The organism is Xanthomonas prunicola, assembly GCF_025266575.1.
GTDB classification, from domain to species: Bacteria; Pseudomonadota; Gammaproteobacteria; order Xanthomonadales; family Xanthomonadaceae; genus Xanthomonas; species Xanthomonas prunicola.
In genome coordinates, this window is record NZ_CP096142.1 from 633,554 (window position 1) to 746,210 (window position 112,657).

The window sequence follows — 112,657 nt, forward strand, 5'->3', positions numbered from 1 at the left end:
ACAGTGCGTCTTCGTCCGGGCAATCGAACTCGGTCAGCGGCCACAGCACGCGGCTGGCCAGGCGCGACCACAGCACGGCACGCTGCGCATCGCGCAGTTCGCCTTCGACGTTAACGCCGGAGATGGTGGCGGTGGCCTTGCTGGCACCGAGCGCAAGCAGCTCGTCGGCAAGCAGGTATTCCAGGCCCTTGGCACAGGATGCGAAGAATTTCACGTAGGCAGGTATCGATAAAGACGCTGGCCGCGGCGGCGAGCGTGGGAACAGGACAGCGGGCCGGCGCCCTGTGGGCAATACCGTGGCCGCCGTGGACGGGCCGCAGATGGTCGGCCATCGCGGCCGGCATTACCAGCCCGGCGGCCGGATCGCCGACACCCGCGCAGCATGCCAGGCGCATGCAGCCCGCGCTCAGCCCAGCCCGAACGCCGGGTGATACGACACATCGGCCAGCGGCAGCAACCGATCACCGAACGCCAGCGCCTGCAGCTCCGATGCAGGCACGTCGGGCAACACCAAGCCGGGTTCGACCGCAAAACCCAAGCGCCGGAAAAACGCCGGCTCGCCCAGCGCCAGGCAGCCTGCGGCGCCGCGCTCGCGCAAGGTGGCGAGCGCGGCCTGCACCAGCCGCGTGCCCAGTCCTTGTCGCTGGTGGCCTGGCCCCACGGCCAGGGGGCCGAGCGCGAACCAGCCGGGCGAATCGTCCGACAGCGTCACCGGCGACACGGCCAGATGCCCCACCACATAGCCATCGTGGTCGGCCACCAGCGACAACGCCAGTGCGCTGTCCTGACGCAAACCGGCAATCACCTGGTGCTCGTCATGCCGGCTATGCTCGGCGCGCATGAAGGCCACCATCGTCAGCAGTTCGATGGCGGCGGCGTCGCCTTCGGTCGCTTCGCGGATCAACACATTCATGGGTGACATCGCGCGCAGCCATGCCTCGGACGGATCCGCATCACAGGCTCTGCAACAGTTCTGCGAACGCGCGTGCCGACGCGTCCACGTGCGAGGTCAGACGATGGTCGTCGTCGACCAGCAGCAAGCGCGCATGCCGTGCTTGGGCCCAAGCGATCACGTCGGCGGCCGGAATCAGCTCGTCGCGCCAGGCATGCACGATCGAGATTGGCACCTGCGCGGCGTCCAGCGCCGGCATCGGGCCCATTTTGGTTGGCGGCACCATCAGAAACAGGCCGCGCGTAGGGACCTGCAACGACACCCGCCCGGCGATATACGACCCCAGGCTGGAGCCAACCAGCACCAGCGGGCCCTTGTCGGCGGCCGCACGTGCGATCTCCAGCAGGCGTTGCAGCCGGCCGTGCACATCGCCCAGCGTGCTCACCTCGCGGCGTGCATCCAGGTCGGTGTAATCCGGGCGTTCGTGGGTCCAGCCCCACTGCTCGGCCACCTTGGCCAGCGCAGTCACCTTCAAGGCGTCCGGGCCGCTTTCGAAGCCGTGCGAGAGGATGCAATGCCCGCGGCTCATAGCGCCTGCACCGTATCGCCGATGCGCAGCACGCCACCGCGCAGGATGCGTGCGCACAGCCCGCCGTGACCGCGCATGGCGTTGTAGCCGCCCGCGCCTAGGGCATCTTCCATCCGCGAGCACGGGTCGCACGGGTCGGTTCCTTCGAGTTCCACCTCGCCGATGCGAAACCGCCGCCCTTTCAGCGCGATCAACGGGATGCCGGACACCACCAAGTTGCGCCGCAGCGTGGCCGGCGCGACGGTCGCATGGCCTGCCAGCGCCGCGATCACCGGCAGATGCTCGGCCTGGATCAGGGTCACGCCGCGCTTGCCGCTGCCGCCCTTGTAGCGGTCCCCAACCAAGCCGATGCCGGTGGTGACCTGCGCCGCGCCCACCTCCAGCATTGCCACATCGCGCGCCGGACGCACGCCGATCCAGGTCACCTGACCGGTCTGCGGCAGCGTCGCCATCAATTTGCCCAGAGGGCTGTCGGAATTAAAAGCCATCGCCGAATGCTAGCATCCGCTCCATGTCCGATGCCGTCCTGCCGTCGCCGCCGATCACCTACGCGCCGCTGTCCTACGAATCGCGGTTGGCGAAACGCGCGCTCACCCAGATCGACATGGTGGTCATCCATTGCACCGAGTTGCCGGACATGGCGATGGCGCGCGAATACGGCGAGCGCGTGCTCTACGACAGCGGCACCGGCAACAGCGGGCATTACTACCTCGATCGCAACGGCAGCATCCAGCAATACGTCGCGCTGGAGCGCGTTGCGCACCATGTGCGTGGGCATAACCCGCATACGTTGGGGATCGAACTGGTCAACCGCGGCCGGTATCCGCACTGGCTGGATTCGCGTCATCAAGCAATGACCGAACCGTATCCCGAAGCGCAGATCGCCGCGCTGATCACCTTGTTGCAGTGGCTACAGCAGCAGTTGCCTGCGGTACGCCGCATCGCTGGCCATCAAGCGCTGGATATCACCCAGGATGCGGCCAGCGACGATCCGGCGCGCAAGATCCAGCGCAAGCTCGACCCCGGCCCGTTGTTTCCGTGGCCGCGTATCGAAGCGGCGGTCAGCTGGTCGCACACGCCACGTTAGCAGGAGTTTTAGAAACCGCGCGATGCGTGCATGCGGTATGCGTTTGGCAGTTTCGAAACTGCCCACTGCTGCTGCACGCTCAACGCTCCGTCGCGCGGTAAGTCTTCTCGCCTGCGTTCACTGCCACGTCCAGTCGATTTTCGGGCGGCGCGATGGGGCAGACCACATGCGGCGTCAGTGCGCATGGCGGATTTTCGGCCAGATTGAAATCGAGCACGACGCGGCCATCGCGGGGCAGCGCGGCATAGAGGTAGCGCGCACCGCCATAACTTTCCTTGCCACTGGTGCGGTCGGCAAACAGGAAGAACAGGCCCTGGCCATCCTCCTGCAGCAGCGGCTGCAACCGGTATTGGTGGCCATTCTGCGAGAACACCGCCTCTCCGGGCACCTCCACGCTCAGTGGCGTACCGATCGACGTCAGTAAGGTGGTCGCGCGCGGCGTTGGATAGGGTTGCCAGTGCGCCTGGATGCGCCACTGCGGATCGGTCGGGAAATATTCCAGCCCCTCGAACTGTCTTAGCCCAGGCGCTGCAGGGTCGCGGAAGCGCCATCCGTACAAGGCGCCGGTCTGCACCAGATAGAACTGCCGGCCATCGACGTCCAGACGATCGCCGCGCTGCCCTGCCCGCTCCGGTTCCAGGCGGACCTCGTCGATACGCAGCCCATTGAGCGTCACCGACGCGGCGACATCCGCGCGAAAACGTACCTGCCCCGCTGCATCCAGTGTCAGTTGCCCCAACTGCGCAGGCCCGGCAGGCAAGATGATATCGCTGTGCGGGTCGCTGCCCACACGGTACCGACCGGTGCGCACGCGTCCCGAACCGGTATAGCTCAGCCACCCGTCGGGCGCACGCAGTTGCGTCAATCGCTCCGCGCGCGCGCGTTCCAGCGCGAGCTGATACACCTCTTGCTGCGCCACATTTCGATGACCGGCAGCAGGCGCATCGCTCACATCGGCGGTCGACCCCGCCGAACAGGCAGCCAGCGTCCACACCGCGACGCACAGCGCGCCAACCCGTAACTGCAACCGCATCGCTCACCCAGCACTGCAAGAAACTGCGCTCCGCGCAGCGAACCTGCGTCCCCACAGGCCACCGTTCCTGCCGCTATTGTGCCTTCAATCAGGCGCCGGTCGCGACCGGTCGCGACGCGTCCTGCAACCAACCGCTCCAGGAACCGGCGTAGACGCGTGCTCCTGATAGCCCCGCCACTTCCAACGCCAGCAACAAATGGCATGCCGTCACGCCGGATCCGCACATCACCACCACCTGCTCGGGCCGATGCGCACCTAACGACGCAGACAACTCTGCGCGCAATGCGGCGGCCGGCTTGAAGCGACCATCGCGCAGGCTCAACCCCAACGGTCGACTCACCGCACCTGGCACATGCCCGGCCACCGGGTCGATCGGCTCGACTTCTCCACGAAACCGCTCGCCTGCGCGCGCGTCGAGCAACCAGCCCGGCGCCTGTTGCAGTCGCTCCACTATCTGCTCGGCATCCACGACTGCGGCGCTATCGAAACTGCCGGGATACGCGGCGCCATCATGCAGTGCAGGTGGCTCGGTGCTTTCCGCACAACCGGCAGCACGCCATGCGGCCAAGCCGCCGTCCAGCACTGCCACCCGGCGATGCCCCATCAATCGCAACATCCACCACGCGCGTGCGGCCGCCATGCTGCCATCGCCCGCGTCGTACACCACGACCTGGCTGTGCGGATCGATGCCCCAGTGGCCGAGACGTTTGGCGAATGCCGCGCTGTGCGGCAGCGGGTGCCGCCCCAGCGACGGTCGCGACAGATCTGCCAGATCGTGGTCGAGATCGGCGTAATACGCGCCCGGCAGATGCCCCTGTGCATAGGCCTTACGCGCTGCGTCCGGGTCTGGTGCGGTCGGCGGCGCGGCGCGCGCATCCAGCAGACGCAGCTGCGGATGCTGCAACGTGGCCGCCAGGGTTGCGGCATCGACCAGCGTGTTCCAGTTCGGATCGACACTCATGCAACCTGCTCCAGGCGACGACGAAGATTGAGAAGAATGGCCGCCGTGGCGCCCCAGATGCGCTGGCCAGGCCAGTCGTATTCGAGCACGCGCCGCGGGCGCCCGCGGAATTCCAGTTCCACACTGCGCAGATTGTCCGGGTCCATCAGGTAGGCCAGCGGCACTTCGAAGACCTCCGCCACTTCGTCTGGCTGCGGTACCGCCACGAACGCCGGGTCGATTACCGCCACCACCGGCGTCACCCGGAATCCACTGACGGTCAGAAACGGATCCAGATACCCCATGGCGTGCACCTGCTGTGCGCCCAGCGCGATTTCTTCGCAGCTCTCACGCAGCGCCGCGGCCGCGGCATCGGCATCGGACGGTTCCACGCGTCCGCCCGGGAAACTGACCTGCCCGGCGTGATGACGCAGGCTGTCGGTGCGTCGCGTCAGCAACACCATGGTGCCCTGCTCGCGCGGCACCAGTCCGCATAGCACTGCCGCCTCGGCAGACGCCTCGCGGTCGGCCAGATCGATCAGTTCGGCATGGTTCCAGCCCGGCCCGGCCGGCGCAGTGTCCAGCGGGTACAACGCTCGCCTCAGCTGCGCGTACTCCGGCAGCCTTGCCGTCAGCGCGCGTGCGGGCAGCACCGTATGCAGATAGTCCTGGCGTTCGGCGTCGCTCATGCTCATCCAGCGTGCAATTTCATCCAGGCTGCGCAGGCAGCCGACACAGCGCGACTGCGCATCTAGCGAACATACACCGATACACGGACTCGGCAGCCGACCGGCTGCGAAATCGGGATCGGGATCTGCATCGACATCGGTTTCGACATCGCTGCCGCTCATTGCTGGGTCCTACGGCCGCTGCATCGTTTCATCGTCACCTTCAGGCAATCGGTCGACCAAAACGACAACGCCGGCCTGGTGGCCGGCGTTGTCATGGCAACATCGAGTGCAATTACTTGACGCTGACCAACTTGATCTCGAACTGCACAGCCACGTTCGGCGGGAACGGGGTACGCGGGTCGGCACCGTAGGCCTTTTCCGGCGGCAGGGTCACTTCCCACTTCGAGCCGGCCGGCATCTGCAGCAGCGTGTCGCGCATGGCCTGCATTTCGACTTCGCTGACCTTGATTGCCGGGATCTGCTGCGCCGGACGTGCCTTCTCGCGGTCGCCGAACGGGAACGGACCCGCTACTTCCAGCTGCACGGTGCTGGCCTGAGTCGGCTTGGCACCCTTGCCGGCTTCGATCACGCGGTACTGCACGCCGCTCGGCAGCGTCTGCACGCCAGCGGTGCTCTTGTTCTTGGCCAGGAACGCATCGCTCTTGGTCTTGTTGGCTGCAGCGGCCTTGTCGTACTCGGCCTTGGCCTGCTGGGCACGGCCCTGCTCGCGCTTCTGGAACGCTTCAACTGCTGGCTTGAGCTGGTCGGCAGTGATCGCCGGCTGCTTCTTGGCATAGGCGTCCTGCAGACCCTTTACCACCGAGTTGATGTCGAGCTGCTCGCCGCGGCCGGTGAGCTCGGCAAGGTTATTGCCGTAGTCATAGCCGAAGTAGTAGCTCAACTTGCCCTTCTCGGACGTCGTGTCCTGGGCCAGTGCATTGCCCGTCAGGGCCAGGGCCGCCACAGCGACCGCGATAGAACGCAACTTCATCAAACAATTCTCCAGGGTGGTGGCACAGGACGGGTCTGCCGCCTGAGATGACGCGCTAGGATAGCGGGCACGATACCGAACCGCTACTTATCACGAAAGCTAAGACCAGCAAGGCTTTCGGAAGTTCCGTATTTACTAATTTTTTACGTTCACAAGGGTTCACATGTCCAATCACGTCATTCTGATCGCCGATCACGCCAGCATCCGGACGATTACGGTCAACCGGCCGGACAAACTGAATGCTTTGAACCAACAGACCATGCAGGCCCTGGATCAGGCATTTCAGGATGCGGCCGCCGCAGACGATGTACGCGCCGTGATTCTCACCGGTGCCGGCCCCAAGGCCTTCGTGGCAGGCGCAGATATCGCCGAAATGACTGATCTATCGGCAATCCAGGGCCGCGAATTCTCGCTGCTGGGCCAGCAGCTGATGCGCCGGATCGAGCGCATGCCCAAGCCGGTAGTTGCAATGATCAATGGCTTTGCGCTCGGTGGCGGCCTGGAGCTGGCAATGGCCTGCCATCTGCGCATCGCCGCTGCCACCGCGCGCCTGGGGCAACCGGAAATCAACCTTGGCCTCATCCCCGGCTTCGGTGGCACACAGCGCCTGCTGCGCCTTACCGGCCGCGCCGCAGCGCTGGAACTGTGCCTGCTTGGCCTGCCGATCGACGCCGCGCGCGCACTGCAGCTGGGACTGGTCAATCGCGTGGTTGAAGCCGATGCCTTGCAAGAGGAAACGCTCGCACTGGCACAGCGCCTGGCAGCCGCGGCACCGCTGGCACTGCGCGGCATTCTGGATGCGGTGGTGTTCGGCGGGGAATGCGCCATGGAAGAAGGTCTGCAGCTGGAAACCGCGCAATTTGCACTGTTATTCGCCACTGACGACATGCGCGAAGGCACACGTGCGTTTCTCGACAAACGCCCTGCTCAATTCAAGAACCGCTGATCATCGCCATGACGCTCGACCCCACATCGGCACCGCGTCCGTTGCCACTGCAGCTGTTGGACTGTGTGCAGGCAAATGATCTGGATCGCGCTTTGGCGCTCGGCTTGATGGCATATCTGCCCGAACCGCAGCACGACGTGCTGGACGCCAATTTCCCGCAAGTCTGCGCCACATTGCTGGGTGCACAGCAGCGGTTGCGCGATGCATGGGCCGCGCGCGAACGCTATCGCGCGCGCGCCGCGCGCCTGCAACGCCGCGCCGCCGAGCGTGACGCACGCAGGGCACCCGCCCCGGCACCCAGCCAACCGGCAACGCCTGCGTTGCCGCCGCTGGCCGCTGCCATCCTGGCGCGCGCCAAGGCAAAAGCCGCCGGCGGAGCGCAGCCATGAACGCACCGCAGGCACGTCGTGGCGGCAGCATGCGCAAGCCTGAGATACAGGAGATGTTCGAGCGCTTGCGCGAACTTAATCCGCACCCGACCACCGAGCTGGAATACACCACCCCGTTCGAATTATTGATCGCCGTGCTGTTGTCGGCGCAGGCTACCGATGTCGGCGTCAACAAGGCCACGCGCAAGCTGTATCCCGTGGCTAACACGCCCCGTGACATTCTCGATCTCGGCGAAGAAGGCCTGAAGCGGTACATCGCCACCATCGGCTTGTTCAACGCCAAGGCCAAGAATGTCATCGCCACGTGTCGCATTCTGCTTGAGCGTTACGGCGGCGAAGTGCCGCACGACCGCGCCGCGCTCGAGGCGCTGCCCGGCGTCGGCCGCAAGACCGCAAATGTGGTGCTCAACACTGCGTTCGGCGAGCCTGCCGTGGCAGTGGACACGCATATCTTTCGCGTCTCCAACCGCACCGGCCTTGCGCCAGGCAAGGACGTACGTGCAGTCGAAGACACGCTGGTCAAGGTCATTCCCGCCGAGTTTCTGCACGACGCGCATCACTGGCTGATCCTGCACGGCCGCTATGTCTGCAAGGCACGCAAACCGGATTGCCCGGGCTGCGTGATCCACGATCTATGCCGCTATCGCGACAAGACCCAGCCGGCGCCGGAGCGGCAAACGAAGGCCTAAATGTAATGCAGCCGTGGAGTCAGAGCAACAGCGCAACAGCCAGCCCTGATCCACACGCAGCAACCGCAAGGCCGCAAGCTTTCACGAGTCCCAAGTCCCAAGTCCCAAGTCCCAGGTCCCAGGTCCCAGGTCCCAAGTCCCAGGTCCCAGGTCCCAGGTCCCAAGTCCCCGATCACCGATCCCAGCCCAAAAAAATCGCGACCGGATGATGCGTCTTTCGGCGCCATGCATCATCCGGTCACGACGGGGGTCACCCGGCGCGAACGCCGGGCGTTTACAACACCTTACGCAGCTTTCGCCTGCTCAACCCGCGGCTCCACAAGCACGCCGTCCACGGTGGGCTGCCCTTCGACACGTCGATCGAGTTCCTTCCAATCCACCACCAGCTCGCAACCACGCGAGGCCGCATTGCGGTTCCAGTCGCGCAACAACTCGATGCAGGCGTGGTCGACGTGGTGCAGCTTGGCCACATCCAGATGCAGTGCAGTATTGGGCGGCACGCTTTCCAGCGTCCGTGCCATGGCCGGCACCTTCAGGAAGGTAGCCGAGCCCTGCAGGGTCAAATGCATCTCGTCCTTCTTGTCGGCGTGCTCACGCACCTCGACCTTCAGATGCGAGGAGTGCAGTGCCAGACGGAACAACGACAGACCAAAGCCGATCAGTACACCGGTCAGCAGGTCGGTGGCCACGATCGCGAAGGTGGTCGCCAGATAGATCGCGGCCGTTCCGCGGCCGTAAGTCGCCAGCTCCTTGACCTGCCCGATCTTGATCATCTTCACGCCCGTGTAGACCAGGATACCGGCCAGACACGCCACCGGCGTCATCCGCAACAACCAAGGCAGCAGCATCGCGAATACCAGCAACCAGCTGCCGTGCAGGATGGTCGAGGTACGCGTGGCCGCACCGGCCTGCACATTGGCCGCACTGCGCACGATCACGCCGGTCATCGGCAATGCGCCCAGGAAGCCGCACAGCATATTGCCCACGCCCTGCGCCGCCAGCTCACGGTCGTACTGCGTGCGCGCCCCCTGATGCATACGGTCCACCGCCGCCGCCGACAGCAAGGTTTCTGCGCTGGCGATGAAGGCGAAGGTCACTGCCGACACCAGCAACGTATGGTTGAACACGCCAAAGATCTCGGAAATGCTGGGGATGCTGATGGCAGATAACAAATTGGTCGGGACGTCGACCTTGTTGACGTTCAGGCCCTGCAACTGCACCGTCGCCGTGACCACCACCACCGCGATCAACGCACCCGGCAAAAGCGCAGGCGCTGCGGGCGCAACTTGTCCCACGCCAGGATGATGCCGATGGTCGCCAGACCCACCAACAACGCGGTCCTGCCGGTGCCTTCGCTGATCGCCTGCCACAACACGGCAGGCAAGGCGGCGAAGTTTTCCAGACCACGCGCCTTGGGCGCGGCATCCATCAACACGTGTGCCTGCGACGCCACGATCAGAATGCCGATGCCCGACAACATGCCGGCCACCACGGCCGGCGATGTCATCCGGAACCACACACCTGCGCGGCACAGACCGGCAACCAGCTGAATTGCGCCGGCTACCAGAATCACCGGCCCAAGCGCAGCAGCGCCGTGCTCACGGACCAGTTCGAACACCAACACAGCCAGGCCGGCGGCCGGCCCGCTCACCTGTAAGGGAGAGCCCGCCAGAAAGCCAACAACCAAACCACCGATGATGCCGGTGATCAGACCTGCGGCCGGCGGCATGCCGGATGCGATCGCGATCCCCATACACAACGGGAGCGCGACAAGAAAGACCACGACAGACGCCAATAAATCACGCCCAAACAGTCCCTGACGGAAATATCCGCCGATACCTGATGTGTTCATGGTGGACTCCGTCAAGCGAGTTCAGCGCGCACGACTTGCTGCAGTCGCGGACGTGGCGTGGCTTCGGGAGTGCTTTCGGCCAGGAGCGGCCGGAAGCCACCCTTCTCGGCATCGAAGGCGCGGATCTCCCCGTGCGCGATATCGTAGATCCAGCCATGGATACGCAAGGTGCCTGCGGCCAGACGGGCTGCCACTACCGGCTGCGTACGCAGGTGATCCAACTGCGAAACCACGTTTTCTTCGGTCATGCAGCTCAGCGCGTCCTGGCTATGCGGGTCATGCCCGTGATGCGCGGTGACATGACGTGCCGCGTCGGTGTGCTTGAGCCACGCTGCCACGGAGGGCACATCTTCCAGCGACTCCGGCTTAAGCACGGCTTTCATCGCACCGCAATCGGTATGGCCGCAGATCACGATGTGACGCACGCCCAGCACCGCAATGGCGTATTCGATCGCCGCCACCACGCCGCTGACATGCTGCGAGTAAGGCGGCACCACGTTACCGATATTGCGATAGACGAACAGTTCGCCTGGCTGCGCGGAGAAGATCAGTTCCGGCATGACGCGCGAATCGGCGCAGGTAATGAACAGCGTGTGCGGGCTTTGGCCGCCTGCCAGTTCCTGAAAGCGCGCACTCTGGCGCGGATAGACTTCCTTACGGAAATGACGAAAACCTTCTAGCAAACTTTCCATGGGAGATTCCTCTGGGCAACGAATAGCCGTTCGCGGCGCAGACCGCGAATTGCAAAAACAACAAATCAATTAGGAATCCGGCGCGGAACGCACCGGGTGCAACGACAGCGGGGATCAGCCAAGCAGTGCGTTTGGAGGGCGCAGTTGTGGGATCAGGTCGCGTTTTTGATTTGCCGGCGCGTGATGCGCATGCCAAGAAGGGGAATACCGCGCCAGCATCGGCCATGCTTGGGAGAGCAAGGGGATATCGTCTGCAGGCTGTGTATCGACTTGGCTTTGCGTCTCGCCGTCGTCCTGCGGATCTTCTGCTGCATCGCGTTCTTCGCCAGCATCCACCATTACCGCAAAGCCGTCGCCCACTAACGCGTCATGGACGCGCACGTGCGCGTTGGCTGCCGACCACACGCTAAGCGCGAGCAGGCAGACCAACAGCAGTTGGAGGAATCGAGGAAACATGGCCTCGAAACTAACAATTTAGGCACTGCGTGTGCAAGTGGTGCGTCGCACAAACTGACACACAGGTTCAGCATGGGATGCACGCATTCAAAGGCTGTCGCCAGATATCCCCATACGTTCGTCGTTCAAGGCCCCGGAAAGGCGCTGTCATAAATCGCCGCCGTTCAGAATACTGACACACGATGACATAGTTTAAACTTACGTAAATTCTTGTCTTTATTGACAAAAATTGATTATTACGTTTCCGTCGTTTTGTCACATTAACGCAACTTTCACACCCTAGCCTGCGCCCACTTTCTCAGGTCGCAAGGCATCTATGAAACTCGCTCCCACCCTGCTTGGTTCCGCGCTGCTGCTGGCACTCGCCGCTCCTGCAGCACACGCCGAAATCGCCGTCGATGTGATCGGCGGCTCGGAAGTCTCGCTGGAAGGCCTGGTCCAGGCCGACGGCAACTGGTTCCACAACGATGTCCAGGACCTCAATGGCGCGATTGGCGCCAACGGTGACAATTCCGAATTCAGCATCCGTCGCGCCGAGCTGGTGCTCAAGGGCAAGGGCCCGGGCAATGTCGAGTGGGTGCTGGGTTACGATCCGAGCGTTCTGAAGCAGGTGACCATCAAAGGCACCACCGTCAACAGCACCGGTCGTTTCCTGGATACCAACGTCAAGTACAAGTTCGGCGGCAACGCGAACAACTATCTGCAGATCGGTCAGTTCAAGCAGCCCAACAGCCTGGAAGAACTGTCCAGCACCAAGAACAACGACTTCGTTTCCAAGGCGTCGGTGACCAATACCTACGGCATCTCGCGCCGTCTGGGCGTGGCTTACGGCATGGGCGACAACAACTGGAGCGTGACCGCCAGTGCGTTCGGCCGCGAACTGACCCGCAACCAGGCGCACGGCAGCGGCTATGGCGCGCGTGGCACCTGGGCGCCGATCAACGAGACAGGCAACGTGCTGCACTTCGGCCTCAGCTACCTGACCTACGATACCGACGACGACACCTTGCGCCTGCGCGCACGTCCCGACGCCGACCTGACCACCGTTCGCCTGATCGACAGCGGCGCCATCACCAATGTCGACAACGTCGGTGTTGCCGGTGCCGAGGCGATGTGGATCACCGGGCCGTTCAAACTGCAGAGCGAGTACTTCCAGGAGAACGCCAATCGCATCGGCGCCAACGCACACGACTATAAGAGCGATGGCTGGTACGTGAGCGGCGTCTGGAACCTCACCGGCGAAACCTGGGGCTACAAGGCCGGCGTGCCGACCACTCCGCTGCCCAACGAACCGGCATCGGGCATGTGGCAGCTGGCAGTGCGCTACGACACCCTGGACCTCAACGACGGACACTTGGTCGCCAACGGCAACACGCCGTTCGTCGATGGTGTGCTTGGCGGCAAGATGAACGTCTGGACGGTCGGTGCCAACTGGTACTGGCGCTCCAACTTCAAGTTTGCCCTCGACTACGCCAAGGTCGACAGCACCCGCTACAACAACGCGACACGCGGCCTGATCGACGACAACCCGTCGATCATCGAAGCACGCGCGCAGTTCTACTGGTAAGCCCATCGCCACCGCGTTGCGCTCGGTCGAGCGTACGCGGTGGCAGCCACCACTTCCTACCGGCCTGAACATCCGACGGCGCAATGCCGTCATCGCTTTGTCATTTCTTAGACACCGCATGGTCATGCCGTTGCCCTGCAATGGCACCACTGCGGGACGTTCTGATCCCTTCACTCCAGGAGCTGTTCCGTGATCCACTCCTTCAAGACCCGTCTGGCCGTCGGCGTGCTCGCCGCCTCGCTGGCTCTGTGCGCCCAGGCTGCCGATGTCACCGGCGCTGGCGCGTCGTTCATTTACCCGGTGATGTCCAAATGGTCGGCCGACTACAACGCCGCCACCAAGAAGCAGGTCAACTATCAATCGATCGGTTCGGGCGGCGGCATCGCCCAGATCAAGGCGGCGAGTGTGGACTTCGGTTCGTCCGACGCCCCGCTCAAGCCGGAAGAACTGGCCGCTGCCGGCCTGGCGCAGTTTCCTTCGGTGATCGGCGGCGTGGTGCCGGTGGTGAACGTGCCGGGTGTCGCCGCTGGTGCGCTCAAGCTGGACGGCAAGACCCTGGGCGACATCTTCCTGGGCAAGGTCAGCACCTGGAACGACCCGGCGATCGCCGCACTCAATCCGGGCGTGAAGCTGCCGGAAGGCAAGATCACCGTGGTGCATCGCTCCGACGGCTCGGGCACCAGCTTCAACTTCACCAACTACCTGTCCAAGGTCAATCCGGACTGGAAGAGCAAGGTGGGCGAAGGCACCGCGGTGCAGTGGCCGACCGGTATCGGCGGCAAGGGCAATGAAGGTGTCGCCGCTTACGTGAAGCAGATCAAGGGCGGCATCGGCTACGTCGAACTGTCGTACGCGCTGCAGAACAAGATGGCCTACACCGCGATGAAGAACGCCGCCGGCAAGTTCGTGCAGCCGTCCGACGAGACTTTTGCCGCCGCTGCCAACAGCGCCGACTGGGGCAACAGCAAGGACTTCTATCTGGTGATGACCAACGCGGCGGGCGACAACGCCTGGCCGATCACGGCGACCAATTTCATCCTGGTGCAGAAGAAGCCGAAGAACCCGGCCGGTCTGAAGAACACGCTGGAATTCTTCCGCTGGATCTACACCAAGGGCGATGCGCAGGCCAAGCAGTTGGACTACGTGCCGCTGCCAGACACGCTGGTGACCCAGATCGAGGCGTACTGGGCCAAGACTCTGCCGCACTGAGTACAACCCAAACCTCGGTTTGGCGGGCAGGCAGGGAACGCGATGCACCAACCGGCATGGGCCGGTGGTCCGTGCCGACTCCCCTGCCTCAGCTCAGACAGATGTGCCGTGTATTGCCGCCCTGGTGGCCGACACGAAAACGAGCAAAGGAACGACGCCGTCTCTCTCCCCGGCGTCGGCCCCGGGACGCGGATCCCGGAGGGCGCGACGCCCTCCTCGGTCCGCGTCTTTTTTTGTGACGGCTTGGCCAGAAGGCACTGTCATGCGGGTGTAACAAAAACATCATTTCATAGCGTGGTCTGCCGGATACCCCGGCCAATCCTGCCTCGGAGCTTCCATGAAATTGCAGTCGGCCAGCCTGACCGCCCTGTCCCTCACCATCGCCCTTGCCCTGGCCGCGTGCTCGCCCGGCAAGGACGCACAGTCCGGCGACGCCGCAAAGGGCGCGCCGACCGCAGGCGCCACTGCCGGCGAGACCAAGGGTGCTGAAATCTCTGGCGCCGGCGCTTCCTTCATCTACCCGCTGGTGTCCAAGTGGTCGGCCGACTACAACGCCGCCACCGGCAACAAGGTGAACTACCAGTCGATCGGCTCCGGCGGCGGTATTGCGCAGATCAAGGGCGGTACCGTGGATTTCGGCTCGACCGACAAGCCGCTGGACAGCACCGAACTGCAGCAGGCAGGCCTGGGCCAGTTCCCGTCCGCCATCGGCGGCGTGGTGCCGGTCGTCAATCTGGAAGGCATCGCACCGGGCAAGCTGCGCCTGACAGGCGCGCTGCTGGGCGACATCTTCCTGGGCAAGGTCACCATGTGGAACGACGCGGCCATTGTCGCGGCCAATCCGGGCGTCACCCTGCCGGCCACCAAGATCAATCTGGTGCATCGTTCGGACGGTTCGGGCACCACCTTCAACTTCTCCAACTATCTGTCCAAGGTCAGCCCGGAATGGAAGAGCAAGGTCGGCGAAGGCACCTCGGTGCAGTGGCCGGGCGGCGTGGGTGGCAAGGGCAATGAAGGCGTTGCCTCGTATGTGCAGCAGATCAAGGGCTCGATCGGCTATGTCGAGCTGGCTTACGCGCTGCAGAACAAGATGCCGTACACATCGCTGCAGAACGCAGCCGGCCAGTGGATCGAGCCGAATGCGGAAAGCTTTGCCGCCGCCGCTGCCAGCGCCGACTGGGCCAACGCCCGTGACTTCAATCTGGTGATCACCAATGCACCGGGCGAGAAAGCATGGCCGATCACCGCCACCAATTTCATGCTGATGCACAAGCAGCCCAAGGACGCGGCGCGCAGCAAGGCGACGCTGGACTTCTTCAAGTGGGCGTTGGAAAACGGCCAGGCCCAGGCCAGCGAACTGCATTACGTGCCGCTGCCGCCGGAGCTGGTGAAGCAGATCGAGGCCTATTGGGGCAGCGAGTTCAAGTAATGCCCTGCACCCGCCCATGCGGTGGGGTGCGCCGCGGCGAGGCGCCTGAGGGTGCCTCGCCGTTCCTGCTGTCTCACGCTCCCGCCGTTGCGCGGGTGACGAGTCCAATCGAATGAATGCCACCGCCATTCCCGAAGCGATGACCGCGCCACGCGGTCGCGACCTGCGCGACGCACGCGCCGATCGCCTGTTCAAGCTTGCGCTGGCCGCCACGGTCGTTTTCGTCCTGTTGGCGCTCGGCAGCGCGGCGCTGTCGATGCTGTGGGGCGGACGTCATGCCTTGCAGATGCAGGGCCTGAGTTTCTTCTATTCCTCCGACTGGAATCCGGTCGAAAACAAATACGGTGCGCTGGCACCGATCTACGGCACCCTGGTCACCGCCATGATTGCGATGCTGATCGCGGTGCCGGTGAGTTTCGGTATCGCGTTCTTTCTGACCGAAGTGGCACCGCGCTGGTTGCGTGGCCCGGTCGGCACCGCGATCGAGCTGCTAGCGGGCATCCCGTCGATCATCTACGGCATGTGGGGTCTGTTCGTGCTGGTGCCGGTGATGACCGAGCACGTGACGCCGTGGCTCAACGATCATCTCGGCACGTTGCCGCTGATTGGCCCGTTGTTTCAGGGCCCACCGTTGGGTATCGGCCTGCTGACTGCGGGATTCGTGCTGGCGATCATGGTGATTCCCTTCATCTCGTCGGTGATGCGCGAAGTGTTTCTGACCGTGCCCACGCGCTTGAAAGAATCGGCGTACGCGCTGGGGTCGACCAAGTGGGAAGTGAGTTGGGACATCGTGCTGCCCTACACCCGCTCGGCGGTGATCGGCGGCGTGTTTCTGGGGTTGGGCCGTGCGCTGGGTGAAACCATGGCGGTGGCGTTCGTGGTCGGTAACACGGTGCGCTTGTCGCCGTCGCTGCTGGAACCCGGCACCACCATCGCGGCGTTGATCGCCAACGATTTCGGTGAAGCCACCGAGACTTACCGCTCGGCGTTGCTGCTGCTGGGCTTTGTGCTGTTTATCGTGACGTTTATCGTGCTGGCCATCGCGCGCTTCATGCTGATGCAGCTCTCGCGCCGGGAGGGCAACTAATGTCCGCCGCTTCGGTGTCGCAATCGCTGTACAACCGCCGCCGGGTGACCAACGCCATTGCGTTGCTGCTGTCGTGCGTCACAGCCTTGTTCGGCCTGTTCTTCCTGGCCTGGATCCTGTGGACGCTGTTGTCCAAGGGCGTACCGGGCATCGACCTCAATCTGTTTACCAAGATGACACCGCCACCGATGCAGGAAGGCGGCTTGCTCAATGCCTTCTTCGGCAGCGCGGTGATGTGCGGGCTGGCGCTGGCCATCGGTACGCCGCTGGGCATCGCTGCGGGCACCTGGTTGGCCGAATACGGCAATGCGCGCAAGACCGGCGTGGTGGTGCGCTTCGTCAACGACATCCTGTTGTCGGCGCCATCGATCGTGCTGGGCCTGTTCGTCTACACCTTGTACGTGATGCAGACCGGCGGTCGCTTCTCGGCATTCGCCGGCGCGCTGTCGCTGGCCTTCATCGTGCTACCTGTGGTGGTGCGTACGACCGACGAAATGCTGCGACTGGTGCCGGCACAGATGCGCGAAGCGGCATTGTCGCTCGGCATCCCGCAGTGGAAAGTCACTGTGCAGGTGCTGTATCGCGCCGCCTCGGCCGGCATCCTCACCGGCATCCTGCTTGCGCTGGCACGCATCAGCGGCGAAACCGCACCGCTACTGTTCACCGCGTTCGGCAATCAGTACTGGAACAGCAACATCTTCCAGCCGATGGCCAGCGTGCCGGTGATCATGAATCAATTCGCCGGCAGCCCGTACGACACTTGGCAGACCCTGGCCTGGGCCGGCGCACTGGTGCTGACCGTGTTTGTGTTGCTGGTCAGCCTGGGCGCGCGTGCCCTGCTCTTGCGCAACAAGATCTCCAATGACTGACCTTTCCTTCCGGACACCCAACATGAACGATCTCCAAAACGCCAAGCCGATGCATCGCATCGCTGTTCCGGCCGCCAAGGGGGCGCCGACGGCGCAGGCGCCGGTGAAGGTGGCCGCACGCAATCTGGATTTCTATTACGACAAGTACCACGCGCTCAAGAGCATCAATATCGAGATCCCGGAAAAGCGCGTCACCGCGTTGATCGGGCCCTCGGGCTGCGGCAAATCGACCTTGCTGCGCATCTTCAACCGCATCTACGCGCTATATCCGAAGATGGAAGCGCACGGTGAGGTGTTGCTGGACAACGAAAACATCCTCTCGCCAAAGTACCCGTTGAACCGCCTGCGCAGCAAGGTAGGCATGGTGTTCCAGAAGCCGGTGCCGTTTCCGATGACGATCTTCGAAAACGTCGCCTACGGTATCCGCCACCACGAAAAATTGTCCAAGGCCGACATGCAGAATCGCGTCGAACACGCGCTGCGTCAGGGCGCGCTGTGGGACGAGGTCAAGGACAAGCTGGGGCAAAGCGCGCTGGGTCTGTCCGGTGGTCAGCAGCAGCGTCTGTGCATCGCACGCGCGGTGGCGCTGCGTCCGGACGTGTTGTTGCTGGACGAACCGACGTCGGCACTGGACCCCATTTCCACCAGCCGTATCGAGCAACTGGTGGAAGAGCTCAAGCGCGAATACACCATCGTGATCGTGACCCACAACATGCAGCAGGCCGCGCGCGTGTCCGACTACACCGCCTTCATGTATCTGGGCGACCTGATCGAACACGACCGTACCGAAACCATTTTTTCGCAGCCGTCCAAGCAGCAGACCGAGGACTACATCACCGGTCGTTTCGGTTGATGTAACGCGCCAACGCAACGCCGTATTGCAGCAGTTCCGTCGCACCCTTCCCTGCATGCCCTCACCGCATGCACTGTCGCCAGGATGGCGGCGGACATCCACCACTGCCACGAATCGAGACCACGATGAACCAGCACCTCAACGACCATATCGTCAAAAGCTACGACGAGGAGCAGCACCGTCTTGTCGCCGAGATCGTGCGCATGGGCGAGACGGCGGTGGCGCAGTTGGAAGCCGCGTTGGATGTGGTGGAGCGTCGCGACGACAATGCCGCACACCGCATTGTGGTCAACGATGAGGCGATCGACGCACTGGAGCATGCGATCAGTCATGACGTGATGCGACTGGCATTGCGCGGCCCGATGGCGCGCGATCTGCGCGAGATTCTCGCCGGCCTGCGTATTCCGGCCGATATCGAACGCATCGGCGATTACGCAGCCAACGTGGCCAAGCGCTCGATCGCGCTCAATTCCGCACCGCCGCTGCCGCAGACCGTTGGCCTGCGCGCACTCGGCCAGATGGCGGCCAACGCGGTACGCGACGCCGTGCAGGCGTATCGCGACAAGGACGCCAATGCCGCCATCCGCGTCCGCGACGAAGACGCACGCCTGGATGCGCAATACACCGCACTGTTCCGCGAGCTGCTCACCTACATGATGGAAGACCCGCGCAACATCACCCCTTGCACGCATCTGCTGTTCATGGCCAAGAATCTGGAACGCATCGGCGACCACGCCACCAACATCGCCGAGAATGTGTGGTTCTTGGTGCATGGCGAACAGCCGCTGCCGCCGCGCGTGAAGCGCGACGACACCAGCAGCACCGGCGTCATCTAAGCTGCGGCAGCGCGATGGCGCTGCCGTCCTCGCCGGCAACAACTGCCAGACCGCCTTCTCATTACGTATTCAGCTTCGAATCCCTACGGTGGAAGTGCACAGGCCGTTCCTGTGACGCAGGAGTCCGCTGATGAAACGCTTCGTTGGATCTTTCATGGCTTTGTCGCTGCTGACTTCTGTCACGGCGTTTGCAGCGCCGCAGCAGCACGACGGTCACGATCACGATCGTGATCGCAACGCGCAGCGTCACGACGACCATGGCCCTGACCTGCGTGATGATCATCGCGATGACAGGCATGACGACCGACGCGATGATCGCCACACCGCGCATCATGACGATCACCGCCACGACCGCCATGGCCCGCCGTATCGCCGTGGCGAGCGTCTGGCACCGGACCATCGTGGTAGCCGCATTGCCGACTATCACAAGCACCATCTCAAGCCACCGCCGCGCGGGCACGAATGGCGTCGCGTGGATAACACCTACGTGCTGATCGCAGTGGCCACCGGGCTGATCACCAGTGTCGTCGCCGGCCGCTGACGGCTCGCCCACTGTGTCGTGAGGCAGGCCCGGTCCGTGGCAACGCGGATCGGGCCTTTTTGATGGTCGCCCAGAGCGACCGAGGTGATGTGATCGGCGCTCCGATCATCAGATCTGCGCCGATGGCGCACCGTTACCGCGTGGCAGCGATGCATGCCGACTCTGAACTGTCAGGCGCGCACACGTGATGACGGCCCCCAGGCAATGCATGACGCCTCCACCCCAGAACCTGCAGCCTTGCGTCCATGGCAGAGCCCGGGGTGCGACCTGCTAGGCTATGCGGATGAACGAACCGGTCGATGCACAGCCTGCCCCCTCTTTTTTGCCGATGTCGCGCCGCTTTCGCGGCTATCTGCCCGTGGTGGTGGACGTCGAAACGGGCGGGTTCGATTGGAATAAGCATGCGCTGCTGGAAATCGCCTGCGTGCCGATCGAAATGGATGCCGACGGACGCTTCTTTCCCGGCGACACTGCCAGCGCGCACCTGGTGCCGGCGCCTGGGCTGGAGATCGACCCGAAATCGCTGGAGATCACCGGCATCGTGCTCGACCACCCGTTCCGCTTTGCGAAACAGGAAAAGGACGCGCTGGACCATGTGTTCGCGCCGGTGCGCGCGGCAGTGAAGAAATACGGCTGCCAGCGCGCGATCCTGGTTGGCCACAACGCGCATTTCGATCTGAACTTCCTCAACGCGGCTGTGGCGCGTGTGGGCCACAAACGCAATCCGTTTCATCCCTTCAGCGTGTTCGATACGGTGACACTGGCCGGCGTGGCTTACGGCCAGACCGTGCTGGCACGCGCGGCCCAGGCCGCAGGCCTGGACTGGAATGCCGCCGACGCGCATAGCGCGGTCTACGACACCGAACAGACCGCACGCCTGTTCTGCACGATCGCCAACGCCTGGCCGGGGCCGGTTTAGGCTCGGGATTAGGGATTCGGGATTGAAAAAAGTGTCGTGCTTTCTGGATTGAGACAGCCAATAGCGCACATTTACCACTCAGCAATCGCGACTGCCTGATCCCGACGCGGCCCGCTACGTGCCTGCCGCACCCTCATCCGCCCTGTGCGGGTACCTTCTCCCGCAGGAGAAGGACATGCCGGCACCGCTTGTGCGATTTCCGAATCCCCAATCTCCGCTTCTAACCCACACAAATCCGATCGCGCCCTGCGCTCTTGGCGTCGTACAAGGCGTGATCGGCGCGCTGCATCAGCGACGAGCCGGTGTCGTCGTCGCGCAGCTCTGCAACCCCGGCGCTGAAAGTCACCTGCAAGCCCGCCACGCTGCCCCAGTCGTGGCGTGCATGGAACAGCGCGCGGATGCGCAGACAGAGCGCCTTTGCCTCCTCCAGGGTGGTGTCTGCCAATAGCAGCGCGAATTCTTCACCGCCAAGGCGTGCCGGCAGATCCGAGGCGCGCGCGGCCGCAGTGAGTAGCACACCCACCTCGTGCAACACGGCATCGCCGCTGGCATGCGAGTAGTGGTCGTTGATGCGCTTGAAGTGATCGATATCCAGAATCGCCAGCACCAGCGGCCGCGCATTGCGGCGTGCACGGCTGATGTCACGCGCCAGCGCTTCATCGAAGTGGCGACGGTTGGGCAGCCCGGTCAATGCATCTTCGTGCGCCTGGCGCTCGAAGACATCGGACTTGATGCGCAGGCGCGTCAGCAGCTCGCTCTTTTCCTGGTTGGCCTGCAGCAAGCGCTGCGCCTGCAGTTGCAGGTCTTCGGTGCGCTTGCGGACCAGCTCGGCCAAACGCGCATTGTGGGTCTTGTAGCCATGCAGCAACACGCGATACAGCAAGGCGAGCAGCAGGAGCGCACCGAGCGCTGCGGCAATGCGCACATCCTGGCGTTGCCACCACAGCGGCAGGACCTCGAACGCCCATACCGCTTCGTGCGGGCTCCACGCACCGCCCGGATGGCGCGCAGCCACATGCAGGCGATAACGGCCGGGCGGCAAGCCGATGAATTCCACACTGCGCTGCCGGCCGCGTTCGGTCCAGGTATTGTCCAGGCCCTCCAAACGGGTGCGGTATTCGATCCGCTCCGGCAACAGGAAGCTCATGCCGACATAGGACACATTCAAACGATGTCCGCCAGCCAGCTGTTCGCGCTGGCGCCACACCAATGGGCGGCCATCCTGCTGCACGCTTTCGATCAATGCCGGCGGCGGGCGGCGTTCGCGAAAGCGCTGCAAACGTGCCGGGTCGACCATGCTCACGCCGCCCGCTGTCACCACCCACACCGTGCCGTCGGCACGCCGCAGCATGCTGGGGCCGGAACTGCCGTTGGTCTGCGCATTGCCCATGCCGTCGATCTCGCCATAACGCTCGATGGCGAGCGTGCCGTGCCCATCGGCCACTGCATCGAGCGTCTTGAGCTCGGTACGCAGCATGCCGCGATTGCTGCTGATCCACGCATTGCCAAGCCGGTCTTCCACGACCTGGAACACCGTGTCGACCGGCATGCCCTGCTCCAGACCCACGCGTGCAAGAACGCCATTGCGCTCGCGATACAGGCCGCGATCGGTCGCGATCCACATCGCGTCGCCGATGGCCTGAAAACCGAACACGCTGCGCGCGCCGCCCAGGCTTTCCAGATTCAACTGCTGCAGCTTGCCGTCGCGGAGTACCGCTGCGCCGTCGACCGAGCCCACCCACAATGCCCCATCGACGCTGGCCAGCGCCGTCACCACGCCGGTGGGTCCCCCTTCGATCGCCAATGGCGCGTACTTGCCGTCCACCAGGTGCACGACGCCACGCTGGGTCGCCAGCCAGACTGCATCGTGGCCGTCGATCACGATCGCGCGGATATGCCCGCTGGGAATACCGTCGGCCTCGCCGTAATGCCGTAGCAAGCGTCCATCGCGCAATACGAAGACGCCATCGGCATAGGTGCCCACCCAGAGGTCGCCGTGCCGGTCCAGCGCCAGGCTAAGCACCGACAGGCGCCGGCCGGACGGCGTGACGACCGGCACCGGCACGATGCGCCCGTCCGGCAGCACCCGGTCCAGGCCGGCGGTTCCGGCGATCCACAGGCTGCCGTCGCGGTCTTCCAGCATTGCGCGGCTATAGTCGCCGCTCAATCCGTCGCGCTGACTGTAACTACTGAACAAGGTTTCGCGCAGCCGGAACAGACCGCCGTTGGCGCCGACCCAGATGCTGCCTTCGGCATCTTCGCGCAGGCTGACGATGCGCCCGGTCGGCAGGCTGCGACCAGCCGGCAGATGCTCCACGCCATATCGTCCGATCCGCAGCAGCCCCTGATTTTCGCTGCCCAGCCACAGATCGCCGTGGCGATCCTGCAGCATCGCAGTGAAGTGGCCCTGCCCGGGCACCCGGTGCACCAGCTCGGCACGCTCGTCCTGCAAGCGGTACAGCTGGTCGCCCGCGACCACCCACACCGTGCCGTCCGTCGCGCGATACGGCCATGCCAACCCGGGCGGAAATCCGAATGCCGCAGGCGCGCGACGCATACGCCCATCCGGTTCGCGGTAGATCAGCCCGTCGAAGGTGCCGATCAACAAGCGCCCCTGCGTATCAAACAACATGCGCGGAAAGCTGCTCTGCAGCGGCACCCCATCGGCCGGCGGGAAATAGTCGAAGCGCCCATCCGGCCACAGGCACCCGAGCCCATGCCCTTCGAACAACAGCCACATACGGCCTTCAGCATCCATGGTCATCGCATGGATCAACGCCTGCGGCCACTGCCCGCGCCGTTGCCACTGCCGCCACTGCCCATCGGCGCCGTGCCGGACCAGATTGCCACGCGCATCGCTCAGCCACAGTGCGCCATCGCGATCCACATACAACGCGCCGACGCCGTTATCGGGCAGCCCCGGGCGCGTGCTGCGATCGATCACGCTGAATTCCAGCCCGTTGTAACGCACCAGGCCTTCCCAGGTAGCGAACCACAGATAGCCGTCATGGGTCTGGGCGATATCGCGCAGCGAGTTGTGCGGCAGGCCCCTGCGCGAACTCCAGCTGTCGATGGCGTAGTCGCGTAAGCGCGCGGTGCCAGGCGATGCGGCGAACACTGCGAGCGAAAAAACCGCCAACAGCAGGCAGGCGCCGGTACCAAACCAGCGCCACCACCGTCTGTTTGCTCGTCGTGCTGACGCACGTGCGCCGCAACTGCTCTCGCCCGTTTGCCAGGCGCCCACCCCTTTTTTCATCACACACAACGCGCCGTTTGCTGGCGATATGGTAGGCAAAAACGCCACGGCGCGTTCGACGATGGCTGCGCATGTGTCGAAAGGCTTGCTGCAACGCCCTGCGCGTCAACCAGCTGATGTCTTGCGCCCGGCAACTGCGCAGAAGTGCGCAGATGTCAGTCAGCAATGGACCGACAAGGAACCGGAGCCGACTGACATCGCGCAATGCGCGTGCCATACAGAGGCCAGCATGCGTGCACTCAGCCCTGAGGCACGCGCGATTACGCGCCCAGGCGCTGGCGCACGACCTCGAACAGGGTCACACCGGTGGCAACCGACACATTGAGGCTTTCGATTTCGCCCGGCATCGGAATCTTGACCAGACCATCGCAGTGCTCGCGCGTCAGACGGCGCAGGCCATCGGCCTCACCACCGAGCACCAGCCCGACGTTGCCGCGCAGGTCCACGCTGTACAACGACGCTTCGGCCTCGCCGGCCAGGCCATACAGCCACACGCCCTGCTTTTGCAGATCGCGTAAGCAGCGCGCCAGATTGGTCACCGCCACGACCGGAATACGGTCGGCCGCACCAGCGGAGGTCTTGCGCACGGTGGCATTCACCGTTGCCGACTTGTCCTTGGGAATCACCACCGCGGTGACGCCGGCGGCTGCCGCGCTGCGCAGGCAGGCACCGAGGTTGTGCGGGTCCTGCACGCCGTCGAGGATCAGCACCAGCGCGCGCCCTTCGGCGGCTTCGACCAGGCCTTCCAGCTCGTTCTCCGCCCATAGCCGTGCAGCGGCATAGCGCGCTGCCACGCCCTGATGGCGCACCTGCCCGCCTACGCCGTCCAGCGCCTGGGTGTTGACCCGGCGCACGTCGATGCCCTTGCGGCGCGCCTGTTCCTCGATCTCGGTGAGGCGCGGGTTCTTGCTGCCAGCCTCGATCAATACCTCGCGCACGTTGTCGGCGTCGTTCTCGACGGACGAGGCGACAGCATTGACGCCGACGATCCACTGGTTCTGCTTGCTCATTGCGCGGGCATACGAAGAGATAAAGGGGAATGGTAGGGCCTGCGGCCTGTTACGTCACGGCCGGGGCATGCGAGCCTGGGCGACGCCAATCAAGCGATACCGCATGGCATTGGGCTGGACACGTGGCCTTTGCGGGGTCCAGCTCGCGCGCTCCTGCTTTGAATGCATGCAGGTCGCGCAGATCAGCGTGCCGATCGATGGTTATCGGTGATGCACTGGCGCGTCTCACTACGGCCAGTGACGGCAGCGAGCGAGGTGACACCGTTGATGCGGGCGTGCCACGATCAGCGGTACAACGAAACCAGGATCACGTCTCACGCCGGCCACTGCTCGGTGTCGTGATCCGGATGCTGCCGCGATACCACGCTGGCCAAAAAGGCTTCCGCAGCGGCATCGTCCTCGGGTGGGCGCGTGGGCAACTGCGCCAAGGTATCGACGAAGGACAGCTTGCGATCCAAGCCGTACTGAAGATGCGGCGGCAACTGCTCTGGCGTATCGAATGCACCTGCCGCAACCGCCACGCCATCGGGCGCTTCATAGGTCAACGGCGTGCCGCACTCGGCGCAAAAACCGCGCTGCACGACCGACGAGGATGCAAAACGCTTGGGCGCGCCACGGGTCCAGCGAAACTCGGTGCCACGCACAGACACCAGTGGTGCGTAATACGCACCGAACGCCTTCTGGCACATCCGGCAGTGACAGATCGACGCATGTACCAGCGCACCGCGCACATGAAAACGCACAGCCCCGCACTGGCAGCCACCACTGTATTGGCTTGAAGTGTCCATCGTCTGCTCCGCACATCAGTCTGTTACGGACGCCATTGCGGACACGCAACGCTCGCAATGGCCACACCTGCACTGAGATCAGCCAACGCAAGGTCTGCGCTCACCCAGGCGGGTGCAGTCAGCACTCGGAGTCGGCCGCAACCGCTCGCAGGCTGCGGTTCCCCGGCACCGTCCACACCCACCTCACGACGACTCGCGACCTTGCGTCAAACGCTCTTGCTGACGACTACGCCGCATCGCGGGCCGCCATCTCGGCCGCCCGCAACGCCGTCACCTCAGTACGACTTTTTCTTGCGCTTGGTCGGCTTTTCGCGTGGCGGCAGCGGCGCTTCGGGCGCCGCGCCATCTTCGGCCAGACGGAAGTCGATCTTGCGCTCTTCCATGCTGGCCTTGAGCACCAGCACGCGTACCGGGTCGCCCAGACGGAATTCGCGGCCACGGCGCTCGCCGCTGAGCGTCTTGCGGATCGGGTCGAACTGGTAATAGTCCTGCGGCAGCTGGGTGACATGCACCAGGCCGTTGACCTTGGACTGCGTCAATTCGACGAACAGACCGAACCCGGTCACGCCGCTGATCACGCCGTCGAATTGACCACCCACATGCTTTTCCATCCACGCGGCGCGGTAACGCTCGTCCACTTCGCGTTCGGCTTCGTCGGCACGCCTGCCGCGCTCGGAGCATTGCAGCGACAACCCCGCCATCTGGCGCGGGGTGTAGATGAATTTTTCTGGGCTGGCACCGGTCAGGGCGTGCTTGATCGCGCGATGCACCAGCAGATCCGGGTAACGGCGAATCGGCGAGGTGAAGTGTGCGTACGCCTCCAATGCCAGGCCGAAGTGACCGTTATTCTCGGGCGAATACACCGCCAGGCTCTGACTACGCAGCAGCACCGATTCCAGCAATGCCGCGTCCGGACGCGCGCGCACCTTCTTCAGCAGCTTGGTGTAGTCACCGGGGCGCACCTTGCTCCACGCCGGCAAGCTCAGCTGGAATTCCTTCAGGAACTCCAGCAGGTCTTCGTACTTGCTCTCCGGTGGGCGCTCATGCACGCGGTACGGTGCGGGCACATGCACGCTGAGCAGGTAACGCGCCGCCTCCACATTGGCGGCGATCATGCATTCTTCGATCAGCTTGTGCGCATCGTTGCGCACCAGCATGCCGGCCTGCGTGACTTCACCAGTGTTGTCGAGCACGAAGCGTACTTCGGAGGTTTCGAATTCGATCGCGCCGCGATGCGTGCGCGCCTTCGACAGCACGTGATACAGCTGATGCAGGCGCTGCACCTGCGGCAGCAACGGGCCGATGAACGCCTTGGTGTCGGCATCGTCTTCGCCCACCGCCTTCCAGACCTGGTTATAGGTCAGGCGCGCATGCGAGTTCATCACCGCTTCGTAGAAACGCGAGCCGGTCACTTCGCCATCGCGTCCCACCTGCATGTCGCAGACGAAACACATACGGTCGACCTTGGGCATCAGCGAGCAGATACCGTTGGACAGCGTTTCCGGCAACATCGGCACCACGAACCCCGGGAAATACACCGAGGTGGCACGCTTTTGCGCTTCGTCATCCAGCGGCGTACCGGGACGCACGTAGTTGGACACGTCGGCGATCGCCACCACCAGACGGAAGCCGTCGGCGTTGGGTTCGCAATACACCGCGTCGTCGAAATCCTTGGCGTCTTCGCCATCGATGGTGACCAGCGGCATCTGCCGCAGATCCACGCGCCCGCCAATCATCTGCGACTCGACCACCAATGGCACGGCTGCCGCTTCGTCCAGCACTTCCTGCGGAAATTCGTGCGGCAGTTCGTGGCCGTGGATGGCCATTTCCACCACCAGCGACGGGGTCAGCTTGTCGCCCAGCACCGCGATGATCTTGCCGATCGCCGGGCGGCGCGCGTCCGGCGGGGCAATCAGTTCGCAGACCACCAATTGGCCTTCGCGTGCCTCGCCGATACCGTCCGGCGCGATCTGCACGTTGCGTTGCACGCGCTTGTCGTCCGGGTCGACATAGGCCACGCCGTGCTCGTAGAAGAACCGCCCAAGCATGCGCGACATGCGGCGTTCCAGCACACGCGCGATCGCGCCTTCGCGGCGGCCGCGGCGGTCGATGCCGGTGACGTTGGCCAGCGCACGGTCGCCATGCATGACCTTGCGCATCTCGAACGGCGGCAGAAACAGGTCGTCGCCACCTTCGTCTGGCTTGAGGAAGCCGAAGCCTTCCGGGTTGGCGATCACGACACCAGCGATCAAGCTGGTCTGCTGCACCGGTGCGTAGCCGCCGCGGCGGTTCTGCACCAGTTGCGCTTCGCGCACCATCGCGGCCAGGCGCTTGCCCAATGCATCGATACGATCGCTGAGGTTGAGCTGCTCGGCAATTTCTTCGGCGGTCTGCGGACCGTCGCAGGCTTCCAGCAACTGCAGGATGGCTTCCCGGCTGGCGATCGGCTCTGCGTAACGCAGGGCCTCGCGGTCGGCGTGCGGATCCTTGAATTCGGCAGCAGGAGGCGCGGCGGTCTGGAAGCGCTCCGGCGGCGGCGCAGGCGGGCCGCTCTTGCGCGGATGCGGTGCGCGTGGGGCCTGCGGCGTTGGCAGGGCGGCCGGCGGTTGCGGCGCGGCGCTGGAAGCTTTGTCGGCAGCGCGCTTACTGGCGGACTTGGTCGATGCGCCGGCGGCGGCGCGGACCAGAAAGTCTGGCATCCAGCCTGGCAATTTCTGCTGTTCGGCGGTGCTGGACTCGCCTGCGCTGGTGGATTTGCGGCGACTCGGCCGATCGGGATCTGGGGTGTTTTTCTTTGTCATTGCTTACATGGTACCCCTTGGCGCACCGAGATGGGCGGCAAGGCCGGGCAGCCGTTGCCGATTGCCATGCATAAAACGTTGACAAGCCTGGCAAGAGCCTGCAAAATTCGCGGCTCACCTGCCCAGGTGGCGGAATTGGTAGACGCACTAGCTTCAGGTGCTAGCGGGGGCAACTTCGTGGAGGTTCGAGTCCTCTTCTGGGCACCAGTTTAAAAAAGACCTCCGAGCGATCGGGGGTCTTCTGGTATCCGGGGGGTCGAAAAATGCAGCGTCACCGCGACTGAGTGCCGCGCGGGGCCTGGCGCGGTAACCGGACGCGGGGTTCGCTTGCCCTGCATTGAACACGACCGGCCTGATCGCACCACACCCTACCTCGTGCGTCGATGGCCTGGCTTGAGGTCGTCAGCCCACCGGAAGCCATCGCCGCTCTCCACGCAGCAATGCGGCCCTTAACACTTTAGAACCAAGCGCGACTGTCAGCGTCAGATGCGAGACTGCAACGCATGGGTGGCCGCATTGCACCGCCCGCCGTGCTCGTCGGTCGATGCATGCGCTTGCGTGCTACCCGCTGCTTTACGGCGTTGCGGTAATCCCCGCTTCGCGCAACGCCTGTGCCCAGATGCGGTAGCCAGCTTCGCTGGGATGTGTGCCGTCCGGCATCAGCGTTTCGGGCAGCGTGCCGTCGGCTTGCAACAGCTTCGGGCCGATATCGACCAGGCGCACCGCGGGGTCTTTGGCGTAGCGCGCGGCCAGCAACCGGTTGGTTTCGGCGATGGGCGCACGCCGCGCATCGTCGGCATTGCGACCACGCGGCATGATCGCCATCAGGATCAGCTTGCTGTTGGGCAGGCGCCGGCGCACTTCACTGACCACCGCCTGCACGCCCAATGCGGCTTCGGCCGGAGTGCTGGCGCGCGATTGTGCGGTGCCACTGAGGTTGTTGGTGCCGATATGCACCACCACCCAGCGCGGATCCAGGCCGTCGAGTTCACCCTGGCGGATGCGCCACAGCACATTTTGCGTGCGGTCCCAGCCGAAGCCCAGATTCAATACCGGTCGCCTGCCATACAACCACTGCCACGACTCGGGCCCACTGACGCGCGTGGCCTGCGGCGGCCCGGACCAGAAATGCGTGATCGAGTCGCCGATCATCACCACCTCTGGCTTCACGCTGCGCGCGGCCACCAGCGCTGCGTGGTGGCGCGCATACCAGTCATAGGAATCCTGCTCCAGCCAGTCGACCGGCATCAGCGAGGTCGCTGCATCACGGCCAAGTTCGCCCACCGGCTTGACCGGTGGCTCGCCCAGCAGCCGCGCCAGTGTGGGCTCGATCGCTTCGGCCAGCATGCGCTGCCCCTGCGTGTCCGGATGCAACGCACCGGCAGCCGGACGGAACCGGGTGTCGTAGAACAGCTCGGTGCGCAGCTTGCCGTCGCGCTGGAAGATCGAGCTCACATCCAGATAGGTCACGCGCGGGTTGTCGCCGTACCGCACGGCCAGGCCCTGGTTGATCTGCGCATCGCGACGCGACTTTTCGCTGGAGATATCGCTGGGCAACACACTCAACAACAGGATGTGCGTGCGCGGCAGCTTTTGTTCGATCGCTGCGACCACCGCATCGACGCCCAGCTGGGTCTGTTCGGCCGTTTGACCGAGATGACCAGTGTTGTTGGTCCCGATCAGCACCAGTGCGACCTTAGGCTGCAGCCCACCGACTTCGCCATTGGCCAGCCGCCACAGCACGTTTTCGGTGCCATCGCCGCTGAAGCCCAGATTGAGTGCGCCGCGGCTGCCGTAGAAGGTCTGCCAAGTGGGCTGAAAGTCTTCGTCCGGCGCCTTGGCTTTGTCGTAGTTCTGGGTGATCGAATCGCCGATCAGCAGCAGCGTGGTGTCCGGGTGCTGCTTCACCTGCTCCAGCACCTGCGCATGCCGCTGCGCCCACCAGGCTTCCTGCAGGCGGTCGGTCGGCACGATCGACGGTGGCGGCGTTTGCGCGCTTGCCGCAGTGCAACTCAGCAATAGCCCCCAGCAGCACAGCGTGCGTGCGAAGCCAGACAGAGAAACGCGAAACGACGTAGCGTGCGAAGACCGGGACATGCGCGCACCAGACACGGGAGAAGCGCCGATTGTGGTCCGCGCGTGCGGCGCGCGACAAGCGCTGGCGTCGCTGTGCTTGGTCGCGATGGTTTCGCGGTAAGCACTCCAGCGCCACCGCGTTGTGCGGGACGCTGGAGTGAGGACGAGTTAGCGCAAGCCGGTCTCGCCGCGCGCAATCACCAACCGCTGGATTTCCGAAGTGCCTTCGTAGATTTCGGTGATCTTGGCATCGCGGAAGTAACGCTCCAGCGGCATCTCTTTCGAATACCCCATGCCGCCATGAATTTGCACGGCTTGATGGGTGATCCACATCGCCGCTTCAGACGCAGTGAGCTTGGCCACCGCCGCTTCAGTGCCGAACTTCCGCCCCTGCCCCTTCAACCATGCCGCACGCAGCGTCAGCAGCAGCGCTGCATCCAGCTTGCACTTCATGTCGGCGATCTTGGCCTGGGTCATCTGAAACGTGCCGATCGCCGCGCCGAACGCCTTGCGCTCCTTGACGTACGCCAGCGTGGCTTCGTACGCCGCACGCGCAATACCGACCGCCTGCGATGCGATGCCGATGCGCCCGGCATCCAGCACGCTCATCGCGGTCTTGAAGCCCTCGCCTTCCACACCCAGCACCTCATCGGGCTGCGCAACGTAATCGGCAAACTCGATTTCGCACGTGGCCGAGGCGCGGATGCCGAGCTTGGGCTCGGTCTTGCCGCGGTGAAAACCCGCGCGATCGGTGTCGACCACGAAGGCGGTAATGCCGCGCGAACCCTTGTCCGGCTCGGTCACTGCGAATAACACGATGTATTTGGCGACAGGGCCGGACGTGATCCAGCTCTTCTTGCCATTGATGACGAAGCTGCCATCGCCCTGCTTGACCGCGCGGCAGCGCATTGCCGACGCATCCGAGCCGGACTGCGGCTCGGTCAGCGCGAACGCACCGATGTGCGTGCCTTCGGCGATCGCGCGCACGTACAGCTGCTTCTGCGCTTCGCTACCGTTTTTCAGAATGCCGGTGCAGAACAGCGAGTTGTTGACCGACACGATGGTGGAGTGCGCGCCATCGGCGGCAGCGATTTCAATCATCGCCAGCGCATAGCTGATCGGGTCCATGCCGGCACCGCCGTATTCGACCGGCACCTCGATACCCATCAGGCCGTTTTCGCCCAGCAAGCGGATATTTTCCAGCGGAAATTCGCCACTGCGGTCGAATTGCTCGGCGCTGGGCGCGATCTTTTCCTGCGCGATGCGGCGCGCCACATCCTGGATCATCAATTGTTCTTCGGTAAAGCTGAAATCCACGTCGCACCCCTCCAGGCCTGAGCTGAGCCCCATTGTAGCGCCAACCATTCGCATGCGTATGTAGTTGACCACACCTGCCGCCCGGTCGAAAATATCTCCATATCGCGATATAGAGATATTCATGGATCTGGAAGACTGGTCGGCCCGCCTGAAGGTGTTTGCCGACGCCACCCGCGTCCGCCTGCTGACCTTGCTGGAGCAGGAAGAACTCACTGTGGCCGAGCTGTCGGCCATCACCCGGTTGGCGCAACCGCGCGTGTCCACGCATCTGGCCAAACTCAAGGAAGCCGGGCTGGTCCGCGACCGCCGCGCCGGGGTGTCGGCGTACTACCGCTTCGACGAAGTGTCGCTGGACCCGGCCCAGCGCGCGCTGTGGCTGGCGCTGAGCACCGGCAGCGACGACCCCCTGCTGCGCCAGGACGCCGAACGCGTCGCCGCCGTGCTGGCCAACCGTGCAGCCGACCAGAACTGGGCCGATTCGGTGGCCGGCGACATGGAACGCCATTACTCGCCGGGACGCACCTGGGAGGCCTTGGCGCGCACCGCGCTGCCCCTGCTGGAAACCGGCGACGTGCTCGACATCGCCTCCGGCGACGGCGTGCTTGCCGAACTGGTGGCGCCGCACGCCACCCGCTACATCTGCATCGACACCAGCGCGCGCGTGGTCGCTGCCGCCAGCGAGCGCCTGCGCAAATTGCGCAATGTGGAAGTGCGCGAAGGCGACATGCATGCGCTGCCATTCCCCGATGCCAGCTTCGACCTGGTGGTGCTGATGCATGCGCTCACCTACGCGGCCAAACCGGCGCAAGCGGTGGCCGAATCGGCGCGCGTGTTGCGGCCCGGTGGCCGCCTGCTGCTGTGCAGCCTGGCCAAGCACGAACACCGTGCCGCAGTGCAGGCGTACGGCCACGTCAATCTCGGATTTGCTGCCAAGGAATTGCGCAAGTTTGCCGAGAAAGCCGGGCTGGACGTCTCCAGTCTGGAAACGGTGACGCGCGAAAAACGTCCGCCGCATTTCGAAGTGATCTCGTTGATTGCGATGAAGCCGGGAATGGGGAATCGCGAATCGAGAATCGTTGGAAGCAGCGCCATTGCCTCACGGAGCATCGCATCATGACCTCTACAGCACCCCACTCCCCCATCGCACATGTGCTGCCCTGGCTGCATCCCGAGCGCGCGGCCAAGCTCACTGCCGCACTCGCCGAGCGCATCCTCATCATCGATGGGGCGATGGGCACCATGATCCAGCGCCACGATCTGCAGGAGCCCGATTATCGTGGCACCCGCTTTGCTGACGGTTACGACAGCGCGCATGTGCATGGCCCCGGTTGCGACCACGCGCAGGCGCCAGAAGGCCACGATCTGAAAGGCAACAACGATCTACTGTTGTTGACCCGCCCGGAGATCATCGCCGGCATCCATCGCGCTTATCTGGATGCAGGCGCCGACCTACTGGAAACCAATACCTTCAACGCCACCTCGGTGAGCCAGGCCGACTATCACCTGGAGCATCTGGTGTACGAGTTGAATAAGGCCGGCGCACAGGTGGCACGTGGATGCTGCGATGCCGTCGAAGCGCTGACGCCGCACAAGCCGCGCTTTGTGATTGGTGTGCTCGGCCCCACCAGCCGTACTGCCTCGATCAGCCCGGACGTCAACGACCCGGGCTACCGCAACACCAGTTTCGATGCACTGCGCGACACCTATCGTGAAGCCATCGAGGGATTGATCGATGGCGGCGCGGATACGCTGATGGTGGAAACCATCTTCGACACGCTCAACGCCAAGGCCGCGTTGTATGCGATTGAGGAGGTCTTCGAAGCGCGCGGCGGGCGTTTGCCGGTGATGGTCTCCGGCACCATCACCGATGCATCTGGCCGCACATTGTCTGGACAGACTGCCGAAGCGTTTTATGCATCCGTCGCGCATGGGCGGCCGTTGTCGGTCGGCCTGAATTGCGCCCTCGGCGCCAAGGATCTGCGCCCACACGTGGAGACGCTTTCGCAGATCGCTGACGCCTATGTCAGCGCGCATCCGAATGCCGGCTTGCCGAACGCCTTTGGCGAATACGATGAAACGCCTGAGGAAATGGCCGAAACCTTGCGCGAATTTGCCAAGTCCGGCCTGCTCAATCTGGTGGGTGGTTGCTGCGGCACATCGCCGGATCACATCCGCGCAATTGCCGAAGCGGTAGCGGATCTGCCGCCGCGACAGTTGCCAGGTGCGCAAGAGCTGGCGGCGTGATGCAGCACGTGGGCCCTCATCCGGCGCTGCGTGCCACCTTCACCCGCACGCGCGAGAAGGACGGCACGTTGCTCGGCACGTGGGCAAAAGCTTCCTTCTCCCGCACGCGGGAACAGGTGCCCGAAGGGCGGATGATGGCCATCTCGGTCCGCGCCCGGCTGATCGCCAACCGTCATCGCCTCGCCTGGACATTCGCCATGTCCGACGCCCACAAGAGCATCGCATGAGCACTCCCCGCTACACCCGCCTGTCTGGCCTGGAGCCGTTGGTCATTACGCCGGACCTGTTGTTCGTCAACGTCGGTGAGCGCACCAACGTCACCGGCAGCGCGCAGTTTCGCAAGCTGATCAAGGAGGAGCGCTACGAGGAAGCAGTAGAGGTCGCACGTCAGCAAGTGGACAGCGGCGCGCAGATCCTCGACGTCAACATGGACGAAGGCCTGATCGATTCGGAAAAAGCGATGACGCGCTTTCTCAACCTGATCATGTCTGAGCCGGATATCGCGCGCATTCCGGTGATGGTGGATTCATCCAAATGGAGCGTGATCGAAGCGGGATTGAAGTGCCTGCAAGGCAAGAGCGTGGTGAACTCCATCTCACTCAAGGAAGGCGAAGCGGTGTTCGTCGAGCACGCGCGCAAGGTGTTGCGCTACGGTGCCGCCGCGGTGGTGATGGCCTTCGATGAAGCGGGCCAGGCGGACACCTGCGCGCGCAAGGTCGAGATTTGCACGCGCGCCTACAAGGTGCTCACCGAGCAAGTGGGTTTCCCGCCGGAAGACATCATCTTCGACCCGAATATCTTTGCCGTGGCCACCGGCATCGAAGAACACGACAACTATGCGGTTGACTTCATCGAAGCCACCCGCATCATCAAGGACACGCTGCCGCATTGCCATGTGTCCGGCGGCGTTTCCAACGTGTCATTTTCGTTCCGTGGCAACGAAACCGTGCGCCAGGCGATCCACTCGGTCTTCCTATTCCATGCAATCAAGGCCGGCATGGACATGGGTATCGTCAATGCCGGCGGCATGCCGATCTACGACGAGCTGGATCCGGAACTGCGCGAACGCGTGGAAGACGTCATCCTCAACCGACGCAAGGACGGCACCGAGCGCCTGCTGGAAATCGCCGAGCGCTACAAGGGCACGAAAGGCGCGGCGAGAGTTGAAGACCTGGCCTGGCGCGACAAGCCGGTCCGCGCACGCCTGGCGCATGCGCTGGTGCACGGCATCGACGCATTTGTGGAAACCGATACCGAAGAAGCGCGACAGCAATCCACACGCCCACTGGACGTGATCGAAGGCCCGCTGATGGACGGCATGAACGTGGTGGGCGATTTGTTCGGTGCCGGCAAGATGTTCTTGCCGCAGGTGGTCAAATCCGCGCGCGTGATGAAAAAAGCGGTGGCGTATCTGCTGCCCTTTATCGAAGCAGAAAAATTGCGCACCGGCGATGTCGGCAAGTCCAACGGCAAGATCATCATGGCCACCGTCAAGGGCGATGTGCATGACATCGGCAAGAACATTGTCGGCGTGGTCTTGGCCTGCAACAACTTCGATGTCGTCGATCTGGGCGTCATGGTGTCGGCACAGGTCATCCTGGATCGTGCGCGCGCCGAGAATGCGGACTTGATCGGACTCTCCGGACTGATTACGCCCTCGCTGGAAGAGATGTCGCACGTCGCGCGGGAGATGCAGCGGCAGGGTTTCGACATTCCGTTATTGATCGGCGGCGCGACTACCTCGCGCGCGCACACGGCATTGAAGATCGACCCGCACTACACCGCGCCTACCGTATGGGTGAAGGACGCGTCGCGTGCGGTGGGCGTGGCGCAATCGCTGATCTCGCGCGACCTGCGCCAGGCCTTCGTTGCCGCCAACGATGCTGACTACGCGGAAATCCGCGCACGCCACCGCAATCGCGGCGATGCCAAGCGCTTGGTGTCTCTGGAAAAAGCCCGTGCGCAGCGCTTCGATGGCGATTGGGACACCTACACGCCGCCTGCCCCGCGACAGCCGGGCATCCACGTGTTCGATGACTACCCGCTGCAGGAGCTCATCGAACTCATCGACTGGACGCCGTTTTTCCAGGCTTGGGAACTTGCCGGCAAGTTCCCAGCGATTCTCAGCGACGAGATCGTCGGCACCCAGGCCAGCGAGCTCTATCGCGACGCACGCCGCATGCTCAAGCGCATCGTCGACGAAAAGTGGCTCACGGCCAAGGCTGCGTTCGGGCTATGGCCGGCAAATGCAGTAGGCGATGATGTTGTCGTGCTGACCGAGCCTGCGGAATCGGGAATCGGGAATCGGGAATCGCAAGGCGATGCATTGGCGCCCGACCCTTGCCGATTCTCCATTCCTCATTCCCTGCACTTCTTACGCCAGCAAGTCGACAAACCCGTCGACCGCCCCGATTTTTGCCTGGCAGATTTCATCGCGCCGAAGAGCAGCGGCAAACAGGACTGGATCGGTGCATTCGCAGTCACCGCCGGCATCGGTATCGACCCGCATGTGGCCCGTTTCGAAGCCGCGCACGACGACTACAACTCCATCCTGCTCAAGGCATTGGCCGACCGTCTGGCCGAAGCATTGGCCGAGCGTCTGCATCAACGCGTGCGCACCGAATTCTGGGGCTACGTCGACGATGAAACCTTGGACAACGAAGCCTTGATCGCCGAGCGCTATCGCGGCATTCGTCCGGCGCCCGGTTACCCGGCTTGCCCCGAACACAGCGAAAAACGCACGCTGTTCGATCTGCTCCATGCCGAGCGCAACGCCGACATGTCGCTGACCGAAAGCTTCGCGATGTTACCCACCGCAGCGGTCTGCGGTTATTACTTCAGCCATCCCAAGAGCCAGTATTTCGTGGTCGGGCGACTGGGCAAGGAACAGGTGGCTGATTACGCAAAGCGCAAGGGCATCACCTTGGCATTGGCGGAACGTTGGTTGGCATCCAACCTGGATTACGACCCGGAATAAGACCGACTGACCTGCGGCCGGACAGCACGCAGACCATTACCGGACACACAATGCGCAAGCAAGCGCCAGTCGACACGGCTGGCGTGCATAGCTTCCAATAGAAAGCCCGCGCACTCTCTGGCGCGGCGCCCTCGCCGAGTGCGGGCTCACGACGTGTCCCGCAAGCGGTGAGGATACCGAGCCCTCAACTGACCAGGCTTTTGACTTGCGTCCTTGACTGCGTCCAACCGACGCGACGACAGAACTTGGTACGCATCGCTTCCAACGAGGCGTGCATATAGGGACGCTAAAAACAGATCGCCGGGCATGACCCGGCGATCCAGACTCAACGCTCGGCAAAACGCGTCGATCTCACTGCATCACGCCGCCGGCCGCAACACGTTCAAGACTTCGTAGCACGCGCCCATGGTGTGGTAATCGGTCTTACCCGCCGGGCTTTTCTCATCGCTGTACTTGCGGTTGTCTGCATCCAGAATGCGATACCACGCGCCGTACTGATGGTCGATCATGTGCGCCCACGAATAGGCCCACAGCTTGTCGTACCACTGCCAGTAGCGATCATCGCCGCTGCGTCGGGCCAGCAGTGCGGCGGCGGCCAACGATTCGGCCTGCACCCAGAAATACTTGTCGTCGTCGCAGACATTGCCGTCAGGATCGAAGCCGTAATACAGCCCGCCGCGCTGCGCGTCCCATGAACGCTCCACCGCCACATCGAACAGATGCTGCGCGGTGGGCAGCAACCAGTCGGCCGGCGCGTAGCGATCCAGCAGCATCAACAACTTGGCCCACTCGGTCTGATGCCCAGGCTGAAAGCCCCATGGGCGGAACAGGTGCTTGGGATTGTCGCGGTTGTAGTTCCAATCGATATTCCACTGCAGGTCGTAATGCTCCCACACCAACCCATCGGCCTTGGCCGCCTGGCGACGGGTCATGTTCTCGGCCAGCACAAGCGCGCGATCGAGATAACGCTGCTCGCCGCTGGCCTCGTACGCGGCGATCATCGCCTCGCACATATGCATGTTGGCGTTCTGGCCACGGTAGCTGGTGAAGTTGAACTGCGCGTCGGCTTCGTCGCGGTACAGCCCGAATTCCGCTTCCCAGAAATGCTTTTCCAGCAGCTGCCAGGTTTCGTCCATCCACGCACGCGCCTCATCGACGCCGGCCTTCAGACCACACGAATATGCCAGCAGCACGAAGGCCACGCCGTAGCAGTGATTCATGTCGTCTTCGACTACGCCATCGCGCAGCGTCCACGCATAGCCGCCGGTTTGCGGGTTGCGGTGCACGTTGCGCAGATAGTCCAGACCGTGGCGGACCGCATGCAGGTACGCCGCATCGCCGAATTCGCGGTACGCCATCGCATAGTTGAAGACGAAGCGCGTACTGCTGACCAGGTGCCGATGCCCGGCATCATAGATCGAACCATCGTCGCGGAAGTACTGGAAGAACCCGCCCGCCGGATCGATCGCGCGCGGATGGTAGAACGCCATGGTGTCGGCGATGTGCTGGCGCAAGACGTCAGCCGAACGAAAATCGGGTGCAGGTGTTGCAGGCAAACGGCTCATGATTGTTCCTGGATCAAAGAATGGACCTCATCGACGCTCGGCATCGCCGCGAACGCGCCCTTGCGCGTCACCGCCAACGCACCGACCGCGGCAGCAAACCGAATCACCTCGTTGATTGCCGCTGAATCGCCGCATAGCTGTTCCAGCGAAGATGCGCGCGCGGCAAGCTGATACAGCAAGCCACCGACAAATGCATCGCCGGCAGCGGTGCTATCGCGCACCTGCACACGAAACGCAGGCACCTGGCCGGAGTCGGTGCGTGTCTGCCAATGCACCGGACCGCCACCATCGGTGACCAGCAACCAACAGGCCTTGCCCTGCCACAGTTTTTGCGTGACCGCACTGGCATCGCTATCGAGCGTACCCGCAAGATAGTCGAGTTCTTCGCGCGAGAGCTTGACCACATCGGCCAGCGCCAGCGCCTCCCATAGCAGCGACGCCGGGTCCACATCCTGCGGCCACAGCATCGGGCGCAGATTCAGATCGAGGCTGACGATAGCGCCATCGGCGCGCGCGCGGCGCATGCCGTCGAGCGTGCAGTGCGCAATCTCCGGCTCGGTCATGCTGTTGGAACACACATGCAACACCGCTGCCTGCGTAAACCCATCGGCAGCGAAGTGCTCGGGACGGAACAACAGGTCTGCTGCCGGCGGGCGATAGAAACTGAAACTGCGCTCACCCGCTTCGTCCAGTGCAACGAAGGCCAACGCAGTCTTGGCCTGATCGGTGCGCACGATGCCATCGGTCACAACCCCGGACTGCTGCAAGCTCTGTAGCAGGAAGTCCCCGAACATGTCGCGCCCAAGCATGCCGACGAAATGTGCAGCGCCTCCCAAGCGCGCCACCGCCACGGCGACATTGGCCGGCGCACCACCGGCATATTGCGCGAAGGTCCGCGCCTGGTCGGGGCTGGTCTGCGGCAACGCCAGCATGTCGATTAACGCTTCGCCGAAACACACCACCTGATGTTTGGTCGCACTCATGCGCGCACCTCCGCCAGGGCGCCGCGCAAACGCGAGCCCCAGATACCGTAGAACACGATATACAGGTAGCACAGCAGCGGCAGCACGAACGACTCATGCAGGCCAATGCTGTCGGCGAGCAGCCCTTGCAGATACGGCACGATGGCGCCGCCGACAATGGCCATGATCAACAGGCTCGAAGCGCGCCCGGTCAGCGGACCAAGCCGCTCGATACCCAGGGTGAAGATGGTGGGAAACATGATCGAATTGAACAGGCCGATCGCCACCAGCGCGTACACCGCCAACATGCCGCCGCTGGCCATGGTCAGCCCCAGCAACACCGCGTTGATCGCAGCGAACACCGACAACAACACGCGCGGGGACAATTTGGCCAGCAGCGCCGAGCCGATGAAGCGGCCGATCATCGCCAGCGTCCAGTAGGCCGACACATACTTGGTCGCCTCACGCTCGGTGAAACCGCCGATCTGCGGCAACGAGAAGTAATTGACCATCAGGCTGCCGATCGCCACTTCTGCGCCGACATAGAAAAAGATCGCCAGCACACCGAAACGCACATGCGGATGACGCAAGGCATCGAGCAAGGAATGCTTGCTCTCGTCTTTCTGTGCGCTTGCGTCGGTCAGTGCCGGCAGACGGAACAGAAACACGAAGATTGCCAGCAGGAACAACACGATGCCCAGCCCGATGTACGGGCCTTGTACGGCCTGCGCTTCCTGCACGCGATAGGCGAGCTGCTCAGCCTCGGGCAAGGCTTTCAGCTGGTCACTGCTCATCACCGTGTTGGCCAGGATCAACCAGCCCCCCAACAGCGGCGCGATCGCAGTGCCAAGCGAATTCAGCGCCTGCGCCAGGGTCAAGCGGCTGGAAGCGCTGCGCTCCGGACCCAGCAAGGCGACGTAAGGATTCGCAGCGACCTGCAGGATGGTGATGCCGGTGGCCAGCACGAACAATGCGCCGAGGAATGCACCGTACACGCGCAATTCCGCCGCCGGCCAGAAGCCCAGCGCGCCCACCGCCGCCACCGCCAACCCAGCCACGATGCCCTGCTTGTAGCCCAACCGGTTCACCAACCAACCGGCCGGCAGCGACATCAGGAAGTACGCACCGAAGAAAGTGAATTGCACCAGCATCGCCTGCGCGAAGTTGAGCTCGAACACCGCCTTCAAGTGCGGAATCAGGATGTCGTTGAGGCAGGTGAGAAAGCCCCACATGAAGAAGATCGTGGTCACCACAGACAACGCGACGCCGTTGTTGACGGGCGCCTTGTTGCCGCTGGGCACGGAGGATTGCGTGGAAAGGGAAACCATAGGGATTGCCTGGTCAGCGGCCTGAGGCCTTGTGGGGGAAATGGGCGGATGGACTGCTTGGGGGAGGTGATGACATGTGAGGTGTTGGCGCGCAGGCGCTGCTTGCGCGAATGTTCAGAGCGACTGCCGCGGTCAACTGCTGCGAGGCGAGCTCGGGGCTGCCGATCCGCTGCAATACCAGTTGCGCGGCCTGTCTGCCACGCGCACGCGGGTCTGCGGCCAACGTGGTCAATGCAGGCGTGAACAAGGCTGCTTCGGCAATATCGTCGAAGCCGGTCACCGCAAAGTCGCGGCCCGGCACGATGCCGTGCTTGGCCAGCGCCGCCATCAAACCCAGCGCAACGCTGTCGTTGTAACAGACTGCCGCAGTCACAGCTTGCGCATCATTGCTCAGCAAGCCCACGCCACATAGTGCAGCGTCCTGGCGATTGGGCGCCGACTCGACGTACTGTACTTTCAAATCAGCTTCCTGCATCGCGCGCGCGTAGCCTGCGCGACGCTGGCGGCAGGAACTGGATGCAGCATGCCCACCGAAAAACACGATGCGCTGATGCCCTTGCGCGATCAGATGCCTGCAAGCCAGAAACGCGCCCTGCGCATTGTCCAACGCCAGCAAATCCCACTGCGCGCCTTCTACCTCGCGGTTGAACAGCACCACGTTACGTTGGCGGCCGAGTACCTGGGTCAGCGCCTGCGCCTGACTGCCTTCGGCCGGCGACAGGATGATGCCCGCCGGCGTGTGCTCCATCAGCGAGGTCAGCACGGCCTGCTGACGCTGCGTCGATTCGCCGGTGCTGCCGAGCAAGGTCACATAACCGGCAGCGGCCAACGCCTCGTCGACACCGGCAGCGAATTCGGCAAAAAACGGGTTGGACAAGTCGTTGATCACCAGCGCGATGCTGGACGAGGTGCGCTGGCGCAAATTCGCAGCGGCACGGTTGTAGACGTAATTCTGCCGATCCAGCTCGGCCTCCACGCGTGCGCGCGTGCGCGCGTGCACCAACGGGCTGCCACGCAGTACCAGCGACACTGTCGCCCGCGATACGCCTATGGCGCCGGCGATATCGCGCAAGGTCACCGCACCGCGACGCACGCGTGGCGCGTCGATGTCCTCAGTCGCCTCGGGTGTCGGCTTGGCGTGCATCACGCGACGCGGCTTGCGGTGGCAGGAATGCACATGGATTGGCATCAAATTGGATCGATCCAATTAGGCCTTTTCTGCGCAACCAATGCATGCGGCACTGCAACATAGACAATCCAGCCACCGTACAGAAATCAGCGCAAGACTCCGCCCAAGCGTTGATCACGGTGGCCGCACCTTCCTCGCTCATTCGAACGCGATCGACAGCCCGATTCCGCCCTGCCAATCCGGGCTTTCCGACGTCAGGCCACGCAACACCGACACGTCCAGCTGCATCGCATGCGGCAGCTGCCAGGCGCCGCCTGCACCAGCCACGCGCGAATGCTCGCTGCCGATATCGAAACCCGCTTCCACGTAGCTGCTGAAATGATCGCCGGAGAAAAACGTGTAATTGGGCGCGAAGGTCCAGGTATCCCCATCATCGTCGCGGGCGTAATTGACGTACACCGCGATGGCGCGTTGCTGCGGCAGGTCCCAGGACGCGGTCACACCGAGTTCGCGCGCATAGCCGTCGCTGAATGCCGGGCTGCCGGTCGGCACGCTGTAGGTGCCCAGTGCAGCCCAATGAAAACTATCCGAACGCGAGGGCAATGACACCTTTAATCCAACACTGCTGTCGCCACCGCCACGCACCCGCGCGCCCCCGCCATGCTGCCAGTTGTAGCTGTCGCTCCCGAGCTGCAGTTCGACGTTCTGGAACAGCCCCAGGCGCAGCAGCGTATCGGCAGTGTATTGGGTGGTGCGTTGCCCATCGCTGCGATCGGTACTTGCATCCGGCAAGCCCTGTTCCCAGGCGAACGCACCTGGCTGCACTACCTCCGCAGAGAACGGAATACCCGGGCGGTCGAATGCTGGTGCATCGTCTGCCTGTGCGATGGCATGGCCGCTGGCCAGGCACAGTGCGAGCACTACCACGGCCGAGACCGCTCGGCCTGTCGCCTGCACACGCGCGCCACCAACTGCACGAGATTCGACAGATGCATCGGCATGGAATTTCAAGGGTTTCGACGACATGGACATACGCAGCACCATTGGCAGACGGAGCGAGCAAGAAAAGGGCAACGCCACAGCACGATAAGCCTGCCTGCATCGACCAGCAACGGCGCGCATGGTGCCGCGCCAGCCGTGATCTGCTTGTATAGCGGCGCTCTGTGCGTTGTTTTCCGGGTTACCGGCTGTGGTGCGCGGTGACGGCATTCCAGGGGAACTCATATCCAAAGACCCAGCACGCAGGCTGCGCCCGACACCGTGATGCTTGTGATGCGGATGCTGCTGCGGTCGCGCCTCTTCTGCCTTTCGGTAACACGCAACGAAAAATGGGCGCCCGCAGGCGCCCACTCACACCACACTCAAGGTAGCGCAGCCTTACCAAACCAAGTCGTCGGGCACCTGGTATTTGGGGTCCGCGTACGGGTCGTCGCCCGCCGGTGCGTTCGGGTCCACTTTCAAGGCGACCGATGCCGCGAACACCGCTTCGGCTTCGGCGAGCACCTCGGCAGTCACCAGCAGATAGCGCCCGTTGAGTTGCAGCACGCCCAGCTCGCCGGCGTTGAGCGCCTTGAGCTGATCGGCGGTGACGTAAATGCGCTTGATCTTGCCGCCATACGGAAAGTGCCGGGCGATATCCGCAGCGGCATCGTTCAACCCTTTGTCTTTCACTAACTCTTCGAGCTTGGCCTTGGCTTGGCGACGCAGGCGTGCTTCTTCCTGCTTCAATCGCTCGGCTTCGATGCGCTCGTCTTTCTCGCGCTGCGCACGGATCGCATACGCCTTGGCCAGATCGATATCTTCGCGCGTGCGTGCCGGCCTGGGGCCACGACGGTCTGCAGCAGGATGCTGCGGACGCGGCGCGGCGCCGGGCTTGCCGTCATGACGACGCTCGGGCCTGCCATTGGGGTTGCGATCGCCCTTGCCGTCGGTCGCCGCAGCGGCAGGCGGCCGCTGCGGCCCCCTGCCCTGGCCAGGCCTATTGCCGCCGGGTGCTGGCTTGCCACCGTTGCCATGCGCACGCGCTGCAGGCCGTGCGTCGGGTTTGCGTTCGGGCTTGGGCGCGGACCTGAAGCCCAACCCAAGCAATTGGTCACGTAAGGTATCGCTCATGGCGGTGGCAATCTGCAATCAATAGTGCGGAGGCGGCGGCTCATCCGCTGCATCGGCAAACAACGTGGAGCGCACCTTGCCCAGATCCTCAAGCAGGTGGCGGATCAGTTCGGCATTGCGGGCGCCCGTCAAACGGGCGTCCGCAAGTGCTTCACTCAGTTCGTTGAGCGCCTGCTCCTGAAAGGAGAGGCGCGTTTCCAGTTCAACCAACCGCGCTTCCACGATCTGGTCGCGCGGCGAGAGTTGCTCATGCATGCAACGAACGGCCTCGTCCGATAGCGTAGTACGCAAGACCAGCGGCTTCGATTTCCTGCGGGTCGTACAGGTTGCGACCGTCGAACACGACGTCGTCCTTCAAGGCCTGCTTGATCTTGCCGAAGTCCGGGCTGCGGAACTGCTTCCACTCGGTGACCACGACTAGTGCATCCGCGCCTTCCAGTGCGGAGAACGCATCGTCGCAGAAGGTCAGATCATCACGCTCGCCGAAGATGCGCTTGGCTTCATGGGTGGCTTCCGGGTCATAGGCGCGCACGGTGGCACCGGCTTCCCACAACTGCTCCATCAGGCGACGGCTGGACGCGGCACGCATGTCGTCGGTGTTGGGCTTGAACGCCAGGCCCCAGACCGCAAACGTCTTGCCGGCCACGCTACCGGTGCCTTCGGTGCCGTAATGACGCTGCACCAGTTCGAACAGATGGCCCTTCTGCGCGTTGTTGACGCTTTCCACTGCGTTGAGCAGGGTCGGCTGCATGCCGTACTGCTCAGCCGTCTTGGCCAGTGCCTGCACGTCCTTCGGGAAGCACGAGCCACCGTAACCGGCGCCCGGGTAGATGAAGTGCCAGCCGATCCGCGGGTCCGAGCCGATGCCGTTACGCACATGCTCGACGTCCGCACCCACACGCTCGGCAATGTTGGCGATCTCGTTCATGAAACTGATCTTTGTCGCCAGCATCGCGTTCGCCGCGTACTTGGTCAGCTCGGCCGAACGCACGTCCATTTCCACGATGCGATCGCGGTTGCGATTGAACGGTGCATACAGACGACGCATCCGCGCAATGGCGGCCGGCTTCTTGGCACCGATCACGATGCGATCGGGACGCATGCAGTCGGCCACCGCATCGCCTTCCTTGAGGAACTCAGGGTTGGAAACCACGTCGAACTCATGGTCTACGCCGCGCGCGTCCAGTTCTTCCTGGATTGCCACACGCACCTTGTCGGCGGTGCCGACCGGCACGGTGGACTTGTTCACCACAACCGCGGGTCCATCGATATGGCGGCCGACCGTACGCGCAACCGCCAGGACATACTGCAGGTCGGCGCTGCCGTCTTCATCCGGCGGCGTGCCCACGGCGATAAAGGTGATTTCGCCGTGCGCAATTGCCTCGGCAGCATCAGTGGTGAAGCGCAACCGGCCGGAGGCGTGGTTGGCTTTCACCATCGGCTCAAGGCCGGGTTCATAGATGGGAATCACCCCACGATTGAGACCATCAACTTTCGCCTGATCGATGTCTACACAGATAACGTGATGACCGACTTCGGCCAGACAGGTTCCGGTGACGAGACCAACATAACCGGTACCAAAGATCGCAACTCGCATGGGTGGGGGTACTCTCTGTGGGGGATCAGGGAAGGATACCCATCAGCTCGACATCGAACGTCAACGTTGCGTCAGGTCCGATCCCCTGCGTGCCGTTCGGGCCATAGGCCAAGTTGGATGGAATCCAGAAACGATATTTCGAACCGACCGGCATCAACGCGACGCCCTCGGTCCAACCGGGAATCACTTGATCCAGGCCGAACTCCGCCGGCTGGCCGCGCTGGTAGGAACTATCGAAGACCTGCCCGTTAAGCAGCTTACCCTCGTAGTTCACACGCACCTTGTTGGTCCGCATCGGGCGCTCGCCGCTGCCCTGGCGCAACACCATGTACTGCAGGCCGGACGCGGTGGTGATCACGCCCTTCTCGGTCTTGTTCTTGGCAAGGAAGGCATTGCCTTCTTCGCGATTCTTGGCTCCGACAGCGCCCTGCTTGGCAGAGGCGAACGCCTGCATGGTGGCCATCGCTTCCTGCTGGGTCAGACGCGTGGTGCCTTTGGCAAACACGGTACGTACCGCTTCCATCAGGACCGACAGGTCGATCTCGTCCTTGATGCCAGCCAACGACGGACCCACCGCACGATCGCCGAGCATCAGGCCGACATTTTCCTTGGACGGTGCAGCCGGCGCGGCACCCGGCGCCATGCCTGGCACCTGCTGACCGTTACGGGCAGCAAGCGCGGTACGCAGTGCGGTATCGGTGGCCTGGGTCTGCTCATCCGACAACAGCGGCTTGCCGCCCTTGAATGCATTTTCGATGGCGCGTTGCATCGCGTTCACATCGATGTCCTGAGCGATTGGCTCGAACGAACGTGCCACGTCCATACCGATGGCGTAACTGACGTTGTCGCGCGTGCTCTTCTCAGACGAGGCATTCAAAGCTGGCTTCTCCTTGGTGGCCGCTGCGGCCGGTTGCTGCGACATCGCCGGCATCGATGCCGACAGTGCCACCATCAGTAACGACGCCGCCGCGCCGCGCTTTCCCATCTTCATTCGATGCACTTCCCAAAAGTGATAAAGACACGCCACCGATGGCGCTGAATGCGCATTGTCGCATGCGCGCGCGGCGATGCGCTCGCCGCACTCAGCGCGACGGTGCCTTGAGCTCGCGTTCGATTGCTGCCAGCACGCTCGGATCGTCCGGTTTGATCTTGCTGGGGAACTGCGCAACCACACGACCATCGCGACTAATCAGGTACTTGTGGAAGTTCCAGCCCGGCGCCACGCCAGTGGCCTGGGTCAGGCGCTGATACAGCGGCGTCGCCTCGGCACCCAGCACATGCACCTTCTCAAACATCGGGAACTTGACGCCATAGGTCAGCGTGCAGAATTCCTGGATCTGTTTCTCAGATCCGGGTTCCTGGCCCTGGAAATCGTTCGACGGGAAGCCCAGCACGCTGAAGCCGCGGCTGGCAAAGCGCTGGTTGAGCGCTTCCAGACCTTCGTACTGCGGGGTGTAGCCGCACTTGCTGGCGGTATTGACCACCAGCACGACCTTGCCGCCGTAGGCACGGTTCAGGTTGATCGGGGCCTTGCCGGCCAGCGGCCGGTAGTCCACATCCAGCACCGGGGTGCCGGCGGCGAACGCCGATGTTGCAAAAAAGCCAGTAAATACAAGAGCCAGTAGACGATTGAGCAACATGAGCAATGCCCTTGGAGAGTTGAGGCGGCGCACCGGTGAGGGGGTGCCATCAGTTGGGGATGACAAACAGTTGACGGTCTGCGTGTCGGTGTTATAGTTGAATACAACACCAGTCATCCAACGCAGGGGGAAAGCATGAACAGCACACGCTTCACGCGACCAGTTCCGCTGTTGCTGTTCGGCAGCACCCTGTTTGCCATTGGTTGCCTGGGAGCCGCTTCCAGTCAGGTGACGGAGTCCGGCGCCGATTATGGCGTGTCGGAGGCGGTTACGGAAAACGCGACGACTCCCCCCGAAGCGCCTTCACGGCCTGGCCGGCATGTGCGCGCTTCGCTGTCGATGCCCTATTTCTCCTTCGCGCAGGCTCTGCGCCCACGGAGCTGATCATGAATGACATTCAGTGGAGCGACGGCGCTCCCATCTACCGCCAACTCAAGGAACGGGTGATTGCCATGATGCTCGATGGAATCCTCAAGCCCGGCGATGCCCTGCCCTCGGTGCGCCAAGTGGCGGCCGACTACCAACTCAACCCCATCACCGTCTCGCGCGCCTATCAGGAATTGGCCGACGAGAACCTAGTGGAGAAACGCCGCGGCCTGGGCATGTTCATGACCCCGGAAGCCGCACAGAAACTGCGTGGCAGCGAACGCGAGCGTTTCTTGAATGAAGAATGGCCCGCTGTGCTGGAAAGGATCCAGCGCCTGGGACTGTCCATCGACGATCTGTTGCCACAGGGAAAAACACCATGACCGCCGTCTCCTCCGACCATGTGGTCGACGCACGTGGCCTGCGCAAGGCCTACAAGCATCGGCTCGCGCTGGACAACACCAGCTTCACCATCGACGCCGGCCGCATCATCGGCCTGATCGGCCCCAACGGCGCCGGCAAGACCACCGCGCTCAAGGCGGTGCTGGGGCTGACCGATTTCGATGGCGAGTTGCAGGTGTTGGGGATGGATCCGCGTACCCAGCGCAACGCATTGATGAACGAGGTCTGCTTCATCGCCGACGTGGCAGTGCTGCCGCGCTGGCTGCGGGTGGGCGAAGCGATCGATTTCGTTGCCGGCGTGCATCCGCGCTTCGATCGCGCCAAGTGCGAACGCTTCCTGGCCAACACCCAGCTCAACCGCAAATCACGGGTGCGCGAGTTGTCCAAGGGCATGATCGTGCAGCTGCATCTGGCGCTGGTGATGGCGATCGACGCCCGCATCCTGGTGCTGGACGAACCGACCCTGGGCCTGGACATCCTCTACCGCAAGCAGTTTTACCAGCGTCTGCTGGAGGATTACTTCGATGAGCAGAAGACCATCATCGTCACCACGCACCAGGTCGAGGAGATCGAACACATCCTCACCGATGTGATGTTCATCCGCGACGGCCGCATCGTGCTCACCGCCGATATGGAAAGCGTCTCGGAGCGCTACACCGAAGTGTTGGTCGGTGCCGACCATCTGGATGTAGCGCGCGCCTTGAAGCCGATCGACGAGCGCAGCCTGCCGTTTGGCAAGACGGTGATGTTGTTCGATGGCGTGCCGAAAGACCAGCTCGCCCGTTTCGGCGAAACCCGCAATCCCGGCCTAGCCGACCTGTTCGTTGCGGTCATGAAGGGGACCTACGCATGAATGCAGTGACCAACCAAGCATCACCCGCACGCACCTTTGCCTGGCTGCTCAAGCGCGAGTACTGGGAGCACCGTGGCGGCTTCGTGTGGGCACAGGTCATCACCGGTGGCATTGCGGTGTTCTTCGCGCTGCTGGGCGCGGTGATCGGTGCGATCAGTGCGCGCCGCAACATGGTCGGCGACAGCATCACCATGGACGATCTGGCCGAATACACGCGCACGCTGGGCCAGGTTGGTGACGGCCTGTTGCTGGGCGGCATCGGGATCGCCTCGGTGGTGCTCGCGTTCGTGGTGTTTTTCTACGCACTCGGCAGCCTGTACGACGACCGCCGCGACCGCAGCGTGCTGTTCTGGAAATCCTTGCCGGTGTCCGACGTGCAGACGGTGTTGTCCAAGGCCGCCTGGGCATTGCTGCTGGCGCCGCTGATCTCCATCGTGATCGGTGCGGCGGTCGGCATGGCGCTGTGGTTGATCGCCATCGTTGGCGCATCGATTGCAGGCGTGCCCAGCCCCTGGGCGATGGCGACCCATTCGCACCCGTTCTCGCTGCTCTGGCTGTTGCTGAAAACCGTGCCGATGAGCCTGTTGTGGGCGCTGCCGACCGTGGGCTGGCTGATGTTCTGCTCGGCCTGGGCCAACAGCAAGCCGTTCCTGTGGGCAGTGCTGTTTCCGCTGCTGGCTTGCGTGATGCTGAGCATTCTCTCGGCGATGCCGGGCGTGTCGCTGCCGATCGGCTGGATCTGGTACATCGTCGGCTACCGCGGCCTGCTCAGCGCCCTGCCCGGCACCTGGTCGCCGCTTGCGGTCAACGGAAATCTGGACAGCAGCGCGCTGCAAAACCCTAGCGACCTGGTGCAATGGGCGCTGCAGCACACCGACAGCACGCTCGTGTATGGCAGCCCGGATATCTGGATCGGCGCAGCCATTGGTATCGCCTTGATCGCCGCTTCCATCTACCTGCGCCGTCGGCGCGCCGAAGCCTGAGAGACATCGCATGCGCCTGATCCTGAGCTTGGCCATCCTGTTTGCATTGCCCGGCGCCGCAGCGGCAGAGGAGCAGTGCAAATTCTCCGAACCGCGCAGCCTGGACTTGCAGCTGACCGGCGTGAAGTCGGTGCTGTTCGAGGTCGCCTCCAACGACCTGCATCTGGACGCATTACCCAGTGGCAGCAGAAAGCTGAGCGGGCGCGCCTGCGCTGCCAGGGCTGAGTTGCTCAAGAGCCTGACCGTGACCCAGAAGCGCGTCGGCGATAAGTTGGTGGTGACCTTGAACAATGACCGCCGGTTTTCGTTCGGCAACAGCTATTCCTACCTGGATCTGCGCGGCAGCGTGCCCAACACGCTGCTGGTGCAATTCGACGTGGGTTCCGGCGAGGCCCAGATCAAGGGCGCCGCTGCAGTGAGCGCCGACGTGGGTTCCGGCGACATGACGATTCGTCACACCAAAGGCCGCGTGACCGCCAAGGTCGGCTCCGGCGATGTCGAGCTGGAAGATCTGGGCGCACTGCGCGTGCTGGCAGTGGGCTCGGGCGATCTCAAGGCGCGTGAGGTATATGGCGCGGCAGAGGTGGCGAAAGTGGAGTCCGGCGAGATCAAGCTGCAGGGCGTGGCAGGCAACATCAAGTTCGGCACGATCGGCTCGGGCGATGTCGAGATCCGCGATGTGCAAGGCAATGTCAACGTGGAGTCGATCGCTTCCGGCACGTTGGCTGTCCGCAAAGTGCGTGGCGACCTGAGCGTAGCGCGCAAAGGCAGCGGCGATATCGATGTAAGCGATGTCACCGGCAGTACGCGGGTGCCGGCAGACAAATGACGACTTCTTTCAGGATGCGGGGGAATTGCTGATGAAATTGCTTGTTTCAGCGGTAGTGATGAGCATGTTGCTGGTGGGCTGCGGTAAGTCCGAGCCCACCGTCAACGTGTCCGGCCAGGCCGACAGCACCGGCGTCACCTTCAACGGCAAGAGCTTGACGCTCAAACGCGATAGCCTGCCCGCCGCCACCATCAGTGCGGATGGCGCGCTCAGCATCGACGGCAAGCCGGTGGACTTGAACGAGGCGCAGCGCAAGGCCATGCGCGATTACTACGCACAGGTGCAGGGCGTGGCCAAGAAGGGCGTCGATATCGGCACCCAGGGCGCGGCGTTTGGCGCACTTGCGGCAGGCGAAGCGATCAAGGGTGTGCTTAGCGGCAACTCCGATCAGATCGGCGACAAGATCCAGGCCGAGGCAGACACCTTCAAGAACAAGGCCATGCAGATCTGCGAGCACCTAGCCAGCTTGCGCACCGCACAGGATGCAGCGGTGCAGCTGGTACCCGTATTTGCGCCGTATTCGACCCTGACGCAACACGACATCGACGATTGCCGTAAGTAGAGCAGCGAGCAAAACGACTGCGCTCACCGCCAGGCGGGCGCGGCCGGTGCTTGGACTCCTTATGGACCACTCGTACATTGCGGTTCCCAGCGCGCCGTCCACGCCCACCCGACAACTGCTCGCTCCGGTTTCATAGCCGCTCCAAACACGGCGGTTTGATGACTGCGTGTGGCCTGGCCTGCGCAACTGCTGTTCGATCGTCGGCACTGGATCGTGGATCGTCGGGAACGCGCGGTGACAGGAGACTGCATGCACCGCGGTTGCATGCACGGCGACCAAACGGGTCCCCGCTCTGCGACATTTTGGCAGGCACCGGGCCGGCACTTAGCCGATCCGCAGACCGGAGCGGGATTACAATAGTGCGCTCCCCTCAATCCATCGACCCAATGAACAAGTTCGTGATGCTCTGCATGGCGCTTGTGCTGTGCACGCTCGCCGCCTGTGGCGACCAATCATCCCGCCGCGCCGAACGCGGCAAGCCGCGCGTTGCCATCACCACCCAATCGGTGATGATCCGCCGCCCGCCAGCTGCAAACGCTGAAATCACGCCGGACGGCACACTCAAGATCGACGACATCGCGCTGCCGCAGAAAGAGCCGACGCGCGCCAAATTGCAGCTGCTGTTCGGCCACCTGCAGATGTTGCGTCAGCAGGCAGTCAACGAGGCCGGCCCGGATCCGGATTACAAGTCGATCAAGCTGACCGCCACGCCGGAGATTCAGAAACTCAGTAGCGAGTTGCTGGATGAAATTCCGCCGCTGCAGCCATATCGCGAGAGTTTCAATAACGTGCAGGCCGAACGGCATTGACGCCCAGACCGTTTCAGCCAAGCGGCTAGAAGCAGCCAGAGACCTGCAGGAACGCGCTGGCGCGCGATGAAGAGTTATCCACAACACCGCATCGCGCACCCGCACTCCTACGCACAGCCGTGATCAGCCGCCGCTACCGCCGCCAGCCTGGATGCCGCCACGCGTCAACGCGGCCGGGTCGAGCAATCGTCGCAGTTCCACTTCGCTGAGGCCGCTATCTTCCTTGGCCACATCGAGCACCGGGCGCTGCTCCTTGTAGGCACGTTTGGCGATCGCCGCGGCTTTTTCGTAACCGATGATCGGATTCAGCGCAGTCACCAGAATGGGATTGCGGTCCAGCGCCTCACGGACGCGCTCCTGGCGTACCTTCAGCCCGGCAATGGCCGTGTCGGCCAGCAAACGCGAGACGTTGCCCAACAGCGTGATCGAATCCAGCAAGTTGTAAGCGATCAGCGGCAGCGTCACGTTCAACTGGAAGTTGCCGGTCTGACCTGCCACGGTGATCGCGGTGTGGTGGCCGATGACCTGCGCGCACGCCATCACGGTGGCTTCGGGAATCACTGGATTGACCTTGCCCGGCATGATCGAGCTGCCCGGCTGCAACGCCGGCAATTCGATCTCGCCCAGGCCCGCCAATGGGCCGGCATTCATCCAGCGCAAATCGTTTGCGATCTTGATCAGCGCCACCGCCAGCGCGTTGAGCTGGCCAGACAATTCCACCGCATCGTCCTGCGCGGCAAGCCCTTCGAACTTGTTTTCTGCGCTCTCGAACTTGGCCCCGCTCAGGCTGGACAAGGCCTTGGCCACCTTGCCGCCAAAGCGCGGGTCGGCATTGATGCCGGTGCCGATGGCAGTGCCGCCTAGCGGCAACCGCCGCAAGCGCTTCAACGCATCGTCGATCCGGTCCTGCGCCGAACTCAGTTGCGCCGACCATGCGCCGAACTCCTGTCCGAAGGTCAGCGGCATCGCATCCATCAGATGCGTGCGGCCGGTCTTGACGATCTTGTCGAGCGATTTGGCGCGCTTGTCGATGGTCTTGCGCAGATGCTTGAGCGCCGGTTGCAGATGTTCCTGCACGGCGAGCAATGCTGACACGCGAATGGCGGTCGGCACCACGTCGTTGGAGCTCTGGCCGAGATTGACGTGATCGTTGGGATGCACCGCGTCCTTGCCGGCGCGCGTGGCCACTGTGGCGATGACCTCGTTGGCATTCATGTTGGACGAGGTGCCCGACCCAGTCTGGTACACATCGATGGGAAACTGCGCATCGAAGCTGCCCTCGGCCACTTGCAAGGCAGCGGCCTGCACGGTCTTGCCGATCGATTTCGGCAGCAATCCAAGTTCGGCGTTGACGCCAGCCGCCGCCGCCTTGATCAAGCCCAGCGCGCGAATGAAACCGCGCGGCATCGGCTGCCCGGACACCGGGAAATTCTGCACCGCACGCTGGGTCTGCGCGCCCCACAACGCATCGGCGGGCACCTGCAGTTCACCCATGCTGTCGTGTTCGGTCCTGAAACGTTCGCTCATCTGCACTCTCCGCACATTGTTGATTTGTGGTGATGGATGGCTGGCGGCGGGCGTACCCACGCTGGCGAGGCTGTCTACGATACTCGCTTGCCGCGTTGCGACGATGTCGTCGCACCCTGTCGGCTAAGCTGCCGGCTGATCACTACGAGATACCAAACCGCCATGGGCGATGAGCCTGACTGTAGACATGCACACTCAACGTATGTTGCCGGGATACTCCGCACCGCCACTGCACATGCACTAGCACGCAGATGTACCGCTCTTGCAGCGCAGGGGGGCGGACATGTTGGGTAACGTCCTGCTGCTATTCGTCGCGCTGTTGCTGGTGCTGTTGAATGGGTTTTTTGTTGCCGCCGAGTTCGCGCTAGTCAAGCTGCGGCACACGCAGGCGGTGGGCCTGGCGCAAACCAATGGTTGGCGCGGGCGATTGCTGCTCGGCGTGCATGCGCATCTGGATGCGTATCTGTCGGCCTGCCAGCTCGGCATCACCCTGGCTTCGCTCGGATTGGGCTGGGTCGGCGAGCCGGCCTTCGCGCATCTGCTGCAGCCATTGTTCGATACGCTGGGCCTGTCGCCGGAAGCTGCACAAGTCACTGCGCTGGCGATCGCCTTCAGCCTGATTTCCTTCCTGCACATCGTGTTGGGCGAACTGGCGCCCAAGACGATGGCGATCCGCCGTCCGGAACGCATGTCGTTGTGGACCGCCGCGCCGCTGTATGTCTTCTACTGGCTGATGTACCCGGCCATCTGGGTGCTCAACACCAGCGCCAACCGGTTCCTGCGCCTGCTCGGCTGGGGGGAGGTGGAACATCACTCGCACCGCTATTCGCGCGAAGAACTGATGCTGATCGTCGGCCGCCAGGACCCGAACGCGGCTGCGCCCGACCAAGGGCTGGCCTTGATGAGCCACGCGCTGGAATTGCCGGACCTGGTCGCCGGCGATCTGATGCGTCCGCGCGAGCATCTGCGCAGCCTGCGCGAAGGCATGAACCTGGAAGCAGTGCTGGCGGAGTTCAGTGAGTCGCGTTACAGCCGTTACCCCTGGTTCGATGCCGATGGCGAGCAGGTGCTGGGCATCCTGCACACCAAGGACCTGTTGGTGGCGATGGCACGCGGCCAGGACCTGGAAGATCTGCGCCCGCTGCTGCGCCCAGCTACCGTGCTGACCCTGGAAACGCCGATTCCCAGCGCGCTCGAGCAATTCCGCACCGGCACCACCCACTTGGCGCTGTGCGTGGAAGAAGAAGGCCGCATCCTGGGCTTTTTCACTTTGGAAGACCTGCTGGAAGTGGTGGTCGGCGAGATCGAAGACGAGCATCGCCACGTGGTGCGCGATGCTCCGATCCGTGGCCAGGACGGCTCGCTATTGGTCGCCGGCAGCACTTCGATCTTTCGGCTGGAACGCCTGCTCGGCCAGGATCTGAGTGCACCGGACCACGTCAATTCGGTCGGCGGGCTGATCCTGTATCAGCTGCAGCGCTTGCCCGAAGAGGGCGAAACGCTGGAACTGGATGGCCACCTGCTGACCGTGCGGGGCATGGCCGGCCACCGTATCCAGGCAGTCACGGTGCGTCCGGTGGGCGCAACTGGCACCGCGGCCAGCTGACGCCTTCGATTCATTCGGCGGACGCGCGAGGCGATTCGCCGATGCGAAACCAATAGCGGTAATCGCGCGACTGCCCGCCGAACCGCACCCCGCGGATGGTCACATCGTAGATCACACCCGGCTGCAAGCGCGGCACCCGGAACTGCAGGCTATTGGGCACCCCGAAACCCTCGTGGTCATCGCTCAGGTTGCGCACCTGCAACTGGCGTCCGCCGCGCGCGCTGATCTGCACCTGCGCATCGGCGTAGTCGACATCGCGATTGGCGAACTTGCGGTTGCGGTCCGGCAATGCGGTGAACGACAACAGCGCCTCGTCGACGTAGTAGCGGCGCGGGTACTCACCGATCGGCCAGGCGACGAAATCGGCGCGCGCCCGCGCGGCCACGCCGACCGCCGGAACGAAGCGCAGCGCGGCACCGCTGCTGAACGCGGCGCCGTCGCGACCAGCGACCATGCCGAAGGCGACGCGTTGCAGGAACGGATCCAGCAGCCAGCGCCGGTGCCCCAGTCCACCGGCGCTGACATTGTTGGCGTCAGTCAGCCACTCGATCACGATCTGTTCGGCGCTGGAGAAACGCAGCAGCGGGGAGCTGACCCCGCCATAGATCAGGCTACGGCGCGCGCCCTTGGCCGCGGTGTCGGAGTAGCAGCGCCAGTCCGGCGCCAGCGTATGGCTGAGGCGGCCGTTGGCGGCAATGACCAAGGCCGCCTGGGTGGCTTCGGGCTCGGCCGCCGGGTCGTAGTCGACCGCGTCGAGACCGTGCAGCCGACGGATGTCGTTGATCAGCGCCAGCACGCGTTGTCGCTGCGCCGGTTGCAGCTCGCCGGCACGGCAACCGGCGATCGCGGGCGGAGTCCGATACAGCGCCGCCGCCTGCGCAGCGAAGTCGGCATCCTGCGCAGCGGCGGGCAGCGCGGCGGGCAGGATCGCGAGAGCGAGGCGAGCGAAGATCTGGCGCATGGCAAGCCGGAAACAGCGCAGGGAGCTCTACCATAAAGTGCAGGTTGCGCTGTGTCGGGCTCATCTGGTGCGCAGGTAACCCGCCATTCAGCCGACTCTGGCGTGGGCTCGGCGCCCCACTTTGCAACGCACTGGGCCTGACCGCTGCGCTGGCGGCGTAGAATGCTGGCCCCACCGTCACCGCTGCCTCTCTTGCCCATGTCGGATTCCGCCCTGCTCGCCCTGTCCCCGCTCGACGGCCGCTACACCTCCAAAGTGGATGCGCTGCGCCCGGTCTTCTCCGAATACGGCCTGATCAAGGCGCGGGTCAAGGTCGAAATCGAATGGCTGCTGGCACTGGCCGCCGAGCCGGGCATTGCCGAACTGGCGCCGTTCTCGGCGACTGCCACGCAGCGCCTGCGCGCGCTGGCCGACGATTTCGGCGTTGCCCATGCCGCGCGAGTCAAGGAAATCGAACGCACCACCAACCATGACGTCAAGGCGGTGGAGTACTTCATCAAGGAGCAGCTCAAGGACGACGCCGAGCTGGCTCCGGCGCTGGAATTCGTGCACTTTGCGTGCACCAGCGAAGACATCAACAACCTGAGCTACGGGCTGATGCTGGAGCAGGCACGCCGCGAGGTGCTGCTACCCAGTCTGGACGGCGTCACCGCTGCGCTGCGCACGCTCGCCCACGCCCAGGCCGCCCAGCCGATGCTCTCGCGCACCCACGGCCAGACCGCCTCGCCCACCACGCTGGGCAAGGAAATCGCCAACGTGGTCGCCCGCCTGGAGCGCCAGCGCAAGCAGATCGCGGCGGTCGAGCTGACCGGCAAGATCAATGGCGCAGTGGGCAATTACAACGCGCATCTGATGGCGTACCCGGATCTGGACTGGGCCGACTTTGCGCAGCGCTTCGTGGAAAGCCTGGGCCTGGTGTTCAACCCCTACACCACCCAGATCGAGCCGCACGACAACGTGGCCGAAATCGGCGATGCCAGCCGCCGCGCCAACACCATCCTCATCGACCTGGCACGCGACATCTGGGGCTATATCTCGCTGGGCTATTTCAAGCAGAAGTTGAAAGAAGGCGAAGTCGGCTCGTCGACGATGCCGCATAAGGTCAACCCGATCGACTTCGAAAATGCCGAAGGCAATTTCGGCATCGCCAACGCGCTGTTTGAGCATTTTTCCGCCAAGTTGCCGATCAGCCGCTGGCAGCGCGACCTCACCGATTCCACCGTGCTGCGCGCGCTCGGCACCGCGTTCGGCCACACCCAGGTGGCGCTGGATTCGCTGGCCAAGGGCCTGGGCAAGCTGACCGTCAATCCGCAGCGCCTGGATGCCGATTTGGATGCGGCCTGGGAAGTGCTGGCCGAAGCCGTGCAGACGGTGATGCGCCGCCACGGCCTGCCCAACCCGTACGAACAACTCAAGGCCCTGACCCGAGGTCAAGGCATCACCGCCGCGTCGATGCAGGCCTTCGTGGAAAGCCTGCAATTGCCGGAAGACGACAAGCAGCGGCTGCGCGCGCTCACCCCGGGCGCTTACACCGGCCTGGCCGAGCAGCTGGCGCGCGCGATCTGAGCTGGCCCGCCCGCAAGCCCCCTGTCAGCTTGCGGAGCGGATCAGGTCATCGACGATCATCAGCGCCGGGCCATCGGGGGGTCACCGTCTGCCGATGAAGCACCGTCGGGATCAGTGACACCTGCGCCGCGACACACGTCGCGTCGCACGCGTCACGTCTCAAGACCGGCCTGGACAGCAGGCGCTGGCCTACACATGGGTAACCGAGCCGGACTGCTATCGTGTCGGCCTTACTCTTCGGGAGATCGGCGATGCGTGTCACTCACCCACTGTCCCTGTTGACGCTGGCAAGCGTCTTTGCGCTGAGCGGATGCGGCGGCGACGGCCCTGCCGCGCAGGCGTTGTCGGCGGTCTCGTCCACGCTGACCGATCCGGCCAGCGGCGCTGACTGCGCCGGCAAGGATGTCCGGCTGACCCGCAATGACAGCGAATGGATCCTGCACGGCGAGTGCGGCACGGTCACCATCACTGCCTCACGTGGCGCAATGAATCTGGATACCGCGCGCAGCATTCGGGTGGAAGGAAGCAACTTCACGGTGCTCAACGAGCAACTTGGCCAGCTCAGCGTGACCGGTCACGGCAATACGCTCAATCTGACCAACGTCGATAGCGTGGACATCCAGGGCAACAAGAATCTTGTGCTGGCGCGCGAAGTGAAACAGGTGCGGTTTTCCGGCAACGACAACACCGTCAACCCATCCAGCAAACCCACAGTGGACGACCGTGGCAGCGGCAACAAGGTGATGTGATCTGTGCGATTGTGATGCGCACAGCTTTAGCATGCGCGCTCCAGATCAGCAAGATGCACGTCGCTGCACGGCCGCACCGCATGCAACGCCACCAGGCGATGCTTTTACAAACGGTGCGGATTTAGCGCGGCGAACAAAACCACTGCGCCCTGCCAGGCTGGCGCGGCCGGTGCTCGGAATCATCGCAAACCGCCCGTACCTTGCGACTCTGAGCGCCGCCCGCACCCACCTGACCACTGCTCGCCGCGCTTTTAAGCAGTTCTTGGCACGTCAATCAGGGTCGCCGCGCGGCCACTAGCGTCACCTCGCGCGGCTTGGCTGCACCGCGCACGATCACGAAACGCAGGGTCTGCCCGACCTTGCGGTTGACGGCCTGCTTGAGCACATCGGCCTTGCTTCCAGCCACCGTGATGCCTTGAGCGGACACGATCGCATCGCCCACCTGCAGCCCGGCGGTGGCTGCGGGCGAGGCCGGCTTCACCGAATCGATCGTGACCGAGGTCAGCGTGGGATTGAACGAAAACCCCTCGCTTTCCACCGCGAAACTCAGGCCGAACCACCCCTTGTCATCGGCGGCCTGCGCGGCGCCGTGTACTCCCAACGTCGCCGTCAACACCAGCAGCAGCGTCAGACGATGCATGCAAGCAGTTTTCCAAAGCATAGGGAGCAGCCCACCAAGGCCGCGATGCCGCAGTGTTTCGGTGCAGGCGCTACCACGCATGTGCCATCGGACACCCTGACCCGTGCTGCGGCGGCGGACGACCGCGCGTGCGGCGTGCCCGGCACAGGTGCACATCCGGCTCAGGCAGTCGACAATAGGCCATCCAGCGCCAATGCCGCGCACCGCACTCTCTTCTACACCTTGTAAGGACCCCGCAATGGCCGTACGTAAAGCGACCCCACTTGCCATCGAAGTCCAGGCCCGTCCGGGACAGCCGCTGGGCATGCCGGTCGAGCGTTTCCTGCGCAATTACTGGCACAAGCACCCGCTATTGATCCGTAACGCGTTCGCGGACTTCGCCTCGCCGCTGCAGCCGGAAGACCTGGCCGGGCTGGCCTGCGAAGACGGCGTACTGGCGCGCCTGATCCGCCACGACCGCACCACCGACAGCTGGGACGTGCGCACCGGCCCGTTCCAGGAAACCGATTTCCCCGGCCTGCCCGACCATGATTGGACCTTGCTGGTGCAGGACGTGGACAAATGGGATGCCGACGTGCGCGCCCTGCTGGAGCAGTTCCGCTTCCTGCCGCGCTGGCGCATCGACGACATCATGATCAGCTTCGCCGCTACCGGCGGCTCGGTGGGCGCGCATGTCGACCATTACGACGTCTTCCTGCTGCAGGGCCAGGGCCACCGCCGCTGGCAGATCGACGCGCGCACCGCGCAGGGCCGCAAGGCCACCCCACTGGCGTTCCGCGACGATGTCGAGCTGAAGCTGCTGCGCGCGTTCAAGCCGACCCACGATTGGGTGCTGGGCCCGGGCGACATGCTGTATCTGCCGCCGTTGATCCCGCATCACGGCGTGGCCGAAGACGCCTGCCTGACCTTCTCCATCGGCACCCGCGCACCGTCCTCGGCCGAGCTGATCGGCGATTACCTGGACACCTTGATTGCCGACGCTGACGAGGCCGTGCGCTATCACGACGCAGACCTCACGGTGCCGGCCGATCCTTACGAGATCGACGTCACCGCAATGAACCGCGTGGTCGCAGCGCTCAACGCGTTGCGCATGAACGATCCCGATCGCTTGGGCGACTGGTTCGGTCGTTTCATGACCACCTACCGCGCCTCCGGCGACGTGGTGCCGGCGCCAGAACCCATCCCGCGCGAAGCGGTCGAGCAGGCGCTGCAAGAAGGCGTGCTGCTGCATCGTCACCCCTGGTCGCGTCTGGCCTGGCGGCGTGCCAAGCGCGGCGCCACGCTGTTCTGCAGCGGACTGGAGTTCGCGCTGTCGGCCAAGGATGCGTCCCGTCTGGCCGCGGCCGAAGAGATCGACGGCACGCTGTACGCGCAGTTGTCGCCGCGTGGCCGCGAGGTCGTGCTAGAGCTGCTGGCACAGGGCCATTACCAGCGCGCCCACGAAGACGCCGACGGGGATATCGCCGACGACGACCACGTGCATGCCCTGCGCGCGTCTTCCGACCACGACGACGCAGACACCGAAGACGACGCACCGGAAGCGGACTACGCCATCGATGCGGATGCCGATGTCGAACACGTCGCTGACGACGCCGGCGACCCGGCAGAGACGCTGGATGCCGTGCAGGACGCTGTTGCCGAAATCGACGCCGCCGCCGCAGCCGAGCAGGAAGACGCCAGCGCTATCGCCGACGACGCCGATTCCGACGACAGCCACGACGCCACCAAACCCGCATGACCCAGCACGCCAGGCCGCAGATCGTCGCCCTGAACCCGGCTTCCGATGCCGGGGCGCTGCGCGCGCTGCGGCTGGCCTGCAGCACAGACACCGCTGACGACACCAGCGTTACCGAGTGGGATGCGTTGGACCCGCTCAGCCTGCATCTGGCAGCGCGCACCGAGGATGGCCAGTTGATCGCCTCGGTGCGACTCACTGCCGACCGCCGGCTCGACCGGCTGGGCGTTCTACCCGACTGGCGCCGCCGCGGATTTGCGGACCAACTGCTCGCTGCCGCCGTCGACACGGCCCGACAGCACGGCTGGCCCAGCCTGCACGCCAGCCCCAGCCCAAACGCGGAGGCGGTCTTCGCGCGCCAGGGCTTTCTGCCCGACACCACCCCACTCTCCTCACCCGGGCGCCTCGGCCAGACACCCGCGGCGCCCGGCATCGTCGTGCATCGTCGCCTTGATGGCCCGATGGCCGTCGAGACCCTCACCGCAGCCCTGGCCGCCACCACTGGTCTGCTCTACGCTGCGCGCCGCCAGGTGCTGATCTACACCCGCGCCCTGGACCCGCCGTTGTTCGACAACCCCGCCGTGCTCGATGCGCTGCGCCGCTTCGCCACCGCCCGCCACGACAAGCGCGTGCATGTCTTGGTGCAAGACCCCGCCAGCGCCAACGCGGGCAGCAGTGCAATGCTGCGGCTGGCACAGCGCCTGCCCAGCGTGTTCTGGTTCCGCGCGGTCAGCGACCCAGTCGATGCAAGTTTTGCATCGGTCTATGTTGTCGGCGACGATGCCTACTACTTTCGTCCAACAGGTCACCGCTTCGATGATGGCGAAACCTGGTTGTCCGGCGCAGCGCGTAGCCGCCAGTTAGAGCGCGAATTCGCGCAGATATGGGAGCGCAGTGCACGTTGGAACGAGCCGCGCGCGCTCGGCATCTGACGCCGCAGCGCCCCTCGCACGTAGGCGTGCGCGCAATTGGTCTACCCCGCCGGTCAGCTCGCAGACGCCCCCCTCACTAGCGCAAGGGGGTATAATTTTTCGAGATTTGAGACCGACCGATAGGGCATCTCGCCCTGCCGCTTCCGCACAATCATCCCCACAGCAGACCCGACTTACCATCGTGGATAATCTCCTAAAGCAGTTCGCGCAGTCATCGCAGCTCGCCGGCGGCAACGCCGCCTACATCGAGGATCTGTACGAGCAGTACCTCGTCGCCCCGGACAGTGTCGATCCGAAGTGGAAGAGCTACTTCGATGGTTTCGAAGGTCGCAGTGCCGGTGATGTACCGCACTCGGCCGCCATCGCCCACATCCTCAATGCGTCCAAACAAGCTGCCAACGCCGGGACCGGTGCAGGCGCCAGTGACGAGCGCGAGCGCAATGTCGGTCGTCTGATCACTGCTTACCGTGCGCGCGGCCATCTCGGCGCGCAGCTCGACCCGCTGGGCCTGACCCCACCGGTCAACCCGCCCGACCTGGATCTGCCGTTCCACAGCCTGTCGCAGGCTGACATGGACAGCGAGTTCAGCACCGGCGGTGTCGGTGGCCAGCCGCGGATGAAGCTCAAGGATCTGCTGGCCCGCCTGAAGGCGACCTACGCCAGCAGCATCGGCGCAGAGTTCATGCACATCCAGGAATTCGACCAGCGCCAGTGGATCTACAAGCGCCTGGAAGATGCCGGCGGCAAGATTGCAGGCGATGCGGCCAGCCGCAAGCGCACCCTGGAGCGGCTCACCGCCGCCGAAGGCCTGGAGCGCTACCTGCACACCAAGTACGTCGGCCAGAAGCGCTTTTCGCTGGAAGGCGGCGATGCGCTGATTCCGATGATGGACGAGATCATTCGCCAGTCCGGCAACGATCAGGTCAAGGACATCGTGATCGGCATGGCCCACCGCGGCCGCCTCAACGTGCTGGTCAATACGCTTGGCAAGAACCCGCGCAAACTGTTCGACGAATTCGAAGGCAAGTTCGAGCACGCCCATGACGACCGCGCGCATACCGGCGACGTCAAGTACCACATGGGTTTCTCGGCCGACATCGCCGTCGGCACCGACAAGCAGGTGCATCTGGCGCTGGCGTTCAACCCCTCGCACCTGGAAATCGTCGACCCGGTCGTGGTCGGCAGCGTGCGCTCGCGTCAGGAACGGTTCGGCGATGCCGAACGCAAGACCGTGCTGCCGATCCTGATCCACGGCGATGCCGCATTCGCCGGCCAGGGCGTGGTGATGGAGCTGTTCCAGATGTCGCAGGCGCGCGGTTTCGCCGTCGGCGGCACCGTGCACATCGTGGTCAACAACCAGATCGGCTTCACCACCAGCACGCGGGACGATGCCCGTTCCACGCTGTACTGCACCGACGTGGCCAAGATGATCGGCGCGCCGGTCTTCCACGTGAATGGCGACGACCCGGACGCGGTGATCTTCGTGTCCAAGCTGGCCTATGAATTCCGTCAGCAGTTCAAGAAGGACGTGGTCATCGACCTGGTCTGCTACCGCCGTTGGGGCCATAACGAAGCCGACGAACCGGCAGCGACCCAGCCGGTGATGTACCAGACCATCCGCAAGCACAAGACTACCCGCGAGCTGTATGCCGCCAAGCTGGAAAGCGACGGTGTGCTGAGCGCCGACGCGGCCAAGGCGCTGGTGGACGGCTACCGCAACAAGCTGGATTCGGGCGAATACACCACCGAACTGGCGAAGCGCAAGCCGGACGAATTTGCCATCGACTGGTCCAAGTATCTGGTTGGAACCGCTGCCGATCCGGTGGACACGCGCGTCAAGCGCGAGCAGCTGGATCGTCTGGCCAAGCTGATCACCACGATTCCCGAAGGCGTCGAACTGCACGCTCGCGTGGCCAAGATCTACGAAGATCGCGTCAAGATGGCCGCCGGCGATCAGTTGGGCGACTGGGGCTTTGCCGAGAACCTGGCGTACGCCACGCTGCTGGCCGAAGGCCACAAGCTGCGCTTGGTCGGCCAGGACGCCGGCCGCGGCACGTTCTTCCACCGTCACGCGATCCTGCATGACCAGAAGACCGACAATTACTACCTGCCGTTGCGCCAGCTGGTGCAGAACCCCGAAGACGCCACCGTGATCGATTCGCTGCTCAGCGAAGAAGCGGTGATGGGCTTTGAATACGGCTACTCCACCACCGACCCGAATGCGCTGTGCATCTGGGAAGCGCAGTTCGGCGACTTCGCCAACGGCGCGCAGGTGGTGATCGACCAGTTCATCGCCGCCGGCGAAGCCAAGTGGGGGCGCATCGCGGGCCTGTCGCTGTTCCTGCCGCACGGCTACGAAGGCCAGGGCCCGGAGCATAGCTCCGCGCGTCTGGAGCGCTTCCTGCAGTTGTGCGCGCTGGAGAACATGCTGGTCTGCGTGCCGACCACGCCGGCGCAGTGCTTCCACATGATCCGCCGGCAGATGCGCATGACCACCCGCAAGCCGCTGGTGGTGATGACGCCCAAGTCGTTGCTGCGCCACAAGCTGGCGGTGTCGAGCCTGGAAGAACTGGCCGAGGGCGAGTTCCAGCATCTGATTCCCGACGCCAAGGCCGATGCCGGCAAGGTCAAGCGCGTGGTGCTGTGCTCGGGCAAGGTCTATTACGACCTGCTCGAAGACCAGACCAAGCGTGGCCAAGACGATGTCGCCATCCTGCGCGTGGAGCAGCTGTATCCGTTCCCGCGTGCGCAGCTGGCCGCCGAGCTCAAGGCCTATGCCAACGCCACCGACGTGGTGTGGTGCCAGGAAGAACCGCAGAACCAGGGTGCGTGGTACCAGATCCGCCACCACCTCAATTTCTGCCTGGCCAGCGGTCAGAGCCTGCATTACGCCGGCCGTGCCCGTTCGCCCTCGCCTGCCGCCGGCCACATGGCCGACCACATCGTCGAACAGCAGAAGCTGGTCGCCGATGCGCTCCTCAATCCGTTCAACGACCAAGTCGCTGAATAACTCACCTTCCCCAAAGAACGAAAACCCTAGGACGCTCCCCGAATGGCCACCGAAGTCAAAGTTCCGGTACTGCCCGAATCCGTTTCCGACGCCACCATCGCCAGCTGGCACAAGAAGGCCGGTGAAGCGGTCAAGCGCGACGAGAATCTGGTCGACCTGGAAACCGACAAGGTCGTGTTGGAAGTTCCTTCGCCGGTCGACGGCGTGCTGAAGGAAATCAAGTTCGAAGCCGGCAGCACCGTCACCAGCAACCAGATCCTGGCGATCATCGAAGAAGGCGCTGTGGCTGCGGCCGCACCGGCCGACGAGAAGAAGGCCGAGGCACCGGCTCCGGCCGCTGCTGCTCCGGCCGCCGCGCCGGCCCCGGCTGCTGCCGCTGCGCCTGCCGCTGCTTCCAAATCCGCTGCCGATTCGCTGCCCCCGGGTGCGCGTTTCTCCGCGATCACCCAGGGCGTGGATCCGTCGCAGGTCGAAGGCACCGGCCGTCGTGGCGCGGTGACCAAGGAAGACATCGTCAACTTCGCCAAGGCCGGCGGCGTGGGCAAGGCCTCTGGCGCCCGCCCGGAAGAGCGCGTGCCGATGACCCGCGTGCGCAAGACCATCGCCAAGCGCCTGATGGAGTCCAAGAACTCCACCGCGATGCTGACCACCTTCAACGAGGTCAACCTCGCCAAGGTCTCGGCCGCACGCAAGGAGCTGCAGGACGAGTTCCAGAAGGCGCACGGCATCAAGCTCGGTTTCATGAGCTTCTTCGTCAAGGCCGCCGCCAACGCGCTGCAGCGCTTCCCGCTGGTCAATGCCTCGATCGACGGCGATGACATCATCTATCACGGCTACAGCGATATCTCGATCGCCGTGTCCACCGACAAGGGCCTGGTCACGCCGGTGCTGCGTAACGTCGAGCGCCAGTCGTTCGCCGACGTCGAGCAGGGCATTGCCGACTACGCCGCCAAGGCGCGCGCCGGCAAGCTGGGCCTGGACGATCTGCAGGGCGGCACCTTCACCATCACCAACGGCGGTACCTTCGGCTCGCTGCTGTCGACCCCGATCATCAACCCGCCGCAGAGCGCGATCCTGGGCATGCACGCGATCAAGGAGCGTCCGATCGCCGAGAACGGCCAGGTCGTGATCGCCCCGATGATGTACCTGGCGCTGTCCTACGACCACCGCATCATCGACGGCAAGGACTCGGTGCAGTTCCTGGTCGACATCAAGAATCAGCTGGAAAACCCGGGCCGGATGTTGTTCGGTCTGTAAGAGCCGGGAATCGGGAATGGAGATTCGGGAATGGGACAAGCGCCCATCGACCGCTCCATTCCCGCCTGGACCTGGATGGGACGCAGCAGGCGCAAGGGCGCATGCGCTCTTGCGATTCTCCATTCCCTATTCCCCATTCCCGTGAGCAAATGAAATGAGCGAACAATTCGACGTCGTCGTCATCGGTGCCGGTCCGGCCGGTTACCACGCCGCCATCCGCGCGGCGCAGTTGGGCATGAAGGTCGCCTGCATCGACGCTGCCCTGGGCAAGGACGGCAAGCCGGCACTGGGCGGTACCTGCCTGCGCGTGGGCTGCATTCCGTCCAAGGCGCTGCTGGATTCCTCGCGCCAGTTCTGGAACATGGGTCACCTGTTCGGCGACCACGGCATCAGCTTCAACGACGCCAAGATGGACGTGCCCACCATGATCGGCCGCAAGGACAAGATCGTGAAGCAGTTCACCGGCGGCATCGCGATGCTGTTCAAGGCCAACAAGATCACTCCGTACTACGGCTTCGGCCAGCTGCTGCCGGGCAACATCGTCAAGGTTGCGCAGCACGATGGCGGCGAGATCGAACTCAAGGGCACCAACGTGATCCTGGCGGCCGGCTCGGAGTCGATCGAGCTGCCGTTCGCCAAGTTCGACGGCGACACCATCGTCGATAACGTCGGCGGCCTGGATTTCACTGCCGTTCCCAAGCGTCTGGCCGTCATCGGCGCGGGCGTGATCGGCCTGGAGCTGGGCAGCGTGTGGAAGCGTCTGGGCGCCGAGGTCACCATCCTCGAAGCGTTGCCGGACTTCCTGGCGCTGGCCGATGCCGAAGTGGCCAAGACCGCGCTGAAGGAATTCAAGAAGCAGGGCCTGGACATCAAGCTGGGCGCCAAGGTCAGCAAGACCGAGATCACCGGCAGCGGCGACGCCAAGCAGGTGGTGCTGAGCTACACCGACAGCGCCGGCGAGCAGACCCTGACCGTGGACAAGCTGCTGGTGGCCGTGGGCCGCAAGGCCGCGACCAAGAACCTGCTGGCTGACGGCACCGGCGTCAAGGTGACCGACCGCGGTCAGATCGAGGTCGACGGCCATTGCCACACCGGCGTCGACGGCGTGTGGGCCATCGGCGACTGCGTGCGCGGTCCGATGCTGGCGCACAAGGGCTTCGAGGAAGGCATCGCGGTGGCAGAGCTGATTGCTGGCCTGCCGGGCCACGTCAATTTCGACACCATTCCGTGGGTCATCTACACCGAGCCGGAAATTGCCTGGGTCGGCAAGACCGAGCAGCAGCTCAAGGCCGAGGGCGTGGCATACAAGGCCGGCAGTTTCCCGTTCGCGGCGATCGGCCGTGCGGTGGCCATGGGCGAGCCGGCTGGCTTTGTCAAGGTGATCGCCGATGCCGAAACCGACCGTGTGCTGGGTATGCATCTGGTTGGCGTGGGCGTCTCCGAGTTGGTGCACGAAGGTGTGCTGACCATGGAATTCAATGGTTCCGCCGACGACCTGGCACGTATTTGCCATGCCCACCCGACCCTGTCCGAGGCGATCCACGACGCGGCCATGGCGGTGAGCAAGCGGGCGATCCACAAGGCGAACTGAGCCACCTCGGTGGTCAGTCGCCGCGGAAGGCTTCGTCTCGCGACGAAGCCTTCTTCGTTTCGCAGTCAAGGAACCGGCCATGGCAGTTCCACCACGCACCTCGCTTAGCGGCATCCTGTTCGTCGCCGCCGGTCCGATGTTCTTTGTCGCGGCCGTGATCGGCCGGCAGCTGGCATTTGCCGTATGTGGCGCGATGTTTGTCGCGCTCGGCACCTTGTGGCTGCTGCGCACCAGAACCAACACATAAGAACGGACACCGACTGAAGGACCGACTTGTCGGTCGTATCGATGGAAAACGTGCAATGAAATCAATTTGCGTCTATTGCGGCTCCAACGCCGGCAACAAACCCGCCTATGCCGAACGCGCCACCGCATTGGGCACGCGCATCGCCGCGCAAGGCCTGCGACTGGTCTACGGCGGTGGCAATGTCGGCCTGATGGGCACGGTGGCCAACGCCGTACTCGCTGCCGGCGGCCAGGTCACTGGCGTGATCCCCAAGCAACTGGCGGACTGGGAAGTGGCCCACCGGGGCCTGACCGACCTGGAAATCGTCGGCTCGATGCATGAGCGCAAGATGCGCATGTTCGAGCTGTCCGATGCATTCGTGGCCCTGCCCGGCGGCTTCGGCACCATGGAAGAGATCTTCGAAATGCTGACCTGGCGCCAGCTCGGTATCGGCAACAAGCCGTGCGCGTTTCTGGACATCGAAGGTTTCTACGCACCGCTGATCGGCATGATCGATCGCATGGTCGAAGAGCGTTTCCTGCATCCGGACCAGCGCACCGACCTGTGGTACGGCGCCGATATCGAGCAGATGCTCGAATGGATGCAGCACTACACCCCGGCGCAGGCGTCGAAGTGGATCGACGAGAAGCGCCGCTCCACCCTGGTGTAACCGAAGGCAGCCAAGACAAACGTCGTCTCACCGTGAGTAGGCCGCATTGAAACGGCGCGACTCCCTGGCTGCCCGGCACACGTTGCCAGCGGCAGCCGCGGTGCCGACAAGCGTGATGCCGCTGTGGGCGCGTCACCCAGCCTCGCTACGCCACTGCGCAGGTGCCGCTGCACGACAGCGCACACATGGCGCTGTTTTGCCAGCTTGCAACGGCAGTCACGACGGCCGCAGCAACCTGCAACACCGCCTCGCATAGAATGATGGCGATGCTCGATACCCTCGCCGCTGACGCGCACCACAGCCTGGACATCAAGCACAGTCGCTTTCTGGCCCACGCTGCCGCACTGGACACTCCCGCGCATGCGCTGGAGATCGTGCAGCGCGTGGCAGTGCCCGACGCGACGCAGAACTGCTGGGCCTATCGGTTCGGGCAGGACTATCGCTCCAGCGACGACGGCGAGCCGAGTGGCACCGCCGGCCGGCCGATCCTGGCCGCCATCGACGGCCAGGGCTTCGACCGGGTGGTGGTCGTGGTCACGCGCTGGTATGGCGGCATCAAACTCGGTGCTGGCGGGCTGGTGCGTGCCTATGGCGGCACGGCGGCCGAGTGCTTGCGGCTGGCGACGCGGCAACCGTTGATCGCGTTGTCGCTAGTGCAGGTGCAGTGCCGGTTCGACGATCTGGGCCTGGTGCACGCGGCGCTGGCGGCCTTCCATGCCGACAAACTGGATGAACATTTCGACGCCAACGGTGCTGCGTTGCGCGTGCAACTGCCTGCGGATCAGCTCGCCAGCTTGAAAACCCGCCTGTGCGACGCCACCCGCAATCGTGTCCATCTCTCAACTCCGGAAGCCGCATGACCCAGCCAGCCGCTGCACGTCCCAACCCGTTGCGGAAGCTGGGCAGCCTGCGCACCCTGTGGCCATTCATCCAACGCCAGCGCGGCCTGTTCGTTGCCTGGATGGTCGCGCTGGCGATTTCCGCTGCCTCCACACTGAGCCTGCCGGCAGCGGTCAAGCGCATGATCGATCAAGGCTTCTCCGGCGACTCGCAGATCAACCAGGCGTTCTTGCTGCTGTTCGCAGTTTCGGTGGTGCTGGCGGTGGCGACCGCTGCCCGCTTCTATTTCGTCGCCCTCCTGGGCGAAAAAGTCGTCGCCGACCTGCGTGGCCGGCTGTACGCACACCTGATCGGCCTGGACGCCGGATTTCATGACCGCAGCCGCAGCGGCGAACTGGTGTCGCGCTTGTCGGCCGACAGCGAATTGCTGCGTGGGCTGATCGGCAGCACCATGTCGGTGGCCTTGCGGAGCGTGGCCACGGTGATTGGCAGCGTGGTGATGCTGTTCGTCACCAGCCCGCGTCTGGCCGGCTTCACCTTGATCGGCATCCCGCTGGCGGTGCTGCCGATCGTGCTGGGTGCGCGCCGCCTGCAGAAGATTTCGCGCGCAAGCCAGGACCGCGTGGCTGATGCCAACACGCTGGCGGCCGAAACCCTGGGTGCAGTGCGCACCGTGCAGGCGCATGCGCGCGAGCGTTACGAAAGCCAGCGTTTCAGTACCGCACTGTTGACCGCCATCGACACCGCGAAGGTGCGCATCCGCACCCAGGCCACCGTGACCGCAGTGGCGATCATGCTGATCTTCGGTGCGATCGTCGCGGTGTTGTGGTTGGGCGCGCACGATGTGGTGTCCGGCCGCATGACGCCCGGCACGCTGGGCCAATTCGTGTTGTATGCACTGATTGGTGGCGGTTCGGTCGGTGCGCTGGCCGAGGTCTGGAACGAGTTGCAGCGTGCCGCCGGCGGCATGGGCCGGGTGGGTGAATTGCTCGACGAACAACCGGCCATCGTGGCGCCGGCCACACCGCAGGCCTTGCCGCAGCCGCTGCGCGGCGCGATCCATTTCGACCAGGTGGTGTTCCATTACCCGCAGCGTCCGGACGCGCCGGCGCTGGATGGCTTCGATCTGCATGTCAGTCCTGGCGAAACCGTGGCGTTGGTCGGTCCGTCCGGGGCGGGCAAGAGCACGGTGCTGTCGATGCTGCTGCGCTTCCACGACCCGGTCAGCGGCAAGGTGCGCATCGACGACATCGACCTGCGCGACACCGACCCGGTACTGCTGCGCGAACGCATCGCCCTAGTGCCGCAGCAACCCACCCTGTTTGCCGCCAGCGCCGCCGACAACATCCGCTACGGGCGCTTGCAAGCCAGCGATGCCGAGGTGGAAGCGGCCGCCGCCGCCGCCGAAGCCGATGTCTTCATCCGCGCCCTGCCCCAGGGCTACGCCAGCGAACTGGGCGAGCGCGGCACGCGTCTGTCCGGCGGCCAGCAGCAACGCGTGGCAATTGCGCGTGCGCTGCTCAAGGACGCGCCGATCCTGCTGCTGGACGAAGCCACCAGCGCGCTCGATGCCCAAAGCGAGCGGGCCGTGCAGCAGGCGCTGGACCGGCTGATGGAAGGCCGCACCACGCTGGTCATCGCGCACCGCCTGGCCACCGTGCTCAAGGCAGACCGCATCGTGGTGATGGATGCCGGCCGCATCGTCGCGCAGGGCACCCATGCCCAATTGATCGCCGAAGGCGGCCTGTACGCGGAATTGGCGCGGCTGCAGTTCATCGATCAATGAGGATTGCCTGTCGCTGCGCCGCCAGCGATGGCACTTGAAGCAGCTGACTGCGCTCACCGCCACGCGGGCGCGGCCAGTGTTCGGCATCGGCATGCGCCACTCGTACACTGCAGTTCCTGAGCGCCATCCACAGCCACTGGACGACTGTCGCTCGTCTTGTGAGCCACGCTCCCCCGTCTTGACTCACCGGCCACGCCGGCCGTGCGCTCCACGCAATCCGATATGACCCATGCCCCGCCCTAAAACCACGCTTCGCCAGCTGAGCTATTTCGTCGCGCTGGCCGACACTGGCAGCTTTACCCGCGCGGCCGAGCAAATGGGCGTCTCGCAACCATCGTTGTCGCAGCAGATCCGCGCATTGGAAGCCATCATCGGCGCGCCGCTATTCGAGCGCGGAGCGCAGGCGATTGTGACCCCTTTGGGTCGCGATCTGCTCGACCGCGCACGCAGCATCTTGCTTGATGTCACCGATCTGGAAGAGGTCCGCGCCACCGCCGCCGACACCTTGGTCGGCACCATCCGGCTCGGGGTGTCGCCCACGCTGGGCGCCTATCTGATGCCAAGCCTGGTGGCACGTTTGCATCGCGAACATCCGGCCCTGCGCGTGCATGTGCGCGAGGGGCTGCCGACCGCACTTGCCGCCGATCTGAGCAGCGGCGTACACGATCTGGTCCTGGCGCAACTGCCGGTGCCGGGCCGCGGCCTGCATAGCGAGCGGCTGTTCCGCGAACTGCTGCATGTCACCATGGCCGCCGACCATCCGCTGCGCACCAAGGCCTGCATCACCCCGGCCGATCTGCGCGGCGCCAACTTGTTGACCTTGATGCCGGAATACCGATTGGCAGAACAGGTGGCCGCAATTGCCATGGATGTCGGTGCGAATGTCTTGCGCGATTACGAAGGCACCAGCCTGGATGCGATCCGCCAGATGGCCGGCATGGGCATGGGCCTTGCACTGCTCCCGGATCTGTACGTCCGCCAGGAAATCCGCGAAGGCGACGATGTGGTGGTTCGGCCAGTCAAAGGCGGACGCTACTATAGGGAGATTGGTCTGCTCTGGCGACAGGGCGCCGGTCGTGCGCCGGCCTTCGGTTTGATCGCCAATCTGCTACGTGCGGTGGCCGCATAGGAAAATCCTATGCGGTGAATAAGCGCTTTGGCCTTGTTTGAAGGCTGACGCCTCGTCAATGCTTCACTGAACTCATCAACGGACATCGAATGGCGGCCAAGCGGATCGGATGGCGGGAAGCAGCAAGCTGGCTGGCGGAAGTCGTCGGCCCGGATATGCCGTATGTGCGCCTGGCCCTGGTGTATGGCATTGCGATCAGCCTGCTGTCGCTGGCCACGCCGATCTCGGTGCAATTGTTGATCAACAGCGTGGCAAACACTGCGCTGGCTACCCCGCTATGGACCTTGTCCGGCCTGCTGCTGGGCTTGTTGTTGCTGGTAGCGGCATTGAGCGCGATGCGGGTGTGGGTGATGGCGCTGTTCGAACGCCGCCTGTTCGCACGGGTGGTAGCCGAGATCACCGTACGCGCGGTGCATGCGCAGAACCCGTTCTTCGCCGACCAGAACCGTGGCGATGTGTTCAACCGTTACTTCGACCTGGTGATCGTCCAGAAAGCGGTTCCCAGCCTGGCGGTTGGCGCCTTCACCATCGTGCTGCAGTCGGCGGTTGGCCTGATCGTCACCAGCTTCTATCACCCCTTCTTCCTCGGTTTCAACGCGTTGCTGTTGCTGACCATCTTTTCGATCTGGATGATCTGGTCGCGTGGCTCGATCCGCACGGCGGTCGACCTGAGTCACGCCAAGCACAACGCCGCGCACTGGCTGGAAAGCGTCGGCGGCTCCAACGGCTTCTATAAATCCAGTCGTCATCTCAACTTCGCGATGGATCGCTCGGAAGCGGTGACCGCCGAATACGTCAACCGGCATCGGCGCCATTTCCGCTACACCTTCACCCAGACGCTGGCGTTCCTGCTCACCTATGCGGTGGCCAGCGCTGCGCTGCTGGCGCTGGGCGGCAGCCTGATCCTGCGCGGCGAGTTGTCGATCGGCCAGCTGGTGGCTGCCGAACTGATCCTGAGTGCGGTGTTTTACGGGATTGCGCAGTTGGGCAGTTACCTGGACGTGTTCTATGACCTGGTCGCCAGCGCGGAGGAATTGTCGCTGCTGTATGCCATTCCCCAGGAGCGCCCGGTGGCCGTCGCCGGCGAAGCACCGCGCAACAGCGCAGTACGCCTGGATGGCGTGGTGATCGAGGGCGCGCGTTTCGATTTCGCGTTGGAAGCTGGCGAGCAGTTGGTCACGCTGGCCGACGGCGGCGCCGAACGTCTGCTCGCCATGGTGCTCAAGCGCCACGTGGTTCCCGATCGCGGACTGGTCATGGTGGGCGGCGCCGACTTGGCCACCTTCGATATGTACCTGCTGCGTTCGGAAGTCACCGTGCTCGACCGGCCGACCATCGTGGAAGTCACCATCCGCGAATATCTGGCGATGGCCTCGGCCGATGTGACCTCCGAAGCGATGCTGGAAGCGATCGATACGGTGGGCTTGCGTGCGCGCATCGCCGCGTTGCCGCAAGGCCTGGATACCCGACTTGCCGCGTCCGGCTTCCCGCTGTGGATTGGCGAGGTGATGGCGCTGAAGCTGGCCAACGCGCTGCTGGTACGCCCGCGCGTGCTGATGTTGTCGCAGTTGTACGACCTGCTTCCGGCAGAACGTCTGACCCGGATCCTGCGGCGCTTGAAGGACGCAGGAACCACGGTGCTGCTGTGCACCGGCCGGCCGGAGGACATCACCTTGGACGGCTGGTTCCGCCTGGAACCGGAGCGCCAGCAACGCTACGCCACGCGCGCCGAACTGATTGCGTCCACGCAGGAGGCTCAGCATGCCGCACGCCCCTGATCGGATGGCGCATTTCCCGACCCTGGCGGCGATGCGGCCGCCCAGCATCGCCAAGGCGTTGGCGTGGATGCTGTTGATCGGCGTTGCCATCGCCGGCGCGATCCTGGCGTTTGCCCCCTGGGTGCAGACCGCCAGCGGCAAGGGCCAGGTGGTCTCGCTGGATCCGGGCGACCGTCAGCAACAGGTCACCGCCTTCGTGCCGGGCCGCGTCGAGCGCTGGTATGTGCACGATGGCCAGCACGTTTCCAAAGGCGACCCGATCGCGCGCGTCGGTGACCTGGATCCGGACCTGCTGACCCGCCTGGCCAGCGAACGTGCACAGGCGCAGGCAGAAATCGCCGCCATCCAGCAGTCGCGCGCAGTCGCCAGTATCGATGTGGCGCGCAGCAGGCAGTTGCTGGCCGAAGGCCTGGCCGGCCGCCGCGACTACGAACTGACCCAGATCAAGGTGGCCGACGCCGATGCCAAGCTGGCCGAATCGCGCGCCAAGCTGACCCGCATCGACATCCAGTTGAACCGCCAGTCCGCACAGCTGGTGCGCGCCCCGCGCGACGGCCGCGTGCAGCAGCTCAACGCCGCCAGCGGCAGCGCCATGGTCTCGCCTGGCACCGTGCTGGCAGTGATTGCACCGGAACGGGTGGAACGCGCGGTCGAGCTCTACATCGACGGCCGCGATGTGCCGCTGCTCCGTCCCGGTCGCCCGGTGCGGCTGGAGTTCGAAGGCTGGCCGGCCATCCAGTTCAGCGGCTGGCCGTCGGTGGCGCACGGCATGTTCGACGGCCGCGTGCGCGCCATCGACCCCAATGCCGCGCCCGATGGCCTGTTCCGCATCCTGGTGGAACCGATGCCGGGCAAGCCGGCGTGGCCGGCGCAGGAATTTGCCCGCCAGGGTGGCAAGGTGCGCGGCTGGGTGCAGGGTGAAACGGTCAAGGTTGGCTACGAACTGTGGCGCCAGCTCAACAACTTCCCGCTGGAATTCGGCCGGCGCCCGGCTGCGACCACGCAGGAAGAGAGCAAGGCCAAACCGGCCGCACCCAAGGCCGAAGACGAAGCGACGGGTAAGAAATGATCGGCCGTCTTGTTGTCCTGCTGATCGCACTCTGCCCCGGTGCGGCATTCGCCCAGGCCGGTGCGCTGACGCTGGATGAAGTGCTGCAGTCCTCGGCCCGCTCTGCGCCGCAGATCATCGAATCGCTGGCCAAGGTGCGCCAGGCCGAGGGCAAGGGCATCTCGGCCGATGGCGCCTTCGATACCGTGTTCGACATCGAAGGCCGCTCGCGCGAGGCCGGCTATTACGACGGCAGCACGATCGAAACCGGCGCCAAGCGGCCGTTCGAAGAAAACGGTGGCTATTACTACGGCGGTTACCGCTCCTCGCGCGGTTCCTTTCCGGTCTACGAAGACAAGTCCTATACCGACCGCGGCGGCGAAGTGAAGGTCGGCGCGCTGTATGCGCTGCTGCGCGATCGTGTGATCGACGAACGCCGCACCAAGCGCAGCATTGCCAGCACCGATATCGATGTGGCCAAGTACGAGGCGGAAATGGTGGCCATCGGCGTGCAACGGCGCGCGGTGGATGCCTACCAGAACTGGGTTGCCGCTGGGCTGAAGTTGCGCGCCTACAACGAACTGCTGCAACTGGCCGAACAACGCCGCAACGCGATTTCGCGGCAGGTCACGCTCGGTGCGCGGCCGACCATTCTGCTCACCGAAAACGACCAGAACCTGGTGCGTCGGCGCGCGTTGGTGGTGCGCTCGGAACAGGATTTTGCCAATGCTGCCAACGCGTTGTCGCTGTATCTGCGCGATGACGCCGGCATGCCGCTGATCGTGTCGGCCGAGCGCCTGCCGGCCGACACCTCCGCACTGGAAGGACTGGCCGGCGCAAGCAAGATCACTGCACCGGTGGAGCGCCCGGATTACCGTGCCGTGCTCACCCGCATCGACCAGGCCACCGCACGCTTGATGCTGGCCCAGAACGATCTGAAACCGCGCCTGGATGTCAGCGTGGAAGTCAGCAAGGACCTCGGCCCCCCCGGCGTCGGCGGCCCGAATCGTTCGTTGACCGATGCCGTCATCGGCTTCCGTTTCAGCGTCCCACTGGAAAACCGCGCCGCCAAAGGCCGCGTGGCCGAGGCGCGCGCAGAAATCGAAGCCCTGGATCAGCGCAGCCGTTTTTTGCGCGACCAGATTTCGATTGAAGTCGAATCGATCGTCATCGCGCTCAATGCCGCCGAACGGCTCGCCAAGATCGCCGATGAGGAACGCGGCCTGGCAGATCGCTTGGCCGCAGCCGAGCGGCGGCGCTTCGAGCTGGGGTCCGGTGACTTCTTCCTGGTCAACCAGCGCGAGGAAACCGCCAACGACGCACGCGTGCGCCTGATCGATGCGCAGGCACGCATTGCCTCCGCGCGTGCTGAACTGGCCGCAGCCACGGCCGACCGGGATGCATTGCAGCTGAGTCGCTAGATGCGTCACCCGGTGTAACGCCGGCGCCGATGCATTGGGCGATTTCAGCGCGTCTGAGCGATGCAATCGGCCGACAGGTGTGCGAAGTCACTGCGCTTCAATGCGCTTAAACCCTTGTCGAGATGCGACGACCGCTGCAGTCTGTCCCATCGCAGCTGCGCGGAGGCATTGCCGCTTGTCAGGCAGCGAATGCTCGCCACTGCCGGCTGACGAGCTCAACTTGCAGGCTTTCGGACTCACCGCGTAACGACGTCTGGATAACAAGTCCGTGCGCATGCTCGCCCTACCGGCCCGGCGCCGGGCGTGCGGGTCCCGAGCGATCTGCACTGCAACCTTAGGAACTTTCGGAGGTGCTTATGTATTTCCGGCAATTTCCCGCAATTGGTGCAGATGGCGAGTCTTACGTCATCATCGAATTCCGCGACGAGCGACAACCACGCGCAAATCCGCAACCGGCGCCGCGTTACGAGCTTCCCGATGGCCGACATCTGCAACGTCAGGGGCAGCGCTTCGTCACCGACGGCGGTGAGCTGCGCCTTTCCGCGCTCTAGGGAAGGGCTACCAACACCTCTCGCGTCGTTATCTAGCAGCCGTGGGAGGCGCACAGGAACCGGAGTGAACGAAGAGTACGTGCCGACTCAGGGCACCGCGACCATCTAAAGACGGCGCCATCGTCCAGCTAGCTGCTCCGGACGGCATTGGTCATTTTTTGACCGCCTACCGCACAGCCCTTGCGCCGCAAGGGCTGTGCGCAGTTATCCACATGCTTGTGCAAGTTTCATCCACACCCTATGTGGATGAAATCGATCGCGGCACGAGTCGTCCTCGTATCGCGATCAGCCATCGGATCGCTCCAGCACACGGCCAATCCCACTGCGATCGATCTCGCTGCCTGCTTTTGCCAATGCCGCGCGATCGCTTCCCGCCTCAAAGCCGATACGGAAATGCAACTCGCCCACCGGCGTGCGCGATGAATGGATCGACGAGAGGTTCACGCCGTGGCGCTCGAAGACATGTAGCAACGCACGCAGCGAACCGGGCTGGTCTTCGGGCAGATATACGCTCAGTGTCAGCGGCTCGGTCAGGTCGGCCAGCAAATAGCCCACGCGCTCGTAGGTGTAATTGCCTGCCGCAAGCGCATCGTGCTGCAGGGCCTGCGCGTTGTCGTGCAGGAAGTGCTGCCGAAATTGCGCACGCGCCGCATCGTCGCCTTGCGCGACCAGTGCGCGCAACTGCTGCAATTGCGACAGCAGCCGATCGAGCATCTCGCCGACATATGGGTTACCGAACTGGATGTCTTCGTAGATCGACGGGTTGAGCGAGAGAATGCGCGCGATCACCGCGGTATCCAGCTCGAACGATGCCGAGCGATACGGCATCAGCGCGCGCAACTCGCCCAGCAGCGGTGCGTAGTCGCGCAAGGTGCCGGCCTGTGCCAGATGGGTGGCGTGCACCATCGCCTGCACCAGCGCCATCACGCGGTCGTGGTGCTCGGGAGTGGCGTACACGCATTCGGCCTGAAGCGCCTCGCACAAGCGCTGTACCCATCCCGACCAGTGCTGCAACCGCGCCTGGCAGACCACCATCACGCGCCCTTTCAAGGTTGGCGACTTGGGTGGTGCGGTCATCGGATGCAGGCCGACCACCTCCGCTTGCGAGGTCAACATCGCAGCGACCGGCGCCTGCTTGATTGAGGTGACATCCAGCCATAGCTGCGAGGCAGCGCGCGCGCCGGCCAGTTCCACATATTGCTCGATCAATGCGGCGGTATGGCGAATTGGCGCGGCGAAAATCAGCACATCCGCACGCTGCGCCAGCGTGGCTTCGTCCATGATGCTGCTGTCGGCCGGATCGAACCCGATCACCTCCAGCTGCATGCGCGTGCGCAGGAACTGCGCCAGCCAGCGCCCGTACGCGCCGGCGATGCCGACGATGCCGACCACCGGCTGCGCGATCATGCCAATCGCTCTACAGCAAATCGCGGCGTCGCGGCCAGTGCGGCCGGCGCAGCGGCCAGCACGTCGAACTCTTCGAAGCCAGCCGCCAGTGTCGCTTCCAAGGCGCTATGCACGCCGCTGAGCGCGTGCCCCACCGCCTGCTCGAATGGCACATCGCGCAATAGCAACCCGACCAGCAGCGCCATCAAGACATCTCCTGTACCGGCAACATCGACCGGCAGGTGCGGGCTGGCCCAGCGATACACCGCCGCATCGCTGACCGCCAAGGTCACCAGCTCACCTGCGGCACCGGCCACGCTGTGTGCAAGGACCCACTGGGGCCCACGGGCCAGCAGCGCGCGCGCAGCAACGATGGCATCGTCCTGCTGCAGGCTCGGCAGTCCGGTCAGCCGACCCAGCTCGAACGCATTGGGCGTCACCAGCCAGGCATGCGGCAGCAAGCGCTCGCCGAACACGCGTTCCAGACCGGGTTCTACATAAGGACCGGTATGCGTGTCGCCGATCACCGGATCCAGGCAATAGCGCAGCTGCGGCGCCTGCGGCAGGGTCTGCTCCAGCCAATCGGCGAAGGCTTCGCCATTGGCCAAGCTGCCGAAATAGCCGGAGACCAGCATGCGCGCCCGCTGCGGCAGGCCGCGCTCGCTAGCGCCCAACAACAGATCGGCCAGCCAGTCGGCCGGCAGGATGCGCCCGCGCAGGGTCGTGTAGAACGGCGCATTGCTCAGCAGCGTGGTCGGCACCTCCGCCACACGCAGGCCCAGCGCGCGCAGCGGCGGCACCGCAGCGCTGTTTCCGGCATGCCCATAGACCAACTGCGATTGCACCGAGATCACATCGATCGGCGAAGGACCATCCGGACGCTGGCGGCGACCGTGGACGAGGTGGCTGTCGGGTGCATCGCTCATGAAGGCGGCCGTGCTGGGAAGAGATGCCGACGATTATCCGCGCAACCTTGCACGTGTGCCGTGGATGCGCGCTGTGATCGGCAGCTGGCGTTTTGAAAACAGTACGTGGGCGATCTCACTACATCCAGGCCAGATGCCGAGGCCAGCCAGCGCAGCGGTGCGCGCAATACCGCAGGCATGCGCAATGAAACCGCTCAAGGTCAGCCCAATCATGATGCACCCGGATGGCTCGATTTGAATCACTCACGGCGTCGCTTCGCTAGCGCTACCGGCGAAAGTGTTCTGCGCTAGAACGCGCGTCGGATGCGTCAAACCGGCACGTGTCACGCAAGCAATCCGGTTCCTGCGCAGCGCCCGAGGACACCGTCCGCATTCGCGCGACCGTTTTCACCCTGCCAAAAAATAACCCGACGTGCAGCAAGCCGCGCGCCGGGCCATCGTGGCATCACGCCGCTCGCGTCAGGACGTCATCCGATCCCAAAAACCCTTGACCCCATCGATGAACGTGGCCGACTTGGGCGAATGCTTGCGTGCATCCTCGCCGGTGAACGTCGCTTCGAACTGCTGCAGCAACTCGCGTTGATCGGCGGTGAGATTGACCGGAGTCTCTACCACCACGCGGCAATACAGATCGCCCTCGCTACGGCTACGCACCGAACGCACACCCTTACCGCGCAGGCGGAACAACTTGCCGGTCTGCGTCTCGGCCGGAATGCGGATTTCCGCTTCGCCGCCCAGCGTTGCCACCCGAACGGTATCGCCGAGCGCCGCCTGCGAAATGCGGATCGGCACTTCGCAATGCAGGTCGTCGCCGTCGCGCTGGAAGATCGCATGCTCGCGCACGCGCACTTCCACATACAGATCGCCCGGCGGCGTGCCGGCCGGGCCGGCCTCGCCTTCGCCTGCAAGACGAATCCGGTCGCCGGTATCCACACCAGCCGGCACCTTGATCGACAGTACCTTGTCTTCTTCCACGCGACCGGCGCCGTGGCAGACCTTGCACGGATTCTGGATCAGCGTGCCGCGCCCATCGCAATGCGGGCAGCTCTGCTGCATGGCGAAGATGCCGCGCTGGATGCGTACCTGGCCGCGTCCGTGGCAGGTGCCGCACACTTCCACCTTGCCGTCTTCGGAACCGCTGCCGTGGCACGGTTCGCATTCGACCAGGGTCGGGATCTCGATGCGGCGCTCGATCCCGGCGACGGCTTCTTCCAGATCCAGTTCCAGTACATAACCGACGTCGGCGCCACGTCGCGCAGCGCGCGGACCGGCGGCGCCACCGCCGAAAATATTGCCGAAGATATCGCCAAAGATATCTCCCATGTCCGGGCCACCCGGCCCACCGCCACCACCGCCCATGCCGTGCTCGAACGCCGCATGGCCGTGCGCGTCATAGGCACGCCGCTTATTGCCATCGGACAGCACTTCGTAGGCTTCCTTGCATTCCTTGAACGCCGCTTCGGCAGCAGCATCGCCAGGATTGCGGTCCGGATGGTGCTTCATCGCACAGCGCCGGTACGCCTTCTTCAACTCCTCGTCGCTGGCGCCACGGGCAACGCCCAGCACTTCGTAGTAATCGCGTTTGCTCATAAGCCGGTATCGGGGATTCGTGATTTGGGATTCGTTGAAACGCAAAAGCGGACAGCGTGTGCTGGTCCGCCTTGGCGACGCGACGCGTAAAGGATATCGGGATGGGGATCGGCACCTTTAGCGGCTGCCAAGCCCCACTCCCGACTCCCAAATCACGGCTTACTTCTTGTCGTCCTTGACTTCGGTGAACTCGGCGTCCACCACGTCGTCGGCGGCCTTGGAGGCCTGCGCGTTGCCGCTGGCCGCATCGGCGCTGCCGCCCTGCTCTGCCGCGGCGGCCGCGGCGTACAGCGACTGACCGGCTTCTTCCAGCGTCTTGCTGCGCGCTTCGATCTGCGCCTTGTCGTCGCTCTTCATGGCGGTTTCCAGATCCGACAGTGCCGCTTCCACCTTGCCGATCACATCGCCACCGACCTTGCTGCCATGCTCGGTGATCGCGGTGCGGGTGGCGTGGATCAGGCCATCGGCCTGGTTGCGGGCCTGCACCAGTTCCTGGAACTTCTTGTCTTCCTCGCGGTTGGCTTCCGCGTCGGCGACCATGCGCTGGATCTCTTCGTCCGACAGACCGGAACCGGCCTTGATCTCGACCTTCTGTTCCTTGTTGGTCTTCTTGTCCTTGGCCGACACGTGCAGGATGCCGTTGGCGTCGATGTCGAACGACACTTCCACCTGCGGCATGCCGCGCGGCGCCGGCTCGATGCCCGACAGGTCGAACTTGGCCAGCGACTTGTTGAAGCGGGCCTGCTCGCGCTCACCCTGCAACACGTGCACGGTCACGGCCGACTGGTTGTCTTCGGCGGTGGAGAAGGTCTGTGAGGCCTTGGTCGGGATGGTGGTATTCTTTTCGATGATCTTGGTGAACACGCCGCCCATGGTTTCGATACCCAGCGACAGCGGGGTCACGTCCAGCAGCAGCACGTCCTTGACGTCGCCGGCCAGCACGCCGCCCTGAATCGCAGCACCCACGGCCACGGCTTCGTCCGGATTGACGTCCTTGCGCGGTTCCTTGCCGAAGAAATCGGCAACCGCCTGCTGCACCTTCGGCATGCGGGTCTGACCGCCAACCAGGATCACTTCGTTGATGTCGCTGGCGCGCAGGCCGGCATCGTTCAACGCGGTGCGGCACGGCTCGATCGACTTCTTGACCAGGTCTTCCACCAGCGCTTCGAGCTTGGCACGGGTCAACTTGATGTTGAGGTGCTTCGGGCCCGACGCATCGGCGGTGACGTACGGCAGGTTCACTTCGGTCTGCTGGCTGGACGACAACTCGATCTTGGCGCGCTCTGCGGCGTCCTTCAGGCGCTGCAGCGCCAACGGATCCTTACGCAGATCGATCCCCTGATCCTTGTTGAATTCGTCGACCAGGTATTCGATGACGCGGTTGTCGAAGTCTTCGCCGCCCAGGAAGGTGTCGCCGTTGGTGGCCAGCACTTCGAACTGCTTTTCGCCATCGACTTCAGCGATTTCGATGATCGACACGTCGAAGGTGCCGCCGCCCAGGTCGTACACGGCAATCTTGCGGTCGCCGCCGTTCTTGTCCAGGCCATAGGCCAGGGCTGCGGCGGTCGGCTCGTTGATGATGCGCTTGACGTCCAGACCGGCAATGCGGCCGGCGTCCTTGGTCGCCTGGCGCTGGCTGTCGTTGAAGTACGCCGGCACCGTGATCACCGCTTCGGTGACCTTCTCGCCGAGGTAATCTTCAGCGGTCTTCTTCATCTTTTCCAGCACGCGCGCAGAGATTTCCTGCGGCGCCATGCGCTTGCCATCGCTGGTCTGCACCCAGGCATCACCGTTGTCGTGGGCCAGGATGCCGTACGGCACGTGAGAGATGTCCTTCTGCACTTCGCCGTCAGTGAACTTGCGGCCGATCAGGCGCTTCACCGCGTAGAAGGTGTTCTTCGGGTTGGTCACCGCCTGACGCTTGGCCGAGGCGCCGACCAGCACTTCGCCGTCCTTGGTGTAGGCGACGATCGACGGCGTGGTGCGATCGCCTTCGGAGTTTTCGATGACGCGGGCCTTGCCGCCGTCCATGATCGACACGCACGAGTTCGTGGTGCCGAGGTCAATACCAATGATCTTGCCCATGGATACGCTCCTGATGATTCTTTAGCTGTGTCCGGCGACGCCGGGTCTGGCTGAGATGTGGGGGTGGTGCGCAGGTGTTCAAGCCACCGGCGCACATCTGTGTTTCATGCCTGCGCCTGGCAGTTCAGCCGGCGCTACGGTTCAGTCGTGCTTGGCCACGACCACCAGGGCCGGGCGCAGCAGGCGCTCGTTGAGCAGGTAGCCCTTCTGGAACACCTGCACCACGTGGCCCGGGGCGATGCCCTCGGCCTCGCCCTGGCTGATCGCCTGGTGCTGGTCCGGGTTGAACGGCTGGCCGACCGGGTCGAGCAGGGTCAGGCCATTGTCGGCCGCGACCTTGAGCAATTGCTTGTAGGTCATGTCCAGGCCATCGCGCAGCGGGCTGGGCTCGGTGCCGGCGGCGGTCAGGCCGGCGTCCAGGCTGTCGAACACCGGCAGCAGCTCGCCCAGCAACTTCTCGTTGGCGAACTTGCGCGCGTTCTCGACATCGCGGGCGATGCGCTTGCGCTGGTTTTCCAGATCGGCCCGCTCGCGCAGGGCATCGGCCTTGACCAGCGCGATCTCGCTGCGCAGCGACTCGATCTCGGCCTTGAGCGGATCGGTCTCGGGTGGGTTCTGGGACAGGTCTTCGGAGTCGAATTCGGGGTGGTCTTGGTTCATGTGCAGTTCCCGGGCAAGCGGAACGCCCGCCCCAACGTCACCCCGTATGTGGGCGCGCGCGCGCGTTTCAAGCAAAACGATCGTATCGATCGCTGCCGCTTATCGCGTGCCCGGCGGTTCCATGGCCGCGCCCAGCACCTGGGCGGCGGTCTGTACCAGCGGAATCACCCGGTCGTAGGCCATGCGTTTGGGCCCGATCACGCCCAGCACGCCCAGCACCTGCCCGTTGGCGGCATACGGCGCGGTGACCAGGGAGACATCGTCCAGCGACACCATGCCGGTCTCTTCGCCGATGAAGATGCGCACGCCCGGCGCCTGGATGGTACGTTCGAGCAGCTGCAGGATCTCGCGCTTGCTGGCGAAGGCCTCGAACAGCTCGCGCAGCCGGTCCAGGTCCGACAGGTCCTGCACGCCCATCAGCCGGGTCTGCCCGGCCATCACCATGTCCTCGGCATCGGCCGGCACCAGCGCCTCGCTGGCCAGGTCCACGCTGTGCGCCAGCAGCTGCTCCATCTCGTTCTTGGCCATGCGCAGCTCGCGCAGCAGCGAGGCGCGGATGTCCGACAGCGCGCGCCCGGCAAATTGCGCATTGAGGTAATTGGCCACCCGCTCCAGCTCGGCCGGCTCGTAGGCCCGGCGCGGCTCGATCACCCGGTTCTGCACTTCGTTGTCGGCAAACACCAGAATCGCCAACACCCGGCGCGCATCCAGCGCCACGAAGTCGATATGCCGGAACGCGAACTGCTCGCGCCGCGGCGCGCTGACCACGCCGACGAAATGGCTCATCGCCGACAGCATCTGCGAGGCGCTGCCCAGCAGCGACTGGGTGCCATTGCCGCTGGCCAGCTCCGCACGCAGCCGGCGCACCTCCTCTTCGCCGGGCGGCTGCATCTGCACCAGGCTATCGACGAACACCCGGTAGCCGTGCGCGGTAGGCACGCGCCCGGCCGAGGTATGCGGGGAGCTGAGCAGGCCCACGTCCTCCAGATCGGCCAGGATGTTGCGAATGGTGGCTGGACTGACATCCAGCCCGGCATGCTGGGCCAGGGTTTTCGAGCCCACCGGCTCGCCATCGCGGATGTAGCGCGCGATCAGCGTGCGCAGCAACTGCCGGGCGCGGGGGTCGAGCATTGGGGACTGGGACGCGCGCATGGGATCATCCGGTGAGACTGGGCATAGATAATGTCTGGCCCCGGGGATGGCAAGCGTCCGATTCCCTGTCTGCCCTCCCACCCTAAGCTTCCCCAAAGCGTTCACACTCGACCTTATGCTCAGACACCTCTCGATCAAGGATTTCGCCGTCGTCCGCGCCACCGAACTGGAATTCGGGCCGGGCATGACCGTGGTATCGGGCGAAACCGGCGCCGGCAAGTCGCTGATGGTGGACGCGCTGGGCTTTCTGTCCGGTCTGCGCGCCGACAGCGGCGTGGTCCGCCACGGCGCCGACCGCGCCGAACTGTCTGCCGAATTCCAGTTGCCAGCCGAGCACCCGGGCCTGGCCTGGCTGGCCGAGAACGAACTCGATGACCAGGCCCAATGCCAGCTGCGCCGGATCATCCGCGCCGACGGCGGCTCGCGCGCCTGGATCAACGGCCGCCCGGTCACTTCCTCGCAGCTGGCAGAACTGGCCTCGAAACTGGTCGAAATCCACGGCCAGCACGAACACCAGGCGCTGATGGCCCGCCACAGCCAGCTCGCCCTGCTCGATGCCTATGCGCGTAACAGCGCACAGCGCGAACAGGTGCGCCAGGCCAGCCAGCGCTGGCAAGCACTGCTGGACGAGCGCGATGCGCTATCGGCGCAAGGCGATGTCTCCGACCGGATCGGCTTTCTGGAGCATCAGCTCGCCGAACTGGAACGCGAGGACCTGGATCCGGCCGCAATCGCCGCGCTGGACGTCAATCACCGCCGCCAGGCTCATGCCACCGCGCTGATCGGCGCCTGTGACAGCGTCGCCCAGCAGCTCAACGGCGACGACGGCGCCAGCGCGCTGGGCCTGTTGCAGGACAGCCGCCACGATATCGCCCGCGTCGCCGAGCACGAACCGCGGTTGGGCGAAGTCGACGCACTGCTGGACAGCGCCGTCATCCAGATCGAAGAAGCGCTCGCCTTGCTCGACCGCGTGCGCGACGACCTGGAGGCCGACCCGGCCCAGTTCGAGGCCATGGAACGCCGCCTGGGCCGCCTGCACGATCTGGCGCGCAAACACCGCGTTACACCGGACGAACTGGCCGCGCACCGCGACCGCATGAGCCAGGAAGTGGAGAGCCTGCGCGGCGCCGACGAGCGCCTGCAGCAGTTGGACAAGCACATCGAGTCCGCCACCGGCGTCTGGCGCAGCGCAGCCGGGGTGCTCAGCGACAGTCGCAAGACCGCCGCCGAGGCCTTGTCCACCGCCACGACCACGCTGATCGGCGAGCTGGGCATGGGCGGCGGGCAATTCCTGATCCAGTTGCAGCCGCAGGACACGTTGCGCCCTGACCCCAACGGCGCCGAGCGGGTGGAGTTCCTGGTTGCCGCCAACGCTGGGCAGCCGCCCCGCCCCTTGCGCAAGGTCGCCTCCGGCGGCGAGCTGTCGCGGATTTCGCTGGCCATCGAAGTGGCGGCGCTCGGCCTGGACAGCGTGCCGACCATGGTGTTCGACGAAGTGGATTCGGGCATCGGCGGCGCGGTGGCCGACATCGTCGGCCAGAAACTGCGCGCCCTGGGCGAAGAGCGCCAGGTGCTGTGCGTGACCCACTTGCCGCAGGTCGCCGCCAAGGGCCACGCGCATTACCGGGTCAGCAAGGCCCCGGTGGATGGCATGACCCAGAGTGCGGTCGAACTGCTCGGCCCGCAGGCCCGTCAGGAAGAACTGGCGCGCATGCTGGGCGGCGTGGAAGTGAGCAAGGAAGCGCGCGCGGCAGCTCGCAAGCTGTTGCAGAGCGCCTGATCGGAGACGAGCGGCTCGCACGCTGTCGTCAAGCACCTGATCGGGGCCGGAGCGCTGCGAGTGCTACGACGCCGGTGCAATGGCGGCGTCGGTAGTCACGCGGCGCGCCACCGACGCTTTCGGTGCATGCTTGCTGCAACTAATCAGCCCCCTTGGAGCCGCCTGCGCAGGCTTCATGCATTGAGGCAGCCATTCGAGGCCCCGTTCGCTTGTCCCGCTCGCGAGGCTCCCTACTGACGAGCCCCCCTACCCTCATCACCGAAGCTCTCCGCACCCGCTGACGTGGCTCCATCGCCCCCGCCCGCGGGGTAAGGGGTCGAGGGCGAATGGAGACACGGGCCATGCAGCCAATCCACCACCACGCCCCATAAATGCACAAGGCGGCCGAAGCCGCCTTGTCTTGGCACCTGCAAAACACGGAACTCAGCGCGGACGCTTCTTGCGCACGTACAGGACCAGCGAATGCTCTTCCAGTTCGTAGCCGTGCTTGGCGGCGATCTGGCGCTGCAGCGCCTCGATTTCCTCGCTCTCGAACTCGATGACGTGACCGGTATCCACATCGACCATATGGTCGTGGTGACCGCCGCGATCCAGCTCGTACACAGCCTGCCCGCCTTCGAAATTGTGCTTCAGCACCAGGCCGGCGGCCTCGAACTGGGTCAGCACCCGATACACCGTGGCCAACCCGATCTCGTCGCCGTGGTCTAGCAGTTGCCGATAGATGTCTTCTGCGCTGAGGTGGTGCTGGTTGCTCTTTTGTTCGAGCAACTCCAGGATCCGCATCCGCGGATGGGTCACCTTGAGCCCGACTTTGCGCAGGTCGTGGGTTTCCATATGTTCTCCGTTCATTGGCGATTTAGCGCCAGCTGCCATCAAACGGGTCGCGGCGACCGGCGGAAGTGTATCATCGGCGTGATTTCCTCAGCACTTAATCCCCGATGCGTAATCTCCTGCTGGTCGCCGCCGTTGCTCTTTCCACCGCTGGCTGCGGCATCATCTACAAGCAGCCGATCTACCAGGGCAATCTGATCAAACAGACCGCCGTGGAGCAACTGCAGGTAGGCCAGAGCAAGCAGCAGGTCAGCGCGTTGCTGGGCACCCCTTCGATTCCAGACCCGTTCCACGCCCAGCGCTGGGACTATACCTCCACGCAGCGTGTGGACCGTCTGGCGCACACCGAGGTCAAGAACTTCACCGTGTTTTTCGAGAACGAGCAAGTTGTGCGCTGGGAAGGCGACTATTTCCCGTCGCAGGACGAGCAGTTGGCCAAATCCGCGCCCAAGCAATTCGGCCGCAACCTGGCACGCGACAAGAAGAAGCAGCGCGGCCGTTGATGCGGTTGCTCGGCAACCTGTCGATCGCCTGAGTGTCGGCATGACCAAAGAACGCATCCCTTCGAACGGATGCGTTTTTCGTTGTCACTGCTGCCGAACAGCGATTTGATCCCACGCCCCAGCGCTGACCTCTAGATCCATCCATCGCGCCTGTTTGTCAGGCGTCTCGCCTCGACATGCGCTTGTTCGAACTCGGCGAACATGCATGATTCTTCAAGACAGCGCCCTAGAAGAGCTCGCTTTGTAGCGACGCTTACATGCGGCACAGCGCGCACAAACCGCTAGGTGTTGGGACCAGCTTTTTTGCTTGGCCCTGCACGGCGACGCCGCGCCTCCTTCGGGTCCAGCAGCAGCGGCCTGAGCAATTCGACCCGGTCGCCTTCGCGCAATACCTGCTCCGGGCGTGCGATCAGCCCATGTACCGCATGCGCTGCAGGCGCGTGCTCCGACGCCAAACCGGACAGTGCGACTGCGTCTGCCACCGTTGCGCCGTCGGGCACGTCCAGCTGCACCGCGCTGTAGCGATCCGGCCAGGCCAGCACGACCTCGATGCGCATACTGCAGCGCTGCCTAGACGTCGCCGCGGTCGGCGACGCGCACGAAATCGTTGACCATGCGGTCGGCCAGCCCCTGGAACCCCAGCGCCAGCGCAGGACCCAGCAAGCGCGAGCTGGTCTCCACTTCCAGGGTCAAACTCACCTTGCAAGCATTCTCGCTCAGCGCTTGGAACTCCCACAGGCCTTCCAGGCGCTTGAACGGGCCGTCGCGCAGATGCATGACGATGCGCTCGGGGCGCTCAAGGATGTTCTCGGTGGTGAACCAGGTGCGGAACGACCCCAGCCCCAGATCCAGGCGCGCCACGATATGCGCCTGGTCCTGTTCGAGCACATGGGCAACGTCGCACCAGCCGAAGCGGCGCGGATAGGCTTCGACATCATTGACCAGATCGAACATGCGGGTGGCGCTGTGTTCGACCAGGGCGCTGCGACGGATGGTAGGCATTCGCTAACTTGTGAAAGACGGAAGATCGTTTGACGACACCGAATCGGCGACAATGGGCGGATGAGCAAGAAACCAACCAAGGATAAAGCAAACGGCGCGAAGGCCACGAAAACCATCGCGTTGAACAAGCGTGCGCGCCACGAATACCACCTGGAAGAACGCTACGAAGCCGGTCTGGCGCTGCAGGGCTGGGAGATCAAGGCGATCCGCGCTGGCCGCGCCAACATTGTCGACGGCTACGCGTATGTCCGCTCCGGCGAGATCTACTTGATTGGCGCGCAGATCACCCCGCTGATCCAGGCCTCCACCCATACCGTGCCGGTGGAACGCCGCGACCGCAAACTGCTGCTGCACCGGGCCGAGATCGACAAGGTCCTCACCCGCGTGGAGCGCGAGGGCTACACCCTGGTGCCCACCGCGCTGTACTGGAGCAGCAACAAGGTGAAGCTGGAAATCGCCCTGGCCAAGGGCAAGCAGAATCACGACAAGCGTGACGCCGCCAAGGACCGCGATTGGCAGCGCGACAAGCAGCGCGTGATGCGGCGGCATAACCGAGATGCGTGAGTAGCCGGGATTGGGGATTCGGCATTGGGGATTGGGGATTGGTAACGGCAAAGCCGGTCGCAGCCGGCGCTTGCATGGTTCCTGGCACTGGCGAGCGACGCTGCGCGTACAGCCCATGCGTTTGCGAATCCCGAATCCCTAATTCCCAATCCCAAATCACGTCGCCCCAAGCATGCGCATCAAATTCGGCACTCCCCTGCCCTGCACATAGTGATCGCGCTGCAGATCGGTGCAGGTGTCGAGCATCAGCTGCTTGACCCGGTCAGGGAAACCGATGAACTCGCGGCGCGCCGATAAAAACCCGGCCAACACACCGGAGACATGCGGTGCGGCCATGCTGGTGCCGCTCATTTCCACCATCAAACTGGCCGGATCGTTGGAGTCGAAGTCGTAGTAGGCCGACAGGATCTTCTCCCCTGGCGCGACCACATCCGGCTTGCTGCGACCGTCGGCGGTGGGCCCGCGCGACGAAAAATACGACACGCCATAGTTGTGCGGGCTGCTCTTGTGTACTGAGCCGACCACGATGGCGTCTTCCAGATTTCCCGGGTCGCTGATCGACAGATCCATGTTGGCCGCATACGCATCGCCATCGTTGCGCATCAACCAGGCCAGGCCTTCGTTGCCGGCAGCGATCACCACCAGCACACCTTGCCGCCACAGCCGCCGCAATTCGTTGCACAGCGGCGTAAACCCGCAGCCGTAGCTCTCTGGATCGAAACAGCCACCCAAGCTCAGATTCACGCCATGGATGACCAGTTCGCCAGCACGTTCGTTGATTGCAGCGATCTGCTGTATTGCTTTGATCATCCACGAATCGCGGCCATTTCCAGCATCGTCGAGCACCTTGAAGCCATACAGCTGGGCGTCTGGCGCCATGCCGGCAAACTCCAGCGTGCGGCCGGACGTACCACTTGCATCGGGAATCGAAGCCCGACACTGGCCGGCAATGATTCCGGCGATATGCGTGCCGTGCCCATGCCGATCGAGCCGGGTAAACGCCGTGCCGTCGGCACGGGTCAGCCGTTTGGGCGCACCGCGCCGCGTGCAGTCCCATTGCGCGACCACGTTGTCGCGCTCGCCCTTGACGAAGAAATGCGGGTGACTGGCTGCGATGCCGGTATCCAGCACCGCCCAACCGATGTGCTGACCGCGCGCGCGATATGCAGTCCGCGCCGCATCGGCGTGCAGCACATTGCCGGATTCATGGATCAACGCGCGTTTGCCGGCGTCGCGCCACACCCGTCGAAAGCCCAACGCGCGATAACGATCCTGCAGCGATTCGATCTCGAATCGAGTCAACCGCGCGGACACGAAACGCTGCAGACTGTCTTCCAGTTCGATCGCCTCATCCAACGCATCGCCGCTCAGGCCGGTGGTGCGGGCAGCAGCTTCGCGTACGTGCTGCAACAGCAATGCGCGCACACCGTCGGGATCGTTGCCCAACACGCGGCGATCCAGTTCGATCAGCACGTCGTGTCGGTGCTCCGGGCCGTGCGCTTCGAGCTGCTCGCTGAGATCCTTGATCAGCACCGCATTGGACACCGGCTGATCGAAGCCCACACCCACGGCTTGGCGCACCGCAGCGCACACCTGCGGAATCGACAAATACCCAGAGCCGGAATGCGGGTTGTGCTGCCAGTCCGGATTCAAACGCGCAGCGGCCAAATTTTCGAAACGCCCTCTCGCGTTGGCGATGTCGTCGGTAAGATCCGGATCCAGCGCGATCGGATCGCGCGTTTCAGCCACATTGATCCAACGCTGCACACACTCGGGAAACGGCAGTTTGCGCGTACCGGTCCAGCGCTTGAACATGCTACGCACCTGCGGCAAGCCCAGTGGCGAGCCCAGGGTGACGAACAGGCTGACCTCGCAGTCGGCGGCCTGCAACTGACGTAGCACATCGAACGCGATCATCGAGCCCTGGCTATGCGCCACCACTACGAATGGCCCGCCCCCTGCGCGCAGCCGCTGCGCCAGGCTTTCGCGCATCAGCGCCGCACGCTCCGGCACGAAGAACAGGTCGTGCACGTCCTGCAGCAACGCAGCGGAAATCAGCCGCAGCAGCACCCGGTTGATTGCATCGATGGCGCCCATGGCGTGTACGCTGCCGGGTGCGGACGCTCCCTCCAGTTCGTCCAACAAGTGATGCAGATCCACTCGCTCCTGTTCGCTCTGCGCCAGCGCATCTGCCAACAGGTGCAAGTCGTGTTCGCCCGGCACCAAGCCGAGCGTACTCAGGGCGCGCTGCACGCTCTGATTGAGCGCCGGCCCCACATCACGCGCATCGCAATTGCCTGGCTCGGCCACCGGATACCGCTCGCGATTGACCCAGTACGCCAGGCGCGTGCGCTCGCCCATCGGCCGCCCGAACAAGGCCTTGTCCCACTGACACCGCAGCACGTCGGCCGGCGGCTTGTTGCCGATGCCGTGGATATAAATCACGGTGCGCGCCTTGCCCTGCACGCGGGTCACCATAGGCTCCTGCGCCTCGGCCCGCTGCGCGCGCCTTGCACGTGGCCGTGCCGGTTTTTCCGTGCTTGCAGCCGCCTTGCGCGGTACTGCACGCGCAGGCGTCGAACGTGGGGGCTTGCCTGTCGCCATCGCTTCGCTCCTTCGTTTACAGACTGTTCGATCCGGTACAGGACTGAAGCCACTGTAAGCGCTGCGCATCTCACCACTTGTGACAGGGCGCGCCGATCCCTACACTGACCACGTCAGCGTTTTACTGCTTTCCCCGGGGGTGCACTGGTTTCGACGGGGGTCGCGAAGTCGCTTGGCGCATGCCGAGGGGGCAGCTTTCCTCGTTAATCCAGCAGCAAACTTTTAGTTGCCAACGATGACAACTACGGTTCGGACTTCGCTATCGCCGCTTAATTGGCTTTAGTTGTAGTTCTACAGCCGCCTAAGGCGAACCCCCGAACCTACTTGTGCCCGTGCTCGTAGGTGTAGGGTCATTATCACGGAACCATCGGTAGTGGCTGCCTGTCAGCTACCGGTTAGATAAAGCAGGCTGGTTTCCAGGTGCGCTTTGCCAACCGTGCTGCCTGGGAATGAGATCTAACGGAGGGCTAAGCATGTAGTGCTGGGGATGGAGTGCTTCCGGACGGCGGTTCGATTCCGCCCACCTCCACCAATGAGCGGATCTTGAAGATCCGAAGAAGGCCGGGAACCCCCGTAAAACAAGGGTTCTCGGCCTTTTTTATGTGCACTGCGGTGCGCAAGTGAACGTCGCAGGATTGGAGACTCTGGGGGCATATTTTGGGGCACCTGCCCCCAACTGCCGAACAGATGCCCCCACTGACCGATCTCGCAATACGCCGCGCCAAACCTGCCGCGAAGACCCAACGCCTGTATGACAGCGACGGTTTGTATCTGGAGCTGTCGCCGAAGGGCGGGCGCTGGTTTCGCCTGAAGTATCGATTCGGCGGAAAGGAAAAGCGGCTCGCCCTCGGCGTCTATCCAGAGGTGCCGCTGGCACTGGCCAGGCAGCGGCGGGACGAAGCACGCCAGCTAGTGGCTCAGGGTATCGACCCGGGCGAGCACCGGAAAGCAGCAACGGCTGCGCGTGCAATCCTCGGCGCCAACACCTTCGAAGTGATCGCCAACGAGTGGCTGGAGAAGCGCAACTGGGTGGATGGGTACCGTGTGAAGGTCGTCGGATGGTTCACGAACGACGTGTTCCCCTACATCGGCGCGCGGCCGGCGGCGGAACTGGAAGCACCCGAATTCCTGGCAGTGGCCAGACGAATCGAGAAGCGCGGCGCCTTCGAGTCGGCGCACCGGATCATGCAGAACTGCGGCCAGGTCATGCGATACGCCATCGCCACCGGGCGTGCCAGCCGCAACCCAGTGGCGGATCTGCGCGGCGCGCTGAAGCCGACACCTGAGCGCCATCTGCCGGCAGTGACCGATCCGGACGAGCTGGGGGCGCTGCTGCGCGCCATGGACGGCTACAAGGGCAGCCACGTCACGCGCTGCGCTCTGGTGTTGGCACCACTGCTGTTCGTGCGTCCGGGTGAGTTGCGGCAGGCCGAGTGGTCGGAATTCGACATCGATGCCGCTCGGTGGAACATCCCCGCCGACAAGATGAAGATGCGCCAGCCCCACGCTGTCCCGCTCTCGCGCCAGGCACTGACTGTCCTGGCAGACCTGCAGCGGCTCACCGGTGCCGGCCGCTACCTCTTCCCCAGCACCAGGACGAAGCTGCGGCCGATGTCGGACAACGCGGTGAACGCGGCGTTGCGCCGCATGGGCTACGAGGTAGGCACGGTGACCGGCCACGGCTTCCGCGCCACAGCCCGCACGATCCTCGACGAGATCCTGGGCTTCCGGCCGGACATCATTGAGCACCAGCTGGCGCATGCAGTGAAGGATCCCAACGGCCGGGCTTACAACCGCACGACACATCTCGCGGAGCGCGTGCGCATGATGCAGCGGTGGGCCGATTACCTTGACGAGTTGCGCGCGAACTCTGCCGCCACCTCGAAGGCCTGAGCGATCGGCAGCGTCACAGGCGGCGGTACCACTGGGCTGCCGGCGATCATCAGCGACACAGCTGCCTCAGACGCACCATTCCGCCGAACCCTTGCGAGGACATCTGCCCCTCCTGGACCGACACGCAAGAGGTTCCATTCGTCTCGATCGACGTCCCCGCCGATGACGGGGTTGTGCCAGTTCATGTTCAGAGGGAGAGACGGCAGCGTCACACCTTCGGGAGCAATGACGCTCGGCTCCTTAGATCGCTGAAGCGCGGCGCGGTGCGCAGATCGTGATGGCATGGCTATCTATCCTGGCTGTGGGTGCTGCAGGTCACGCTGCTATCCGGTGCTCGTAGAACGGGTGCCGCTTGTCGTCGAAGATGGCGTAAAGCGCCTGGAGATCGGCCGGGTCCGGATTGAGCCAGGCGTCGACGTGCTCAGGCTTGATGTTGATGATCGTCCGGTCATGGCCAGCGGCTGCGACCTCCGGCTCTGGCTCGTCGGTGATCGCGGCAAACGACAGCAGGTCGGGTTCGACGCCTGCGGGATCGCGCCAGTGCGACCAAAGGCACGCCACCAGCATCGGCTCACCGGTGCGCGGCACGAACTCGATGCGCTGGTTCTGCCCGTCTGGGCCTTCGACGTTCTCGTAGAACCGGTCGGCCACCATGAGCCCATGGGTGTAGCCGAACTGCCGGCGCCAAAACCCTTCCAGGTTGTCGCGGCGGGCGTTGTAGGTGCCGGGGAATTTCCGGTCGTACATTGCCGGGGTGCCGGCCGGCCGGCACTGGTAGCGCATCGGCTTCACGACCCGTTGACCATTCTCGACCACCAGCACCGGGCAGTAGACGCCCGGGAAGATCCGGCTGTCGTCCTGCCCGCGCGTACCCTTGAGCGTGTCGAGGCGCCGCTGCGCCTGCTGGATCTTGTTCGTGCCGATGCGCACGTCCTCGCGCGCCTTCTTCGTTTCCTTGAGCTGCAGCGCCCGCTCGGCGTCGCCGACACGGCGCTTCTGGTCGAAGATCTCCCGCGTGAGCGCGTCGGCCTCCGCCGCGTCCGCTGCGCGCAGATTCTCCTGCAGCTCGGGCGGTCCGATCTCCAGCAACTCGCGCACCATCGCCCGAGGCGCCTTGATCCGGCGCGCCTGGGCGCCCTCGCCCCACCAGAAGGTCTTCACATAGGTGTCGATGTCCATCACGGCGCCAAACGCCCGCTGGAACTCTTTGAACTCGGCTCGGATCTGCGCGGAGTAACACATGGCCGCCTCTCAACAGTCGCGGTCGGGATCTTGGAGGCCATGCCAGGCCAAGATCTCATCGAGCCGCCGGGAGACGAATTGGGCATCGTCGCCCGTGATGGCGCCGTCCTCGATGACGTCTGCCATGCCCGCGAAGGCCTGCCAGAAGTGGCAACGGTCGGGGCTGCTCTTCAGCAGCGCTGGCACCGCGGCATCGAGATTTTCGAGATGGGTTCGGAGTTGGGCTCTGTCCATGCCCGCAGTATCGGCAGAACCGTCTCAAGGCGTGAGACGGGCGGTCGTAGAATCTGCCTCTATGGACGACACTCCGCGCCCCAGTCTTTTTGAACAACTGCAGCAGCGGCTGGCGTGCGCGCCTGAGCCGCTGGAGGTGCTCAATCAGTTCGAAGCGGAACTGCTGTATGCGTTCCCTTCCGAGGCGGCCGTGATTGTCGAGCTGGTCGCCTCATGGGGTCATCGCCTCGGCGTCCTCACGCGTGAAGATCTCGACGGGTTTATTTAAGTGGCTTGTTTCCAGACTCAGCCAACCGTTCGTCAAGCAGGTTACGGATTTTTTCTAACAGTTCGCGATCGTCGCAGTCGCGGTTGAATGCGATCCAGAGTTGGGTTGCACGCTCCGCGCTCAGGCTTTTATCTATTAGGTCTGCGGCTTCGGAAAGAGATTGAACCCGATAGGTGTGAACATGGTCCATAACACTGCTCCCCCTAAATTGGTATTACGAAAATGTGCCGGCTCGGCGCTGCTCAGGCGCCTCGCGGGTTGAGCGGCCATCTTGGCACCGCGACCGGCTACTGTAGGTTTGCACCGTTATGGGATTGCACATATCGGCCTGTTCCGCACGTTGGGGTCAGATTTCTCCGAGAAATTGCAGTGTGCGGGTATAACTCAAATGAACGTTTTTTTGCGTGTGCTGGCCATGCATCTTGGCCTTGCGCCGAGATGACCTCGGGCCGCCGGCCAGACCGGCGCAGCACATTCGGAGAACGTAATGCACGCACTACTGATCGCCGTAGCCGCAGCCCTCCTTGGCGTCGCCATCCCAGCCGCCGCCGGCGAACGCAGCCAGCTCGGCCGCACCACCGATCTGTACCAGGAAACATCCGACGCCGGCGAGACGCTTGACGCGTTCGTGACACGCCTCGCGCCGCGCGCACGCGCCGCCTCAGTCAGCGCACGCGCCGTGGTTTGTGGCCAGATCCAGGGCGCCGGCCCGTATACCTTGACGCTCAAGACCGATGGCCACCAGGATTGGTGCGAGGTACCGAAAACCGTCGCGCCATATGTGCTCGTCAACGGCATCGCAAAGGATGCGCGCGAGGATCACATCCCAGCGATCTACGCGCGCCGGGCGGGCTACTTGATCACTCCGTGGAGCATCAAGTTTCAGGACCGAATTGCTAGCCGAAAGATCGGCTCGACTAGCCGTTGAACCTACGTTGCAACTTCACAGACCTGTCGCCGGGCGGCAGTAAGGCGGAAGCGATCCAGACGTGAATGGTTACTTAAAAAGGCGCAAAATCCGATCTGCCACCAGCCGGTGCCCCTTCGCGTTTGGATGATTTGGTTGCGCCATCAGATCCATCCTGTCCCCGCTGTAATCGCTGAACGCAGCAAATGCGTCGGCCACGGGCACGTCTTCGGCTCTCGCTAAATCGCGAATCATCGCAACTTGCGCCACAAGCGATGATTTCGACGAGGGCGTGTCCCCTCCTAGATCAGGGGTAGCGGTAACCAGGACAACACACGCATTCGCTTGCTTGGCTTGATGAACCATCTGGGTCAAGTTGCTGCGGGATTGCTCAATGCTAAGGCCTCGATCATTTAGCCCGTAGTCGATCGTTACCACACGCGGAAGATGACCCAGCGCCTCCCGCTTAAAGCGGGCCAAGCCGGCGCTGGAGTTTTCCCCTCCTACTGCTGACGTAATCACATTGACCACGGCAGTGGGATACCTCGCCGCCAGACCATCGGCAACCAGGCGCGGATAAGCTTCGCGAGTGTTGACGGTAGGGGTCACAAAATAGCCAGCGGGAACACTGTGCCCGAACGCCACAATGTTCACGGTCCTGTTGTCCGGCCACTTCTTCAGCAAGTCAGCCCTGACCAAAGAGAGGCAGCCGCTTGTATTTCCTGCAAAGGCAGAACTCGTGGCGGCTAACATAGCAGCCGCAAGCAGAATGGATCTGATCTTCATTGAGCCATTTTGCGCACTTACCCTCAATTGCGCCAGCCTGGCGATGAGCAGCAGCTCAATAATTGCGCACGTTGAGCAGCAGGCAATCGACCTGCATTGTCCCAAACGTTCCGGGAGGTGCCGGTGGGCTGCCCTGGTTGCCCTCGGCGTGGTCGTAGTACGTGTTGATGCCCTTTGCTGACGCTGTTCCCGGCGTGTATCTAACCCCTGCAACATAGCCAAGGCGATCCATCATCCAGCGAGGACCGCCACCAATGAGTCCGCTCACGATGGTGTATGACGCACCGGTGTGCCCTAGCGCGATCGCTACGCCGTCCGCTTGGGTCGGAAAGTCAGTTTGCGCAGTACCTGCGGTGGCCCGCATGCGGCCGATCACCCGCATGTACTTGTAACGCGAATCGAAAGCTATGCGGCCGGTGGCCGGGTCGCGGAAACGCACCCCCTTGCTCGTGACAAACGCCATTTGCGCCACATCGGTGGTGTCGAAGACGTAGTACTGGATAGCGGTGTTGGCCGTCTCGCACACAAGCTCAAAGGTGAAGGTGCTCCCGTTCTGCGATCGATTGCGAAGGCCAACAAACGAGGCGCAGGTGACGGCGATGAGCGGAGAGTTGCCACCGCCGACTGTGAGGGTGGCGAAGCCGATGCCCTGGGCCGCACCACCCGAGCTGGCACCTACAGCGGTCACGGTTCCCTTCTGCTTCAACGCTAGGTTTTCGTAGCGCGTGTCGATCTGGATGATGTTCCCGCCCTCGGGCCGGATCCTTACGCCCAAAACCATCAGTACCTCCCGTAGGTGAGCAACCCACCGACCTGCGTGCCCATGTTGCTGCCGCCCCCGTAGTTCCAGCTGATCGTCCCGGCCTGCTCGTCGACGGTGAACAGCGGTGCCTGCGCGTACTGAGCGCTACTGCTGGCGGAAAACCAGAAGTAGATTTCGTTGGTGCCCAGTGGCGGCACTGCCACCGAGCCACTGGCGCCGGCTGTGATCGTCACGGCGCCGAACTTGCTGGTGATGCGAGTGGAGACATCGATCAGGATGTTTCCGTCCAGGTCACGCTGCCGAATGCCGCGCGCCATCAGAGCAGCTCCCCGGCTTCGAACAGCGCAACGGTTCCGGCGGCATTCCAAAAGCGCAGCGCCTGCTCGTTGAGCGTCATGAAGCCGCCGTTGTTTGCGCCGTTCATCGACAGCGTGCTGTTCTTGTCCAACTTCCAACGCGGCTGCCCATTGGCACCCACGCCGTTCGACTGGATGGTGTCGCCGATCATCGCGTTGGTGATCCATGCGTTGCCAATCAGCGCCTGGTTGATGAAGACCTGACCGCCCTGAATCACAAACGGCGACGTCACGGCGTTGTTGGCGACATTGATCACCGCGAACCGATCCGCCTGCATCAGGATTTGGCTCTGATAGCTGCCGTCCTGCTGCTGCTCAACGCCCACGCCCAGGCCGGCCATGTAGATCTGACCTGCGCTGGTGATCTGGGCCTTGACCGTGTACGTAGCGCTGATCTTGCCGTTTAGGTCGACGACGGTCTGACTGGTCTGCTGAACGCTTGCCGAGATACCGCCGACCGACGCTTCGACGGTATCCATGCGCTGCGCTTGGGCGCGATCTCCCTCAGCGATGACCGTCTGCCACGTCCGTGTGCCAGCGAACACAGTGCGATCGCCTGCATGCCAATCCCGATCGCCCGCGTGACGATTGCTGATTTGCGCAACCAGCCCATCGGTGCGTTCGCCGATCGCGGCCAAGCCGGTGTCAGGGTTGTTGATCTGCAGCTTGAGCGAATTGACCTCGCCCACCACCGCGCCCGCCTGCGCGATTGCGGTACCAACGTTCTGCCAGTTCGTCCCCGGCGGCTCTTCGTTGCCAGCAGCGGCACCCGTCCAACTCCAGATGATGCCGCCGTACACCACCGTCTGCCCGTTCGTGTAGGTGGCATCTTCGCTCCACACCAGCGGCACCAGGTTAGCAATGGATTCGATCGGCAGGCGCAACTCCTGCGAGAGTTCTGTCAGCGTGATCTTGCCCGCGAGGTATTCGAGGATCGCGGTCGCGTCGGTGCTGCTTTCGCCCATCACGCCGTTGGTCAAGGGATACCACGGGCCGATATTGCCGCTGCGGTCAACCAGGCGCCCCCAGAAGAAGAAGCGCGCACCGGCCGCCAAGCCCAACATCGAGTGCCGCGCCTGCGGATAGGCGAAGTCTCCCAGCTTGATTGCGCCGGCCAAGTTGTTGGCTGGGCTGTACCAGATTTCCGTGCGCTCGGTGTCCGTTGCGCCCTGCGGGAACGACCACGACAGATCGATACCGAAAATGATGCCGGCGGCGGTGAGGCTCGCCAGCGACGGCGGAGGCTCCACCTTGCCAGTGATTTCGGTCAGGGCAGACATTGCCGGCATAGAGACGGCATTGAGCGCGTTCACCGCTCGCACGCGCGCCAGGTACTGCCCCGCATAGATGCCACGCACCTCCAGGTTGGCGGTGGTCGCGCGGCCAGCCTTCACCCATGCCATGTCGTCGCGACGCCATTCGACGTCGTAGGCGATGGCCTTCTCGGCCGGATCCCACGCGATAGTAAGCACATGCTGCGCGATGCCCTGCTCCACGAAGCTGTGCGACGACAGCCGCACGTTCGTCGGTGGCGGCTGCACGCTGGGCGGGATGATGCTGATCGGCGGCTGCTCGATGCGCGTACCGTTGTCGATCGCAGCAAACTTGGCATTGACGTGCTTGAGACCAGTCACCTGGAAAGTGATGCCATCGTCGTTGTGCCTGACCGAGATGACCTTGAAATACTGCAGCGCGAGATCGACCTGTTCCACCGCGAACACCGATTGAGCAATCGGGATCGTGGACCACGGCGCGCCGACGCTGATGACGCTCCCGTTGATCGCCGACACCGTGCGCGCTTCGCTGCGCCCGCCCGCGCGCAGGAGGATGCGTATGCTGTCGCCAATCGCGAGCGTAGGCGGCACCTTATCCAGGGTGATGCTGTCGGCCGTCGCCGATCGAATGCGGCCGCTGTTACGACGGCCTGCCCGCGCCGGATCCTGCACAGCGATGACCTCACCAGGTTGCGGAACATGTCCCTCCAGGCCCGTCGTGAAGCCGATGGTCTCCGTCTCCAGATTCTCGCTTAAGAGAATATGCAGGCCGATGCGCTGTGCCTGAGCCTTCGATGAGCAACCGAGCGCTGTGACGGAGGTCTGCTGGATGCCATAGCGCGCGATGCCGGGCCGGTACTCGACAGGCTCGGCCTTGGCGCGTCCGAAGTCATTCGGGTCGTTCCACGACACCAAGGCGACGGTGTGCCGCGTCTTTCGCCCCGAACCTTCGTAGGTGAAACGCCCATCGACGACGTTGGCGGCGCCGAATGTGTAGCAGGACGTCAGGTCCACCGGCATGTCGGCCGAGGCCATGACTTGGCCGGCGGCGTAGTAGGTGATGCCGCGAAACACCGCAGCGAGGTCCGACAGCACATTCCAAGCGTCGGCCTGCGTCTGGAAGTACGGATTGCAGGTAAACCGAGGCTCCTGCCCACCCATCCCATCGCTCACCAGCTGATCGCAGTACTGCGCGATCTGGTAGAGGCGCCAGCGATCGACCCATGCGGCCGGGATGCGATGGCCAAGGCCATAGCGATCGTTCGTGCAGATGTCGAAGAACACCCAGGCCGGATTATCGGTCCAGGCGGACTTGAAAGTACCGTCCCAAATACCGGAGTAGCTGCGCGTCGCCGGGTCGTAGTTGCTCGGCACCTTCACGATCAGCCAGTCTGCAAAAACGCCGATAGTCGGGATGGCCTGGAACTGGCTCGCATCCAGCTCCAGCGCCAGCAGTGCTGTGTTCGGATACCGCAGCTTCGCGTCGATGATCTCGGTCAGCGCCTGCACATACAGCACGTCGGCGATAGTGCTGCTGTTGGCATTGGACGTAAGGCGGCGGATCCGAACCTGCCACTGGCTACCGGCAGGCAGATCGACGGTGCGACTGCGCTCATAGAGCGTCGTGGTCTTTCCAGTGATGGTGTCCGTCAGGATCGTGCTGTACGCGCCTCCATCGGTTGCGATGTCCACGGCGTAGGTGATGCTATAGCCGGTGATGTCGCCCGTGGTGGTGTCCGTCTTCTGCAGCGACGGCGTTCCCATTCGAATGCGCACCGAGGATAGATCAGCACCCGACAGCGTGCGCACCACCGGCGTCGCGTCCGTCAGCTCTACGCCTACGGCAATTTCGTTCTCGACGCTGGGGAAGCCGGCGATATAGTCCTGGTCCTGCGTGCCGGCGCGCAACTCCGCGCGCACGTTCTGGAAGTTGAACGAACCATCGGGATTCTGCAGGCGCGTGCCGTCCAGATAAACCGACTGCAGACCGTTCACTGGGCCCTTGATCTCGCCCTCACCGATCGCCAGCAGGATCTTGGCGTAGGCGATGCTCTGGAGGCTGTCGGGCGTTTCTACCGGCGCGCGCGCGGAACTCTGACCCTTCTTTGCGCCGCGGATATCGATGATGGCGCTCACGCCTGATCCTCCGCGTAGATGCCGGCGCTGATGATTGCGCCACCGCCCCAGCCGCGGCCATAGCCCAGCGGGTAGGGATTCCCCTGCGCCTGTGTGTTCACCGGGCCGTTGAAGCTGTAGCTCGGTTTGTTCTCCGGCCGCTCGCCGGTGCCTAGCCCCTTTGGCTGCGGGGCGAGCATCTGGGAGACACCGCTGATCACCAGCGAAAGGCCAATGCCGGCCGCCGCTCCAGCTACGCCACCCGCACCGAGTGCTAGCGACCAAGTAGTGCCACCAGTGAAGAAGCCAGAAACGACAATCAGCGCAACGCCAATGATCGCGGTCAAGCTGCCGCTACTCTTGGCACCGAGCAGCACCGGCGCAATCCGGATGTCCTCGCTGCCTGGCGGGTCGCTGAGCTGATCGACGCCAAGGTTCCTGCGACCGACGAACACTGCGAAGGCCATGCCGCGGTCCTTGGCATGCGTCAGGTAGCTGGCAAAGCCCGGCAGCAGCACGCAGAGCGCGCGCACTGCCTCGGCCGGGCTGCTGACAGCCAGGCTGAACTCTCGGCCGAAGCGCGCGCCCAGTGGGCCATACAGCCGGATGGTTCGTACTTTGTCGATCATGCCCGCGATTCCATAGAGTGGTGGCGGATCACCTTCGTGGTCCGCTGGAGCCAGTAGCCCCCATAGGTCACCTGCTCTGACGGTCGCCCGTGCAGGTGATGCAACATCTGCCCATCACCCAGGTAGATGCCGGCGTGGTTCATTTCTTCCGAGCGGATCTGCATCAGGAAGACGTCGCCGCGCCGGGGCTCGTCCTTGATCTCGCCGAATCCTTCTTCCCTGAAGTGCTTCTCGTACAGGTTCTCGCCGCGCTTCCACCACTCGTCTTCGCGCGGATAGTCACGGAGCTCGATCCCCAGCTCTCGCGCATAGAAGTCCCGCAGCAGCGTGTAACAGTCCAGAACACCATGCGCGAACTGCCGGCCCACCAGCGGCGCGACATAGCCGCAAGGCTGGATCGTCTGTACGTCGCCGCATTCCGCAACACCATCGACCTGGCCGACGCTGATGATGTGCCAGGTGATCTCGCTCAGCTCGCACTGCAGCCGATCGGCATCGCTCGGCATAGCGGACGCGTTCGGGTGGCTATGCACCAGCGCAATTACTTCGCCTTGATCTTCCGCAGCCGCATAGTCCTCGCCAGGCAGACGGAAATGCTCACTGGCAGTGGCTGCGGTGTTTGGGCATTCGATGTATCGCTCGCCGTCGGCCGTGGCGATGATCAGCCCGCAGCACTCGCGCGGGTACCGGGCCATGGCGTGTGCCTGGATGGACTGGAGGGTTGCATGTTCCATGTGGTCGCCCATGAAAAAGGCCCGCACATGGCGGGCCACAAATATGATTTTTTGCGCTGCTTACAGCTCAGCTGCAACCTACGTGCGAAGCAGGCCGGCCGCAGGAGCGCCGCCATGCGGGAGAGGGTTGTTCGCCCCGTACCTCAGCTTGCAGCTTCGGATCAGGCCGCCGCATACGTCCAGTGCCGGATCCGTAACCGGCTGATCGTTGATGTCCGCCACCGGCGGCCCGTTGTAGCCGCAATACGCCCCACGATAGCCACCGCGCAAGATCCAACTGCATAGAGCCATAATCTGCCGGCCAGGTAATTGCTCGCCGTTGAGGTCGGCTGCGGTCGCCAGCTCGAACTCCACTACCTCCTTGTCCTCGGAGGCCTTGCGATCGATGAACCAGATCTCGTCTTGGAAGTGCTCTGATGGATCTGCGGTTGCGTTGCCGCCGGCGAAGTTGACCGGATCCAGGTACTGCACCAGCGTCTGCCGGAAGATGAGACGCGCGCCAACCAAATCGTCGAACAACTGGCACATAGCAGTAATTGTGCCGTCGATGTTGCCGACGCGCAGCCGCGGTGTAGGCGGCTGATCGCTGGTCCGCTCGAAGCCCGTCGCCTCCACCGGCCAGGGATGGTAGACCTCGCCCTGCCACACGATCGGCGTGGACTGGAGGTGCGCGTGGAAGAACAACTGATCGGCGCCAAGGTCGGTCGCGTTCAGTTCGAACAGCCGCACGCGCGCGCCAGGCTCTAGGGTCTGGATGTCGGCGAGGATGCTCATGCCGGCCAGCCAGTGGCCACGTTGTAGGCCTGCAGCTCATCAATGCTGCCGATCGCATCGATGGCCTCGTGGTGCGCACGCTCCGCAGTGAAGCAGGCCTGCACGTGCGCGCTGATCGCCGCTGCGATGCCACGAATCTCGGCGAGCGTCAGCGTCACCCAGCCGTTGTTCGCCTTGAAGTCGACCTGCTCCACAGTGCCAAGGTCAGCCGCAGCAAGCACTGTGCTGATGCGGTTCTGGTCTTCAGTCGAGGTGCCTACCTGTACGCCTCCGATCGTAATGCCACCCGTCTCACACTCCCAGCGGCGCTGTGTCGCTGCAGCGCGCAATGCTGTGCGCAGCGTCTCCGGAGATTGTGGAGGTGCTAACGGCTCCGGTACACCGCCGCCGACGCACCAATTCTCGAAGTCGTCCCACCACCGGTGACCGCGCGGGATAGTTGAGCCGTCGTCGACGCGGATAACGCGATCAGGATTTTCCGTCAATCGATAGCTCATGACGTGATCTCCGCATCGAAGAAATAGCCCGCACCGAACGCAAAGGCCTGATTTGCGTTCACGAATACCTCCACGCCAGATTTATAAGCGTTCGACCCGATACCAGAGCAGCCATAGACATAACTCACATTGGAAAAGGTAACTGCCGGTGCGGCACGCATAGCTGCGGGGATGTACAGGCCAACACCTGTTTGCTGGGATGCGGCGCCGCGCATGAACAGGTTCCCGGCAAACGCGTACCACTGACACAGTGCCGACTGTTCGCCGGGTGACCTGTATTGGAACCCCGCAAAATCTGCGCCGCGTACGATTCCGAGGTTGCGATAGGTCGCGTTTGCAGCGCTAAACTTCACGAGCAAGTTGCCCGTGTTGCTACTGCCTGGAGCGACAAGATTCACGTACCTGCGTCCTGCGCCTGGCGTGATCGCAGCAGCGACGCCTCCAACGTCCACAGTCAAGTTACCGCCACTCAGGTCATCAACGGCGATGCACAGCGTCTTTCCAAACGCATCTCGCGGAGCCTCAATGGCTTGACACCATGTGCCACTGTTGTGGGTGATAACGCCGGTCGATTGGTTGACGCTGACATTGCATCCTCCAGGGCCCGCAAACATGCGGTCGTAGCCGAAAGCGCCGGCAGCTAACGCGCCACCGCCAAAGCTGCGCTGGTTGACGCGAAAATCGCTATTGATCAGCAAGTTCAGGCCAATGGACTGGTACAGCTTCGGGAGCTGGCCGATGGACTCGTACAGCTCCGAGAACATGCTATTGCTCTTGGAGAAAGCCACGTACGCATCGTCGCCAATGCTTCCATCCGGATTCTTCGTTGTTTGATCGATTAATTGACGTGCCATATCTCGCCTTTAGGGCTGGAATTTCTGTTCAAAGGTGGCGCTGATGGAGAGCATTTCGCCACCCTCACCTCGATCGCTGTACCCGTCGCATTGGTAGTAACCCTGGCCACCGATCCTTGGCGTCCAAAGAAACGAGCGACCGATGTGCGCATCGATAAATGCGGCGATGTCCTGCATCAGTGATTTCGATCCGGTGAAGGTCACTTGGTACGACCGCGAGATTGGGTTGATGCCGTCCGCAACCGACTGGCTGTAGCCATCGCCGAATGCCGCGCGCCTGACCAGACCGGTCGCAGTTCCGTTGCTCTGCGACGTGGGCTTCCATGGAAAGACATCTGCCATCAGCGCGCTCCTGTCAGCAGGCCACCCGGCCGCATCTGTTGCACCAGCACCCGCTTCACTTCCGGCTCGATCAGCTTCGCGAGGGCCCGGCCCATTGCGTTGTCGTCGCCAGCGGTCGCAGAGGTGTTGCTACTACCATCGCTTTGAACAACGGTATTGATGCTCACGTTTACGGTAGGGGTGGACGAGCCACCGCCATTGCCGGATGCCAGCTGATGCATCGGCACAACCGTGCCGTCGTTGCCGGGGATCAGGTAGCTGCGCCCGCGCCGATCGTTGAAGATCTCCGGGCGGTCGAATTCGCCCACCTCGTACATCGACGAATTGGACACGTCGCCACCGCCAGCACGGCCACCGCCGAAGCTCGCCCAGCTGCTTCCGGTGAAGCTGTCCACGTTGTTGCCGAAGTTGAGGTTGCTGCCTGCGCCCGCGCTGGTGCCAGTCCAGGCGCCACCGGCCGCCGCACCGGTAAACGATCCGACGATGGAGCCGATGGCCCCGACGATCGCCTGCCTTGCAGCAATACGCGCCAGATCTGCCAGGATTGACTTGGTTAGATCCGAGAACGACAGCTTGCCCGTCTGAACGAAGCGCACGAATGCATCTTCCGCCGCGCTTAAGCCGTTGGACAGGGCAGAACCCGCCATGTCCGATGCGTTCGCAGCAGCGAATGCATAGTCCTCCCAGACGCGAGTGAAGCCATTCCGCCAGTTGCCTAGCATCGCCATCCGCTGCTGTTGGTAGTTCCGCTCAATCTCCAGCGAGCGATCCTTGCTCGCCTCGAGCATGGCGATCTCGTTCTGGTACTCGCCGTCGCTGAGCGGGTTCTGGCCTCGCTGCTCCTTCTCCAGCTTTTCCCGCTCGCGCAGGTACTCGCGCTGGATGTCCAGCTGACGCTGCAGCATCTGCGTGGCGTCTGCCCCGCGGCCAATGCTCATCAGATCAACATCGGACTGCTCCTGACGCTGCTTTTCCAACTGCGCGAGGCGCTCGGTCAGTGCCGCCTGCGCCACCAGATCACGCTGCGTCTGCTTCGCCTTCTCGGCCTGCGCATCGCTTGCCTGGAGCTGGGGGATCATCGCCTCCAGCAGCTTTTTGCTCGCCGCCGTCATCGTATTGGTCTTGTCGGCCAGCAGTTGCCGCGCTTGGATCACCAGCCGGTCGCTGGCCGACACCTTGTCGCCGCTCTCCGCCAGCTGATGGTTGGCGGTGATCTGCCGCTGCACGCTGGCGATGAAGCTCTGCGCCGCGTTGTCGTCCGTGTTTGCCTTGCCGACGCCTTCCCGCTGGTTGAACTGCTTGTCGATCTGCGCGTTGGATTGCGCGATGAGGCGTTGCATGGAGCCGTCGGACAACCGCGAATCAGGATTCCCCTTCGCGTCGCGCGCGCCTTCCAGCTTGTTGTAAAGCTCGATGATCTTGTTGCGGGCGGCCAGCTTGGCGGATTCACGATCAAGCCCGGCAAGCCGCGTGGTGAGTGCTTCCGATGCTGCTTTGGCCGCTACGTCCTGCTCTTGGTAGACCTTGGCCATATCTTCAATCGCCTTGCGCCCATCTGCCTGCACTTCAAAGATCGGTGTAGGTAGACGAGAACCGCCGATGAGCGAGTTCAATCGCTGCATCTGAGCCTTGGGCGACGCGAGCGTAGTGATCATGTCGAATTGAAGGCCAGACGCTGGGAGCAAGTTCTTGAGCTTCCCGCCGAGCTTTTCCAGCTCAGTGCTGAAGGTCATCACTTCTCCCCACGCACCGCCGACCTCGTCCTTCACATCTCGCCACCACTTCACCAAACTCGGCATTGCTGCCTCGGCCTGATTGGCGACATTGATCGACCGCTCGTAGTAGATCTGCAGCGCTTCAGCAACAGCCTGCTGCTCTTGGCCCTCCTCCTGCAGTGTGCGGATACGCAACAGCTGCGCCGCGGTGAGAAATCCCTCCTGCTTATTCAGCTCCACCAATGCATCTACCGGATCACGCGCGATGCGCTGGAACGCCTCGACGGTCTTGCTGCTGGCTTGGCCGGTGGAAGACTCCATGCGGGCAGCCGCCTCGGCGACCATCAAGAACTGCTTGCCGGCAAACTGGCCGGAAGCAGCGACGGCTGTCAGCGCATCCACAGCGCCGCCGCGCGTCACACCTGCCAGCTTGTCCAGATCCGAAACCAAGCCGCGGAACTGGCCACCGCTGATATCCGCATTGCGGCCGGTGAGGATCAGGTTCTTCTGGAAGTCGAACAGCTCGTCCTGGCTCTGCTTCAGCGCCACCGCCAACGCGACTGCGGCAGCAGCCGACAATGTCATCGGATTGACCATGCCCAGCACATACGAGGACACGGCCTTCGCAGCAGGGCCGATGCCGCCGAGCTGGTCCTTCAGCTGCCCACCCTGCTGGATGGCCACCATCCAGATCGGCTGGCCGGCGACGACGCTGGTGACGATGTCCGTCATCTGCGCCGGGATCATGCGCATCGCCGCGGCCGTCTGGCGCGCAGTCATGCCGTACTGCTCGGTGGTGTTCTTGGACTTCAGCAGCGCCTGCCGGCTCGCCTCGATCTGCGCCTGGTATTGCTGCATCACCTGCGGCTTGATCAGCCCCAGGTCGCCGGCACGCTCCAGTCGATCCTCCATCTCGGCCAGCCGGTTCAAACCGGCAACGGTGGGATCGATCTGCGCGAGCAGGCGCTTCAGGTTGATCTCCTGCGCCTGCGCCGCCTCCGCCGCTGCACGTGCCTGGTTGGCGGTGCGTGCCTCGGCTTCCTGCAACGCGCGCGCACGCGCCACCATGCGTTCCTGCTCGGTACCGGCGCGCGACATAGCCGCGGCCTGGTGGTCGATGCCGGCAGCAGAATCACGTGCCGCCTCGGCCAGTGCGCGGTCCGACACGTTGGCGGTGCGCTGCGCTTCTGCATAGGCCATGGCCTGCTGCGCAACGCTGCGGTAGCGCGCCTCCTGCTGCTCCAGCTGCTGCTCGAGCTTCTGCGATGCGGTCGTGGTAGCCGTGGCACCTGCTGCAGCGTCCTTGCCTGCAGCACTGTAGACCTGCAAGCCTGCGGCGGTACCGGCCAGGCGGCTCTCCATGGCCACCAGCGCGCTGACGATTTCCGCCTGCGCGCGGTTGAGCCCCTGCAGCTCGGTGATTACCGTGCCGGTACCAACGCCGATCCGCTCAAGTGCTCCGCCCAAACGGTCGCCCAACGCAACGGCTGAGCGGTCGATCGAGCGGGACATCGACTGGAAGTAACGCTCCAGCCGATCTGCTGATCCACTGGCCTTGTCGGCGGCGGCGGCGTTCTGGTCCAGCGCCCTGGTGCTTTCGACCAGGCCACTCGAATCGACCTTAAAGCCAAGTTCGGCGATATCCATCAATCAGCTCCAGGTGTTGCTCGGTTCCGGCGGCCGCTCGCGCGCCGCTGCTTGTTCTTCGCGCACGGCACGCAGGTAGGCGTCGTCCATCGCCATGAGCATCTCCACCTCTTCGGGGAGCACATCGCGCAGCAGCAGTCGCTGCCACGCGTCGAGTTCGGCGTAGGACAGCGCCTCAGGGCCGGATCGGCGCCGGCCTGATATCAACCAGAACCAGTCCCACACGTGCGCCGCTTCTTCAGGCATGTCGACGGCGGGAGCCGGTTCTTCGAAGCGGGCATTGCGCTGCCGCCGCGTCTCGCCCTTCGCGTCCGGCATGTCGTACCGAACGGTGAGATACGTGGCGTCAGAGATCCTCGCCTTCAGGGCTGCGAAAAAACTCCGCGCGGTTTCCCAGCTCCACCTCCAGCTGATCGCTGATCCATGGGAGCTCCTTCAGCACCTTGCGCAGGGCTTCGTCGGTCAGATCCGGCTTGCTGCCGTGGAAGGTGAGATCCCCCTTCCACTCCCAGCCGCCCACAGACGCGACGAGCATGTCGGTGCGGCCCTGCTCCATCTTCGATGCGGTCAGCTTGCCCTTGCCCATCAGGCGGTCATCCAGCGCCTTGCGGCTGGCCGCGCGCACTTTCGGGTGGCTGTCGGGCAGCAGCGTGATGCGCAGGCCCACAGGAGCCTCGGTGGCGGGGTGCTTGATGTCGATGGCGCGCTCGGCGGCCACGATGGTGGTCAATTCGGTCATGGGTGATCCTTGGTGATCGATCCGGGAGATGAAGCAGGGGAAGCCAGCCGGATCAGGTCCGGCTTATCAGGCGGCCGCCCTATCCCCTGCTGTTCGGTTACGGAGTGACGGGCGCCGGCACTTCGATCGGCACCTGGTTCAGGGCGAGCGAGTAGACGTGCAGCACGAAGTCCTCATTACGGCCACCCGGCGTGCGGGGGCCAGTGACCAGGCCGCGCAAGTACTCGATTTCGCCGGACGGGCGTTCCACCTTGAACGCGTAGGCGTCAGTGACAGTCGGCTGGCCAGCTGCGCGCATGGCGATCTGGCCGGGGTCCGCGAGGTCGCGCGCCATCTCGACCTCCGGGTCGCCGGCATTGGAGATGCCCTTGCCCTTCAGCGATACTGCGGTGTCCCACGTGTCGTAGGTGACGATGTTGGTGGTTAAGCCGCGCTCGCCGACGCTGCCGACCTTCTTCACCTGGACGTAGGTCAGCGCCTTGAACTGGGTTTCGGTGAGGTCGTTGTTCTGGGGCGTCGCGCAGATGTAGAGCTTGGAACCGCTATTGGTTTGTGCCTCAGCCATTGCTGATATCTCCTCGCTTTGGGCATAAAAAAACCCGCCACGGGGCGGGGTTGGAAAAAAGAAGCCCGCTGTTCGGCGGGCTGTTTGCTTGGACTTACATTCTGAAGCCCGATGTACTGTCGTCACTCAGCTCGAAGTCGTCGGGCATTTTGTGGATTGCCAGAGCTGCCTGCTCGAGCAGATCTCTCTCAAACGGCCTGGAGTCGAAAATCATCTTCTCCAGAAGCGAGACGTCCTCGTTTAGCTGCTTGTTATCTGCATCCTGCTTCAAGCGCTTGCATAACTCAGCGACCTTATCACTGATTTTTTTGTTCAGACGTGCAGAGTCGACAGCGATCCTGAGCATGAGGATCGCGTACTTCACACTTTCGAGACTTGGCGAAGCACGCGGCACTGAAGAACGTTGAGCGGCAATTTCACGCTGAATTCCGTCAACCATGCTCCTAAGCCCTGACGCCAGGTCGTCCGGGAGATCCTCCAAGCTGATGCCGTCCAAACTCGCCTGCAACTCGTCGATAGTGATCATCTCTTGCCTCGGCAGTTACTGAACACCAAGCCTAGCACTGGCCTACCCACCGAATCCTCGCCACATGATGGTCACCGGTTGCATGTGCCGCTCCGGGTCTTGAATGATGGTTGAGGTCCAGGGCATGCGGTACACGCGCATGCCGGCGAAGGTAGTGCCCTTGGCGAAGGCGGTGATGATCTGATCGGTGATGCGCGTGCCGACCATGATCCCGCCGCCGGGGCGGTAGCACGCTGACAGCTGGCCGAAGCCCTGCAGCAGCGAAGGGCCATCGTCGGCCAGGCCGTAGTTCTGTGTTTCGTTCGGGAACCACTGTAGCTCCAGCCATGCGCCATCCGTCGGCGGGGTGAAGGCCAAGCCCGGGTAGGAGCATGGCAAGCCCTGCGCCGCGGCGAAGGCGCTGACCAGGCCTGCGAAGGCGTCGTAAATCGCGGTGTCGCTCATGGGATACGTGCCTTCACCTTCGCGGTGACCTCGTTGACGATGAAGTCCCAGTTCTGCGTGGCAGCGCGCATGAAGCCCTTGCCGGCCTGCTCGTACTGCCGGCCCAGGCTGTCCTTGCCGCTGAAGCCGTGTTCCATGCGCAGCGCATAGGCTGCAGTCCAGCCAGCCCATACCGTCTGCCCTAACTCCAGCTTCGAGAACACCAGGGCAGGATCGCCGTTCACCGGAGCAGAGTAAGTCGCGCCCTTCTCCGGCTTGGACTTTCCGCTTGGCATGCCGTCTATCGATGCCGCACGCGAGTTCACAAGGAAACCGACATCGCGCGGCATTTTCCCGCCTTCGCCCTCCTGCTTACTGGCGTCATCCATCACCTGCTGCGCCGACTCTCGGAAGATGACCTCCTGTCGCATTTTTGCCTTCTCAGTGAAGGCCCTTACCTGGTCACCGAACTTGTTTGCCACGTAACGCCTCCGCAATCATGTCGATCCGGTATTCCTTGGTGCAGCGGCAGCCGATGATCTCTTCAGGGCCAGCACCGAGGCTCGTGTCGCCAGGGTGGTTGAGTAATGCGCCACTCGGCGTCTGGAACGGCTCGCCGAAGGCCCTTTTCTGCCCGGCAATGGCTTGGTGGCTATGCCGCGTGCGTCTGTCCGCCGTCGCTGACCAGGTACCGATGACGTTCTCCGCTGCCAGTGCCCCCGATTCGATCTGCTGCCGGTAGGCCTCTTCCCGTCCGGCGTTCATGCTGCTGATCGATTCGGTGCGGGCGATCATCTCGCCACGTAGCTGCAGCAGCCGGTCGGAGTAGCGGCCGGCGATCTTGTCGATGTCGGCCTGCGCTACCGGCTTGCCCGCAGCAATAGCGCGCTTGACGATCCCGTCCAGGCGCTTGTCGCGGCGCTTCCGACCGAAGTACTTCGCCATTTCCCTTGGGTCACCGCTGGCCAGCTCGCCGCGCATGCTCTGCACAAACTGGCCCTGCTGCGATGTCAGCCCCAGCACGCCACCCGTGCGCCTGCCTGTGTCACCGACGCGTCCCACGATGTCCAGCGCGCTCTGTCGTGGATTGCGGCCGGCGACCATCCCGCTCTCCAGCACGTTGCG

General features: G+C 63.8%; 108 protein-coding genes, 1 tRNA gene, 3 other RNA genes and 2 pseudogenes (2 of these 114 cut by a window edge). 52 read left to right on the plus strand and 62 right to left on the minus strand.

Features of this window, described 5'->3' with window-relative positions; all coding sequences use genetic code 11:
- The 5 genes and pseudogenes from rlmKL to M0D43_RS02390 all read right to left on the minus strand — a co-directional run.
- Positions 1-214, minus strand: the 5' portion of a protein-coding gene (gene rlmKL, locus M0D43_RS02370) for a bifunctional 23S rRNA (guanine(2069)-N(7))-methyltransferase RlmK/23S rRNA (guanine(2445)-N(2))-methyltransferase RlmL (protein WP_252163464.1). The gene continues 1,922 nt to the left of window position 1, outside the view; 214 of the gene's 2,136 nt are visible here — the first part of the coding sequence; it begins with the start codon at positions 212-214; its stop codon lies beyond the left edge, outside the window.
- Positions 211-395 (minus strand): annotated as a pseudogene (locus M0D43_RS02375) (hypothetical protein). Before M0D43_RS02375 ends, rlmKL begins: the two are co-directional and overlap by 4 nt.
- 11 nt (positions 396-406) lie before the next feature.
- Positions 407-913 carry a GNAT family N-acetyltransferase gene (locus M0D43_RS02380; RefSeq protein WP_260807804.1) on the minus strand — a complete coding sequence of 169 codons (507 nt, stop codon included), beginning with the start codon at positions 911-913 and terminating at the stop codon, positions 407-409.
- 40 nt (positions 914-953) lie between these two features.
- Positions 954-1,481, minus strand: coding sequence for an alpha/beta hydrolase (locus tag M0D43_RS02385; RefSeq protein WP_260807805.1), 528 nt, complete (start codon positions 1,479-1,481; stop codon positions 954-956).
- On the minus strand, positions 1,478-1,969 hold the full coding sequence (locus tag M0D43_RS02390; protein ID WP_260807806.1) for an MOSC domain-containing protein: 492 nt from the start codon (positions 1,967-1,969) through the stop codon (positions 1,478-1,480). Before M0D43_RS02390 ends, M0D43_RS02385 begins: the two co-directional genes overlap by 4 nt.
- A 23-nt stretch (positions 1,970-1,992) precedes the next feature.
- Between M0D43_RS02390 and M0D43_RS02395 the strand changes: the two genes are divergently transcribed.
- Positions 1,993-2,568: an N-acetylmuramoyl-L-alanine amidase gene (locus M0D43_RS02395; protein ID WP_260807807.1), complete on the plus strand. Its 576-nt coding sequence runs from the start codon at positions 1,993-1,995 to the stop codon at positions 2,566-2,568.
- Between the two features lie 79 nt (positions 2,569-2,647).
- Here M0D43_RS02395 and M0D43_RS02400 read toward each other — a convergent pair whose 3' ends face one another.
- The 4 genes from M0D43_RS02400 to M0D43_RS02415 form a co-directional block, all read right to left on the minus strand.
- Positions 2,648-3,601 carry a DUF1684 domain-containing protein gene (locus M0D43_RS02400; protein ID WP_252163468.1) on the minus strand — a complete coding sequence of 318 codons (954 nt, stop codon included), beginning with the start codon at positions 3,599-3,601 and terminating at the stop codon, positions 2,648-2,650.
- Positions 3,602-3,689: 88 nt separating this feature from the next.
- Entirely contained in the window at positions 3,690-4,562 is an 873-nt protein-coding gene (locus M0D43_RS02405; RefSeq protein WP_260807808.1) for a sulfurtransferase, read from the minus strand.
- On the minus strand, positions 4,559-5,392 hold the full coding sequence (locus M0D43_RS02410; protein WP_260807809.1) for a CoA pyrophosphatase: 834 nt from the start codon (positions 5,390-5,392) through the stop codon (positions 4,559-4,561). The genes M0D43_RS02405 and M0D43_RS02410 overlap by 4 nt, the downstream gene beginning before the upstream one ends.
- 112 nt (positions 5,393-5,504) lie before the next feature.
- The gene (locus M0D43_RS02415) at positions 5,505-6,203 is read right to left on the minus strand and encodes an FKBP-type peptidyl-prolyl cis-trans isomerase (protein ID WP_004429231.1); all 699 of its coding nucleotides are present in this window, start codon (positions 6,201-6,203) and stop codon (positions 5,505-5,507) included.
- Between the two features lie 163 nt (positions 6,204-6,366).
- On the opposite strand from M0D43_RS02415, the gene M0D43_RS02420 reads away from it, so the two are divergent.
- The 3 genes from M0D43_RS02420 to nth are packed head-to-tail and all read left to right on the plus strand — an operon-like array spanning position 6,367 to position 8,227.
- On the plus strand, positions 6,367-7,149 hold the full coding sequence (locus tag M0D43_RS02420) for an enoyl-CoA hydratase-related protein (RefSeq protein WP_260807810.1): 783 nt from the start codon (positions 6,367-6,369) through the stop codon (positions 7,147-7,149).
- A gap of 8 nt (positions 7,150-7,157) precedes the next feature.
- Positions 7,158-7,538 (plus strand): hypothetical protein, encoded by a 381-nt coding sequence (locus M0D43_RS02425; protein ID WP_260807811.1) that lies wholly within the window; start codon positions 7,158-7,160, stop codon positions 7,536-7,538.
- Positions 7,535-8,227, plus strand: a complete 693-nt coding sequence (gene nth, locus M0D43_RS02430; RefSeq protein ID WP_260807812.1) for an endonuclease III — start codon at positions 7,535-7,537, stop codon at positions 8,225-8,227. The genes M0D43_RS02425 and nth overlap by 4 nt, the downstream gene beginning before the upstream one ends.
- Before the next feature lie 284 nt (positions 8,228-8,511).
- On the opposite strand, the pseudogene M0D43_RS02435 reads toward nth, so the two are convergent.
- From M0D43_RS02435 to M0D43_RS02445, 3 genes and pseudogenes are all read right to left on the minus strand, one after another.
- Positions 8,512-10,079, minus strand: a pseudogene (locus tag M0D43_RS02435) (SulP family inorganic anion transporter).
- An 11-nt stretch (positions 10,080-10,090) separates the two neighbouring features.
- On the minus strand, positions 10,091-10,771 hold the full coding sequence (locus M0D43_RS02440; protein ID WP_252163475.1) for a carbonic anhydrase: 681 nt from the start codon (positions 10,769-10,771) through the stop codon (positions 10,091-10,093).
- Between the two features lie 114 nt (positions 10,772-10,885).
- A complete protein-coding gene (locus M0D43_RS02445; RefSeq protein WP_252164943.1) occupies positions 10,886-11,206 on the minus strand; it encodes a hypothetical protein in 321 nt (106 codons plus the stop codon).
- Positions 11,207-11,543: 337 nt separating this feature from the next.
- Between M0D43_RS02445 and M0D43_RS02450 the strand changes: the two genes are divergently transcribed.
- The 9 genes from M0D43_RS02450 to rnt all read left to right on the plus strand — a co-directional run bounded on the left by M0D43_RS02450 (position 11,544) and on the right by rnt (position 20,537).
- Complete coding sequence (locus M0D43_RS02450; RefSeq protein ID WP_252163476.1) at positions 11,544-12,794, plus strand: OprO/OprP family phosphate-selective porin; 1,251 nt, start codon at positions 11,544-11,546, stop codon at positions 12,792-12,794.
- Positions 12,795-12,983: 189 nt separating this feature from the next.
- On the plus strand, positions 12,984-14,003 hold the full coding sequence (pstS, locus tag M0D43_RS02455) for a phosphate ABC transporter substrate-binding protein PstS (protein WP_252163477.1): 1,020 nt from the start codon (positions 12,984-12,986) through the stop codon (positions 14,001-14,003).
- A gap of 337 nt (positions 14,004-14,340) precedes the next feature.
- A complete protein-coding gene (gene pstS, locus M0D43_RS02460; RefSeq protein WP_252163478.1) occupies positions 14,341-15,432 on the plus strand; it encodes a phosphate ABC transporter substrate-binding protein PstS in 1,092 nt (363 codons plus the stop codon).
- A gap of 112 nt (positions 15,433-15,544) precedes the next feature.
- Positions 15,545-16,519 carry a phosphate ABC transporter permease subunit PstC gene (gene pstC, locus M0D43_RS02465; protein WP_252163479.1) on the plus strand — a complete coding sequence of 325 codons (975 nt, stop codon included), beginning with the start codon at positions 15,545-15,547 and terminating at the stop codon, positions 16,517-16,519.
- On the plus strand, positions 16,519-17,388 hold the full coding sequence (gene pstA / locus M0D43_RS02470; protein ID WP_101363180.1) for a phosphate ABC transporter permease PstA: 870 nt from the start codon (positions 16,519-16,521) through the stop codon (positions 17,386-17,388). The genes pstC and pstA overlap by 1 nt, the downstream gene beginning before the upstream one ends.
- A 22-nt stretch (positions 17,389-17,410) precedes the next feature.
- Positions 17,411-18,241, plus strand: a complete 831-nt coding sequence (pstB, locus tag M0D43_RS02475) for a phosphate ABC transporter ATP-binding protein PstB (protein WP_252163480.1) — start codon at positions 17,411-17,413, stop codon at positions 18,239-18,241.
- Between the two features lie 125 nt (positions 18,242-18,366).
- Positions 18,367-19,077 (plus strand): phosphate signaling complex protein PhoU, encoded by a 711-nt coding sequence (gene phoU / locus M0D43_RS02480; protein WP_252163481.1) that lies wholly within the window; start codon positions 18,367-18,369, stop codon positions 19,075-19,077.
- A 130-nt stretch (positions 19,078-19,207) separates the two neighbouring features.
- Positions 19,208-19,618: an RcnB family protein gene (locus M0D43_RS02485; RefSeq protein ID WP_252163482.1), complete on the plus strand. Its 411-nt coding sequence runs from the start codon at positions 19,208-19,210 to the stop codon at positions 19,616-19,618.
- Between the two features lie 277 nt (positions 19,619-19,895).
- Positions 19,896-20,537 carry a ribonuclease T gene (rnt, locus tag M0D43_RS02490; protein WP_260807813.1) on the plus strand — a complete coding sequence of 214 codons (642 nt, stop codon included), beginning with the start codon at positions 19,896-19,898 and terminating at the stop codon, positions 20,535-20,537.
- Positions 20,538-20,757: 220 nt separating this feature from the next.
- Here the strand turns inward: rnt and M0D43_RS02495 are convergent, their stop codons facing one another.
- From M0D43_RS02495 to rnr, 4 genes are all read right to left on the minus strand, one after another.
- Positions 20,758-23,793: a ligand-binding sensor domain-containing diguanylate cyclase gene (locus tag M0D43_RS02495; RefSeq protein WP_252163483.1), complete on the minus strand. Its 3,036-nt coding sequence runs from the start codon at positions 23,791-23,793 to the stop codon at positions 20,758-20,760.
- A 260-nt stretch (positions 23,794-24,053) separates the two neighbouring features.
- Positions 24,054-24,803, minus strand: coding sequence for a 23S rRNA (guanosine(2251)-2'-O)-methyltransferase RlmB (gene rlmB, locus M0D43_RS02500; RefSeq protein ID WP_101363186.1), 750 nt, complete (start codon positions 24,801-24,803; stop codon positions 24,054-24,056).
- A gap of 314 nt (positions 24,804-25,117) precedes the next feature.
- Positions 25,118-25,591, minus strand: coding sequence for a GFA family protein (locus M0D43_RS02505; protein WP_252163484.1), 474 nt, complete (start codon positions 25,589-25,591; stop codon positions 25,118-25,120).
- Positions 25,592-25,866: 275 nt separating this feature from the next.
- On the minus strand, positions 25,867-28,392 hold the full coding sequence (gene rnr / locus M0D43_RS02510) for a ribonuclease R (protein WP_252163485.1): 2,526 nt from the start codon (positions 28,390-28,392) through the stop codon (positions 25,867-25,869).
- 120 nt (positions 28,393-28,512) lie between these two features.
- Here rnr and M0D43_RS02515 point away from each other — a divergent pair.
- Positions 28,513-28,599: transfer RNA gene (locus tag M0D43_RS02515), tRNA-Leu, on the plus strand.
- Positions 28,600-28,965: 366 nt separating this feature from the next.
- On the opposite strand, the gene M0D43_RS02520 is transcribed toward M0D43_RS02515, so the two are convergent.
- Both M0D43_RS02520 and M0D43_RS02525 read right to left on the minus strand, forming a co-directional pair.
- Positions 28,966-30,489 carry a platelet-activating factor acetylhydrolase IB subunit gene (locus M0D43_RS02520; protein ID WP_252163486.1) on the minus strand — a complete coding sequence of 508 codons (1,524 nt, stop codon included), beginning with the start codon at positions 30,487-30,489 and terminating at the stop codon, positions 28,966-28,968.
- Between the two features lie 147 nt (positions 30,490-30,636).
- On the minus strand, positions 30,637-31,818 hold the full coding sequence (locus M0D43_RS02525) for an acyl-CoA dehydrogenase family protein (protein ID WP_252164944.1): 1,182 nt from the start codon (positions 31,816-31,818) through the stop codon (positions 30,637-30,639).
- Positions 31,819-31,906: 88 nt separating this feature from the next.
- Between M0D43_RS02525 and M0D43_RS02530 the strand changes: the two genes are divergently transcribed.
- From M0D43_RS02530 to metH, 4 genes are read left to right on the plus strand one after another with little or no spacing between them, the layout of a single operon-like run.
- On the plus strand, positions 31,907-32,902 hold the full coding sequence (locus M0D43_RS02530) for an ArsR/SmtB family transcription factor (protein ID WP_252163487.1): 996 nt from the start codon (positions 31,907-31,909) through the stop codon (positions 32,900-32,902).
- Complete coding sequence (locus M0D43_RS02535; protein ID WP_252163488.1) at positions 32,899-34,029, plus strand: homocysteine S-methyltransferase family protein; 1,131 nt, start codon at positions 32,899-32,901, stop codon at positions 34,027-34,029. The genes M0D43_RS02530 and M0D43_RS02535 overlap by 4 nt, the downstream gene beginning before the upstream one ends.
- On the plus strand, positions 34,026-34,256 hold the full coding sequence (locus tag M0D43_RS02540) for a hypothetical protein (protein WP_252163489.1): 231 nt from the start codon (positions 34,026-34,028) through the stop codon (positions 34,254-34,256). Before M0D43_RS02535 ends, M0D43_RS02540 begins: the two co-directional genes overlap by 4 nt.
- The gene (gene metH, locus M0D43_RS02545) at positions 34,253-37,006 is read left to right on the plus strand and encodes a methionine synthase (protein ID WP_252163490.1); all 2,754 of its coding nucleotides are present in this window, start codon (positions 34,253-34,255) and stop codon (positions 37,004-37,006) included. The genes M0D43_RS02540 and metH overlap by 4 nt, the downstream gene beginning before the upstream one ends.
- Positions 37,007-37,365: 359 nt before the next feature.
- Here the strand turns inward: metH and M0D43_RS02550 are convergent, their stop codons facing one another.
- The 10 genes from M0D43_RS02550 to M0D43_RS02595 all read right to left on the minus strand — a co-directional run bounded on the left by M0D43_RS02550 (position 37,366) and on the right by M0D43_RS02595 (position 47,339).
- On the minus strand, positions 37,366-38,571 hold the full coding sequence (locus tag M0D43_RS02550; protein WP_252163491.1) for an AGE family epimerase/isomerase: 1,206 nt from the start codon (positions 38,569-38,571) through the stop codon (positions 37,366-37,368).
- Positions 38,568-39,554, minus strand: coding sequence for a carbohydrate kinase family protein (locus tag M0D43_RS02555; protein ID WP_252163492.1), 987 nt, complete (start codon positions 39,552-39,554; stop codon positions 38,568-38,570). The genes M0D43_RS02550 and M0D43_RS02555 overlap by 4 nt, the downstream gene beginning before the upstream one ends.
- Positions 39,551-40,861 (minus strand): L-fucose:H+ symporter permease, encoded by a 1,311-nt coding sequence (gene fucP / locus M0D43_RS02560; protein ID WP_252163493.1) that lies wholly within the window; start codon positions 40,859-40,861, stop codon positions 39,551-39,553. Before fucP ends, M0D43_RS02555 begins: the two co-directional genes overlap by 4 nt.
- A 13-nt stretch (positions 40,862-40,874) precedes the next feature.
- Complete coding sequence (locus M0D43_RS02565) at positions 40,875-42,050, minus strand: LacI family DNA-binding transcriptional regulator (protein WP_252163494.1); 1,176 nt, start codon at positions 42,048-42,050, stop codon at positions 40,875-40,877.
- 138 nt (positions 42,051-42,188) lie between these two features.
- Positions 42,189-43,034, minus strand: coding sequence for a transporter (locus M0D43_RS02570; protein WP_252163495.1), 846 nt, complete (start codon positions 43,032-43,034; stop codon positions 42,189-42,191).
- A 333-nt stretch (positions 43,035-43,367) separates the two neighbouring features.
- Positions 43,368-44,102 carry a DUF2058 domain-containing protein gene (locus tag M0D43_RS02575; RefSeq protein WP_343231750.1) on the minus strand — a complete coding sequence of 245 codons (735 nt, stop codon included), beginning with the start codon at positions 44,100-44,102 and terminating at the stop codon, positions 43,368-43,370.
- Between the two features lie 18 nt (positions 44,103-44,120).
- Positions 44,121-44,357 carry a SlyX family protein gene (locus M0D43_RS02580; protein ID WP_252163497.1) on the minus strand — a complete coding sequence of 79 codons (237 nt, stop codon included), beginning with the start codon at positions 44,355-44,357 and terminating at the stop codon, positions 44,121-44,123.
- Positions 44,350-45,699, minus strand: a complete 1,350-nt coding sequence (locus tag M0D43_RS02585; protein WP_101363199.1) for a UDP-glucose dehydrogenase family protein — start codon at positions 45,697-45,699, stop codon at positions 44,350-44,352. Before M0D43_RS02585 ends, M0D43_RS02580 begins: the two co-directional genes overlap by 8 nt.
- A 25-nt stretch (positions 45,700-45,724) precedes the next feature.
- Positions 45,725-46,690, minus strand: a complete 966-nt coding sequence (locus M0D43_RS02590) for an FKBP-type peptidyl-prolyl cis-trans isomerase (protein ID WP_260807815.1) — start codon at positions 46,688-46,690, stop codon at positions 45,725-45,727.
- A 91-nt stretch (positions 46,691-46,781) separates the two neighbouring features.
- A complete protein-coding gene (locus M0D43_RS02595; protein WP_252163499.1) occupies positions 46,782-47,339 on the minus strand; it encodes a glutathione peroxidase in 558 nt (185 codons plus the stop codon).
- Positions 47,340-47,474: 135 nt separating this feature from the next.
- Here M0D43_RS02595 and M0D43_RS02600 point away from each other — a divergent pair, with 135 nt between their 5' ends.
- From M0D43_RS02600 to M0D43_RS02635, 8 genes are all read left to right on the plus strand, one after another.
- Positions 47,475-47,723 (plus strand): hypothetical protein, encoded by a 249-nt coding sequence (locus M0D43_RS02600; protein WP_252164945.1) that lies wholly within the window; start codon positions 47,475-47,477, stop codon positions 47,721-47,723.
- Positions 47,724-47,725: 2 nt separating this feature from the next.
- Positions 47,726-48,088 (plus strand): GntR family transcriptional regulator, encoded by a 363-nt coding sequence (locus tag M0D43_RS02605; RefSeq protein ID WP_003483692.1) that lies wholly within the window; start codon positions 47,726-47,728, stop codon positions 48,086-48,088.
- Positions 48,085-48,960 carry an ABC transporter ATP-binding protein gene (locus tag M0D43_RS02610; protein WP_252163500.1) on the plus strand — a complete coding sequence of 292 codons (876 nt, stop codon included), beginning with the start codon at positions 48,085-48,087 and terminating at the stop codon, positions 48,958-48,960. Before M0D43_RS02605 ends, M0D43_RS02610 begins: the two co-directional genes overlap by 4 nt.
- The gene (locus M0D43_RS02615) at positions 48,957-49,943 is read left to right on the plus strand and encodes an ABC transporter permease (RefSeq protein ID WP_101363203.1); all 987 of its coding nucleotides are present in this window, start codon (positions 48,957-48,959) and stop codon (positions 49,941-49,943) included. The genes M0D43_RS02610 and M0D43_RS02615 overlap by 4 nt, the downstream gene beginning before the upstream one ends.
- A gap of 10 nt (positions 49,944-49,953) precedes the next feature.
- Positions 49,954-50,772 carry a GIN domain-containing protein gene (locus M0D43_RS02620; RefSeq protein ID WP_252163501.1) on the plus strand — a complete coding sequence of 273 codons (819 nt, stop codon included), beginning with the start codon at positions 49,954-49,956 and terminating at the stop codon, positions 50,770-50,772.
- Positions 50,773-50,803: 31 nt separating this feature from the next.
- The gene (locus M0D43_RS02625) at positions 50,804-51,334 is read left to right on the plus strand and encodes a DUF2884 family protein (RefSeq protein ID WP_252163502.1); all 531 of its coding nucleotides are present in this window, start codon (positions 50,804-50,806) and stop codon (positions 51,332-51,334) included.
- A 61-nt stretch (positions 51,335-51,395) separates the two neighbouring features.
- A non-coding RNA gene (locus tag M0D43_RS02630) (sX9 sRNA) lies at positions 51,396-51,472 on the plus strand.
- A gap of 248 nt (positions 51,473-51,720) precedes the next feature.
- Positions 51,721-52,143, plus strand: coding sequence for a hypothetical protein (locus M0D43_RS02635; RefSeq protein WP_260807817.1), 423 nt, complete (start codon positions 51,721-51,723; stop codon positions 52,141-52,143).
- Between the two features lie 123 nt (positions 52,144-52,266).
- On the opposite strand, the gene M0D43_RS02640 is transcribed toward M0D43_RS02635, so the two are convergent.
- A complete protein-coding gene (locus tag M0D43_RS02640) occupies positions 52,267-53,670 on the minus strand; it encodes a class II fumarate hydratase (protein WP_252163504.1) in 1,404 nt (467 codons plus the stop codon).
- Between the two features lie 283 nt (positions 53,671-53,953).
- Between M0D43_RS02640 and M0D43_RS02645 the strand changes: the two genes are divergently transcribed.
- A complete protein-coding gene (locus tag M0D43_RS02645; protein ID WP_252163505.1) occupies positions 53,954-55,276 on the plus strand; it encodes a hemolysin family protein in 1,323 nt (440 codons plus the stop codon).
- Positions 55,277-55,286: 10 nt separating this feature from the next.
- Here M0D43_RS02645 and M0D43_RS02650 read toward each other — a convergent pair whose 3' ends face one another.
- Entirely contained in the window at positions 55,287-56,237 is a 951-nt protein-coding gene (locus M0D43_RS02650) for a CAP domain-containing protein (protein ID WP_252163506.1), read from the minus strand.
- Positions 56,238-56,435: 198 nt separating this feature from the next.
- On the opposite strand from M0D43_RS02650, the gene purB reads away from it, so the two are divergent.
- Entirely contained in the window at positions 56,436-57,803 is a 1,368-nt protein-coding gene (gene purB / locus M0D43_RS02655; protein ID WP_252163507.1) for an adenylosuccinate lyase, read from the plus strand.
- 251 nt (positions 57,804-58,054) lie between these two features.
- Positions 58,055-58,552 (plus strand): DUF3060 domain-containing protein, encoded by a 498-nt coding sequence (locus M0D43_RS02660; RefSeq protein WP_252163508.1) that lies wholly within the window; start codon positions 58,055-58,057, stop codon positions 58,550-58,552.
- Between the two features lie 274 nt (positions 58,553-58,826).
- Here M0D43_RS02660 and M0D43_RS02665 read toward each other — a convergent pair whose 3' ends face one another.
- The gene (locus M0D43_RS02665) at positions 58,827-59,090 is read right to left on the minus strand and encodes a PDZ domain-containing protein (protein ID WP_252164946.1); all 264 of its coding nucleotides are present in this window, start codon (positions 59,088-59,090) and stop codon (positions 58,827-58,829) included.
- A 340-nt stretch (positions 59,091-59,430) separates the two neighbouring features.
- Here M0D43_RS02665 and M0D43_RS02670 point away from each other — a divergent pair, with 340 nt between their 5' ends.
- The 15 genes from M0D43_RS02670 (at position 59,431) to M0D43_RS02740 (ending at position 77,166) form a co-directional block, all read left to right on the plus strand.
- Positions 59,431-60,930 carry a ribosomal protein uL16 3-hydroxylase gene (locus tag M0D43_RS02670; protein ID WP_252163509.1) on the plus strand — a complete coding sequence of 500 codons (1,500 nt, stop codon included), beginning with the start codon at positions 59,431-59,433 and terminating at the stop codon, positions 60,928-60,930.
- On the plus strand, positions 60,927-61,859 hold the full coding sequence (locus M0D43_RS02675) for a GNAT family N-acetyltransferase (protein WP_252163510.1): 933 nt from the start codon (positions 60,927-60,929) through the stop codon (positions 61,857-61,859). Before M0D43_RS02670 ends, M0D43_RS02675 begins: the two co-directional genes overlap by 4 nt.
- A gap of 181 nt (positions 61,860-62,040) precedes the next feature.
- The gene (locus M0D43_RS02680) at positions 62,041-64,869 is read left to right on the plus strand and encodes a 2-oxoglutarate dehydrogenase E1 component (RefSeq protein WP_425510636.1); all 2,829 of its coding nucleotides are present in this window, start codon (positions 62,041-62,043) and stop codon (positions 64,867-64,869) included.
- Positions 64,870-64,911: 42 nt separating this feature from the next.
- Entirely contained in the window at positions 64,912-66,126 is a 1,215-nt protein-coding gene (sucB, locus tag M0D43_RS02685) for a dihydrolipoyllysine-residue succinyltransferase (protein ID WP_252163512.1), read from the plus strand.
- A gap of 154 nt (positions 66,127-66,280) precedes the next feature.
- Entirely contained in the window at positions 66,281-67,717 is a 1,437-nt protein-coding gene (gene lpdA / locus M0D43_RS02690; RefSeq protein ID WP_252163513.1) for a dihydrolipoyl dehydrogenase, read from the plus strand.
- Between the two features lie 79 nt (positions 67,718-67,796).
- Positions 67,797-67,964 carry a hypothetical protein gene (locus M0D43_RS02695; RefSeq protein WP_252163514.1) on the plus strand — a complete coding sequence of 56 codons (168 nt, stop codon included), beginning with the start codon at positions 67,797-67,799 and terminating at the stop codon, positions 67,962-67,964.
- Between the two features lie 55 nt (positions 67,965-68,019).
- Entirely contained in the window at positions 68,020-68,613 is a 594-nt protein-coding gene (locus M0D43_RS02700; protein ID WP_101363218.1) for an LOG family protein, read from the plus strand.
- 257 nt (positions 68,614-68,870) lie between these two features.
- Positions 68,871-69,473 carry an IMPACT family protein gene (locus M0D43_RS02705; RefSeq protein ID WP_252164947.1) on the plus strand — a complete coding sequence of 201 codons (603 nt, stop codon included), beginning with the start codon at positions 68,871-68,873 and terminating at the stop codon, positions 69,471-69,473.
- The gene (locus M0D43_RS02710; RefSeq protein ID WP_101363219.1) at positions 69,470-71,239 is read left to right on the plus strand and encodes an ABC transporter transmembrane domain-containing protein; all 1,770 of its coding nucleotides are present in this window, start codon (positions 69,470-69,472) and stop codon (positions 71,237-71,239) included. The genes M0D43_RS02705 and M0D43_RS02710 overlap by 4 nt, the downstream gene beginning before the upstream one ends.
- A gap of 91 nt (positions 71,240-71,330) precedes the next feature.
- A non-coding RNA gene (locus tag M0D43_RS02715) (sX9 sRNA) lies at positions 71,331-71,404 on the plus strand.
- 64 nt (positions 71,405-71,468) lie between these two features.
- A complete protein-coding gene (locus M0D43_RS02720) occupies positions 71,469-72,368 on the plus strand; it encodes a hydrogen peroxide-inducible genes activator (protein WP_252163515.1) in 900 nt (299 codons plus the stop codon).
- Positions 72,369-72,457: 89 nt separating this feature from the next.
- Positions 72,458-74,146, plus strand: a complete 1,689-nt coding sequence (locus M0D43_RS02725) for an ATP-binding cassette domain-containing protein (protein WP_252163516.1) — start codon at positions 72,458-72,460, stop codon at positions 74,144-74,146.
- Positions 74,130-75,215, plus strand: coding sequence for an HlyD family secretion protein (locus M0D43_RS02730; RefSeq protein WP_252163517.1), 1,086 nt, complete (start codon positions 74,130-74,132; stop codon positions 75,213-75,215). Before M0D43_RS02725 ends, M0D43_RS02730 begins: the two co-directional genes overlap by 17 nt.
- A complete protein-coding gene (locus M0D43_RS02735) occupies positions 75,212-76,615 on the plus strand; it encodes a TolC family protein (RefSeq protein ID WP_101363223.1) in 1,404 nt (467 codons plus the stop codon). The genes M0D43_RS02730 and M0D43_RS02735 overlap by 4 nt, the downstream gene beginning before the upstream one ends.
- A gap of 356 nt (positions 76,616-76,971) precedes the next feature.
- Positions 76,972-77,166, plus strand: coding sequence for a hypothetical protein (locus tag M0D43_RS02740; RefSeq protein ID WP_252163518.1), 195 nt, complete (start codon positions 76,972-76,974; stop codon positions 77,164-77,166).
- Between the two features lie 285 nt (positions 77,167-77,451).
- Here the strand turns inward: M0D43_RS02740 and M0D43_RS02745 are convergent, their stop codons facing one another.
- Together M0D43_RS02745 and pdxY are read right to left on the minus strand one after the other, a co-directional pair.
- On the minus strand, positions 77,452-78,573 hold the full coding sequence (locus tag M0D43_RS02745) for a prephenate dehydrogenase (RefSeq protein ID WP_252163519.1): 1,122 nt from the start codon (positions 78,571-78,573) through the stop codon (positions 77,452-77,454).
- Positions 78,570-79,478 (minus strand): pyridoxal kinase, encoded by a 909-nt coding sequence (pdxY, locus tag M0D43_RS02750; protein ID WP_252163520.1) that lies wholly within the window; start codon positions 79,476-79,478, stop codon positions 78,570-78,572. The genes M0D43_RS02745 and pdxY overlap by 4 nt, the downstream gene beginning before the upstream one ends.
- Here pdxY and M0D43_RS02755 point away from each other — a divergent pair.
- Positions 79,477-79,716, plus strand: coding sequence for a hypothetical protein (locus M0D43_RS02755; RefSeq protein WP_252163521.1), 240 nt, complete (start codon positions 79,477-79,479; stop codon positions 79,714-79,716). The two genes, pdxY and M0D43_RS02755, sit on opposite strands and share 2 nt — an antisense overlap.
- A 221-nt stretch (positions 79,717-79,937) precedes the next feature.
- On the opposite strand, the gene dnaJ is transcribed toward M0D43_RS02755, so the two are convergent.
- The 4 genes from dnaJ to hrcA all read right to left on the minus strand — a co-directional run bounded on the left by dnaJ (position 79,938) and on the right by hrcA (position 84,944).
- On the minus strand, positions 79,938-81,068 hold the full coding sequence (dnaJ, locus tag M0D43_RS02760) for a molecular chaperone DnaJ (protein WP_101363227.1): 1,131 nt from the start codon (positions 81,066-81,068) through the stop codon (positions 79,938-79,940).
- A 159-nt stretch (positions 81,069-81,227) separates the two neighbouring features.
- A complete protein-coding gene (gene dnaK / locus M0D43_RS02765; protein ID WP_252163522.1) occupies positions 81,228-83,153 on the minus strand; it encodes a molecular chaperone DnaK in 1,926 nt (641 codons plus the stop codon).
- A gap of 141 nt (positions 83,154-83,294) precedes the next feature.
- Positions 83,295-83,813: a nucleotide exchange factor GrpE gene (gene grpE, locus M0D43_RS02770; RefSeq protein ID WP_010366360.1), complete on the minus strand. Its 519-nt coding sequence runs from the start codon at positions 83,811-83,813 to the stop codon at positions 83,295-83,297.
- A 99-nt stretch (positions 83,814-83,912) separates the two neighbouring features.
- A complete protein-coding gene (gene hrcA, locus M0D43_RS02775) occupies positions 83,913-84,944 on the minus strand; it encodes a heat-inducible transcriptional repressor HrcA (protein WP_252164948.1) in 1,032 nt (343 codons plus the stop codon).
- Positions 84,945-85,080: 136 nt separating this feature from the next.
- Here hrcA and recN point away from each other — a divergent pair, with 136 nt between their 5' ends.
- Positions 85,081-86,745, plus strand: coding sequence for a DNA repair protein RecN (gene recN / locus M0D43_RS02780; protein ID WP_252163523.1), 1,665 nt, complete (start codon positions 85,081-85,083; stop codon positions 86,743-86,745).
- A 423-nt stretch (positions 86,746-87,168) separates the two neighbouring features.
- Here recN and fur read toward each other — a convergent pair whose 3' ends face one another.
- On the minus strand, positions 87,169-87,579 hold the full coding sequence (gene fur / locus M0D43_RS02785) for a ferric iron uptake transcriptional regulator (RefSeq protein WP_005988392.1): 411 nt from the start codon (positions 87,577-87,579) through the stop codon (positions 87,169-87,171).
- Positions 87,580-87,683: 104 nt separating this feature from the next.
- On the opposite strand from fur, the gene M0D43_RS02790 reads away from it, so the two are divergent.
- Positions 87,684-88,079, plus strand: coding sequence for an outer membrane protein assembly factor BamE (locus M0D43_RS02790; protein WP_011258737.1), 396 nt, complete (start codon positions 87,684-87,686; stop codon positions 88,077-88,079).
- A gap of 281 nt (positions 88,080-88,360) precedes the next feature.
- Here the strand turns inward: M0D43_RS02790 and M0D43_RS02795 are convergent, their stop codons facing one another.
- Positions 88,361-88,636: an RnfH family protein gene (locus M0D43_RS02795; protein WP_252163524.1), complete on the minus strand. Its 276-nt coding sequence runs from the start codon at positions 88,634-88,636 to the stop codon at positions 88,361-88,363.
- Positions 88,637-88,649: 13 nt separating this feature from the next.
- Positions 88,650-89,081 (minus strand): type II toxin-antitoxin system RatA family toxin, encoded by a 432-nt coding sequence (locus M0D43_RS02800; protein ID WP_252163525.1) that lies wholly within the window; start codon positions 89,079-89,081, stop codon positions 88,650-88,652.
- A 60-nt stretch (positions 89,082-89,141) separates the two neighbouring features.
- On the opposite strand from M0D43_RS02800, the gene smpB reads away from it, so the two are divergent.
- On the plus strand, positions 89,142-89,645 hold the full coding sequence (gene smpB, locus M0D43_RS02805) for an SsrA-binding protein SmpB (RefSeq protein WP_010366344.1): 504 nt from the start codon (positions 89,142-89,144) through the stop codon (positions 89,643-89,645).
- 156 nt (positions 89,646-89,801) lie between these two features.
- Here smpB and M0D43_RS02810 read toward each other — a convergent pair whose 3' ends face one another.
- Positions 89,802-92,249 carry a S8 family serine peptidase gene (locus M0D43_RS02810; RefSeq protein ID WP_260807820.1) on the minus strand — a complete coding sequence of 816 codons (2,448 nt, stop codon included), beginning with the start codon at positions 92,247-92,249 and terminating at the stop codon, positions 89,802-89,804.
- A 135-nt stretch (positions 92,250-92,384) separates the two neighbouring features.
- Here M0D43_RS02810 and ssrA point away from each other — a divergent pair.
- Positions 92,385-92,781: a transfer-messenger RNA gene (ssrA, locus tag M0D43_RS02815) on the plus strand.
- A gap of 155 nt (positions 92,782-92,936) precedes the next feature.
- A complete protein-coding gene (locus tag M0D43_RS02820) occupies positions 92,937-94,142 on the plus strand; it encodes a tyrosine-type recombinase/integrase (protein WP_260807821.1) in 1,206 nt (401 codons plus the stop codon).
- A gap of 315 nt (positions 94,143-94,457) precedes the next feature.
- Here M0D43_RS02820 and M0D43_RS02825 read toward each other — a convergent pair whose 3' ends face one another.
- Together M0D43_RS02825 and M0D43_RS02830 are read right to left on the minus strand one after the other, a co-directional pair.
- The gene (locus M0D43_RS02825; protein WP_260807822.1) at positions 94,458-95,384 is read right to left on the minus strand and encodes an SOS response-associated peptidase family protein; all 927 of its coding nucleotides are present in this window, start codon (positions 95,382-95,384) and stop codon (positions 94,458-94,460) included.
- Between the two features lie 9 nt (positions 95,385-95,393).
- Complete coding sequence (locus tag M0D43_RS02830) at positions 95,394-95,618, minus strand: hypothetical protein (protein ID WP_184631898.1); 225 nt, start codon at positions 95,616-95,618, stop codon at positions 95,394-95,396.
- Positions 95,619-95,679: 61 nt separating this feature from the next.
- Here M0D43_RS02830 and M0D43_RS02835 point away from each other — a divergent pair, with 61 nt between their 5' ends.
- Complete coding sequence (locus tag M0D43_RS02835) at positions 95,680-95,886, plus strand: hypothetical protein (protein ID WP_260807824.1); 207 nt, start codon at positions 95,680-95,682, stop codon at positions 95,884-95,886.
- On the opposite strand, the gene M0D43_RS02840 is transcribed toward M0D43_RS02835, so the two are convergent.
- Positions 95,879-96,076, minus strand: a complete 198-nt coding sequence (locus tag M0D43_RS02840; protein WP_260807825.1) for a hypothetical protein — start codon at positions 96,074-96,076, stop codon at positions 95,879-95,881. The two genes, M0D43_RS02835 and M0D43_RS02840, sit on opposite strands and share 8 nt — an antisense overlap.
- 297 nt (positions 96,077-96,373) lie before the next feature.
- On the opposite strand from M0D43_RS02840, the gene M0D43_RS02845 reads away from it, so the two are divergent.
- A complete protein-coding gene (locus M0D43_RS02845; RefSeq protein WP_260807827.1) occupies positions 96,374-96,814 on the plus strand; it encodes a hypothetical protein in 441 nt (146 codons plus the stop codon).
- 69 nt (positions 96,815-96,883) lie between these two features.
- On the opposite strand, the gene M0D43_RS02850 is transcribed toward M0D43_RS02845, so the two are convergent.
- The 18 genes from M0D43_RS02850 to M0D43_RS02935 form a co-directional block, all read right to left on the minus strand.
- Positions 96,884-97,579 (minus strand): SGNH/GDSL hydrolase family protein, encoded by a 696-nt coding sequence (locus M0D43_RS02850; protein WP_260807828.1) that lies wholly within the window; start codon positions 97,577-97,579, stop codon positions 96,884-96,886.
- Positions 97,580-97,634: 55 nt separating this feature from the next.
- A complete protein-coding gene (locus M0D43_RS02855) occupies positions 97,635-98,360 on the minus strand; it encodes a hypothetical protein (RefSeq protein ID WP_260807829.1) in 726 nt (241 codons plus the stop codon).
- Positions 98,360-98,659, minus strand: coding sequence for a hypothetical protein (locus M0D43_RS02860; RefSeq protein ID WP_260807830.1), 300 nt, complete (start codon positions 98,657-98,659; stop codon positions 98,360-98,362). Before M0D43_RS02860 ends, M0D43_RS02855 begins: the two co-directional genes overlap by 1 nt.
- Positions 98,659-102,108 (minus strand): TipJ family phage tail tip protein, encoded by a 3,450-nt coding sequence (locus M0D43_RS02865; RefSeq protein ID WP_260807832.1) that lies wholly within the window; start codon positions 102,106-102,108, stop codon positions 98,659-98,661. The genes M0D43_RS02860 and M0D43_RS02865 overlap by 1 nt, the downstream gene beginning before the upstream one ends.
- On the minus strand, positions 102,105-102,716 hold the full coding sequence (locus M0D43_RS02870; protein WP_260807834.1) for a tail assembly protein: 612 nt from the start codon (positions 102,714-102,716) through the stop codon (positions 102,105-102,107). The genes M0D43_RS02865 and M0D43_RS02870 overlap by 4 nt, the downstream gene beginning before the upstream one ends.
- Complete coding sequence (locus M0D43_RS02875) at positions 102,713-103,450, minus strand: C40 family peptidase (RefSeq protein WP_260807836.1); 738 nt, start codon at positions 103,448-103,450, stop codon at positions 102,713-102,715. The genes M0D43_RS02870 and M0D43_RS02875 overlap by 4 nt, the downstream gene beginning before the upstream one ends.
- Positions 103,451-103,528: 78 nt before the next feature.
- Positions 103,529-104,224 carry a phage minor tail protein L gene (locus M0D43_RS02880; protein WP_260807837.1) on the minus strand — a complete coding sequence of 232 codons (696 nt, stop codon included), beginning with the start codon at positions 104,222-104,224 and terminating at the stop codon, positions 103,529-103,531.
- Positions 104,221-104,721: a DUF4376 domain-containing protein gene (locus tag M0D43_RS02885; RefSeq protein ID WP_260807839.1), complete on the minus strand. Its 501-nt coding sequence runs from the start codon at positions 104,719-104,721 to the stop codon at positions 104,221-104,223. The genes M0D43_RS02880 and M0D43_RS02885 overlap by 4 nt, the downstream gene beginning before the upstream one ends.
- A complete protein-coding gene (locus M0D43_RS02890) occupies positions 104,718-105,575 on the minus strand; it encodes a hypothetical protein (protein ID WP_260807840.1) in 858 nt (285 codons plus the stop codon). The genes M0D43_RS02885 and M0D43_RS02890 overlap by 4 nt, the downstream gene beginning before the upstream one ends.
- Positions 105,576-105,584: 9 nt before the next feature.
- Positions 105,585-105,917, minus strand: coding sequence for a phage tail protein (locus M0D43_RS02895; RefSeq protein WP_260807841.1), 333 nt, complete (start codon positions 105,915-105,917; stop codon positions 105,585-105,587).
- A complete protein-coding gene (locus M0D43_RS02900) occupies positions 105,917-109,279 on the minus strand; it encodes a phage tail length tape measure family protein (protein ID WP_260807842.1) in 3,363 nt (1,120 codons plus the stop codon). The genes M0D43_RS02895 and M0D43_RS02900 overlap by 1 nt, the downstream gene beginning before the upstream one ends.
- 3 nt (positions 109,280-109,282) lie before the next feature.
- Positions 109,283-109,597 (minus strand): phage tail assembly chaperone, encoded by a 315-nt coding sequence (locus tag M0D43_RS02905; RefSeq protein WP_104559116.1) that lies wholly within the window; start codon positions 109,595-109,597, stop codon positions 109,283-109,285.
- A 28-nt stretch (positions 109,598-109,625) separates the two neighbouring features.
- Positions 109,626-110,018 (minus strand): hypothetical protein, encoded by a 393-nt coding sequence (locus M0D43_RS02910; protein WP_260807844.1) that lies wholly within the window; start codon positions 110,016-110,018, stop codon positions 109,626-109,628.
- Positions 110,019-110,115: 97 nt separating this feature from the next.
- Positions 110,116-110,583: a hypothetical protein gene (locus tag M0D43_RS02915; protein ID WP_064508859.1), complete on the minus strand. Its 468-nt coding sequence runs from the start codon at positions 110,581-110,583 to the stop codon at positions 110,116-110,118.
- A 94-nt stretch (positions 110,584-110,677) separates the two neighbouring features.
- Positions 110,678-111,109: a hypothetical protein gene (locus M0D43_RS02920; protein WP_260807846.1), complete on the minus strand. Its 432-nt coding sequence runs from the start codon at positions 111,107-111,109 to the stop codon at positions 110,678-110,680.
- 42 nt (positions 111,110-111,151) lie between these two features.
- Positions 111,152-111,553, minus strand: coding sequence for a phage tail terminator-like protein (locus M0D43_RS02925; protein ID WP_260807847.1), 402 nt, complete (start codon positions 111,551-111,553; stop codon positions 111,152-111,154).
- Positions 111,550-112,014 carry a hypothetical protein gene (locus M0D43_RS02930; RefSeq protein WP_260807848.1) on the minus strand — a complete coding sequence of 155 codons (465 nt, stop codon included), beginning with the start codon at positions 112,012-112,014 and terminating at the stop codon, positions 111,550-111,552. Before M0D43_RS02930 ends, M0D43_RS02925 begins: the two co-directional genes overlap by 4 nt.
- Positions 111,995-112,657 carry the 3' portion of a phage minor head protein gene (locus M0D43_RS02935; RefSeq protein ID WP_260807849.1) on the minus strand. The gene runs 435 nt beyond the window's last position, so the window shows 663 of its 1,098 coding nt (coding positions 436-1,098); its start codon lies off the right edge, out of view — the gene reads right to left on this strand; it ends in the stop codon at positions 111,995-111,997. Before M0D43_RS02935 ends, M0D43_RS02930 begins: the two co-directional genes overlap by 20 nt.

Bases quoted from the DNA above. Each gene is read 5' to 3' on its own strand.
- M0D43_RS02380 (WP_260807804.1), bottom strand. From the start codon at position 913: ATGAATGTGTTGATCCGCGAAGCGACCGAAGGCGACGCCGCCGCCATC.
- M0D43_RS02385 (WP_260807805.1), bottom strand. From the start codon at position 1,481: ATGAGCCGCGGGCATTGCATCCTCTCGCACGGCTTCGAAAGCGGCCCG.
- M0D43_RS02390 (WP_260807806.1), bottom strand. From the start codon at position 1,969: ATGGCTTTTAATTCCGACAGCCCTCTGGGCAAATTGATGGCGACGCTG.
- M0D43_RS02395 (WP_260807807.1), top strand. From the start codon at position 1,993: ATGTCCGATGCCGTCCTGCCGTCGCCGCCGATCACCTACGCGCCGCTG.
- M0D43_RS02400 (WP_252163468.1), bottom strand. From the start codon at position 3,601: ATGCGGTTGCAGTTACGGGTTGGCGCGCTGTGCGTCGCGGTGTGGACG.
- M0D43_RS02405 (WP_260807808.1), bottom strand. From the start codon at position 4,562: ATGAGTGTCGATCCGAACTGGAACACGCTGGTCGATGCCGCAACCCTG.
- M0D43_RS02410 (WP_260807809.1), bottom strand. From the start codon at position 5,392: ATGAGCGGCAGCGATGTCGAAACCGATGTCGATGCAGATCCCGATCCC.
- M0D43_RS02415 (WP_004429231.1), bottom strand. From the start codon at position 6,203: ATGAAGTTGCGTTCTATCGCGGTCGCTGTGGCGGCCCTGGCCCTGACG.
- M0D43_RS02420 (WP_260807810.1), top strand. From the start codon at position 6,367: ATGTCCAATCACGTCATTCTGATCGCCGATCACGCCAGCATCCGGACG.
- M0D43_RS02425 (WP_260807811.1), top strand. From the start codon at position 7,158: ATGACGCTCGACCCCACATCGGCACCGCGTCCGTTGCCACTGCAGCTG.
- nth (WP_260807812.1), top strand. From the start codon at position 7,535: ATGAACGCACCGCAGGCACGTCGTGGCGGCAGCATGCGCAAGCCTGAG.
- M0D43_RS02440 (WP_252163475.1), bottom strand. From the start codon at position 10,771: ATGGAAAGTTTGCTAGAAGGTTTTCGTCATTTCCGTAAGGAAGTCTAT.
- M0D43_RS02450 (WP_252163476.1), top strand. From the start codon at position 11,544: ATGAAACTCGCTCCCACCCTGCTTGGTTCCGCGCTGCTGCTGGCACTC.
- pstS (WP_252163478.1), top strand. From the start codon at position 14,341: ATGAAATTGCAGTCGGCCAGCCTGACCGCCCTGTCCCTCACCATCGCC.
- pstC (WP_252163479.1), top strand. From the start codon at position 15,545: ATGAATGCCACCGCCATTCCCGAAGCGATGACCGCGCCACGCGGTCGC.
- pstA (WP_101363180.1), top strand. From the start codon at position 16,519: ATGTCCGCCGCTTCGGTGTCGCAATCGCTGTACAACCGCCGCCGGGTG.
- pstB (WP_252163480.1), top strand. From the start codon at position 17,411: ATGAACGATCTCCAAAACGCCAAGCCGATGCATCGCATCGCTGTTCCG.
- phoU (WP_252163481.1), top strand. From the start codon at position 18,367: ATGAACCAGCACCTCAACGACCATATCGTCAAAAGCTACGACGAGGAG.
- M0D43_RS02485 (WP_252163482.1), top strand. From the start codon at position 19,208: ATGAAACGCTTCGTTGGATCTTTCATGGCTTTGTCGCTGCTGACTTCT.
- rnt (WP_260807813.1), top strand. From the start codon at position 19,896: ATGCGGATGAACGAACCGGTCGATGCACAGCCTGCCCCCTCTTTTTTG.
- M0D43_RS02495 (WP_252163483.1), bottom strand. From the start codon at position 23,793: ATGAAAAAAGGGGTGGGCGCCTGGCAAACGGGCGAGAGCAGTTGCGGC.
- rlmB (WP_101363186.1), bottom strand. From the start codon at position 24,803: ATGAGCAAGCAGAACCAGTGGATCGTCGGCGTCAATGCTGTCGCCTCG.
- M0D43_RS02505 (WP_252163484.1), bottom strand. From the start codon at position 25,591: ATGGACACTTCAAGCCAATACAGTGGTGGCTGCCAGTGCGGGGCTGTG.
- rnr (WP_252163485.1), bottom strand. From the start codon at position 28,392: ATGACAAAGAAAAACACCCCAGATCCCGATCGGCCGAGTCGCCGCAAA.
- M0D43_RS02520 (WP_252163486.1), bottom strand. From the start codon at position 30,489: ATGTCCCGGTCTTCGCACGCTACGTCGTTTCGCGTTTCTCTGTCTGGC.
- M0D43_RS02525 (WP_252164944.1), bottom strand. From the start codon at position 31,818: ATGGGGCTCAGCTCAGGCCTGGAGGGGTGCGACGTGGATTTCAGCTTT.
- M0D43_RS02530 (WP_252163487.1), top strand. From the start codon at position 31,907: ATGGATCTGGAAGACTGGTCGGCCCGCCTGAAGGTGTTTGCCGACGCC.
- M0D43_RS02535 (WP_252163488.1), top strand. From the start codon at position 32,899: ATGACCTCTACAGCACCCCACTCCCCCATCGCACATGTGCTGCCCTGG.
- metH (WP_252163490.1), top strand. From the start codon at position 34,253: ATGAGCACTCCCCGCTACACCCGCCTGTCTGGCCTGGAGCCGTTGGTC.
- M0D43_RS02550 (WP_252163491.1), bottom strand. From the start codon at position 38,571: ATGAGCCGTTTGCCTGCAACACCTGCACCCGATTTTCGTTCGGCTGAC.
- M0D43_RS02555 (WP_252163492.1), bottom strand. From the start codon at position 39,554: ATGAGTGCGACCAAACATCAGGTGGTGTGTTTCGGCGAAGCGTTAATC.
- fucP (WP_252163493.1), bottom strand. From the start codon at position 40,861: ATGGTTTCCCTTTCCACGCAATCCTCCGTGCCCAGCGGCAACAAGGCG.
- M0D43_RS02565 (WP_252163494.1), bottom strand. From the start codon at position 42,050: ATGCCAATCCATGTGCATTCCTGCCACCGCAAGCCGCGTCGCGTGATG.
- M0D43_RS02570 (WP_252163495.1), bottom strand. From the start codon at position 43,034: ATGGTGCTGCGTATGTCCATGTCGTCGAAACCCTTGAAATTCCATGCC.
- M0D43_RS02575 (WP_343231750.1), bottom strand. From the start codon at position 44,102: ATGAGCGATACCTTACGTGACCAATTGCTTGGGTTGGGCTTCAGGTCC.
- M0D43_RS02580 (WP_252163497.1), bottom strand. From the start codon at position 44,357: ATGCATGAGCAACTCTCGCCGCGCGACCAGATCGTGGAAGCGCGGTTG.
- M0D43_RS02585 (WP_101363199.1), bottom strand. From the start codon at position 45,699: ATGCGAGTTGCGATCTTTGGTACCGGTTATGTTGGTCTCGTCACCGGA.
- M0D43_RS02590 (WP_260807815.1), bottom strand. From the start codon at position 46,690: ATGAAGATGGGAAAGCGCGGCGCGGCGGCGTCGTTACTGATGGTGGCA.
- M0D43_RS02595 (WP_252163499.1), bottom strand. From the start codon at position 47,339: ATGTTGCTCAATCGTCTACTGGCTCTTGTATTTACTGGCTTTTTTGCA.
- M0D43_RS02600 (WP_252164945.1), top strand. From the start codon at position 47,475: ATGAACAGCACACGCTTCACGCGACCAGTTCCGCTGTTGCTGTTCGGC.
- M0D43_RS02605 (WP_003483692.1), top strand. From the start codon at position 47,726: ATGAATGACATTCAGTGGAGCGACGGCGCTCCCATCTACCGCCAACTC.
- M0D43_RS02610 (WP_252163500.1), top strand. From the start codon at position 48,085: ATGACCGCCGTCTCCTCCGACCATGTGGTCGACGCACGTGGCCTGCGC.
- M0D43_RS02615 (WP_101363203.1), top strand. From the start codon at position 48,957: ATGAATGCAGTGACCAACCAAGCATCACCCGCACGCACCTTTGCCTGG.
- M0D43_RS02620 (WP_252163501.1), top strand. From the start codon at position 49,954: ATGCGCCTGATCCTGAGCTTGGCCATCCTGTTTGCATTGCCCGGCGCC.
- M0D43_RS02625 (WP_252163502.1), top strand. From the start codon at position 50,804: ATGAAATTGCTTGTTTCAGCGGTAGTGATGAGCATGTTGCTGGTGGGC.
- M0D43_RS02635 (WP_260807817.1), top strand. From the start codon at position 51,721: ATGAACAAGTTCGTGATGCTCTGCATGGCGCTTGTGCTGTGCACGCTC.
- M0D43_RS02640 (WP_252163504.1), bottom strand. From the start codon at position 53,670: ATGAGCGAACGTTTCAGGACCGAACACGACAGCATGGGTGAACTGCAG.
- M0D43_RS02645 (WP_252163505.1), top strand. From the start codon at position 53,954: ATGTTGGGTAACGTCCTGCTGCTATTCGTCGCGCTGTTGCTGGTGCTG.
- M0D43_RS02650 (WP_252163506.1), bottom strand. From the start codon at position 56,237: ATGCGCCAGATCTTCGCTCGCCTCGCTCTCGCGATCCTGCCCGCCGCG.
- purB (WP_252163507.1), top strand. From the start codon at position 56,436: ATGTCGGATTCCGCCCTGCTCGCCCTGTCCCCGCTCGACGGCCGCTAC.
- M0D43_RS02660 (WP_252163508.1), top strand. From the start codon at position 58,055: ATGCGTGTCACTCACCCACTGTCCCTGTTGACGCTGGCAAGCGTCTTT.
- M0D43_RS02670 (WP_252163509.1), top strand. From the start codon at position 59,431: ATGGCCGTACGTAAAGCGACCCCACTTGCCATCGAAGTCCAGGCCCGT.
- M0D43_RS02675 (WP_252163510.1), top strand. From the start codon at position 60,927: ATGACCCAGCACGCCAGGCCGCAGATCGTCGCCCTGAACCCGGCTTCC.
- sucB (WP_252163512.1), top strand. From the start codon at position 64,912: ATGGCCACCGAAGTCAAAGTTCCGGTACTGCCCGAATCCGTTTCCGAC.
- lpdA (WP_252163513.1), top strand. From the start codon at position 66,281: ATGAGCGAACAATTCGACGTCGTCGTCATCGGTGCCGGTCCGGCCGGT.
- M0D43_RS02695 (WP_252163514.1), top strand. From the start codon at position 67,797: ATGGCAGTTCCACCACGCACCTCGCTTAGCGGCATCCTGTTCGTCGCC.
- M0D43_RS02700 (WP_101363218.1), top strand. From the start codon at position 68,020: ATGAAATCAATTTGCGTCTATTGCGGCTCCAACGCCGGCAACAAACCC.
- M0D43_RS02705 (WP_252164947.1), top strand. From the start codon at position 68,871: ATGATGGCGATGCTCGATACCCTCGCCGCTGACGCGCACCACAGCCTG.
- M0D43_RS02710 (WP_101363219.1), top strand. From the start codon at position 69,470: ATGACCCAGCCAGCCGCTGCACGTCCCAACCCGTTGCGGAAGCTGGGC.
- M0D43_RS02720 (WP_252163515.1), top strand. From the start codon at position 71,469: ATGCCCCGCCCTAAAACCACGCTTCGCCAGCTGAGCTATTTCGTCGCG.
- M0D43_RS02725 (WP_252163516.1), top strand. From the start codon at position 72,458: ATGGCGGCCAAGCGGATCGGATGGCGGGAAGCAGCAAGCTGGCTGGCG.
- M0D43_RS02730 (WP_252163517.1), top strand. From the start codon at position 74,130: ATGCCGCACGCCCCTGATCGGATGGCGCATTTCCCGACCCTGGCGGCG.
- M0D43_RS02735 (WP_101363223.1), top strand. From the start codon at position 75,212: ATGATCGGCCGTCTTGTTGTCCTGCTGATCGCACTCTGCCCCGGTGCG.
- M0D43_RS02740 (WP_252163518.1), top strand. From the start codon at position 76,972: ATGTATTTCCGGCAATTTCCCGCAATTGGTGCAGATGGCGAGTCTTAC.
- M0D43_RS02745 (WP_252163519.1), bottom strand. From the start codon at position 78,573: ATGATCGCGCAGCCGGTGGTCGGCATCGTCGGCATCGCCGGCGCGTAC.
- M0D43_RS02755 (WP_252163521.1), top strand. From the start codon at position 79,477: ATGAAGGCGGCCGTGCTGGGAAGAGATGCCGACGATTATCCGCGCAAC.
- pdxY (WP_252163520.1), bottom strand. From the start codon at position 79,478: ATGAGCGATGCACCCGACAGCCACCTCGTCCACGGTCGCCGCCAGCGT.
- dnaJ (WP_101363227.1), bottom strand. From the start codon at position 81,068: ATGAGCAAACGCGATTACTACGAAGTGCTGGGCGTTGCCCGTGGCGCC.
- dnaK (WP_252163522.1), bottom strand. From the start codon at position 83,153: ATGGGCAAGATCATTGGTATTGACCTCGGCACCACGAACTCGTGCGTG.
- grpE (WP_010366360.1), bottom strand. From the start codon at position 83,813: ATGAACCAAGACCACCCCGAATTCGACTCCGAAGACCTGTCCCAGAAC.
- hrcA (WP_252164948.1), bottom strand. From the start codon at position 84,944: ATGCTCGACCCCCGCGCCCGGCAGTTGCTGCGCACGCTGATCGCGCGC.
- recN (WP_252163523.1), top strand. From the start codon at position 85,081: ATGCTCAGACACCTCTCGATCAAGGATTTCGCCGTCGTCCGCGCCACC.
- fur (WP_005988392.1), bottom strand. From the start codon at position 87,579: ATGGAAACCCACGACCTGCGCAAAGTCGGGCTCAAGGTGACCCATCCG.
- M0D43_RS02790 (WP_011258737.1), top strand. From the start codon at position 87,684: ATGCGTAATCTCCTGCTGGTCGCCGCCGTTGCTCTTTCCACCGCTGGC.
- M0D43_RS02795 (WP_252163524.1), bottom strand. From the start codon at position 88,636: ATGCGCATCGAGGTCGTGCTGGCCTGGCCGGATCGCTACAGCGCGGTG.
- M0D43_RS02800 (WP_252163525.1), bottom strand. From the start codon at position 89,081: ATGCCTACCATCCGTCGCAGCGCCCTGGTCGAACACAGCGCCACCCGC.
- smpB (WP_010366344.1), top strand. From the start codon at position 89,142: ATGAGCAAGAAACCAACCAAGGATAAAGCAAACGGCGCGAAGGCCACG.
- M0D43_RS02810 (WP_260807820.1), bottom strand. From the start codon at position 92,249: ATGGCGACAGGCAAGCCCCCACGTTCGACGCCTGCGCGTGCAGTACCG.
- M0D43_RS02820 (WP_260807821.1), top strand. From the start codon at position 92,937: ATGCCCCCACTGACCGATCTCGCAATACGCCGCGCCAAACCTGCCGCG.
- M0D43_RS02825 (WP_260807822.1), bottom strand. From the start codon at position 95,384: ATGTGTTACTCCGCGCAGATCCGAGCCGAGTTCAAAGAGTTCCAGCGG.
- M0D43_RS02830 (WP_184631898.1), bottom strand. From the start codon at position 95,618: ATGGACAGAGCCCAACTCCGAACCCATCTCGAAAATCTCGATGCCGCG.
- M0D43_RS02835 (WP_260807824.1), top strand. From the start codon at position 95,680: ATGGACGACACTCCGCGCCCCAGTCTTTTTGAACAACTGCAGCAGCGG.
- M0D43_RS02840 (WP_260807825.1), bottom strand. From the start codon at position 96,076: ATGGACCATGTTCACACCTATCGGGTTCAATCTCTTTCCGAAGCCGCA.
- M0D43_RS02845 (WP_260807827.1), top strand. From the start codon at position 96,374: ATGCACGCACTACTGATCGCCGTAGCCGCAGCCCTCCTTGGCGTCGCC.
- M0D43_RS02850 (WP_260807828.1), bottom strand. From the start codon at position 97,579: ATGAAGATCAGATCCATTCTGCTTGCGGCTGCTATGTTAGCCGCCACG.
- M0D43_RS02855 (WP_260807829.1), bottom strand. From the start codon at position 98,360: ATGGTTTTGGGCGTAAGGATCCGGCCCGAGGGCGGGAACATCATCCAG.
- M0D43_RS02860 (WP_260807830.1), bottom strand. From the start codon at position 98,659: ATGGCGCGCGGCATTCGGCAGCGTGACCTGGACGGAAACATCCTGATC.
- M0D43_RS02870 (WP_260807834.1), bottom strand. From the start codon at position 102,716: ATGATCGACAAAGTACGAACCATCCGGCTGTATGGCCCACTGGGCGCG.
- M0D43_RS02875 (WP_260807836.1), bottom strand. From the start codon at position 103,450: ATGGAACATGCAACCCTCCAGTCCATCCAGGCACACGCCATGGCCCGG.
- M0D43_RS02880 (WP_260807837.1), bottom strand. From the start codon at position 104,224: ATGAGCATCCTCGCCGACATCCAGACCCTAGAGCCTGGCGCGCGCGTG.
- M0D43_RS02885 (WP_260807839.1), bottom strand. From the start codon at position 104,721: ATGAGCTATCGATTGACGGAAAATCCTGATCGCGTTATCCGCGTCGAC.
- M0D43_RS02890 (WP_260807840.1), bottom strand. From the start codon at position 105,575: ATGGCACGTCAATTAATCGATCAAACAACGAAGAATCCGGATGGAAGC.
- M0D43_RS02895 (WP_260807841.1), bottom strand. From the start codon at position 105,917: ATGGCAGATGTCTTTCCATGGAAGCCCACGTCGCAGAGCAACGGAACT.
- M0D43_RS02900 (WP_260807842.1), bottom strand. From the start codon at position 109,279: ATGGATATCGCCGAACTTGGCTTTAAGGTCGATTCGAGTGGCCTGGTC.
- M0D43_RS02905 (WP_104559116.1), bottom strand. From the start codon at position 109,597: ATGCCGGACGCGAAGGGCGAGACGCGGCGGCAGCGCAATGCCCGCTTC.
- M0D43_RS02910 (WP_260807844.1), bottom strand. From the start codon at position 110,018: ATGACCGAATTGACCACCATCGTGGCCGCCGAGCGCGCCATCGACATC.
- M0D43_RS02915 (WP_064508859.1), bottom strand. From the start codon at position 110,583: ATGGCTGAGGCACAAACCAATAGCGGTTCCAAGCTCTACATCTGCGCG.
- M0D43_RS02920 (WP_260807846.1), bottom strand. From the start codon at position 111,109: ATGATCACTATCGACGAGTTGCAGGCGAGTTTGGACGGCATCAGCTTG.
- M0D43_RS02925 (WP_260807847.1), bottom strand. From the start codon at position 111,553: ATGAGCGACACCGCGATTTACGACGCCTTCGCAGGCCTGGTCAGCGCC.